Origin of the sequence: Kocuria rosea (assembly GCF_023715525.1) — a bacterium.
Taxonomy (GTDB): domain Bacteria; phylum Actinomycetota; class Actinomycetes; order Actinomycetales; family Micrococcaceae; genus Kocuria; species Kocuria rosea_A.
Genome location: NZ_JAMBOG010000002.1, coordinates 114,169 through 228,518, shown reverse-complemented (window position 1 = coordinate 228,518; position 114,350 = coordinate 114,169). Strand labels below are relative to the sequence as shown.

Genomic DNA, 114,350 nt, shown 5'->3' with positions numbered 1-114,350 from the left:
CCACGAGGTGGCCCGGCTCGCCCGGTCCTTCAACCGGATGGCCGACAGCCTCCAGGAGCAGATCACCCAGCTCGAGCAGCTCTCCTCGATGCAGCAGACCTTCGTCTCCGACGTCTCGCACGAGCTGCGCACCCCGCTGACCACGGTGCGGATGGCCGCGGAGGTGCTGTTCAACGCCCGTGAGGACTTCGACCCCGTCAACCGGCGCTCCGCCGAGCTGCTCTACCACCAGGTGGACCGGTTCGACTCCCTGCTCGCGGACCTCCTCGAGATCTCCCGCTTCGACGCGGGCGCCGCGCGCCTCGAGGTCGCCAACGTGGAGCTGTTCTCGGTGGTCCAGGACGTCCTGGAGGCCGCCGCCCCCCTGATCGTCTCCTCGGGCTCGGTGGTGCAGGTGCGCTCGGAGCTCGGCCGGTGCACCGTGCAGGGCGATCAGCGCCGGATCGAGCGGATCCTGCGCAACCTCGTGGTCAACGCCCTCGAGCACGGGGAGGGCCGGCCCATCGAGATCGTCGTCGCGGAGTCGGAGACCGCCGTGGCAGTGGCCGTGCGCGACCACGGCATCGGGATGACCGAGGAGGAGGCCGCGAAGGTGTTCAACCGGTTCTGGCGCGCCGACCCCGCCCGCGCGCGCACGACCGGCGGGACCGGGCTCGGCCTGGCCATCGCCACCGAGGACACGCGCCTGCACGGCGGGCTCCTCGACGTGTGGGGCGCCCCCGGCGAGGGCGCGTGCTTCCGGCTGACCCTGCCCCGCACGCGCGGCCGGCGCCTGGACCCGGAGGACCCGAGCCCGCTCCCGCTGCCGCCCGACGCCCGCGCGCACCCGGAACGGGCGGAGGTCACCGCCACGGGGACGCTGGTCCTCACGCCCGCCCCGAACTCCGACCGCCCGGCCGGGCCGCACCCGGCCAGCGCCGAGGACCCGGCCGGCACCGAGGACACCGCCGGCACCGAGGACACCGCCGGCACCGACGCGCCGGCCGACGCGCAGGAGGTGCAGCCGTGAGCCGGGGACCCCGGAGCGCCGCGGCGGCCACCGCCGTGCTGGCGCTCGCGCTGACCGCGGCCCTCGGCGGCTGCGGGGCCATCCCGCGCTCCGGTCCGGTGCACCGGCACGCGGAGCCCACGCCGGCCACGGCGCAGCCCACCTACGACGCCGACCCCGCGGGACCCGCGGAGGACGCCTCGCCCGAGCAGGTCGTGCAGGGCTTCCTCGCGGCCGGCACCGGGGTCGGCGACGACTACTCGGTGGCGCGGGAGTACCTCACCCCGGAGCTCGCCGGCACCTGGCACCCCGACGCGCGCACGATCGTGCTCCGCGGGGACCCCGCCCTGGTGCCCCGCCTCGAGGACCACGAGTACCGGCTCAACCTCGAGGTGGACAGCGTGGTGAACGGGACGGGCGTGATCGAGCGCAAGCCCGCCGGTGCCACCGAGGTCCTCGACTTCGGGCTCACCCAGGTCGACGGGCAGTGGCGGATCGCCGAGGCCCCCGACGCCACGGTGCTCACCCCGGCCGACTTCGAGGAGATCTTCGAGCCGCACGACCTCTACTTCACCGACCAGGACCTCTCCGACGAGGTGGTGGACCCCCGGTGGTTCCCGGAGCGGGTGCCCGTGTCCACCTCGATCGTGCGGGCCCTGCTCGACGGCCCGGCGCCCTATCTGCGCGGAGCCGTGACGACGTCGTTCCCCGTCGGGACCACCCTGGCCCGCTCGGCGGTGCCGGTGCAGGACGGGACGGCCACCGTGGAGCTGAGCGTGCCGGACTTCGACCCGGCGAACATCGAGATCAACCGCCGGATGCACGACCAGCTCGCACTGAGCCTCGGGAACCTGACCTCGGTGCAGGACGTGGAGCTGCGGGTCGACGGCGCGCCGGTGGAGCTGGGGGCCGGCTGGACCGACCCGGCACCCGAGCAGGAGATCGCGGTGCCCTCCCGGCAGATCGGGCTGCGCGAGGGGGAGCTCGTGTTCTACCAGGGCGGTCAGGCCGACCCCGTGGACGGGCTCCCGTCGCTGGACGGCTACCGTCCGGCCAGCCCGGCCATGGACACGGCCGCCGACGACTTCGCCTTCGTGGACACAGGCACCGGCGCCCTGGTCACCCTCGCCCGCGACGAGGACCTCGTGGTCCGCTACAGCGGGACGGGGCTGACCCGGCCCAGCTTCGACGAGCACGGCTGGGTGTGGACGGGCGACTCCGCCGGCACGGTCCGGGCCGTGCGGGCGCGCAGCCGCGGGGCCGACCCGGTGCGCGTCGAGGCGCCGTGGCTCGCCGCCCGGACGGTCACGTCCCTGCGGATCTCCCGCGGCGGTGCCCGCGCGCTCGTGGTCACCCAGCAGGACGGCGTCTCCCAGCTCTGGCTCGCGGGCATCGTCCGGGACGCCGACGGGACCCCGCTGCGGCTCAACGACCCCTACCGGGTGGCGGCGGACGTCGACGCGGACGCCGCCGTGTGGCTGGGTGACCAGGAGTTCGTGGCCGCTCCCCTGGACGAGCCCGGCTCCGTGCGCCCGCGGGTCTACGACGTCTCGGGCCAGTACCGGGAGCTGCCGGGGCTCGCGGGGATCACCGGGATCAGCGGCGGCAACGGCACGTCCGCGGTCTATGCCATGGCCGGGGGGACCCTGCACATGCTCACGGGCAACGCGTGGGCGCCCCAGGGCGCCGACGTGCGCGACACCGCCTTCGCGGGCTGACCGGGGCGGTCCTCCACAGCCGCCGCCGTGCGGATCCACCGGCCCGCGCACCGGGCCGCGGTGCCCCGGCGCACGATGGGACGGTGCCTGCCGTCCCGCCCCCCCCGCCCTCGACCGGGCGGCCGCCCGTGCCCTCGGCCGCCTCGGCGAGGCCCTCGAGGTCCTGCTGCCCGTGGAGTGCGCCGTGTGCCGGGCCCCCGGGACCTCCCTGTACCGGCCGTGCCGGCTGCTGCTGCGCCGCTCCTGCGCCCGCCCCTTCGAGGCGTCCTCCGCGGCGCCCCTGCTGGACCCGCCGCTGCCGGTGACCGCCGCGGGCCGCTACGCGCACGAGCTCGCGGGCTGCCTGCTCGCCTTCAGGAACGGCGGCCGCACCGACCTGGCGCCCCTCCTGGGGGCCTGCCTGGCCACCGCCCTGCACCGTGCGGCGCCCACGTGGGCCCTCGGCCCCGGCGCCCCGGGCCCGTGCTGCTCGTGCCCGTGTCCAGCACGCCCACCGCGCTGCGCCGCCGCTGGTTCGACCCGGTGCACGTGCTGCTCGACGACTGCGCGCGCCGCGGAGTCCTCCCCGTCGGCACCGCGCCCACCCGCGCCCTGCGGCACCGCGGCGGGGAGCTCCGCCCGGCGGCGCAGAAACGGCTGGGGACGGCGGGGCGGCGTGCCCGCCCGGTGGGCTCGATGCGCGCCGCCGTCCGGCCCGGGCAGCGGTGCGTCGTCGTCGACGACGTGCTCACCACGGGCGCCACGCTGGCCGAGGCGTGCCGGGCCCTGCGGGCGGGCGGGGCCGTCGTCGCGGGGGCCGTGGTGCTCGCCGCCGTGCGTCCCCCGGCCGTTGCGCCCACCGCTGATTCGTCCCCCGACCTGTGGCGGCCCGGGTGAATATCCCTTGTGATTCAACTAACGTTGAGCCACGGGACGCAACACATCCTCCCGTGTGGGCGGCCCCGTCCGTCCACGTCACCCCCAAGAGCTGGAGGGCATCATGGAACTGAACGTCATGGGACGCAACGCCGCAGTACCCGAGCGGTTCAAGCAGTACGTCGCCGAGAAGGTCGTCAAGTTCGAGGAGCTGGGCGACAAGGTCCAGCGCATCGATGTCAAGGTCACCAAGGACTGCGGGATGCTCGGCCACCAGGGCCTGGGCGTCGAGATCACGGTCGTGGGCCGGGGACCGGTCCTGCGCGCGGAGTCCCGCAACGACGACAAGTTCGCGGCCTTCGACGAGGCGTACGGGAAGCTGCTCGAACGCCTGCGACGTGCCCGCGACAGGCGCAAGGTCCACCGCGGCGCCCACCGTCCCACGGCCGTTCACGAGGCCACCGGCGCCCTGCCCGTGGTCCCCAGTTCCGGACCCCTCTACTCCACCCCCGAGGAGCTCGCCACCGCGGAGGAGGAGGCCTTCGACCAGAGCGTCAGCCTCTCCGACTCCGTCACCCCCGTCGAGATCCGGCGCAAGCGCTTCCCCGCGGCCGAGCTGAGCGTCGACGAGGCCGTGGACCACATGGAGCTCGTCGGCCACGACTTCTACCTCTTCGTCGACAAGGAGACCGGCGAGCCGTCCGCCGTCTACCGGCGCAAGGGCTGGAGCTACGGGGTGATCAGCCTGAGCAGCGACGGCGAGGAGTCGGAGGAGAGCGCGCGGGCCTACCAGACCGAGCCCGCCGGCTGATCCGGCCCCGTTCCCCGCACGGGGTCCTCCGGCTGGGTGCCGGCTGGGCTCCGCCCCGGAAGCGCCCGGTGGCTTCGGCCACCGGGCTCGTCCGCGCCCGAGTTCCGGCACCGGCTCCCGTAGACTGGCCACGGTGCCGGATCCCCCGATCGGTCCCAACCCGGCAGTCGAACACCGAGGAGCGTGTGCACGTGGCGTCATTCCTGGAGAAAGTCCTCAGGACCGGAGACAAGAAGGTCCTGACCAGGCTGCGGTCCTACACGACCGCCATCAACAGCCTCGAGGACAGCTTCCGGGACCTCAGCGACGCCGAGCTGCGCGCCGAGACCGACGCGTTCCGGGCCCGGGTCGCCGACGGGGAGTCCCTGGACCGGCTGCTGCCCGAGGCGTTCGCCGTCGTGCGCGAGGCCGCCTCCCGCACCCTGGGCCAGCGCCACTACGACGTCCAGCTCATGGGCGGGGCGGCGCTGCACCTGGGCAACATCGCGGAGATGAAGACCGGTGAGGGCAAGACGCTGGTGGCCACGGCCCCCGCCTACCTCAACGCGCTCTCGGGCAAGGGCGTCCACGTCGTCACCGTCAACGACTACCTGGCCGAGTACCAGGCCAACCTCATGGGCCGCGTCTACCGCTTCCTCGGCATGGAGACCGGCGTGGTCCTCGCCAACCAGGACCCCGCGACCCGCCGGAAGCAGTACGCCGCGGACATCACCTACGGCACGAACAACGAGTTCGGCTTCGACTACCTGCGCGACAACATGGCCTGGAGCCCGGAGGAGCTCGTCCAGCGCGGGCACAACTTCGCGGTCGTCGACGAGGTCGACTCCATCCTCATCGACGAGGCCCGGACGCCGCTCATCATCTCCGGCCCGGCCTCGGGCGAGGCCAACCGCTGGTACACCGAGTTCTCCCGCCTCGTGCAGCGGCTCGCCCCGGGCACCGATTACGAGGTCGACGAGAAGAAGCGCACCGTGGGGGTGCTCGAGTCCGGGATCGAGAAGGTCGAGGACTGGCTGGGGATCGAGAACCTCTACGAGTCCCAGAACACCCCCCTCATCGGCTTCCTCAACAACGCGATCAAGGCCAAGGAGCTCTTCCGCGCCAACAAGGACTACGTCGTCCTCAAGGGCGAGGTGATGATCGTCGACGAGCACACCGGGCGCATCCTCTCCGGCCGCCGCTACAACGAGGGCATGCACCAGGCCATCGAGGCCAAGGAGGGCGTGGAGATCAAGGCGGAGAACCAGACCCTCGCCACGGTCACGCTGCAGAACTACTTCCGTCTCTACGAGAAGCTCTCGGGCATGACCGGCACCGCCGAGACCGAGGCCGCGGAGTTCATGAACACCTACGGGCTGGGGGTCGTGTCGATCGAGACCCACCGCCCGCTGGCCCGCGTCGACCGCCCCGACCTGGTCTACAAGAACGAGGTCGCGAAGTTCGCGGCGGTTGTCAAGGACATCGAGGACCGCCACGCCAAGGGCCAGCCCGTGCTCGTCGGCACCGTCTCGGTCGAGAAGAGCGAGTACCTCTCCAAGCTCCTCGCCCAGCGCGGCGTGCGCCACGAGGTGCTCAACGCCAAGAACCACGCCCGGGAGGCGGCCATCGTCGCCCAGGCCGGCCGCCGGGGGGCCGTCACGGTCGCCACCAACATGGCCGGGCGCGGCACCGACATCATGCTCGGCGGCAACGCCGAGTTCATCGCCGTGGAGCGGATGCGCGAGCGGGGCCTGCACCCGCAGCGGGACGCGGAGCAGTACGAGCGGGTCTGGCCCGAGGTGCTCGCCGCGTGCGAGGCGGAGACGAAGGCCGAGCACGAGGAGGTCGTCGCGCTCGGCGGGCTCTACGTGCTGGGCACCGAGCGCCACGAGTCCCGCCGCATCGACAACCAGTTGCGCGGGCGCTCCGGCCGCCAGGGGGACCCCGGTGAGTCCCGGTTCTACCTGTCCCTCGCGGACGACCTGATGCGCCTGTTCAACGCCGGGGCCGCGCAGCGGCTCATGGCAGGCGCGCCGGACGACACGGCCCTCGAGCACAAGATCGTCTCGCGGGCCATCGCCTCGGCGCAGAGCCAGGTGGAGGGACGCAACGCGGAGCAGCGCAAGAACGTCCTGAAGTACGACGACGTCCTCAACCGCCAGCGCGAGGCCGTCTACCGGGACCGCCGCCGCGTCCTGGAGGGCGACGACCTCCGGGAGCAGATCGCCCAGTTCGTCGACGAGGTCGTCACCTCGACGGTGCAGGACCGCACCGCGGTCGGCCACCCCGAGGACTGGGACCTCGAGGGCCTCTGGGAGTCCCTGCGCACGGTCTACCCCATCACCCTCACCGTGGACGAGGTCGTCGAGGAGGCCGGCGGCCGCACCCGGCTGACGGCCGAGTTCCTGCGCGAGCAGGTCCTCTCGGACGCCCGGGTGGTCTACTCCCAGCGGGAGGAGGAGGTCGGGGCCGAGGCCATGCGCAACCTCGAGCGCCGGGTGCTGCTGTCCGTGATCGGGCGCCGCTGGCCCGAGCACCTCTACGAGATGGACTACCTCAAGGAGGGAATCGGCCTGCGCGCCATGGCCCAGCGCGACCCGCTCGTGGAGTACCAGCGCGAGGGCTACGCGATGTTCCAGGCGATGATGGAGGCCATCCGCGAGGAGACGGTCACCACCCTGTTCCGGATGGAGATCCGCCGCCAGCGGGTCGGTGCGGACGGCGGGCCCGTCGACCTGCAGATCCCGCGCCAGCCGAGTTTCCTGCAGTACACGGCGCCGGGCGAGACCGGCGAGACGCAGACCCGGGTGGAACCGGTGCGGACCGGTGCGGACCGGGCCGAGCCGGACACCGCGGACGCCGTCCCCAACCGCGCCGGGCGGCGTGCCGGCGCCCGGGCCGGCGGGGAGGGCTGAGCCCGGCGGGTCCGGCTCAGCCGACCTCGAGCTCGGTCACGGACCATCCGCGGCCCAGGCGCTCGACGCGCAGGGCCACGGCCCGGCTGCGCCGCGGCTCGACGAGGACCAGGGCGACCTCGTAGACGCCCTGCTGCACGCGGCACACCCGGCACCGCCGCACGTGCGGGTTCCGGTGCAGCTCCTGCAGCTGCGCCTTGCCCTCGAACTGCTCCTGGAGCAGGCGCAGCATGTCGGCGCGCTGCTGGAAGCGCTGCACGATCTCCGGGTGGTCCACCGGGCCAGCTGCGCCGCCGGCCGGCTGCCGCCCAGCACCTCCACGGCGGCCTGCCCGATCGAGCGGGCCAGGGCCGTGACCCGGGCGAGCTCGTCCTCGGTGTCGTGGCCGACCACGCGCGTGGCTCCCCAGGTGTAGCCGCTGGGAGCCGTGGGCGGTGCGGGGATCGCCGGTCGGGCGGGCCTGCCACGGACCACCGTGCGGGCGGCCGGCCGGGCTGCGGGATCGGAACCGGTGGGAGCGTTCATGGCGGTCTCCTGTGGTCGGGAAGCGTCGGGTCGGGAAGATCAGGCACGGTCAGGGCCGCTCGGATGCGGGCACGAGGAGACGCTGGTCGGGCAGCAGCCGGTCGGGTCCGTCCCGCAGGACGTCCCGGTTGCGCTCGAACCAGGCGGGCCACGCCCGGCCGATCTGCGCAGCGGTGGCGTCCGGGCCCAGGTGCGCCGCCGCCAGGGACCACAGGGTGTCCCCGCGCACGACGGTCACGGCCCCGTCGACGGTGCGCTGCGACGGGGGCACGGGCCGTCCGCCGCCAGCCGGCGCGGGGTCGTCCGAAGGGAGGTCCCCGGGTGCGGGCGTGCCCGGTAGGGCGGGGTGCGCGGAAGGCTCCTGAGCTGTGGGGGCCTCGGGTCCTCGGGAGCCCGCGGGTGCCGCGGAGCCGGCGGCGGCGTCGCCGCCGGTCCCGCCCCAGAACGGGGACGGCGCCGAGTCGGCTGCGGCCGCGGGGGCCGTGAGCAGCTGGACGCCGAGGACGGCGGCCGCCGCGTGCCGCAGCAGCGCGGGCGAGAGACGCCGGCACAGGCGGCCGAGCCGCTCCCAGCGGTGGCGGTGGGCGAGCACGGCGAGCACCGCGAGCAGCGCCGCCACGGCCCAGGCCAGCACCAGGAGGTAGCCGGCGGCCTCTGCGCCCAGGCCCAGCGCCGTCCCGGCGTCGTGCGCGAGGCCCGGCCCGGCGCCCCGGGAGAGCAGGACGGCGCCGCACGCCGCCAGGCCCAGCCCGAGCAGCGGCACGGCCAGCACGCTCCACGGCGGTGCCGTTCCACGGTGTGCGCCACCCGGGTTGCCGGTCATCTCATCCCCCGACCGAGCTGTCATCAGACGTTGATCTACTTGGGCATTTTTTGATGCCGTTTGATGTCATTTGGCTTCGTTGGAGATTGGTAGCACCGGAAGCCGCGCCCTGTAAAGGGCTGTGCGCGCAGCGGTGGACTCGGAACCGCCTGACGGCCGTGGAGGTGCGGCCTAGTGTGAGGCCCTCCGCGGCCGGTGGCCGGGGCGTCGTGAAGGGGGACCGCCGTACGCTGGGACGACCTGTTCGCCGACATGGAGGCGCAGCTCGCCGCGGCAGGCCAGCAGGCCCTGGAGTCGGAGGCCGCCGAGCAGGCCCGGGCCGAGTACTCCCGGGTGGGCGTGGCCGACCGGCTGCGGGCGGCGCACGGCGCGCCGGTGCGGGCGCTCCTGGCGGGCGGCGGGCACGTCGAGGGCCGGGTGCGGGCGCTGGGCTCGGACTGGGTCGCCCTCGAGGAGCGGGGGACGGAGCACCTCGTGCCGCTGGGCCCCGTCGTGTGGTGGGAGCTGCCCGGGCGCGGCTGGGCGCCCGGCGGCGGCGCGGTGGCCCTGCGGCTCGGCCTCGGTCACGCCCTGCGGACGCTGGGTCGCGCCCGGGCCGGCGTGCGGGTCCGTCTCGCCGGGGGTGGCCCGGCGGGTGTGCTGGAGGGCACGATCGACGGGGTGGGTGAGGACTTCTTCGACCTGGCGCTGCACCCCGGTGACGACTTCCGCCGGCGGGGGAGCGTGCGCGCCGTGCGCGCGGTGCCCTTCCGGTCGGTCGTCTGCGTGTCGTCCCTCGCCGGGGGCTGACGGGTCCCGCGGACCGTGCCCCGGCCGGTCAGTCGACCGAGCCGGAGCGCACGGCCTCGGCCGTGCGCTCGTAGCCGCGGGCGATGTACTCCTCCAGCTTCACCGTCTCGACGCGCCACTGCCCGCGCCCGCCCACCTGGATGGCGGGCAGTTCCCCGCTGCGCACGAGGGCCCGCGCCTGCGTGGCCGAGATGTTGAGGATCTCGGCCACGTCCGCCAAGGTCAGGAAGCGCTGCTGCGACATCCTCCGCCTCCTCGCTCGTGGTTGCTCTCCGGGTCCAGTCTGCCACCGAACCGCGGGAAGGACCCGCCCGTCCACACGGGCGGACGGGCCGCGCCACCGCCCCGCGAGGCGGCCGGGGACGGGGGCACGGCGCTGTCCCCAGTTGTGCACCGGCCCGTTCCCTCGGCCCCGGCCCGCGGGCAGAATTGGGCGACGTGCGCGGTCGACGGCCACGCCGTGAGCGAGGGGGGCGGTGCGCCGATGAGCGGGACGGTCAGGGGCGCGGATGCGGGGTCCGCGCGGTTCAGGAGGCCCTCCTGGTGTGACCCCCGCCTGCTCACCGGGCTGCTGCTCGTGCTGCTGTCCGCGGCGGAGGTGGCGGCAGTCGTGGCCGCCACCCACCGCACCGAGCCCTATCTCGCGGCGGTCCGGGACATCGAGGTCGGGCAGCCGGTGACGGAGGAGGACGTCGTGGCCGTCGAGGTCCGGCTGCAGGATGCCGCGCCGCTGTACGTGCCGGCGAGCGCCGCTCCCGCGCCCGGCACCGTCGCCACGCAGCGGATCGCCGAGGGGCAGCTGCCGCCGGGCGCCGCGCTGGCCACCGCGGACCGGCTGGACCGCAAGCCCGTCGGCATCCCCATCGCGCACCCGCTACCGGACGAGGCCCGCCCAGGATCGAGCGTCGACGTCTGGGTGGCGGACCAGGGACGCTCCGGCCGCGGCTACGAGCCCGCCCGGCTGCTGCTGCCGGCCGCGGAGATCGCCTCCGTCGAGACGGAGCAGACCGCGCTGGGAGCCGGCCGCGGGAGGGTCGTGCACGTGCTGGTGGAGGACGCGCCGATGGAGGAGCTCGTGGACGCGCTCGGCAACGACGCCTGGGTCACGCTGGTGTGGAACCCGGCGGGCGGGGCGCGATGAGCATCCCCCTGATGACCCTGGGGGTCTCCACCTGGCCGCTCGTGGACGGCATCGAACGCCTGCACGGACCGGTCACGGTCGTCCGCCGCTGCCTGGACCTCACCGAGCTGCTGGCCGCCGCCCGGACCGGCCTGGTCCGGGCGGCGCTGGTCGCGGAGGGGGCCGAGGAGATCACCGCGAGCCTGCTGGAGCAGCTGCGCCTGGGAGGAGCCGTCCTGCTCGTGCTGGAGGGCCACGACGCGCGCCGCCTCGCCGGGCTGGGCGCCGTCGTGGTCGCCGACCGTGCGAGTCCCGAGGAGGCGGCGCGGCTCGTCGAGGAGACGGTCGCGGCCGCGGCGTCCGCCCCCGGGGAGCTCGGCTACGCGGACGTCGGGGCGGCCGGCCGTGCCGGGGCGCCGGGCTCCACGTCCGGCGCGGACCGGGCCACCGCGCAGGAGCCCGGGCAGGCCCCCGTCGCGGCCGGGGCGGAGCCGGGGAGCGCCGCCGCGCCGGAACCACCGGCCGGACGCCGGGGCGCCGGGCGGATCGTGGCGGTGTGGGGTCCCACGGGGGCGCCGGGACGGACCACGGTGGCGGTGAACCTGGCGGCGGAGCTCGCCCTGCTGGGGGAGGACGCGGCGCTCGTCGACGCCGACACGTACGGGCCCTCGGTCGCCGCCGTGCTGGGGATGCTCGACGAGGCCGCGGGGCTGGCGCAGGCGTGCCGGCTGGCCGACCAGGGGCGGCTCGACGGGCAGGCCCTGCGCGGCATCGCCGCGGACGTGGCCCTGGCGGGGCGCACGGTGCGGGTGCTCACGGGGCTGACCCGCCAGGACCGGTGGCCCGAACTGCGCTCCAGCGCCGTGGGCGCCGTGCTGGAGCGCGCGGCCGAGGAGTTCGGGACGACGGTCGTGGACTGCGGGTTCGTGCTGGAGGTGGACGAGGAGCTCAGCTTCGACGCCATGGCCCCGCGCCGCCACGCCGCGGCCCTGACGGTGCTCGAGCACGCCGACGTCGTCGTGGCGGTGGGAGCCGCGGACACCATCGGCGTCCCGCGGCTGGTCAAGGGACTGCCCGACCTCGCCGCCGCGGCGCCGGGCGCCCGCCTGGTCGTCGCCGTCAACAAGCTGCGCCGCTCCGCGGCGGGCCGGTCGCCGGAGCTCGGGATCCGCGAGGCGTGGGCCCGCTTCGGCTCGGGGGCGGCGGTGGAGCTGTTCGTGCCGTGGGACCCGGAGGTCCTCGACGAGGCGCTGCTCGCCGGGGCGGTCCTCGCGGAGACCGCCCCGGGCGCACCCGTGCGCGCAGCCCTGCGGCAGCTGGCGCTGCGGGTGCTTGCCGACGCCGGCGAGGCCGGGGACGGCGGGCCGGAACCGGTGCACGGTACTAGGCTGGGCCGCAGGATCGGGGCCTGGCTGCGCCGCTGATCCCGGGGGAGCGCCCGTTTCCTCCGCTGGCGACGACCGGAGGCGATGTGGCGTTCACCGAACCGCTCAGGAGGAGCGCGGACTTCGGTCCCGGGGACTACGAGTGGCTACACCTGCTCGTGGGGGACTGGCAGCTGATCTCCGACCTCGGTTTCGGCGACCTCGTCCTAAGCTTCCCGGTGGACTACATCCCGGCCGCGGGCAGCGGCAACGGGCGCGGCATGCCGGCCCCCGGCAGCGCCTTCCAGGTCCTCGCCCACGTGCGTCCCGCGACCGGTCCCACCGTCTTCCACGAGGACCTGGTGGGGGAGCAGCTGCCCGAGGAGCTCTCCGCCCCGCTGCGCGCCGCGTGGGTGAGCCAGCGGATGGAGCTGCTGCGCCCGGGCGGCGACGACGCCCGCTCGGCCCCGCACGTGAAGGCCGTCCCGCTCGTGCGCAACGGCAAGACGCTGGCGATGCTCACGGTGCACGCCCGGCGGCCGCCGGGCCAGGCGGTCTCCCGGCAGGAGCTCGTCTACCGGGAGAGCGCCGACGCGCTGCTGCGGATGGCCAACGAGGGGCTGTGGCCCGACTTCTCGGCCCCCACGGGCTCGCGCCGGGGCGCGCCGCGGGTGGGCGACGGCGCGATCCGGCTCGACGCCGACGACCGCGTGGTCTACGTCTCCCCGAACGCCGACTCGGCGCTGCGCCGGCTGGGCATCGACGGCGAGCTCGTGGGCAAGCGGCTCATGGACGTCGTGCCCCCCGCGCTCGGGCCCGGGGCCGGGCCGGACGAGACGCTCGCCCCGGTGCTCACGGGGCGGATGGCATGGCGCACCGAGGTGGAGGGCCCGCGCGTGTCCGTGCACTTCCGCTCGATCCCGCTCCGTGACCGCTCCGGGCGCCTGGGGGCGGTGCTGCTGTGCCGGGACGTGACCGAGCTGCGCCGGCGCGACCTCGAGCTGGTGAGCAAGGACGCCACCGTCCGCGAGATCCACCACCGGGTGAAGAACAACCTTCAGACGGTCTCCGCGCTGCTGCGCCTGCAGGCCCGCCGGATGACGACGGACGAGGCGCGCAACGGCCTCGAGCAGGCCATGCGCCGGGTCGCCACCATCGCGATGGTGCACGAGACGCTGTCCCAGGGGTTCTCCGAGAACGTGGACTTCGACGCGCTCATCGAGCGCCAGTTCCGGCTCGTCGCCGAGGTGGCGGCGCCGGAGCAGACGGTGCGCACGCGGCTGATCGGGGAGTTCGGGGAGCTGCCCGCCCGGCTGGCCACCCCGCTGGCCCTGGTGATCAACGAGCTCGTGACGAACGCCGTCGAGCACGGCCTCGCCCAGCGGGCCGGGACCGTGACCCTGGAGGCCCGGCGCGTGCGGGACGAGGAGGGAGGCCAGGCGCTCGAGGTCGTCGTGAGCGACGACGGGGCGGGCATGGGGGACTCCGTCATCGAGGAGTCCGGGGCGGGGGCGTTCCGGCAGGCGGGAACCGGCGAGGGCCTGGGGATGCAGATCGTGCGCACCCTCGTGGCGAGCGAGCTCGGGGGGTCCATCCGCTGGGCCCCGCGCGAGGGCGGAGGGACCGAGGTGACCGTCCGGACGGGGCTCGAGGACTAGACGGGCCCCGGCGCAGGGCGGCGGCCCGGACGACGAGGACCGGGACCCTCGTGGGTCCCGGTCCTCGACGTCGCCGGTGGTGCACAGGCCGCGGCCGTGTCTCCCGCCGGCGGGGCGGTGCTCAGGAAGAGGCGCTCAGGAGGCGCGGCGGGCGCGGGCGGCGCGGCGCTTGAGCGCCCGGCGCTCGTCCTCGCTCATCCCGCCCCAGACGCCGGCGTCCTGGCCGGACTCGAGGGCCCACTGGAGGCAGGTGTCCATGACCGAGCAGCTGCGGCACACGGCCTTGGCCTCCTCGATCTGGAGGAGAGCAGGTCCGGTGTTGCCCACGGGGAAGAACAGCTCGGGATCCTTCTCCAGGCATGCTGCGCGACTACGCCAATCCATGGTCGACGATCGCTCCTTTCGAGGACGGGTCCCGGGCGCAGGGCACGACGGTGCCGCCGCAGAGGTGTCCGGGACAGAAGAAAAGGCCCATTCGCACGGGCCTTGTGAAGAACTGTGGTCCACTTTCCCATGTGAACGGGGTGTGAACAAGGGGTTGAGGGGCGGGTCACACCGGGCCGGGTGAGTCCTTGCTCACACTGGCGCGCCCCGCAGGGCGGAACCGGGCCCCGCCGTCGCCGGCGCGGGGACGGGCGCAGGGCCCACTAGGGTGGCGGGGAGCGCGCCCGTGCGCGCCGGAAGGAGATCGCCATGGCCCCCGCACACCCGTCCGACCGCGCCGACCGACCCCGGGAGGTCGCCCTCCTGGCCGGCGTCGTCCTGCTGGAGGCTCTCGCGATGGCCGGGGTGGCCCTGCGGCTGCTGTGGAGCCTGCTGTTCGAGCAGCCCCTGACCGTGGGCGGCACGGTGTTCCTCGTGGCGGTCTTCCTCGGCGGCGCCCTGTGGCAGCTGCGCGTGGGCCGGGGCCTGTGGCGCGGCTTCCGCTGGCCGCGCGCCGCCGCGCTCGTCGTCCAGCTGTTCCTGCTCGTCCTCGGCTTCCCCCTGCTGCAGGCCGGGCAGTGGCCGGCCGGCCTGGCGCTGGCCGTGCCGGCGGTCGTGGTCCTCGTGCTGTTGTTCCGCCCGGCCGTGCTCGCCTGGACCAGCCGCACCGTCCGGTAGTCCCTCGCGCCCTGCGGGTCGGGACGGCCGGGGCGGGGCAGTACAGTTGAACCGCCCGCCCCCGGCCGGTCCTGCCCCCGTCCCGTCGAGAGCCTCCGAACAGGTGGTCCCGTGCCTTCCCGTCGCATCGTCATCGTCAGCCGCATCTTCGCCCCCGAGCCGGCCGCCGCGTCCTTCCGGCTGCGCGCCCTCGCCCGGGGGCTCACCGAGCGCGGCGCCGACGTCACCGTCCTCACCACCCGCCCGCCCGCGTCGACGCCGATCGAGCCCGAGCCGTACCCGGTCAGGCGGTGGCCCGTGCTGCGGGACCGCTTCGACTACGTGCGCGGGATCGTCCAGTACCTCAGCTTCGACGTCCCCGTGTTCTTCCGTCTGCTGGCCACCCGCACGGACCTCGTCGTCAGCGAGCCGCCCCCCACCACGGGCATGGCCGTGCTCGCCTCCTCGTGGCTGCGGGGCCGGCCCTACGTCTGGTACGCCCCCGACATCTGGACCACCGCCGCCGACAAGATGGACGTCTCCCCGGTGGTGAAGAAGAGCATGCGGCTGATGGAGACCCTCGCCGCCCGCCGCGCCGCCGGGGTGCTCACCGTCTCCGAGGCCATGGGCCGGGAGCTGCAGGACGTCACCGGCGTCGGCTGGGACAAGGTCCTGGTCGCGGAGAACGGCATCGACACCGACGTCTTCCGCCCCGACGGGCCCGTGGCCGACCCCGGTGCCCCCTACTTCGTCTACGCCGGGTCGATGTCCGAGTGGCAGGGCGCCGACGTGTTCGTCCGCGCGATGCCCAAGGTCCTGGCCGCGCACCCGGACGCGCAGCTGCGCTTCTTCGGCCGCGGCTCCGACATCGAGCGGGTCGAGGAGATCGCCCGCCGGCTCGCCCCCGGCCACGTGCTCTTCGAAGGGCTGCGTCCCGCCGCGGAGACCGCCGAGTGGACCCGCGGCGCCGTCGCCGCCCTGGGGTCCGTCATCCCGGACAACGGCTACGACTTCACGAAGCCCACCAAGATCTACGCCGCCGCCGCCTGCGGGACGCCGGTCGTCTACGCGGGCGCGGGCGTCGCCGCCGAGCTCGTCCTCGACAACGGTCTCGGCGCGGCGGTCGCGCACGACCCCGACGCCGTGGCCGACGCCATGATCGCCGCCCTCGACCGCCGCAGCGACCCCGCGCGCGCCGCGGAGAACGAGCGGCTGCGCCGCGAGCGCGCCGGATGGGCCGCCGAGCACGCCTCCCTGGCGGCCTCCGGCCGCCTCGCCGCCGACTGGCTGCTTCAGGGCTTCCCCGACTGATCAGGTACTTTGGTACGCAGCGCACGCCCGGTGCGCTGCGTGCCGCCCCCCGCGCCCGGCCGACCGCCGGGACGTCCCACGACACCCAATGTCAGGAGTTTGCCCGTGAACGCAGATCTCGTCGTCGTCGGGTCGGGCCTCTTCGGCCTGACCGTGGCCGAGAGGGCCGCCCGCGAGCTGGACCTCAACGTGGCCATCATCGACCGGAGGTCCCACCTCGGCGGCAACGCCTACTCCGAGAAGGAGGAGCGCACCGGGATCGAAGTGCACCGCTACGGGGCCCACCTGTTCCACACCTCCAACGAGCGGGTCTGGGACTACGTCAACCGCTTCACGGCCTTCACGGACTACGTGCACCGCGTGTACACGCGGCACAACGGCGAGGTCTTCCCCATGCCGATCAACCTCGGCACCGTCAACCAGTTCTTCCGCGCGGCGTACTCGCCGTCGGAGGCCCGGGCCCTGATCCAGGAGCAGGCCGGGGAGCTCGCGGGGACGGACCCGCAGAACCTCAACGACAAGGGGATCCAGCTCATCGGCCGCCCCCTCTACGAGGCCTTCATCAAGCACTACACCGGCAAGCAGTGGCAGACGGACCCCAAGGACCTGCCCGCCTCGATCATCTCGCGGCTGCCCGTGCGCTACACCTACGACAACCGGTACTTCAACGACAAGTACGAAGGTCTCCCGGTGGACGGCTACACCGCGTGGCTCGAGCGCATGGCGGACCACCCGAAGATCGACGTCCGGCTGGACACCGACTTCTTCGACGACGGCCACGACTACTCCCGCTCGGCCGTGCTGGGCCAGGTCCCGGTGGTCTACACCGGTCCCGTGGACCGCTACTTCGACTACGCCGAGGGCGACCTCTCGTGGCGGACCATCGACCTCGAGGAGGAGGTCCTGCCGATCGAGGACTTCCAGGGCACCCCGGTGATGAACTACCCGGACCCCGACGTCCCCTTCACCCGGATCCACGAGTTCCGCCACTTCCACCCGGAGCGCGACTACACCAAGGACGCCACGGTGATCATGCGGGAGTTCTCGCGCTTCGCCGAGAAGGGCGACGAGCCGTACTACCCGGTCAACACCTCCGTGGACCGCGAGAAGCTGCTCAAGTACCGCGACCTCGCCCGCGGCGAGGACAACGTCCTGTTCGGCGGGCGCCTGGGCACGTACAAGTACCTCGACATGCACATGGCCATCGGCGCGGCCCTGTCCATGGTCGACAACAAGATCAAGCCCCACTTCACCAGCGGGGCCACCATCGAGAGCGGGGGAGTGGACGCGTGACCGCGACGACCCAGGACACCGACCGGACCGGCACCGAGGACATCACCTACCGGGTGCTGCAGGAGCTCGTCTTCCCGGCCAAGGACCGGCTGCCCACCCAGCCCCTCTACATGGACACCCGGGCCGACACCGGCACGGCCGTCCAGCCCGAGGACGCCCCCCAGCGGGAGCGGCAGATCGTGGTGAACGTGGCCTCCGAGCCCAGCGCCACGGACTCCCTGACCATCCTCGGGCGGCGCTCCCTGCGCGTGCACGCCCGCAACACGGTTTCCTTCGCGACCTACTTCAACGCGTTCCCGGCCAGCTACTGGCGGCACAACACCCACCTGCGCGAGGTCGTGCTGCGCGTGCGCACCTCCGGGCGCGGCACCGTGAGCGTCTACAGCTCCAACGCCCGCGGCGAGTCCGTGCCCGTGTCCGTGCACGAGGTCTCCGGCGACGAGCACGTGACCGAGGCGGTCCTGTCCCTGAAGGCCTTCGCCGACGGCGGCTGGTACTGGTTCGACCTCGCGGCGGCGGACGAGGGCCTCGTCCTGCAGGGCGCGCAGTGGCTGGGCGACGGCGCCGGCACCTCGGAGGGCTCCGTGACCCTCCAGATCACCACGATGAACAAGCCGTCCTACTGCCTGCGCAACGCACGGCTGCTCGTCGAGCAGCAGGAGCACCTGCCGCAGGTCGCCGAGGTCGTCATCGTCGACCAGGGCAACCAGAAGGTCGTCGAGGAGCCCGGCTTCCGCGAGGTGCAGGAGCGCTTCGGCGAGCGCCTGCGCGTGCTCGACCAGGCCAACCTCGGCGGCGCGGGCGGCTTCGCGCGCGGGATGTACGAGGCGGTCAAGGCGGACAGCACCTACGTGCTGCTGATGGACGACGACGTCGAGATCGAGCCCGAGGCCGTGCGCCGCGTCAGCGTGTTCGCGGACTACTGCAAGCGGCCCACCCTCGTGGGCGGGCACATGATCGACCTGCTCAACCCCACGAAGATCCACAACTTCGGCGAGGCCATGGACCCGTACAGCTTCCAGTACGGCCCCGCCGGGGACGGCGTGGAGATCGGCCACGACTTCCGCCACAGCAACCTGCGCGCCACGCCGTGGATGCACCGCCGGATCGAGGTGGACTACAACGCGTGGTGGATGTGCCTGATCCCCACCGCCGTGATCCGCGAGATCGGCCTGGCCCTGCCGGTGTTCATCAAGTGGGACGACGTGGAGTACGGCATCCGCGCGAAGGCCGCCGGCTACCGCACGGTCTCCCTGCCCGGCGTCGCCGTGTGGCACCTCGCCTGGGCGGACAAGGACGACACCATCAGCTGGCAGGCGTACTTCCACAAGCGCAACCAGCTGGTCGCGGCCCTGCTGCACTCGCCGTTCGACCGCGGCGGGGAGGTGCTTGGGCGCAACGGGATCAAGGACCTGCGCCACGTGCTGTCCATGCAGTACTTCGCCGAGGAGGCCCGCGTGCTGGCGCTCCGGGACGTCCTGGCCGGCCCCGAGGCCCTGCACGAGCTGCTGCCGCAGCGCATCCGCGACGTGCGCAGGCTCATGACCCAGCACTCCGACGCCGTCTACGAGCCGGACCTGGACGCCTACCCCCAGGTCGCGGCGACCAAGCCGGTGCGGGCGAAGCGGATGAGCTCCCCGCACGGGCTGAAGATCCTCACCTCCGCCGCCACCGCCGTGGTGCGCCACCTGGCCGTGGCGCCCAAGGAGCAGGCCGGGCAGCACCCCGAGGTGCACCTGCCCTACCAGGACGCCCGCTGGTGGCGGCTCACCCGCTACGACAGCGCCCTGGTCACCGCGTCGGACGGCACCGGCTACACCTGGTACAAGCGCTCCCCCAAGGAGGCCCGCGCCCTGCTCGCCGAGTCCGTGCGGCTGCACGCCCATCTGGCCCTGCGCTGGCCGGAGCTCTCGCGACGCTACCGGGAGGCGATGCCCGACATCACCTCCATGGCGGCGTGGGAGGCCACCTTCCGCGAGCACTCGGAGATCGGCGCCTGATGGCCTCTGCCACCGTGGTCCGCGCCCCGTCCCCCGGGACGGGGCTGCCGGCGGTGTTCCGCCAGCGCTACCTCCTGAAGCTGCTCGTCGACAAGGAGCTGCAGATCCGCTACCGGGGCACGGTCCTGGGGCTGCTGTGGTCCTACGTCAAGCCCGGCATCCAGTTCGTGGTGTTCTACGTGGCCCTCGGCATCTTCCTGGGCCTGGAGCGGGGGATGCAGAACTACGCCGTCTACCTGTTCTCCGGCATCATCCTGATCAACTTCTTCTCGGAGGCCTTCGGCAACGCCGCCCGCTCGGTCGTGGCCAACGCGAGCCTGATCAAGAAGATCTACCTGCCGCGGCAGATGTTCCCCGTGTCCTCGGTGTGGGTCGCCGCCGTGCACCTGCTGCCGCAGCTCGTGGTGATGCTGCTCGCCTGCCTGGTCGTGGGCTGGTCGCCCACGTGGATCTCCGTGCTGGCGATCCCGGCGGCGCTGCTGATCGTGGGCCTGCTGGCCACCGGCCTCGGGCTGCTCTTCGGCGCGGCCAACGTCTTCTTCCGGGACGCCGAGAACTTCGTGGACCTCATCATCATGGTCAGCACCTGGTCCGCCCCGGTGCTCTACGCCTGGACCATGGTCCGCGACGTGCTGGGGCCGGTGTGGTTCGCCGGGTTCATGCTCAACCCCCTCACGGTCGCGGTCGAGCTCTCCCACGCCGCGTTCTGGCTGCCCACCACCACCCCCGGCGCCCATGAGGTCCCGCCGCACCTGTTCTCCCAGTGGACACCCGTGGCCCTGCTGGTGGTCACCGTCCTCATGGTCCTGGGCGACTGGTCGTTCCGCCGCCTCGAGGGCCGATTCGCCCAGGAGCTGTGACGATGAGTCCGCAATCCGTGCCCGGCCCCGCCGGGACCCCCGGCACGCCCGCCGTCGTGGCGGAGCACCTGGCCAAGGAGTTCTCGCTGCGCCACGCCCGCTCCTTGAAGGAGACGGTGATGTGGCTGGCGAAGGGCCGCCGCCAGGACATCTCCAACCGCTTCCGCGCGCTGGAGGACCTCAGCGTGCGCATCGAGCCAGGGGAGAGCGTCGCGCTCGTGGGGCTCAACGGCTCCGGCAAGTCGACGTTCCTCAAGCTGATCTCCGGCGTCATGAGCCCCGACGGCGGCACCCTCGAGGTCAACGGCCGCGTGGCCGGGCTGATCGAGGTCGGCGCCGGCTTCCACCCCGACCTCACCGGCCGGGACAACGTCTACCTCAACGGGGCGATCCTCGGCATGACCAAGGAGGAGATCGACGAGAAGTTCGACCAGATCGTCGCCTTCTCGGAGATCGAGCAGTTCATCGACACCGAGGTGAAGTTCTACTCCTCGGGCATGTACCTGCGCCTGGCCTTCGCCGTGGCCGTCTTCACGGACCCCGACATCTTCATCATCGACGAGATCCTCTCGGTGGGCGACGAGCCGTTCCAGCGCAAGAGCCTGGGGCGGGTGCGGGAGCTGTCCGAGGAGGGCAAGACCCTGCTGGTCGTCAGCCACGACTTCGACGTGGTGCGCAAGGTCTGCGCGCGCGGGGTGTGGATCGAGCACGGCCGCGTCCGCAGCGACGGACCCATCGACGAGGTCATCGAGCAGTTCCGCGCGTCCGAGAACGCCGGGTGACCGCTTCCGCTCCCGACGCGAACGGGCCGTCCACCTTCCGGAAGGTGGACGGCCCGTTCGCGTCGGCGCCGGTGTGCCGCCTCAGGGGGCGTCGCAGCCGACGACTTCGTACAGGGCGGCCGCCCCGCTCCGCTCGACCAGCGCCAGGTTGGTGTCCACGGCCGGGTCCACGGCATTGACGCCGGTGTACTCCAGGGCCGGGGGAGCGTCGGGGATGATGAACTGGGTGCCGAAGTCCAGGACCCAACGGACGTCGAGCTCCTCTGCGGCCTCGCACGCCGGGCTGCCCGGCAGGGCGTCGTCGATGTCCTTCACGACCGTCGCCACGGCACCCTCCGGCTCGCCGATGTGGTACTCCGTCACGGCCCGCTGGCTGGCCGCGAAGGCCAGCGCCCCGCCGTTCCAGGGGTTCACCGCGATGACGTCCTCGGGGTCCGTGAGCTCGTCCAGCTGCTGGAGGAGCTGGTACTCGTCACGGGTCAGCATGTTCTCGGGCCCCTCCCACGCGTAGTACTTCTTGCCCCACCGGGTCGCCTGCGTCAGGGAGTCCATCTGGGACAGCGGCACCACGAGGGCGGCCACCACGAGGGCCGCCACGGGGTACGCAGCGCTCAGTCCCGTCCGCCGTCGTCCGGCGAACGCGAACAGGTCGGCGAGGCCGGTCGCCGCCGCACCCGCGACGTGGGCCGCGCCGAAGGCGGCGAGGGGCACCGCCGTGAGCGGGAGGGTGGCCGCCAGCCGGTAGGAGTCGACGTACCAGCCGCCGGCCAGCCACTCGCGCCACGGGCCCTCCTCGCCCCCGGCGGCGACGGCGAACAGGAGCACGAGCATGAGGTGCGCCAGCACGAGCCAGCGCAGCCTCCGCCGGGTGATCGCGGCGTAGACCCCAGCGGCGGTCAACACCACGAGCACCCAGGGGACGTCCTCGCGGCCGTTCGTGGTGTACATGAGGGCCTCGCCCACGCCACGACCGAAGCTCGTGAACGGATCCCAGGCGCGATGGGTGGTCAGGGTGTTCCACAGGAGCAGCCACGCAGTGACGGCGACGACCGCAACGGACACGAGACCGAGCACGGGGCGGCGGCGGCGGGCCCTCGCGCTTGCCCGCAGTCCCTGCCACCAGGCCGTGGTCGCGAGGGGAACGGCGACCACGAGCAGGGCCAGGAAGGCGTTCGGCTGGGCGACGAACAGGGCTCCCAGGGTGACCACGAAGCTGACGGCCAGCCGGATCCGACCGGACAGGTCCTGGGCGCGAGCCGTCCGGTCGGCGGTCACCCCGGGCCCGAGCATCCGCACGAGCAGTCCCAGGGACACGGGCAGGATCGCCAGGGACAGCAGGTTGGGGAACAGCGGACCCCAGGCCATCAGTCCCAACGGGAACGCACTGAAGCCGGCACTGGCCGCGCCGGCGGCCACGGCCGCCACGGGGGAACGGCCGACGAGACAACGGACGAGGAAGATGCACGAGGCGGGCCAGACGACCCCCGCGACGGCGAGCAGGGTCAGGTTGTGCGCGACGAAGACGCTGTCGCCGGTCAGCGGCACCAGGAGGGACGCGAGCTGGTGCCACGCCGCGGGGTAGACGGCGATCGCACGGTCCGGGTCCACCATCCGGTTCAGCGTCAGGGTCGAGCCGCTGCCCGTCTCCACGACCCAGCGGATGGCATTGAGGTGGAAGATGTTGTCCCAGCGCTGCGCCATCGCCTCGGGGGTGCCGATGACGGAGGCGATGCGGCGCAGCAGGAGCACGGCCCCGACCGCGAGGCCCGCCGCGGCGCCCGCGGGGAAGAGCCAACGGCGGTCGTCGCTGAAGCGTGCCTCGGCGTCCCGCGGCTCGTCCGCCGCGGTGCGCTCCTCCGGCGCGTGGCCTCCGCGGGGGACGAACCGGCCCGCGAGCCACGCCAGCAGCGCCAGCACCGTCGCCGAGACGGCCTGGGACAGCGAGCTGTAGCGGATCCCCACCAGGTCCAGGACCACGCCCGTGAGGCCGACGACGGCGACGCTGAAGGCTGGAGCCGTCAGGAGGATCCGGCCGCCGCGCTGGCCGAAGGCCCACAGCAGGGCCAGGCCGGGCAGCCAGAGCCACGCCAGGAGGACCAGGAACGCAGGGAGGTACGGCCACCAGTCCGTCAGCACGTCGGTCCTGCAGGTGTCGTCATGCGTGCGGGCACGGTCTCGTCCTCGGGAATGGGGGGAAGGGTCGGATCGATTATAGGGGTCACCGCGGCCCGGACCGGCTCGGCCTGGGGGCCCGGCGCGCTGTGCGAGAATGTCGTGGTGAATCGCGTGTGGATCGTCATGCCCGTGTACAACGAGGCGGCCGTCGTGGGAGAGGTGCTGAAGGAGCTGCGGCGGACCTTCCCGCACGTCGTCTGCGTCGACGACGGCTCCTCCGACGACTCCGCGCGCATCTGCGCCGAGGCCGGTGCCGTCGTCGTGCAGCACCCCATCAACCTGGGCCAGGGCGCGGCCCTGCAGACGGGCTTCGAGTACGCCCTGCAGGACCCGCAGATGGACTGCGTGGTGACCTTCGACTCCGACGGCCAGCACCGCGTCGTCGACGCCTGGGACATGGTGCAGCGGATCCGCTCGGGCGAGGCCGAGGTCGTGCTCGGCTCCCGTTTCCTCGACCGGCGCACCCAGGTCTCGACGCTCAAGCGCGTCGTGCTGCGCACGGCGGCGATGTTCTCCCGGCTGTCCACCGGCATGGACCTCTCCGACGCCCACAACGGGCTGCGGGCCATCGACCGGCGCACGCTGGGCCGGATCCGGCTCACCCAGAACCGGATGGCGCACGCCTCCGAGATCGTCAACCAGCTCGCCGACATCCGCCCGCGCTGGGTCGAGCACCCCGTGGAGATCATCTACACGGACTACTCGCGCTCCAAGGGCCAGTCCCTGCTCAACGGCGTGAACATCCTCGCCGAGCTGTTCGTCAAGTAGTTCCGTCCCGCCGTTCCCGCCCGCCGTTCCACAGACCCCAGGGGAGACCCGACCGATGCTCTACGCCGTCCAGATCCTGCTGGTCCTCGCCGTCGGCTACGGCGCGCTCGCGCTCATCCGCGGCGGGGCCAACGCCAAGCACCAGGCGATCCGCCGGGTCGTCGGCCTGAGCTTCTTCATCTTCGCGGCGCTGTCCATCTTCTTCCCGGACCTGCTCACGGCCGTGGCGCAGTTCTTCGGCATCGGCCGCGGCACGGACCTGGTGCTCTACGGGTTCGTGGTGGTCTTCATGATCACCCAGGCCACCTCCGCCCTGAGGCACCGGCAGCAGGAGGTCAACGTGACCCGCCTGGCCCGGCACATCGCGGTCACCGAGGCGGAGAAGCCGTGGGCGCCGGCCCCCGAGCACGCGGACCGCGCGTCCGTGCGCGACTTCCGGGCGGCCTCCCCGGAGCAGCGCCCCGCCGGCTGAGCACCGCCAGCTCCGTGCGGGCCGTCCGGGTCGCTCCGGACGGCCCTTTTCATGCTTTCACATCCTGTGACGGAATTGTTATTCGCTGAAGCGAACAACGCCGCGGGTCGGGCCCGGCGGTCCACAGGAGGCGTCCCAGGGACTGCCGACGCCCCGCCCGACCCGTCCATCTTCCTGTCCATGCGCTCCGGGGGGAGCGTGGCCGGCGCGCCCGCGCGCCGGGACGGCACAGGGGGACCCATGACGGCGCTGCTCTCCGCGGACGCGCTCGGGCTGCTGGGCGCGCTCACCGGCAACCCGGACGGCCGCACCGCGGAGGTGACGCTGCACGCCGTCGTCCACCCGCCGGTGGTGAGCCTGCTGGTGCCCGACGGCGTCCCCGTCTCGGCCACGAGCGAGGCCCGGGCCCGACTGGGCCGGTGACGTCGTGTCCCGGCCCCGGCGGGCGCGGGCGGGTCCTGGGTCAGGGGACGAAGCCCTGCGGCAGCGCCGCGCTGAACTCGAACTCCTCCGTGGTGGACACCGCGCCGGTATCGTCGATCAGGGTGACGCCGGCCTCCGTCCCGTGCCGGCCCGCGGTGATCCGCGCACCCACGTCCGCGACGACGTTGTCCAGAGTCACGCCGGCGGCCACGTGCACGCCGTCGAGGAGCACCGAGTTGCGCACCGTCGCGCCCTGCTCGACCACCACCTGCGGGCCCAGCACCGAGTGCTCCACGGTCCCGCGCACCACGGAGCCGGCGGCGACCATCGAGTGGCGGATGTCCGCGGAGCCCGCCACCCGGGCCGGCACGAGCTGCGGCTGGGCGGAGAGGATCGGCCAGTCCGGGTCGTCGAGCTCGGCGCCGTCGCCGTCGAGCAGCTGCATGTGGGCGGTCCAGTAGGACTGCAGGGTGCCCATGTCCATCCAGTACCCGTCCAGGCGGTGCTCCACCACGGTCCGGTGCCGCACGAACCAGGGCACCAGGTCGTTGCCGTAGTCCTCGAGCCGGCCCCGCTCCTCGTGCAGGGCCTCCAGCGCCTCCAGCAGCCGGTCCGCGCTGTAGAGGAACATCTCGCCCGTCACGAGGTGGCCGTCGGGCTCGTCCGGCTTGTAGTCGAAGCCGGTGACGCGCCCGTCGTCGCCGACCTGCACGACGCCGTAGCGGGAGGGATCCTCGTCCACGACCGTGGTCACCATGGTCAGGTCCGCGCCGCGCTGCAGGTGGGTGTCCACGACGTCGAGGAAGTTGAGGGTGTAGAGGTGGTCCGCGCTGAGCACCAGCACGAGGTCGGGACCGAACTCCCGGATGAGGTCCTTCTGCCGGTAGATGGAGTCGGCGTTGCCCTCGGCGAAGCCCTCCCCCTCGGCGCCCTCGTACGGGGGCAGCACCTGCAGCCCGCCGTGTGAGCGGTCCAGGTCCCACGGCCGGCCGTTGGCCAGGTGCTTGTTGAGGCTGTGCGGCAGGTACTGCTGGACCACCCACACGTCGGAGATGTGGGAGTGCATGAGGTTGGACATCGAGACGTCGATGAGCCGGTAGGTGCCCGCCACGGGCAGGGCCGGCTTGACCTTCTTCTCGGTCAGAGCGCCGAGGCGGGAGCCCTTGCCGCCGGCGAGGATCAGAGCCAGGATCCGAGGAATACGCATCATGCTTCCTTTCTCTCGGTCCCATCCTGCCAGAACCCCCGTCCCCGGCCCCAGGGCGATTTGCCCCCATGGGATAATCTTGATTCTTATGGCGTCCCTTGACTTCCCGGCCGAACTCTCCGCTCTCCGATCCACCTTCGCCTCCATCGAGGCGGTGACCGACGTCGACGCGCTCAAGAAGGACATCGCCGTCCTCTCCGAGCAGGCGCTCGCCCCGGACCTGTGGGACGACCCGGCCGCGGCGCAGAAGATCACCTCCCGCCTCTCCCACAAGCAGTCCGAGATCGACCGGCTCGGCAAGCTGCGCGGGCGCATCGACGACATCGAGGTGATGGTCCAGCTCGCCGACGAGGAGGACGACCCCGAGACCCTCGAGCTGGCCGTCGAGGAGCTGGCGTCGGTGAAGAAGGCCCTCTCCGAGCTCGAGATCCAGACCCTGCTGGCGGGGGAGTACGACGAGCGCGAGGCCGTCGTCACCATCCGCGCCGGCGCGGGCGGCGTGGACGCCGCCGACTTCGCCGAGATGCTCATGCGGATGTACCTGCGCTGGGCCGAGCGCCACGGCTACCCGACCGCCGTCCTCGACACCTCCTACGCGGAGGAGGCGGGGCTGAAGTCCGCGACGTTCGAGATCAAGGCCCCCTACGCCTTCGGCACCCTCTCCGTGGAGGCCGGCACCCACCGGCTCGTGCGCATCTCCCCGTTCGACAACCAGGGCCGGCGCCAGACCTCGTTCGCGGCCGTGGAAGTCATCCCGCTGATCGAGCAGGACGACTCGGTCGAGATCCCCGAGAACGAGATCAAGGTCGACGTCTTCCGCTCCTCCGGCCCCGGCGGGCAGTCGGTGAACACCACGGACTCGGCCGTGCGCATGACCCACCTGCCCACGGGCATCGTGGTGTCGATGCAGAACGAGAAGTCCCAGATCCAGAACCGTGCGGCCGCGCTGCGCGTGCTCCAGTCCCGCCTGCTGCTGCTGCGCCAGGAGGAGGAGAGCGCCAAGAAGAAGGAGCTGGCCGGCGACGTCAAGGCGTCCTGGGGCGACCAGATGCGCTCCTACGTCCTCAACCCGTACCAGATGGTCAAGGACCTGCGGACCAACCACGAGGAGGGCAACCCCTCCGCGATCTTCGACGGCGCGATCGACGGGTTCGTCGACGCCGGCATCCGCTGGCGCGCCGATCAGCGCCACGCCCCGGCCGACGCCTGACCCCGGGCCCGCCCGGGCCGCACCCCACGCCTGCACCGACCACGACGCCCGGCCGGATCCCCGGCCGGGCGTCGTGGTCGTCTCACCGGCGCAGGAACCGCGCGACCGAGCGGCCGGCCACCGACCGGGCCGGGGGCGCAGGGGCCGGCCCGGCAGGGGCCTCGACCGCCGGGTAGAGCTCCTGGGCCTCCCGCAGCTTCGTGCGGTGCAGCCGGGCGGCCGTGGCGGGGAACGACGGCGCTCCCGTCGCCGGGACGGTTCCGGTGCTGCCCGCCGGCGTGACGGACCAGCCCGTCCCGGCGTCCAGCAGGGACTGGTGCTTGACCCGGTAGTAGTCCGAGCTGACCTCCAGGGCCGTGCCCTCCGCCCCACAGGCGGCGGCCAGCAGGTGGAAGTGGAACCGCGAGGTGAGCCACGTCTGGCCCGCCCGGGCCGGGAAGCCCTCCTGCCACAGCCGGGTGAACGGGACGAAGTTCTCCTCGGGGATCAGGTCGCCCAGCCGCTCGAAGGCCACGCGGTCCACGCCCGGGATCGCCTCGAGGTAGCGCACGGTCCGGCCCGCGAGCTGCGGTCCCGTCAGCGCCGCGCGCACGGCCGCCACGGCGGCGTCGAGGACGCCCGGCTCGGTCATGTCGCTCTGGAGGCAGACCCACACGTCACCCTCGGCCGCCCGGCCGGTCGCGCCGCCGCCCTCCACCCCGGCGGAGCCCGCCACGGAGGGCAGGCCCAGGAACGCGTCGTCGGGCGCGCGCTCGGCCCCGGACAGCCGTGCGCTCGGGGCGTCCCGGACGCTCGCGTGGTCGAAGGCGCCCAGCGCGGCGCGGAGCCCCTCGGTGTCCGTGGCGGGGGCCAGGCCCAGTCCGGTGGCCGCCAGCCGGGCCCCGGTGAGCTCCTTGAGCCGCAGCGCGGCCCGCAGCAGACGGGCGTGGTGCGGCCAGACGGCGTTCAGGTAGCCGCCGCCGATGAGATGGACGGAGCCCGCCCGGCGGGCGCCGAGCAGTCCCAGGTCGTAGCGGGGGGAGCCCAGGGAGGTGACCACCCGGTCCACGTGGGCGTCGGCCTCGTCGTCGGCCATGTGCGTGGTCTCGAACACGAGCCGCCACAGGGTGTCGGTGGTGCGCAGCCGGGGGTGCAGGCCGTCGAACAGGTGGGAGGCCAGCCCCGGGCTGGGGCAGTCGAGCCAGACGTCGGCGTCGGGACGGGCCCGGGCCAGGAAGCGCAGCCACGAGGCGGCGATGAACTCGTCGCCGAAGTTCGGGTGTCCGCTCGTGCCGACGAGATACAGGGTCTCCGCGGCCGGCGTGCGCGCGGGGTGCAGGGAGTCGAGCATCCGTCCAGCGTAGCGGTCCGCCCGCGTGGCCTGCGGCGACGCCGGGGCCCCGCCGTCGTGTCGGCAGCGGACCGTGTGCCCGCCGCCGTCCCCGCCGCCGTCCCGCCCCGGGACGGCGGCGGGGTAGCGTAGGATGGTCGTCCTGCCGCGCCTCCCGGGGCGCGGCACGACGCCGCCGCATCCGCAACGCCCCGAAGGAGGTGGACCATGGCCAAGAAGGACACCGGCCGCCAGGTCATCGCGAACAACAAGAAGGCCCGGCACGACTACCACATCCTCGACACCTACGAGGCCGGCCTCGCCCTCATGGGCACCGAGGTGAAGTCCCTGCGCATGGGCCGGGCCTCCCTGGTGGACGGGTTCTGCCAGTTCACCAACGGCGAGCTGTGGCTGGAGGGCGTCCACATCCCCGAGTACCTCCAGGGCTCGTGGACGAACCACGCCGCGCGCCGCCGCCGGAAGCTGCTGCTCCACCGCGACGAGATGAACAAGATCGAGCAGAAGACCCGCGAGAGCGGCTTCACCATCGTGCCCCTGGCCATGTACTTCGTGGACGGCAAGCGGGTCAAGGTGGAGATCGCCGTCGCCAAGGGCAAGCGGGAGTACGACAAGCGCCAGGCCCTGCGGGAGCAGCAGGACAACCGCGAGGCGCAGCGGGCCATGCGGTACAAGAACCTGGGCTGAGCCGGGCGCCGCGCCCCCTTGCCGCCGGGTGTACCGTGCGGTACAGTGGTGTATCCCGCTGCGGCGGGAACTCATTGAAAAATGAATACGGGGATGATCGGTTTCGACGATGTGAGTTGAGACAGGGGAAGCGGGTCGAGGACGCAGAGTTATCTCGTGAACGCTCTCTGTAAAACAATAAGTGCCGAATCCAAGCGCACTGACTTCGCTCTCGCTGCCTAACTAAGCGACAGCAGTCTGTCAGCCCGGGTGTGCCTTCGCCCCGGGGACTGGCATCAGCTAGAGGGCCACTGCTCCAGCCGTACGTCGCGGACGTCTGGAGAACACCTACGCGACTGAGTCCGTCGGCCACGTGTCTGCACGAGGGCCGGGACTGAGAAAACGCAAAGCAGACTGCACCCGGAGAAGCCCTGACAATACTGCATCGGACGGGGGTTCAATTCCCCCCATCTCCACCACTGACGGACCGGGATCACCGCTCCCGGTCCGTGCCGTACGGACGACCCCGCCGGTAGCACCCGCTACCGGCGGGGTCGTCCGTCTGCCCGGGGGCCACGGGGCGGGGCCGCCCGGTGGATGCGCACGGTCCGGGCGGGCACGGTGTGACAAGCTGGAGGCGTACCGTCGACGACCGAAAGGGCAACGCCATGAGCCACAACGACAACACGCCAGACCGGAGCGGCACGGGTGCCGGCGGGTCGTCGAGCTTCGGTGGCCGTGACGAGCCCGAGTTCGGCCAGCGAACCGAGGGCGCCCCGTCCGGGCCGTCCTACGAGCCGCCGCGCTACGGCCAGGGATCGGCCGGCGACCAGTACCCCGCCCCCCAGTACGGCCAGGACCCGCAGGGCCAGTACGGTGCTCCGCAGCACGGCCAGGGGCACTACGGCCAGGGCCAGCAGGGCTACCCGCCCCAGCCCGCCGACCAGGGCCAGTACCCGGGCCAGTACGGCCAGAACCAGTACGGCCAGAACCAGCAGGGCTACCCGGGCCAGTACCCCGGCCAGCAGGGCTACCCGGGCCAGTACCCCGGCCAGCAGGGCTACCCGGGCCAGTACCCCGGCCAGCAGGGCTACCCCGGGCAGTACCCGGGCCAGTACGACATGGGCCAGTACGGTGCCCCCGCGCGGCCCGCGGGCACCGGCCTGGGCATCGCGGCCCTGGTGCTCGGCATCCTCGCGCTGCTGACGTGCTGGCTGTTCGGGCTGGGCTTCGTCCCCGGCCTCGTGGGGCTGGTCCTCGGCATCGTGGCGCTGCGCCGGATCGGGCGCACGGCCGGAGCGTCCAAGGCGGTGCCGATCATCGGCGTGGTCCTCAGCGTCCTGGGCATCCTCGCCAGCATCTTCTTCTTCTTCACCCTCATGTCGCTGATGGGCGAGGTCTTCGGCCCCTGCAGCCAGTACGCCAACGACCCCGCCGCCCTCGAGCAGTGCGTCAACGAGCAGATGGGTGTCAACGCCCTCGAGCAGTGACCCGCGGCCGGGCCGTTCCGGCCGGCGACGAGACAGGCCCTGCGTCCGACGGACGCAGGGCCTGTCTCGTGGGCGGGTGCCGCACCGGGGACCATCAGGCCCCGGGCGTCAGCAGGCCCAGCACCTCGTCGTGCAGCAGGCCGTTCGTGGCCAGGGCGTTGCCGCCGAAGGGCCCGGGCTCGCCCTCGAGGGAGGTGAACCGCCCGCCGGCCTCCTCCACGACGGGCACGAGGGCCGCCATGTCGTGCAGACCCAGCTCGGGCTCGCACGCGATGTCGACGGCCCCCTCGGCGAGGAGGCAGTAGGACCAGAAGTCCCCGTAGGCGCGGGTGCGCCAGACCGAATCGGTCAGCTCCAGGAAGCGCTCCCGCACCCCCAGGTCGCGCCACCCGGTCAGCGACGAGTAGGACAGGGACGCGTCGGAGAGCTGCCCCACCTGGGAGACGCGGATGCGCTGCGCGTTGGCCAGGGACTTGCCGGTGTACGCTCCCGTGCCGGAGGCCGCCCACCAGCGCCGGCCCAGGGCCGGTGCCGAGACCACGCCGACCACGGGGCGGCCCTCGTCGACGAGCGCGATGAGCGTGGCCCACACGGGCACCCCGCGCACGAAGTTCTTCGTCCCGTCGATGGGGTCGACGACCCACTGCCGGGCCCCGCTGCCCGTGGCCCCGTACTCCTCGCCGATCACGGCGTCCCGGTTGCGCGTGCGCCCCAGCTGGGCGCGGATGAGCTGCTCGGCCTCCCGGTCGGCGTCCGTCACGGGAGTCAGGTCGGGCTTGGTCTCCACCGTGAGGTCCTGGGCCTTGAACCGCCGCATGGTCAGGCGGTCCACGGCGTCGGCCAGGATGTGGGCGAGGCGGAGGTCGTCGGTGTAGTTGCTGGGACTGCGCATTGGACCAACCTACCCCGAACCGCTCCCCGCCCCGGGCGGGCGCCGGTGCGGGGCCGGCCGCCCCGGCCGGTCCGGCCGATCCGTGGTCACTGGACGCCCAGCTCCTTCTCGTCGCGGGTCTCGCCCGCCCGGGCATGGGCGCCCAGCAGCCGGCGCAGGGACGCCAGCCGCGACGCCCCGGCGGAGCCGGCGCGGCCCGTGGCCACCCACTCGTCGAGGGCGCAGCCCGGGGAGTCCTCGGTGTGCCGGCAGCCCTTGGGGCACTCGGCGATGGCCTCGGCCAGCTCGTCGAAGGCCTCGACGATCCGGTCCGGGTCCACGTGGGCGAGACCGAACGAGCGGATTCCCGGGGTGTCGATGATCCACGAGCCCGGGGAGGCGCCCTCGACCTTCAGCGCCAGGGCGGACGACGACGTGTGCCGGCCCCGTCCCGTCACGGCGTTCACCCCGCCCGTGGCCCGGTGGGCGCCCGTGAGCGCGTTGACGAGCGTGGACTTGCCCACGCCCGAGTGGCCCAGCAGCACGGACACGCGCCCGTCGAGGCGCTCCCGCAGCGCCTCCACGAGCCCCGGGTCGAGGGGGAGGGTGCCGCCGTCTCCCGCGGGCGCGGCCCCCGGCGCCGGCCCGGAGACGAGCACGGGCAGCTCCAGCGCGGTGTAGTGGGAGACGAGCTCGGCGGGGTCCCGCAGGTCCGCCTTGGTGATGCACAGCAGCGGCTCGATCCCGGCGTCGTAGGCGGCCACGAGGGAACGGTCGATGAAACCCGTGCGGGGCTCCGGGTTGGCGGCGGCCACGACCACCACAAGCTGGTCGGCGTTGGCCACGACGACCCGCTCCACGGGGTCGTCGTCGTCGGCGCTGCGGCGCAGCACGGTCGAGCGCTCCTCGATCCGCACGAGCCGCGCGAGGGCGTCCGGGCCGCCGCTGACGTCCCCGACGAGGCCCACGAGGTCCCCGGCGACCACGGGCTGGCGGCGCAGCTCCTTGGCCCGCACGGCCACGACGAGCCGCTCCCGGGGGGTGTCCTCGTCCAGCACGGCGGTGTAGCGGCCGCGGTCCACGGTGACGATCCGCCCCGTGACGGCGTCCTCGTGGGCGGGGCGGTCCTTGGTGCGGGGCCGGGAGCCGGACTTGTGCGCCCGGACGCGGACGTCCGACTCGTCCCAGTCCCGGCGCGTGGAGTCCCTACGCGCCACGGCCCGTCCCCACGAGCTCGGCCCACAGCTGCGGGAACTCCGGCAGCGTCTTGGCGGTCGTCGCGATGTCCTCGACGAGCACGTCGCGCACCACGAGACCGACCACCGCGCCGGCCGTGGCCATCCGGTGATCCTCGTAGCTGTACCACGTGCCGCGGTGCAGGGTCGCCGGGCGCACGAGGAGCCCGTCCTCGGTCTCCTCCGCGTCCCCGCCGAGCCGGTTGATCTCCGCCACCAGGGCGGCGAGCCGGTCGGTCTCGTGACCGCGCAGGTGCGCGATGCCGCGCAGCCGGGACGGGGTCGTGGCCACGGCGCAGATCGCCGCGACCGTGGGGGCGAGCTCCCCGGCCTCGGAGAGGTCCAGGTCCACGCCGGTGACGACCTCGGGCCCGGTTACGGTGAACGTCCCGTCCGCGAGCTCCACCTGCGCCCCGAAGGCCGGCAGGATGTGCTTCCAGTGGTCCCCGCCCTGGGTCGTGCGCTCCGGCCAGCGGGGCACCGAGACCCGCCCGCCCGTGACGACCGCCGCCGCGAGGAAGGGCCCGGCGTTGGAGAGGTCCTGCTCGATCTCGACGTCGAAGGCCCGGACCGGGCCGGGGGAGACCCGCCACTCGTCCGGCACCGAGTCGTCCACGGCGACCCCCAGCTCCCGGAGCACCTCCACGGTCATCTGCACGTGGGGCATGGAGGGCACGCCGCGGCCGTGCGCGCCGCGGTGGCGCAGCACCAGGCCCTCCTCGAAGCGGGCGCCCGCGAGCAGCAGGGCGGAGACGAACTGGCTGGAGCCAGTCGCGTCGATCGCGAGCTCCCCGCCGCGCACCCCGCCGGTGCCGTGGACCGTGAACGGCAACCGGCCCCGCCCGTCGTCCTCGACGCGCACGCCGAGCCCCCGCAGGGCCTCGACCACGGGGCCCATGGGACGCACGCGGGCGGCGGGGTCGCCGTCGAAGGTGACGGGCCGGCGCGCCAGCGCCGCGACGGGCGGGACGAAGCGCATCACGGTGCCGGCGAGGCCGCACTCGACGGTGACGGGCTCGGTGGCGTCCCACGGCGCGGGGGTCACCACGAGGTCGGGGCCGAAGTCCCCGGCGCCGGGCACCTCCTCGACCTGCGCCCCGAGGGCGCGCAGGGCCTCGACCATGAGCCGGGAGTCCCGGGAGTGCAGGGGCGAGCGCAGCCGGCACGGGCCGTCCGCGAGGGCGGCGAGCAGCAGGTACCTGTTGGTGAGCGACTTGGAGCCCGGCACCGTCAGCAAGGCGACGACGGGACGGGGACGGACGAACGGAGCCGGCCACAGCTCGTGCTGCTGGGCCGGCTCCGCCGCGTCGGGACGGGTGGTGGGCACGGAGGCCTCCGACGGGTTCACGGTGGTCGGTCCGCCGCCTAGCCGTGCTTGACGGAGTGCTGGATCGTCTTCTCGGCCTTGGCGACCTGCTTCTGGGTGTCCCGGCCCAGCCGGGAGGCGCTCTTGCGCACGTCGCCCGCGAGGTGCTCGGCGCGCCACAGCAACGAGGGATTGCCCTCGGTGTCCACGGCGGCGAGCATGACGGCGCCCACGAGGGAGGAGTTCTTGAAGGCGGTGCTGCGCCGCGCGGCCTTCTGCTCCGCGGTGCTCGCCTCGGCGGCGCGGTAGTCGGCGTAGGCGTTGAGCGCGGTCGTGGTGACGAGCACCCCGGCCGAGAGGCGGGGCAGCTTGCCCAGCCCGAAGAGCACGGCCGCGCCGACCTGCGCCGCGGCCAGGCCCTGGGCCACCACGGCGTGGTTCTGCAGCGCGGGCCCGACCTGCGGGAAGGCCTTCGTGGCGGCGGAGATCGCGGGGGCGAGGTGCTGGGCGGCGGACGACGAGCTGCGGAAGCTCTCGACACCGTTGGCGACGTAGCCGGTGGCCAGCAGCGGGCGGGCGATGCGACGGACGATGCTCATGGGGTTCCTCCTCTGCGGCCGGCCAGACCGCGGGGCCGTGCCGGACGGGGCCGGACGGGGCCGGATGGGATCGGACGGGACGGGCGCGGCGGACCGCGCCGCTCGTCCCATCCTAGCCACGGGTCGGCTGCGGCGGGCCAGCCGGGGCCGCGGGTGCGCGGGGAATACGCGGGCCCGTGTCCCCCGTTGTGCCAGGGGAGCACCGACCGGAGTGCGCCCGGACCCCCGGGGGAGAGGAGGCACCATTTCCACCGCCGTGCACGTCCGCGCCCCCGCCCGGGGCACGGGAACGGTCACCGTAGACTGGTCGGTGATGAACGAGCAGAACCAGCAGGAGGCCGTCCCCGCGCGGACCGAGCCGCCCGTCGACGTCGACACCGAGACCACCGAGGACCGGAAGGCACGCTTCGAGCGGGATGCCATGGAGTACGTGGACCAGCTCTACGCCGCGGCCCTGCGCATGGCCCGCAACCCGGCCGACGCCGAGGACCTCGTGCAGGAGGCCTACACGAAGGCGTTCTCCGCGTTCCACCAGTACAAGCCGGGGACCAACCTCAAGGCGTGGCTGTACCGGATCCTGACGAACACCTACATCAACCTCTACCGCAAGCGCCAGCGGGAGCCGCAGCAGGCGAACACGGACACCGTGGAGGACTGGCAGCTGCACCGCGCCGAGTCCCACACCTCCTCCGGGCTGCGCTCCGCCGAGGTCGAGGCCCTCGACCACCTCCCGGACACCGACGTCAAGCGCGCGCTCCAGGAGCTGCCGGAGGAGTTCCGGCTGGCGGTGTACTTCTCCGACGTGGAGGGCTTCGCCTACAAGGAGATCTCCGAGATCATGGACACCCCGATCGGCACGGTGATGTCCCGCCTGCACCGCGGGCGCAAGCTGCTGCGCGAGAAGCTCGCCGACTACGCCGCGGAGCGCGGCTTCGACACCTCGAAGGCCACCGGGGACAAGAAGGCCGGGGCCAAGAAGAAGGAAAAGGACAAGTAGACATGGCCGACTGCGAGAGCCTCGGAGGCTGCACGGACGAGAGGATCCGCCGGATCTACGAGTACCTCGACGGGGTGCTCCCCGCCCAGGACCTCGACGAGATCCACGGGCACCTCCTCGAGTGCCGGGAGTGCGCCCGCGAGTACGACCTGGAGTGCGTGATCCGCTCGGTGGTCCGCCGCTCCTGCGCGGAGACCGCGCCCGCGGACCTGCGGATCTCCATCCTCGCCCGCCTCCACGACGAGCGCCACGACCCGCCGGCCGCCTGAGCCGCCCGCCCCGCGGCGCCGCGGGGCACCACCCGCCGGAGACGGAAGGGCCCCGGACCGCTGAGCGGTCCGGGGCCCTTCGTCACGGCGGTGCCGGGTCCTCGGGGGACCTCAGGCGTTGGGGCGCTTGCCGTGGTTGGCGCCGCCCTTGCGGCGGTCCTTGCGCTTGCGTCCGCGCTTGCTCATACGAGCCTCCTGTCTTCCGCGGCCTGTCCGCGGCGGATCGTGGGTGTCGGCGCCCGTTCCCGCGTCAGCGGCGGCCGGACGAGGCACTGCCTGCCATTGTCTCACACGCCCGGCCGTGGCCGCGCCGACGGCCGGGGCGGCCGGCCGCGGCCGCCGGTCACTGGGGCTCGGGCAGGTCCAGCCAGCCGTACCACCCGCGGTGCAGCACGAGCCACGCCATGAGCCCGTAGCCGGCCTGGCCGGGCCGGCCGTGGTTGGCCGCGAGGTCCTTGCGCCACTGCTCGTGGTGCTGCAGGGGGTTGAACGTGTCCACGTAGACGTGGTTGCGCCGGGTCGTGACGTCCGCGTACGCGGCGGAGAGGTCCGCGATGCGACGGTTGCGCTCCGCGTCCAGGGTCGGCGGGGGCCCGACGACGAGCACCCGCACGTTGTGCTGCGAGGCGGTGTCGATGATGTTGGCCATGTTGAGCCGGGAGCGCGCGCTCGTGATGCTCAGGTCGATGTCCAGGGTGGACGGCGCGATGACCAGGCGGTTGTCGTGGCCGGACGCGAAGCGGCGGGCCGCCTCCTCGAACCACCGCTCGTTGAGGGACTCGCTGCCCTCCCCGGGGGCGGAGAGGTTGTAGGCGGAGACGGGGACCACGTGGTGCGGGGTCCGGGCCATGACGCGCCCGAACCAGCCGAGGGCCCGGGGGTCGCCCTCGCCGGCCAGCAGCTCGTCACCGACTGCGACAATTCTGATCCTTCGTTGCTCCACGTCGTTCTTTCTGCTCGGGGGATCGGGACACGAGCGGCGCCGGCCCGTGGGCCCGGACCGGCGCCGGACTCGATGGGGGAGGGCGGGCGGCGGGGGCACGGGCCCCCGCCGCCCGGGGACGGGCTCAGGCCCGCGAGAACGCGCTCTGCACGAGGGTCTCCAGCTCCGCGGTGTGCCGCTTGGCCGAGCCGTTGGCCGGGGAGGCCGACGCCGGGCGGGAGGCCAGGCGCACGGGCCGGTCGAGCTGCGGCACCAGGTTCACGGCCATGAACGGCCAGGCCCCCTGGTTGGCGGGCTCGTCCTGGGCCCAGACGATCCGGGCCTGCGGGTACTTGGAGAGCTCCTCCCGGATCTCCGCGAGCGGCAGCGGGTACAGCTGCTCGACGCGCACGATCGCGGTGGTGCGGTCCTTCTTCTGCTCCCGCATGGCCGCGAGGTCGTAGTAGAGCCGGCCGGAGACCAGCACCACGTCGGTGACCTCGGACCGGTCCAGCCCGGCCTCGTCGGCGATCACGGGGCGGAACGTGCCGCTCGTGAACTCCTCGATCGGGGAGGCGGCCGCCTTCAGGCGCAGCAGCTGCTTGGGCGTGGCCACGATCAGCGGCTTGCGGGGGCGGCTGTAGGCCTGCCGGCGCAGCAGGTGGAAGTGGTTGGCCGGGGTCGAGGGGTTCGCCACGACCATGTTCTTCTCGGCGCACAGCGTGAGGAAGCGCTCGATCCGGGCCGAGGAGTGGTCCGGGCCCTGGCCCTCGAAGCCGTGCGGCAGCAACATGACCAGCGAGGAGCGCTGGCCCCACTTCTGCTCCGCCGAGGAGATGAACTCGTCGACGATCGTCTGCGCGCCGTTGACGAAGTCGCCGAACTGCGCCTCCCACACCGTCAGGGCGTCGGGGCGCTCCACGGAGTAGCCGTACTCGAAGCCCAGCACCCCGTACTCGGACAGCAGCGAGTTGTAGATCGCCAGCCGCGCCTGGTCGCCGGCGAGGTGGTTCAGCGGGGTCCACTCGGCGCCGGTGCCGGCGTCGAAGAACACGGCGTGGCGCTGCGTGAAGGTCCCGCGCCGCACGTCCTGTCCGGACATGCGCACCGGGATGCCCTCCATCAGCAGGGAGCCGAAGGCCATGAGCTCGCCCATGCCCCAGTCCACGCCGCCCTCGCGGGTCATCGCCTCGCGGCGCTCCAGCAGCTTCTGCAGCTTCTTGTGCACCGTGAAGCCCTCGGGGACCTCCACGTGCGCCCGGCCGATGCGGTGGGCGGCGTCCGCGGAGATCGCCGTGGACCGCGGGATCGACACCCCGGAGTCGGCCTGCTGGGCCGAGGGGCGCTCGATGTTCGAGATCGCGGCCGAGTCCCCGGTGACCAGCGGGATGGAGGACGTCTGGGCCTCGTGCGTCTCCGCGAAGACCCGCTCCAGGCGCTCCTGGTAGTCCTTCAGCGCCCGGTCCGCCTCGTCCTGCGTGATGTCGCCGCGGCCCACGAGGTTCTCGGTGTAGATCTTGCGGGTCGAGCGCTTCTGCTCGATGAGGTTGTACATCAGCGGCTGCGTCATCGAGGGGTCGTCGCCCTCGTTGTGCCCGCGCCGGCGGTAGCACACGAGGTCGACGACGACGTCCTTGTGGAAGGCCTGGCGGTAGGCGAACGCCATCTGGCCCACGTGCGTGACGGCCTCGGGGTCGTCGGCGTTGACGTGGAAGACGGGCGCCTGGACGGCCCGCGCGACGTCGGTCGCGTAGGTCGAGGAGCGCGCCGCCGCCGGCGCGGTGGTGAAGCCCACCTGGTTGTTGACGACGACGTGGATGGTGCCGCCCACGGCGTAACCGGGCAGCTGCGACATCTGGAGCACCTCGGCCACGACGCCCTGGCCGGCGAACGCGGCGTCGCCGTGGACCTGGATCGGCAGCACCGGGAAGGTGCCGTCGCCCTCGGGACCGGCGCCCAGGACGTCGGTCTTGGCGCGGGCGATGCCCTCGATCACCGGGTCGGCCGCCTCCAGGTGGGAGGGGTTGGCCGCGAGGTAGACCTGGGTCTCGTTGCCGTTGTCGGAGGTGAAGGTGCCCTCGGTGCCGAGGTGGTACTTCACGTCGCCGGAGCCCTCGGTGGTGCGCGGGTCCTGGCTGCCCTCGAACTCGCGGAAGACCTGGGCGTAGGACTTGCCGGCGATGTTGGTGAGCACGTTGAGCCGGCCGCGGTGGGCCATGGCGATGCCCACGCCGGCGAGCCCGGCGTCGGCGGCGTCGGAGATGATCTCGTCGAGCAGCGGGATCAGGGACTCGCCGCCCTCGAGGGAGAAGCGCTTCTGGCCCACGTACTTGGTCTGCAGGAACGTCTCGAACGCCTCGGCGGCGTTGAGCCGGCCCAGGATCCGGAACTGCTCCTCGCGGGAGGGCTTCTGGTAGCCGTGCTCGAGCTGGTCCTGGAACCACTCGCGCTCCTCCGGCTCCTGCAGGTGCATGTACTCCACGCCGAGGGTGCGGCAGTAGGCGTCGCGCAGCCGGCCCAGGATGGTGCGCAGGCTCAGCACGGGGGCGCCGCCGAAGCCGCCGGTGGGCCACTCGCGCTCGAGGTCCCACAGCGAGAGCCCGTAGGTGCGGATGTCGAGGTCCGGGTGCTTGCGCATCACGTACTCGAGCGGGTTCGTGTCAGCCATGAGGTGGCCGCGGACCCGGTAGGCGTGGATGAGCTGCTGGATCCGGGCGACCTTGTTGACCTGGATCTCCGGGTTGACCTGGTTGTCCACGGCCCAGCGCACGGGCTCGTAGGGGATCCGCAGGGCCTCGAAGATCTCGTCGTAGAAGTTGTCCTCGCCCAGCAGGTACGACTCGATCAGGCGCAGGAACTCGCCCGAGCCCGCGCCCTGGATGACCCGGTGGTCGTAGGTCGAGGTCAGGGTGATGATCTTCGACACCGCGTGGCGGGCGATGGTCTTGGGGGAGGAGCCCTTGTACTCGGCCGGGTAGTCGAGGGCGCCCACGCCGACGATGCAGGCCTGGCCCTTGGACAGGCGCGGCACGGAGTGGACCGTGCCGATCCCGCCCGGGTTGGTCAGGGACACGGTGGTGCCCTGGTAGTCCTCCATGGTCAGCTCGTTGGTGCGCGCCCGGCGGACGATGTCCTCGTACGCCGTCCAGAACTGCTGGAAGCTCATGGTCTCGGCGCCCTTGATGTTCGGCACCACGAGGTTGCGGGAGCCGTCCTTGTTCGGGATGTCGATCGCGAGCCCGAAGTTCACGTGCGCGGGGTGGATGGCGACCGGCTTGCCGTCCTGCTCGTCGTAGACGACGTTCTGGGACGGGAAGTTCGCGAGCGCCTTGATCACGGCGTAGCCGATCAGGTGCGTGAAGGAGACCTTGCCGCCGCGGTTGCGGGAGAGGTGGCTGTTGATGACGATGCGGTTGTCGATCAGCAGCTTCGCCGGCACGGCGCGCACGGTGGTCGCGGTGGGCACCGTGAGGGACGCGTCCATGTTCGCGGCCACGGCCTTCGCGGGACCGCGCAGCTTCACGACGGTGTCCTCGGCGGGCGCCTTGGGCGCCGCGGCGGCGGCGGCGCGCGGACGGGACGGCTGGGCGGGGATCGGCTTCTTCGCCGAGGTCTCCCCGTGGTCGGTCTCCGGCCGGTTCTCGGCCTTGGCGCCGGACTTCGTGGGGGCCGGAGCGGCCGCCGGCGTCGTGGGCGCGGCCTGCGGGGCGGTGGCCCGGGGAGCGGAGGACGGCTGGGGTGCAGCCGCCTTCGGTGCCGCGGTCTGGGGGGCTGCGGCCGGCGTCGCGGCGGGGGCCTGGGGGGCTGCGGCCCGGGGGGTGGAGGCCTTCGGCGCGGCCTGCGGGGCGGAGGCCTGCTCCGGCCCCGCACCGTCCTCCGCGCTCATCGCCTCGAAGATGGGCCACCACTTCTCGTCCACCGAGTTCCTGTCCGCCTGGTACTTTTCGAACAGTTCGTCGACGAGCCACTCGTTACCTGCGAATTCTTCAGGGATTAGGTGCTGTGGCTGATTTGGCACGGGGAATACGCCTCTTCCATGGTTGATCGCGTGGGGGCCTTCTGCCCGGTCCCCACAGTGTCGGTCCCAGCAGCATCCGGACCCGCCGCCGGTGAACGTCCCGGCCGTCTCCCGCGACGGCTGCCGACGTCGTCCTCCGGACGTGCCGGACGGTCGCCGACCGGGCGCGGCCGTACCTCCGCCCGAGTCTAGTGATCCGCGCCGCGGCATGGCTAGTCGGCGGCCGGGCCCCGCGGCGTCGTGTCGCGGCACCGCGACTACACTGGAGCGGTGCGCTTCCTCAACACCCCCACCGCGGACCTCACCTACAACGACGTCTTCCTCGTCCCGTCGAGCTCCCGGGTCACCTCCCGCTTCGACGTCGACCTGGCCCCGCGCGACGGGACCGGTGCCACCATCCCCCTCGTGGCCGCCAACATGACCGCCGTCACCGGCCGGCGCATGGTGGAGACCCTCGCCCGGCGCGGTGGCCTGGGCATCCTGCCGCAGGACATCCCGCTCGACGTCATCGCCGAGGTGACCCGCTGGGTCAAGGACCGCTCGCCCCGCTTCGAGACCCCCGTGGTGCTCGCGGCCGAGGACACGGTGCACGACGCGCTGGGGATCATGCACAAGCGCCCGCACGGCGCCGTCGTCGTGTGCGGCCCGGGCCGGTCCTACCGGGGGGTGGTGCTCGCCGCGGACTGCGCCGAGGTGGACCGCTTCACCCAGCTCGGCTCCATCATGCGCACCGACGCCCCGGTCTTCTCCGCCGCCGAGGTCCGGGCCGGTGCGGGCGAGGACGTGCTGGAGGCCGCCTACGACCGCCTGGCCCTGACCCGCGCCCACGTCGCGCCCGTGCTCGACGGCGACGAGGTGGTGGGCGTGCTCACCCGCAAGGGCACGGTCCGCTCGACCATCTACACCCCCGCCCTGGACGCGCAGGGCCGGCTGCGCGTCGGGGCCGCGGTGGGCATCAACGGGGACGTCCGCGGCAAGGCGCATGCCCTCGTGGAGGCGGGGGTGGACGTGCTGGTCGTCGACACCGCCCACGGCCACCAGCGCAAGATGCTGGAGGCCCTCGAGGCGGTCCGCGCCGCGGCCCCGGACGTGCCCGTCGCGGCGGGCAACGTGGTCACCGCCGACGGCGTGCAGGACCTCGTCGACGCCGGCGCGGACATCGTCAAGGTCGGCGTGGGCCCCGGGGCGATGTGCACCACCCGGATGATGACGGCCGTGGGCCGGCCCCAGTTCTCCGCTGTGCTCGAGTGCGCGGAGGCCGCCGCCGCGCTCGGGCGCCACGTCTGGGCCGACGGCGGCGTGAAGCACCCGCGCGACGTCGCCCTCGCCCTCGCGGCCGGCGCGAGCCAGGTGATGATCGGCTCCTGGTTCGCCGGCACCCACGAGGGTCCCGGCGAGCTCAACGTCGACGCCGACGGGCGGGCCTACAAGGAGAGCTTCGGGATGGCCTCGACCCGCGCCGTGCGCGAGCGCACCCGCGCGGAGGGCGCCTTCGCCCGGGCGCGCAAGGGGTTGTTCGAGGAGGGCATCTCCAGCTCCAAGATGTACCTGGACCCCGAGCGCCCCGGGGTCGAGGACCTCGTCGACCACATCACCGCGGGCGTGCGCAGCTCCATGACCTACGCGGGGGCCACGACCCTCGAGCAGTTCGCGGCCCGCGCGGTGATCGGGGTCCAGTCCACGTCCGGCTACGAGGAGGGCCGCGCCCGGCCCGTCAGCTGGTCCTGATCCGCCCGGGCTCCGGTATCCTGGAGCCCTCATGGACTCGTACAGTAGTTGCCGGCCCGGCCGCGGGGCTCCCCGCCGCGGCCCCCGTGCCGGCTCCCCCCAGACCCCCTCCGCCGACCCCCTCCCGGGCCGCGACCCCCACCGGGGAGGCACCGCCTGATGGACTGGCTGCTGCTGGCCGCCGGCCTGCTCCTGATCCTCGGCACCGGCTTCTTCGTGGCCGTGGAGTTCTCCCTCGTGGCCCTCGACCAGGCGACGGTGCGCCGGGCGATCGCCCAGGGCGACCGCGGGGCCGAACCGCTACTGCGGTGCCTGAAGTCCCTGTCCACCCAGCTCTCGAGCTGCCAGCTGGGCATCACCCTCACCACCCTGCTGACCGGCTACACCCTGGACCTCGCCCTCCAGTCCTTCCTGAGCGGGCCCATCGTGGAGCTCACCGGCCTCTCCGAGGCGGCGGCCGGGGCGGCCACGCTGGCCATCTCCATGCTCCTGTCCACGCTGCTGTCGATGCTGCTGGGCGAGCTCGTGCCGAAGAACTGGGCCATCTCGGAGGCCTACCGGGTGGGCCGCGTGGTCGCCCGCCCCCAGCTCGTGTTCACGGCGGTGTTCAAGCCGTTCGTGCTGGGCCTCAACGGCGTCGCCAACCGGGTGCTGCACGTCTTCGGGATGGAGGCCAAGGAGGAGCTCTCCGGCGCCCGCTCGCCCGAGGAGCTGTCCTCGATGGTGCGCCGCTCGGCGAAGATGGGCACGCTCGACGCGGGCACCGCGACCTTCGTGGCCAAGACCCTCACCTTCGCCGAGCGCACCGCCGCGGACGTGATGACCCCGCGGATCCGCGTGCAGATGCTCGACTCCCACGACCCCGTGGCGGAGGTCGTCGCCGTCGCCTCCCGCACGGGCCACTCCCGCTTCCCGGTGATGGAGGACTCGCCCGACGACGTGCGCGGCGTGGTCCACGTCAAGAAGGCCGTGGCCGTGCCGGCGGAGCGCCGCGCGGCCCTGGAGTGCGGGGCGATCATGGAGGACGTCCTGCGCGTGCCCGAGACCGTCCACCTGGACTCCCTGCTCGTGCAGCTGCGCTCGGGCGGGCTGCAGATGGCCGTCGTCGTCGACGAGTGGGGCGGCACCGCCGGTGTCGTCACGCTCGAGGACCTCGTCGAGGAGGTCGTCGGGGAGGTCGCCGACGAGCACGACCGGCTCAGCCCCGGCGCCCTGCAGTCCGCCACCGGGGAGTGGTACTTCCCCGGCCTGCTGCGCCCCGACGAGGTCTCCGAGCAGATCACCGAGCTCGACATCGAGGACGGGCCCGCCTACGAGACCATGGGCGGGTTCATGATGGACCGGCTCGGCCAGGTGCCCCGGCCCGGGGACGCCGTCCCCGTCAAGGGCGGGGTCCTCGAGGTCCAGCGCATGGACGGGCGACGGGTCGACCGGATCCGGTTCGTGCCCTCGCCGTCCCCGGGCGACGGCGCCCCCGCGACCGAGGAGGAGGCGCGATGAGCGACTGGGCAGGACTGGCCTGGCTCGTGGTGCTGCTGGCCGGCAACGCGTTCTTCGTCGGCGGCGAGTTCGCCGTGATGTCCGCGCGGCGCAGCCAGATCGAGCCGCTCGCCGAGGCCGGCGACAAGCGGGCGCGCACGGCGCTCTACGCCATGGAGCACGTCTCCCTCATGCTGGCCTGCTGCCAGCTGGGCATCACCGTGTGCTCGCTGCTGATCCTCAACATCTCCGAGCCGGCGCTGCACCACGTCGTCTCCGGCCCGCTCGAGCACCTGGGCGTGCCGGCCGAGGTCGCCGACGTCAGCGGCTTCCTCACGGCCCTCGTCGTCGTGACCTTCCTGCACGTGGTCTTCGGCGAGATGGTCCCCAAGAACATGTCCGTCTCCGGCGCGGACCGCGCCGTGCTGCTGCTGGCGCCCCCGCTGGTGCTCGTCTCCCGCGCCGTCAAGCCGGTCATCGCGACCCTGAACTGGTCCGCCAACCACGTCCTGAAGCTCATGGGCATCGAGCCGAAGGACGAGGTCTCCTCCACCTTCACCCTCGACGAGCTGCAGTCCATCGTGGCGGAGTCGACCAAGGAGGGCACCGTCGCCGACGAGACGGGCCTGCTCTCCGGGGCCCTGGAGTTCTCCTCCAAGCGCACCGCCGACGTCATGGTCCCGCTGTCCGAGCTGGTGACCCTGCCCGAGGACGTGTCCCCGGCGGAGGTCGAGAAGGCCGTGGCCCGCACCGGGTTCTCCCGCTTCGCCCTCACCGAGGACGACGGCGAGCTCAACGGCTACCTGCACATCAAGGACGTGCTCTCGATCCCCGAGGGCCGCTACACCGAGCCCGTCCCGGTGACCCGCGTGCGCTCCCTGGCCAACCTGCGCCCGGACATCGAGATCGACGACGCGCTCGCGGCCATGCAGCGCACCGGCTCGCACCTGGCGCGCGTGGTCGACACCGGGGGGCGCACCCTCGGGGTGCTCTTCCTCGAGGACGTCATCGAGGAGCTGGTCGGCGAGATCCGCGACACCACCCAGGACCGCCGCCAGCGCCGCGGGGACCGGGTCGACACCTCGGAGCCGCCGCGCTGAGCCCGCGCCCGCGCCCGCGCCCCGCCCGGCCCGCCACGGACCTCCTCCGCGGCGGGCCGCCGCGTTGTCGGGGGAGGGGCCGGTTGGTACCATGAACGACGCAAATGAAAATCATTCTCAACGGGGAACGGGGTTCCCCACGTCCTGCGGACGGCCCGGACCGGGCGCGGCCGCGTAGAAACGGATCCACCATGCCCGTACCTGCTCCCGCCGCGCGCCGGCACCGTCCCGGCCGGGCCGCCGCGCTCGCCGGCGCCGCCCTGCTCGGCCTGACCGCGTGCTCGGCCGGGGACGCCCCGACCGGCGCGGACGCCGGGACCGGGGAGGCCCTCACCGTCGTGACCACCACCACGGTCTACGCGGACGTGGTCCGGGAGGTGGGCGGGGACGCCGTCGTCGCCGACCCCGTCATCGACTCGACGGCCCAGGACCCCCACTCCTACGAGGCCACCGCCCAGGACCGGCTCGCCGTCCGGGACGCGGACCTCGTCGTGCTCAACGGCGGCGGCTACGACCCCTTCATGGAGGACCTGGCGGCCGGGGGCGAGGCCCCGGTGCTCCACGCCGTCGAGGCCGCCGGGCTGGAGACCGCCCCCGCGGAGCCGGCGGAGGCCCCCCACGAGGGCCACGAGCACGAGGGCCACGAGCACACGGGGACCAACGAGCACGTCTGGTACGACCTCGACGCGATGGGCGGCGTGGCCGGCGCGGTCGCCGACCGCCTGGCCGAGCTGGACCCGGGCTCCGCCGACGCGTACCGCGCCAACGCCGAGGCGTTCGCCGGGGAGCTCGCGGCCCTGAAGGAGCGCCTGGCCGCGGCACCGGCCGACAACGCGGCCTTCGTGGCGACCGAGCCGGTGGCCGCGTACCTGCTCGAGGACGCCGGTCTGCACGACGACACCCCCGTCGAGTTCACCGCCGCGGTCGAGAACGGCACGGACGTGCCCCCGCTGGTGCTGCGGGACGTGCGCGAGGAGCTCGAGAGCGGCCACGTGCAGCTGCTCGCGTTCAACGCCCAGACGGCCTCGGGCCAGACCGAGCAGCTGCGCGACGACGCCCGGGCCGCCGGAGCCGCCGTGGTGGAGTTCACCGAGACCCTGCCCGAGGGCAGCAGCTATCTGGAGTGGATGGACCGCAACGTCACCGAGGTGCACGACGCCCTCGCGGCCCTGCGCGCGACGAGCACCGCGACGAGCACCGCGTCGGCCGCCGCGTGAGCGCCGCGCCCCGCCCGTCCGCCCCGGGACGGGCCGACGCCGCGCCGGTCGTCTCCCTGCGCGGGGCCGCCCTGGCGTTCGGCGACCGCGTGCTGTGGGACGGGCTCGACCTGGACATCCACGCCGGGGAGTACTTCGCCGTCCTCGGCGGCAACGGCACCGGCAAGACGAGCTTCCTCAAGGTCCTGCTGGGCCTGCTCCCGCTGAGCGCGGGGACCGCCGAGATCCTGGGGGAGCCGCCCCGCCGCGGCTCCGGGCGGATCGGCTACGTGCCCCAGCAGCGGTCCTTCGCCGCGGCCACCCCGCTGCGCGCCCGGGACCTCGTGGGCCTGGGCGTCGACGGGCACCGCTGGGGCGTGCGGCTGCGCACCCGCGCGCACCGCCGGCGCGTCGACGAGCTGCTGGAGCTCGTCGGCGCGGGCTCCTACGCCGACGCCCCGGTGGGCGCGCTCTCCGGCGGCGAGCAGCAGCGGCTGCGGGTCGCCCAGTCGATCGCGGCCGACCCCCGGCTGCTGCTGTGCGACGAGGCCCTGCTGTCCCTGGACCTGCACCACCAGCACGCCGTCAGCGGGCTCGTGGACGAGCAGCGGCGCCGCACCGGCGCGGCCGTCGTGTTCGTCACCCACGAGATCAACCCGATCATCGACCACGTCGACCGGATCCTGTACCTCGCCGGCGGGCGGTTCCGGATCGGCACCCCGGACGAGGTGCTGCGCAGCGACGTCCTCTCCGAGCTCTACGGCACCCGCATCGACGTGGTGCGCACCGGCGGGCGCGTCGTCGTCGTCGGCCACCCCGACAGCTCCCACCACACGGACGAGGACGAGGAGGTGGCCCTGTGAGCGCGCTGCTGCCCGCCGCCGTGGACTGGGGGCACCTCGTCTCCTCGGTCTTCGTCTTCGAGGACTACGGCGAGCTGCTCGTCCTGCTCAGCAGCTCCCTGTGGGCGGGTGCCCTGCTCGGGCTCGTGGGCGGGGTGGTCGGCACGTTCGTGATGATGCGCGACCTCGCGTTCTCCGTGCACGGGATCGCCGAGCTGTCCTTCGCCGGGGCCGCCGCGGCCCTGCTCGTCGGTGCGGACGTCGTGACCGGCTCCCTCGTGGGCTCCGTCCTGGCCGCCCTCATCATGGGCGTGATGGGCCTGCGCGCCCGCGAGGCCAACTCGGTGGTGGGCGTGCTGATGCCCTTCGGCCTGGGCCTGGGCATCCTGTTCCTGTCCCTGTACCAGGGGCGCTCGGCGAACAAGTTCTCGCTGCTCACCGGCCAGATCGTCTCCGTGGACACCGTCCAGCTGACCAGCATGGCCGTGCTCTCCGCCGTCGTGCTCGTGGGGCTCGTGGCGATGTGGCGGCCGCTGACCTTCGCGAGCGCGGACCCGGCCGTCGCCCGGGCGAAGGGCCTGCCCGTGCGCGGGCTGTCGATCGCCTTCATGGTCCTGCTGGGCGTCGCGGTGGCCCTGTCCGTGCAGGTCGTGGGCGCCCTGCTGGTGCTGGCCCTGCTCATCACCCCCGCGGCCGCCGCCATGAACCTCACCGCCTCCCCGGTGCGGATCGTGGTGCTCTCCGTGGTCTTCGCGGAGCTGGCCATGGTGGGCGGGATCCTGCTGGCCCTGGGCGGGTCCCTGCCCATCAGCCCCTACGTCACGACGATCTCGTTCCTGTTCTGGATCGGCTCGCGGGCGGCGGCGGCCGTGCGCACCCGCCGCTGAGCCGGGAGCGAGCCCCGGGGACGCTCAGGCGAGGACGCGCACCGCGGCCGGCACGACGTCGACCCGCACGGGCAGCGGGCCCAGCCGCTCCCCGTCCGCGTAGGCCGTCACGCCCGCGGCGTCCACCCGCACCGAGCGCACGCGCTCGGTGCGCACGGGCTCGAGGCCCACGTGCCGGCCGGTGAACAGCGTCGGGAACAGCCGCAGGAGGCGGGCGCGCCCGAGCGGGGCCACGGTGAACAGCTCCAGCAGCCCGTCGTCGGCTCGGGCGGCGGGCACGATCCGCAGCCCCCCGCCGATCGAGGACGTGTTCGCCACGTTGAGGAGCATCCCGTCGCGCTCCTCCGCGCGGGCCCGTCCCGCGGCGTCCACGACCTCCAGCCGGTAGTGCAGGGTGCGCAGCCGCACCAGCTCCACGAGCACGGCGACGAGGTACTTGCCCGGCCCGTGCCCGCCGAGCCGGCGCCACCGGTTCGCGCGCTCGTTGACGGCGGCGTCGAAGCCGGCGCACAGGGCCGTGGCGAAGTGGACGGTGCGCCCGTCCGAGAAGCGGGCCCGCCCCACGTCCAGCCGGCGGGGGGCCGCCTCGTCGAGCCGGCGCAGGATCCGCCCGGCCGCCGCCTCCGGGTCCCGGGCCGGGACGCCCAGGTGGCGGGCGAGGTCGTTGCCGGTCCCGCAGGGCACGACGCCCAGGGGCACCGCGACGCCCTGCTCGGCGAGCTCCAGGAGCACGCCGAGGGCGGCCTGGACCAGTCCGTCCCCGCCCACGGCCACGAGGGCCCGGGCCGACCGGCCGGAGGCGCGCAGGCTCTCGCGCACCAGCGCGAGGAGCGCGGCGAGGTCCGGGGCGCAGAGCACCACGGCGTCGTCCCCGCCGGTGCGCAGCACCTCCGCCGCCCGGTGCGCCTGCGCCACGGCCTCGCCGCGCCCGGCGCGGGGGTTCACGGCCAGGAAGAACGTCCCGGCGGGCGGCTGGGTGCGGGGCCCGTCAGTCACCGGCGGCCCGCACGCCGCACGCGGAGCACAGGCCCGTGATCTCGACGGTGTGGTCCACCTGGGTGAAGCCGTGGGCGGCGGCGGTGCGCCCGGCCCACTCCTCGACAGCGGGGGCCTCCAGCTCCACGGTCGCCCCGCAGCGGCGGCACACGAGGTGGTGGTGGTGGTGCTCGGCGGCGCAGCGCCGGTAGATCGCCTCGCCGTCGTCGCTGCGCAGGACGTCGAGCTCCCCGAGCTCGCACATCGACTGCAGGATCCGGTAGGTGGTCGCCAGGGACACGGACTCGCCGCGGTCCCGGAGCAGGGCGTGCAGCTCCTGCGTCGAGATGAAGTCCTCCCGGCCCGCCAGGGCGTCGGCCACGGCGCGGCGCTGCCGGGTGTTGCGGACCTCGCCCGGGCCGCGCCCGGAAGTTCTCACGCTCACGCCTCGTCCTCTCCTCGGGCCCCGCGCCGGTGCACGGGCTCCCAGCTTAACAAGGCGGCGCCCGACACGTCCCCGGCCCGGCCGGCCCCGGCAGGCGGGGCCGGCCGGGCCGCGGGCTAGGCTGAGCCCCATGGAGCTGACCAAGTACACCCACTCGTGCGTGCGGCTGGAGAACGAGGGCCGGGTCCTCGTCCTCGACCCGGGCACGTTCTCGGAGGTGGGGGAGGCGCTGGAGGGCGCCGACTACCTGCTCGTCACCCACGTCCACCCGGACCACCTCGACCCCGAGCGGGTGCACGCCCACCTGCGCGCGCACCCGGGGACCGTGGTCTACGCCCCGGCCTCCGTGGCGGCCGGGCTGCGGGAGGAGCTGGGGGAGGGCTTCGCGATCCACGACGCCGAGGCCGAGAGCGCGATCGAGCTCGAGGGGTTTTCCGTGCGCACCTTCGGGGGCCAGCACGCCCTGATCCACTCGCTGATCCGCACCGTGGACAACATCGGCTACCTGGTCAACGAGACCGTCTACCACCCGGGCGACTCGCTGGTGGTCCCGCACGGGCTCTCCGCCCCCGTGCTGCTCGCGCCGATCCACGCCCCGTGGAACAAGATGGCCGAGGTGATCGACTTCGTCGTCGCCGTGCGCCCGCAGCGCGTCTTCCAGATCCACGACGCCCTGCTCTCGGAGCACGGCTACGGCGTCCTGGAGAAGCAGATCACCGCGTTCGCCGCGAAGTACGGGGCCGAGTTCCGGCACCTGCGCCCCCGGGAGGCCGTGGCCCTCTGACGCCCGCGGAGCCAGCCCCGCCCGCAGCAGGAGCCCGGTGGACCAGACCGCCCGACCACCAGACAGACCGAGCACCGGACGCCCGAGCACCAGACAGACCGGGCACCAGAGAGGGAGCATCCATGAGCACCGTCTTCACGAGAATCATCGCGGGGGAGATCCCGGGCCGCTTCGTGTGGCGGGACGAGCGCGCCGTGGCGTTCCTGTCCATCGACCCCCTCGCCCAGGGCCACACCCTCGTGGTCCCGCGCGAGGAGTACGACCACTGGATCGACCTGCCGGAGGACCTCGCCGCCCACCTCATGCTGGTCGCCCAGCGGATCGGGAAGGCCGTCGACGCCGTGTGGCGCCCGGCGCGCGTGGGCCAGATGATCCAGGGCTTCGAGGTCCCGCACACCCACGTGCACGTGTGGCCGGCCGACTCGATCGAGCAGTTCCAGTTCGCCAACGCCCTGCGGGACCCGGACCCGGCCTGGATGGACGAGGCCGCCGAGCGGATCCGGGCGGCCCTCACCGACGCCGGGCACGGGGCCCACGTCCCGCAGGGCTGAGCCCGCCGGGGCCCCCGGGGGCCGGCCCGTCAGGCCCGGGCGGCCTCCAGGGCGTCCTTGAGCGCCTTGCGGATCCGCTTCTCGGAGACGGTGTGGGCCGTGCCCAGCTCCTGGGCGAACAGCGAGACCCGCAGCTCCTCGAGCATCCAGCCCACCCGGCGCAGCTCGTCCGGGACGGGCACGGAGGGCGGCAGCGCGTCGAGGGCGGCGTCGTAGTCGTCCTCGAGCTTCTGGACCGTCAGCATGCCCACCGTGTCGCGCTGCAGGTGCCCGGCCAGCTTCTCCAGCCGGATCTCCATGGCCCGCACGTAGCGGGGCAGGTGCTGGAGCTGCTCCCAGCCGGTCGCGGCCACGAAGCCGGGGTGCACGAGGTGCTCCAGCTGCGCCTTGACGTCGTTGAGGGAGTTCACGGCCGCGAGCGAGGACGCCTGCTTGAGCCGCTTGCGGATCCTCGCCGCCCCGGAGAGCACCTGCTCCACGAGCGCCGTCACCTGGAACACGGTGTCGATCAGCTCGGCCCGCACGTGGTCGAAGAGCCGGTCGAACTCCGCCCGGGTGTAGGGCGGCTCCGCGGGCACGAGCTTGTCGATCGCGGCCACCGTGCAGTCCGCGATCAGCTCCGACACGGACCCGTGCGGGTTCTGCGTGAAGACGAGCTTCTCCGTGTTGTTCAGGTGCTCGAGCACGTACCGCTCCGGGGAGGGCAGGCGCAGCTGGAGCAGGGCGATCACCCCGCGGCGCTGGGCGGCGCGCTGCTCCCCGGCCGAGGACAGGATCCGCACGGCCACCGTGGGCGACGGCGCCGCCCCCCGCCGGCCCTGCTGCTTGCCGGCCTGCTGGCCGACCGGCCGCGCGGGGGCCTCCGGGACGAGCGCCGGGTAGCCGGTGATCAGCTGGCCCGCCACCGTGGTCTCGACGGTCCGCGGGAGGTCCTCGTCCGGCCACCCGGTCAGGCCCGAGCGCTCGAGCGCCGGCCGGGCCGGGGCCTCCGGGGCGGGGACCGGCCGGCGGCCGCGGCCACCGCGCCCGGGCTCCGGGGCGGGGGCGCCGGGCGTCCCGGCGCCGGGGACCGCGCCGAGGGACTCCGCGAGGGCCGTGCGGATCTCCTCGTGCAGCTCCGCCTTGAGCAGCTCGAGGTCCTCGCCCTCCCCGAGCACCCGGTTGCGCCGGTCGCGCACCTGGAAGCGCATCCGCAGGTGCGCGGGCACCGCGTCCCAGTCCCAGGACCCCGGCGGGACCACGTGGCCCCTGAGCCGGCGCAGCACGAGCTCCAGGGACGGCTCGAGCGCGTCGACGGCCGGGTCGAAGTCGGCCTGCAGCATCCCGACCGCCTGGCGGGCGACGTCCGGGGCGGGCACGAAGTGGCGGCGCACCGCCTTGGGCAGGGAGCGGATCAGCGCCGTCACGAGCTCGGTGCGGAAGCCGGGGATCTGCCACTTGAACTGCTCGGGGTCGAGCTGGTTGAGGAACAGCACCGGCACGCGCACGGTCACGCCGTCGGCGTGGTCGGCGCCCGGGGCGAACTCGTAGTCGAGGTCCAGCACGAGCTCCCCGCCGCGGGTGCGCCGGACCCACTGCCGGGGGTAGAGCGACTCGTCGTAGTCGCGGGCGTCCTCGGCGATGAGGGACTCCGGGTCGAGGTCGAGCAGGTGCTCGTCCTGGTGCCGGGCCTTCTTCCACCAGGCGTCGAAGTGGCGGGCGGAGACCACGGAGGCCGGGATCCGCTCGTCGTAGAACGCGAAGAGGGTCTCGTCGTCGATCCGCAGGTCCTTGCGGCGCAGCCGGTTCTCGAGCTCCTCGACCTCGGCCAGGCGCTTGCGGTTGCGCGCGAAGAAGTGGTGGCGGGTCTGCCAGTCGCCCTCCACGAGGGCGTGGCGGATGAACAGCTCCCGGGCCAGCGCGGGGTCCACGCGCCAGAAGTTGATCCGCCGCCGCGCCACGACGGGCACGCCGTAGAGCGTGACCTTCTCGTAGGCCATCACGGAGCCCTGCGCACGGGACCAGTGGGGCTCCGAGACGCTGCGCTTGACCAGATGCGGGGCGAGCTCCTCGGCCCACAGCGGGTCGACGGCCGCGTTGACCCGCGCCCACAGCCGGGACGTCTCCACGAGCTCGGCGGACATCACCCAGTCCGGGGACTTCTTGAACAGGTTGGAGCCGGGGAAGATCGCGAAGCGGGAGCCCCGCGCCCCCTGGTACTCGCGCTTGCGCTCGTCCTTGAGCCCGATGTGGCTGAGCAGCCCGGCGAGCAGCGAGACGTGGATCTCCCGCTCCTTGCCGGCCGGGTCCACCTCCCGGCCCTTGCCCACCCGGATGCCGACCTGCTGGCCCATCTGGCGCAGCTGCGCGTAGAGGTCCTGCCACTCGCGGATCCGCAGGAAGTTCAGGTACTCGCGCTGGCACAGCTTCCGGAACCGGGTGGAGGACAGCTCCTCCTGCTGCTCCTGCACGTACTGCCACAGCAGCAGGTAGCTGGTGAAGTCGGAGTTCTCGTCCACGAACCGCTTGTGCGCCTCGTCGGCCTGCTGGCGCTTCTCCAGCGGGCGCTCCCGGGGGTCCTGGACGGTCAGCGCCGCCGCGAGGACCATGACCTCGCGGGCGCAGCCGCGCTTGTCCGCCTCCACGATCATCCGGCCCAGCCGCGGGTCCACGGGCAGCTGGGCGAGCTGCCGGCCGACCGGGGTGAGGGGGCTGCGCCCGGGGTCGTCGCCCCGCCCGGGGCGCGGACCGGCCCCCCCGGGGTCCTCGAGGGCGCCCAGCTCCCGGAGCAGGGCGACGCCGTCCTTGACGGCCCGCGACTCGGGGGGCTCGACGAAGGGGAACCGCTCGATGTCGCCGGGCTCGCGGACGACCCCGACCGAGGTCATCTGCAGGATCACGGCCGCGAGGTTGGTGCGCAGGATCTCGGGGTCGGTGAACTCCGGGCGGGAGAGGTAGTCCTCCTCCGAGTAGAGCCGGATGCAGATGCCGTCCGACACGCGCCCGCACCGGCCCGAGCGCTGGTTCGCCGAGGCCTGGGAGATCCGCTCGATGGGCAGGCGCTGGACCTTGGTGCGGGAGGAGTAGCGGGAGATCCGGGCCGTGCCGGGGTCGATGACGTACTTGATGCCGGGCACGGTGAGGGACGTCTCGGCCACGTTGGTGGCGAGCACGATCCGCCGCCGGCCCGACGGCGCGAACACCCGGTGCTGCTCGGCCATGGACAGCCGGCCGAACAGGGGCAGGATCTCGGCGTCGGCCAGGCCCCGGACCCGCTTGAGGGTGCCCTGCAGGGCCTCCTGGGCGTCGCGGATCTCCCGCTCGCCCGCGAAGAAGATGAGGATGTCGCCCGGTGCCTCCGCGGAGAGCTCCTCCACCGCGTCGCACACGGCGTCGATCGGGTCGCGGTCCTCGTCCTCGAGCCCGTCACCGGCGTCCTCGTCGTCGGGGCCGCCGTCCCCCGGGCGCGGCTCCGACAGGGGCCGCCAGCGGATCTCCACGGGGTAGGTGCGGCCGGAGACCTCGATGACCGGCGCCGGCTGCGGCTCGTCGTCCCCGTCGCCGCCGGGGCCCGCGAAGTGGCGGGCGAAGCGCTCGGGGTCGATCGTGGCGGAGGTGATGATCAGCTTCAGGTCCGGGCGCTGCGGCAGGATCCGCCGGAGGTAGCCCAGCAGGAAGTCGATGTTCAGGGACCGCTCGTGGGCCTCGTCGATGATGATCGTCGAGTACCGGCGCAGCAGCCGGTCGTGCTGGATCTCCGCGAGCAGGATGCCGTCGGTCATCAGCTTGATCCGGGAGTCCGCCCCGACCTCGGACGTGAAGCGGACCTGGTAGCCGACCGTGCCGCCGATCTTCTCGCCGAGCTCGGAGGAGATCCGCTCGGCCACCGAGCGGGCCGCGATCCGGCGCGGCTGGGTGTGCCCGATCAGCCCCCGCTCCCCGAGGCCGAGCTCGAGGCACATCTTGGGGAGCTGGGTGGTCTTGCCCGACCCCGTCTCACCGGCGATCACGACGACCTGGTGGTCGGCGATCGCGCGCATGATGTCCTCCCGGCGCGCGGAGACCGGGAGGTTCTCGGGGTAGACGATGGCGCGGGGGCTGCTCAGCGATACTGACATGTCCCCCCGATCCTACCGGGGGCCGGGAGGAGCGCGGGCGGACACGGCCCCGCTTCCGGGCCCCCGCGCCTGGACGGAGGAGGATGCAAGCACCCCGCCGGGGCCGATCCGTCCGCGGATGTGAGCTGTGTCTCATTTGTCGACCGATCGGCAGGTAATATTCCTGGCACCACCCCTTCGAGAAAGGAACCACCATGAAGCGACTGTTCCCGTTGACGGCGGCGCTCGCGTCCTCCGCCCTGCTCCTCACCGGGTGCGGCGGGTCCGACACCTCCGGCTCCGCGGGCTCGGGGGAGTCCGCGGCGGCGGTCGAGGAGGCCACCGTCGGGATCAGCCAGTTCGTCGAGCACCCCTCGCTCGACGCCGCGCGCGAGGGCTTCCTCGCCGCGCTCGAGGAGGGCGGCTACACCGAGGGGGAGAACCTGACGCTCGACTACCAGAACGCCTCGGGCGACCAGGGCACCTCGACGAGCATCGCCTCGAACCTCGCAACCTCCGGCGCCGACCTGGTCCTCGCCATCGCGACCCCGTCCGCGCAGGGCGTGGCGCAGGCCGTCACGGACACGCCCGTGCTGTTCACCGCCGTCACCGACCCCGTGGACGCCGGCCTGGTCGACTCCCTGGAGAGCCCGGGCGGCAACCTCACGGGCACCACCGACATGAACCCGGTCGCCGAGCAGATCGCGCTGATCAAGCAGCTCGACCCCGAGGCGAAGTCCGTCGGCATCATCTACAGCTCCGGCGAGACCAACTCGCAGGTGCAGGTCGAGCTCGCCAAGGAGGCCGCCGAGGCCGAGGGCCTCGAGGTCGTCGAGAAGGCCGTGACCGGCACCTCCGAGGTCGCCCAGGCCGCCGAGTCCTTCGACACCGACGCGATCTACGTCCCGACCGACAACAAGGTCGTCGCCGGCCTCGAGGCCGTGATCTCCGCCGCGGAGACGAAGCAGATCCCGCTCGTCGCCGGCGAGGGCGACTCCGTGGAGCGCGGCGCGCTCATCACCCGGGGCCTCGACTACGAGCAGCTCGGCCGCCAGACCGGCGAGATGGCCCTGCGCATCCTCCAGGAGGGGGCGGACCCCGCGACCATGGCCGTGGAGTCCCAGGAGGACACGCAGCTGGTCGTCAACCTGCAGGCCGCCGAGCGCATGGGCGTCGAGGTGCCCCAGGAGCTGCGCGACTCCGCCGACCGGGTCATCGAGTAGCCCGGTGGCCGGTGCCCGGGCGACCCCCGGGCACCGGCCGCCTCCCGCACCACGGCGGCCCGCCCGCCTCCCGCACCACCGTGGTCCGCCCGCCCGATCGGCGCGGCGGCACCCCGGCCCACCGACCAGAACGGATCCACCAGAAGTGATAGCCGGAATCGAACTCGGACTGCTCTACGCGGTCATGGCCCTCGGCGTCTACCTCACGTTCCGGGTGCTCGACTTCCCCGACCTCACCGTCGACCAGTCCTTCACCACGGGCGCCGCCACCACGGCGATGATCATCCTCGGCGGCGGCAGCCCGTGGCTGGCCACCGCCGCCGGCTTCGTGACCGGCGCGCTCGCCGGGCTGATCACGGGCCTGCTGCACACGAAGGCCCACATCAACGGCCTGCTCGCCGGCATCCTCACGATGACCGCGCTGTACTCGATCAACCTGCGCGTCATGGACGGGAAGGCCAACCTGTCCCTGCTGCGCGAGGACACCATCTTCACCCCGCTCGCCGAGGCGGGGGTGCAGGGCACCTGGCTCGGCATCGGCCTGTTCCTGCTCGGGGCGGCCGTGGTGAAGGTCCTCCTCGACTGGTTCCTCTACACCGACGCCGGTCTAGCCATGCAGGCCACCGGCGACAACCCGGACATGATCCGCTCCTTCGGGGTGAACACCGACCACCAGAAGATGCTGGGCCTGTGCCTGTCCAACGGGCTCGTGGGCCTGGCCGGGTCCCTCGTGGCCCAGTACCAGGGCTTCGCCGACATCGGCATGGGCATCGGGCTCATCGTCGTCGGGCTGGCCTCGGTCATCCTCGGGCAGGGCTTGTTCGGCTCCCGCACGGTGGTCATCTCGACGCTGGCCGTGATCCTCGGCTCGATCGTCTACCGCCTGGTCATCACCGTGGCCCTGCAGGCGGGGCTGAACCCCTCCGACATGAAGCTGATCTCCGCGGTGCTGGTGATCCTCGCGCTGGTCGTCCCGCAGCTGCAGTTCTTCCGGCGCCGCCGGGAGAAGCACCAGGCCAGCGAGGCCGCCCGTCTCGTCGACGAGCTCACCGACACCCCCGCGACCGAGAAGGCAGGTGCCTGAGCCGTGCTCACCATCGACAACGTGCACAAGACGTTCTTCGCCGGGACCGTCAACGAGCGCCGCGCCCTGGCGGGGGTGTCCCTGACCCTCGGCGAGGGCGACTTCCTCACCGTCATCGGCTCCAACGGCGCCGGCAAGTCGACGATCCTCAACACCATCTCGGGGACCCTCATCCCCGACACCGGCACGGTGCGGGTCGACGACCACGACGTCACGCGGCTGCCCGAGCACAAGCGCGCCCGGTACCTCTCCCGCGTGTTCCAGGACCCCATGAAGGGCTCGTCGCCGACCATGACGGTCGAACAGAACATGGCGATCGCCCTGCAGCGCGGGAAGTCCCGGGGGCTGGCCCCCGGGCTGAGCGGCGGCCGCCGGGAGCTGTTCCGGGAGAAGCTCGCGAGCCTCGAGCTGGGCCTCGAGAACCGGCTCGGCGCGAAGGTGGGGCTGCTCTCGGGCGGCCAGCGCCAGGCGCTGTCCCTGCTCATGGCCACGTTCTCCGAGCCGCGCATCCTGCTGCTCGACGAGCACACCGCCGCGCTCGACCCGCAGCGGGCGGACCTCGTCTCCCGCCTCACGGCCGAGATCGTCGCCGAGCAGCGCCTGACCACGGTCATGGTCACGCACAACATGGAGCAGGCGCTGCGCCTGGGCAACCGGCTCATCATGATGCACGAGGGGCGGATCCTCTTCGAGCTCGACGCCGAGCAGAAGAGGTCGATGACCGTGCCCGGCCTGCTGGAGCAGTTCCGCCGGCTCCAGCCGGGGTCGGGCCAGGAGGCGTTCGACGACGCTACGCTGTTCGAGACCGTCAAGACCGACACGGGCGGCGCCGAGGACGGCCGCTGACCGCCGGCCCGGCCAGCGGGGGCACACGCGGCAGGGCAGGCGGCGGGGCGGACCGGTCCCGGTCCGCCCGCCGCGCGTCCGGCGTCCCGCACCACCCCGCCGAGCACCAGGAGAGCAGCACGTGAGCGACCCCCTCGAAGCACGCCGCGCCCGCCGCCGACGCACGGGGGGCTGGATGCTGGGCGCCGGGATCGTGGCCCTGTTCGTCTCCACGTTCGCGGTCCCCGAGGCGATCATCCACCTCGCCCACGCCTCCGGGCCGGACGGGGCGGGGCTGAGCGCGCGCGGCGTGGTGCTCGTCGTCGTCGGCGCCGCGACCCTGCTGGGGGGCGGGGCGCTCGCCGTCGTCGGGTTCAACCGGCGCCGCTCGGCGGGGGAGGCCCTGCACCCCGAGGACCTGCTCGACGACGAGGAGTTCGGCGACGGCCCGCTGCGCCCCTTCGACCCGGAGCGCTTCCGGCGCCGGCCGGGCCGCGCCGACGACCAGGACTGAGCCGGCCCGCTCACCCGCCGTCGCCCGGCAGCACCCGGACGGTCCCGGCGGAGCCGTCGACCTCCACGACGTCCCCGGTGCGGATCCGGGCGGTCGCGGCGGGCACCCCCACCACCGCCGGCAGGCCGTACTCCCGGGCGACCACGGCCCCGTGGGAGATCGCCCCGCCCATCTCCACCACCAGCCCGCCGGCCGTCAGGAACAGGGGGGTCCAGCCCGGGTCCGTGGACGGCGCCACCAGCACCTCGCCCGGCTCCAGCCGGGCGCCCACGGGCTCCCGGACCACCCGCGCCCGTCCCACGACCGTGCCGGCGGAGGCGGGCGCGCCCCGCAGGAGCCCGTCCCCGTCCTGCGCGGCGCCGCCACGGGCGGCCAGTGCCGCCTCCACGTCGGTCCCGTCGGAGAGCAGGACCCGGGGCACGTGGCGGCGGCGCAGCTCCCGGGCGTACTCGTCGCGGCGCGCGGCGACGACCTCCTGCAGCGCGGCGCCGCCCAGGCCCGCCCGCACCTGCGCCAGGTCGAGGAAGAACACGTCCTCGGCGGCTTCCACCCGGCCCGCCGCCGCGAGCCGCCCGCCCACGAGCAGCAGCTCGCGGCGCAGCTGCGCGAAGACCAGCACCAGCCCGTGCTTCGGCTGCTCGCGCAGCCCCGCCGTGGCCCGCACCCGGCGCAGCCCGAGGGCCACCAGGCGGCCCCGCGGCGTGCGGGGACCCCCGGCGGCGCGCACGAGCGCTGCGACGGCGCGCTCGGCCTCGGCGGCCGCCCGCGCGAACCGGCGCTCGGGCGCCTGCTCGGCGTCCTCGAGCCGCAGGCAGTTGGCGACGACCGCGAGGACGTGGGCGGGGTCCTCGGACCACCGCGGCACCCCGAGGTCGATCTCGGCCACGGCCCGGTGCCCGTAGCGGCGGAGGAACCCCCGCAGGGCCTCCTGCGCGGCCGGCGGCAGGGCGCCTTCGGCGTACCGTTCGGCGAGGGTCCTGGGGTCCCCGGCGAGCAGGGCGTGCGCGGACGCCGGGTCCGCGCCCACCGCGGCGGCGGTGCGCCACAGCTCCAGGTCCATCCCGGTGGTGACGTTGTGCGGCAGCCCGCGCAGCACCGCGGCCAGCAACCCCGGGGCGGCCCGCCCGCGCAGCAGCACCCGGACGAGCCCCAGCCAGAGGTAGCCGGCGGCCGGTGCGGGCAGCGTCGCGAACAGCCCGGGCAGGAGCTCCCGGCGCAGCACCCGCTCCACCAGCTCGAGGCGCTCACCGGGCGTGGCCGGCCCTGCGGCGGTCGCCGAGCGCAGGAGCCTCTGCTCGGCCCGCTCGCCGCGCCGGCGGGCGGGCTCGGGGCGCACCAGGGCGGCGAGCACCTGCGGAAGGGCGCGGCGGTAGGGGCCCAGCGCCCGCAGGGCCGCCGCGCCCACCGCCGCGGCTCCCGCCCGCCCGCCACGGGCGGCCGTGAAGCGGGGGTCCCGGGCGAGGTGGCGCAGCACGGGCTCCGAGCGGGCGTCCGCGACCCGCGCCAGGCGGGGGAGGAGGCGCCGGCCGGCCCGGCTGCGCAGCAGGGGGGTCACGTCCCCGAACAGCCGCAGCCCCGCCGTGGTGTAGCGCAGGCCCACGGGGGTGCCGCGCTCCCCGGGCCCGGGGTCGCCCGCGAGGGCCAGGCAGGCGGCGAGGCCCATGGGCGTCATGGGCCGGGTCAGCCCCTGGAGCAGGCTGGCGCACAGGTAGGCGTGCAGGCCGTCCCCGGGGGCGGGCGGCAGGGGGTAGAGGGTGGTGACGGGCCGGGACTGCACGAGGCGCAGGGCGCCGTCCGCGGCCAGGACCCACTCCAGGTCCTGCGGTGCGCCGAGGAGCTGCTCGGCGCGCGCCCCCAGGGCCGCGAGCGCCGCGACGTGCTCGTCGTCCAGGCAGGGGGCGCCGGGCCCGGGGTGGGAGCGTTCCGTGACCCGGCCGCCGGCGACGTCCACGACGAACCGGTCCGGGGCGACGCGACCGCCCACGACCGCGTCCCCGGGCCCGGAGGCGGCGTCGACCACCGCCTCGCCGCGGCGGCCGGTGAGCGGGTTCGCCGTGAAGAGCACCCCGGACACCTCCGCGGCCACCATCCGCTGGACGACGACGGCGAGGTCCACGGAGCGCTGGTCGACGCCGTGGCCGTCCCGGTAGGCCGTCGCCCGGTCGGTCCACAGGGACGCCCAGCACGCCCGGACCGCCGCCAGCACCGCGTCGGGCCCGACCACGTCGAGGCGGGTCTCGTGCTGCCCGGCGAAGCTGGCCCCCGGAAGGTCCTCGGCGGTGGCCGACGAGCGGACCGCGACGGCCACGCCGTCGCCCATCGCCGCGTACGCGGCGCGCACCGCGGCGGCGACGCCGGCGGGAACGGGCACCGCGGCGATCCGCTCGCGCGCCTCGCGGGCGAGCGCGCCGCGGTCGGCCCCGGCCGTGCCGAGCCGGTCCAGGAGGGGAGCGAGCCCGGCCGCGCGCGCCGCCCGGCGGTAGGCGGCGGTCGTGATGCAGAACCCGGGCGGCACCGGCAGCCCGTGGGCGAGCAGCCGGCCCAGGCCGGCGGCCTTCCCGCCGACCTCCGCCAGGGGCGCGCCGGCCGCCAGGGCCAGGTCCACGACGATCCGCTCGCCGTCCACGGGCGCCTGCTGCGCCGAGCGCTCACCGTCCACTCTCGCCTCCGGGAGAAGCGGTCCGTCCGGCCGGCCGGGTGCGGGGGCGGACCGTGTGGGCCGAACTATAGGCGGGGGCGGGAAGGACCTCAACGCCCCGGCACGAGGGGGAGCCGCGCGGAGGAGGGACCGCAACGGGCAGGACGAGCCAGGAGGGCAGAGACGAAGGAGGGCCCCGGATCAGCTGATCCGGGGCCCTCCTTCGTCCGTGGTGCCCGCGATAGGATTCGAACCTACGGCCTTCTGCTCCGGAGGCAGACGCTCTATCCCCTGAGCTACGCGGGCCTTTCACCGCCTCAGCGATGGACCTCAACGATACTAGCAGGTTCCCGGGGGTGGTCGTCGACCCCGCCGACACGGGGCCTCCGTGGCGCCCGGTTACACTGTTCGGGTGACTCCTGAAGAACTCTCCCTCGCCGTATCCGCATGCCTGCAGGACGCCGTGGCCCGCGGCGACCTCGCCCTCGCCGACGGCGCGCAGCTGCCGGACGTGCGGATCGAGCGGCCGAAGAACCGGGAGCACGGGGACTGGGCCACCAACGTCGCGATGCAGCTGGCGAAGAAGGTCGGCCGCGCCCCCCGCGACGTCGCCGCCGTCGTCAAGGACCGGCTGGAGGACACGCCCGGCGTCGCCACGGTCGACGTGGCCGGCCCGGGGTTCCTCAACATCACCCTGGACGCCGCCGCCGCCGGCGGGCTGGCCCGGGCGATCGTCGAGCAGGGTGCCGCGTTCGGCACCGCCGACTCGCTGGCCGGCACGGCGATCAACCTGGAGTTCGTCTCCGCCAACCCCACCGGCCCCGTCCACCTGGGCGGCACCCGCTGGGCCGCGGTGGGCGACTCCCTCGCCCGCGTCCTCGAGGCGCAGGGCGCCGACGTGGTGCGCGAGTACTACTTCAACGACCACGGCGCGCAGATCGACCGCTTCGCCCAGTCCCTGCTCGCCCGCGCCAAGGGCGAGCCCGCCCCCGAGGACGGCTACGGCGGGGACTACATCACCGAGATCGCCGAGCGGATCGTCGCGTCCCACCCCGCCGCGCTCGCGTCCGAGGACCCGCAGGAGGCCTTCCGGGCCGCCGGCGTCGAGCTGATGTTCGCCGAGATCAAGCAGTCCCTGCACGAGTTCGGCGTGGACTTCGACGTGTACTTCCACGAGCAGTCCCTGTTCGAGAGCGGCGCGGTCGAGGCGCTGCTCGAGCAGCTCAAGGGCTCCGACGCGCTGTACTTCGCCGACGGCGCGTGGTGGCTGCGCTCCAGCGCCTACGGCGACGACAAGGACCGCGTGGTGATCAAGTCCGACGGCGAGGCCGCCTACATCGCGGGCGACATCGCCTACTTCAAGGACAAGCGGGACCGCGGCGCCGACCTGTGCATCTACATGCTCGGGGCCGACCACCACGGCTACGTGGCCCGGCTCAAGGCCGCCGCCGCCGCGCTGGGCGACGCCCCGGACCGGGTCGAGGTGCTCATCGGGCAGATGGTCAACCTCGTCAAGGACGGCGTGCCCGTGCGGATGTCCAAGCGCGCCGGCAACGTCGTGACCATGGAGGACCTCGTGGAGGCCGTCGGCGTGGACGCCGCCCGGTACGCCCTGACCCGCTACTCGGTGGACTCCAACATCGACATCGACCTGGACCTGCTGACCCGCCGCTCCAACGAGAACCCGGTCTTCTACGTGCAGTACGCCCACGCCCGCACGTGCGCCGTGGGCCGCAACGCCGAGGCCGCGGGCGTCTCCCGCGCGGACGCCGACGGGACCCCCGTCTTCGACGCCGCCCTGCTCGACCACCCCATGGAGGGCGAGCTGCTGGCCGCCCTGGGGCAGTACCCCTCGGTGCTCGCGCAGGCCGCGCAGTTCCGGGAGCCCCACCGGGTGGCCCGCCACCTGGAGGTGATCGCCGGGACGTACCACCGCTGGTACGACGCCTGCCGCGTCGCCCCGCAGGGCGACGACGCGGTCACCGACCTGCACCGCACCCGCCTGTGGCTCAACGACGCCGCCCGGCAGGTCCTGAGCAACGGGCTGGGCGTGCTCGGCGTGTCCGCCCCGGAGAGGATGTGATCCCGTGACCGTCGACCGCACCGACCGCACCGACCGCACCGACCGCACCGACCGCACCGGCGGGTCCCCGCTCGCGCCCGCGTGGCTGAGCGTGCCCGAGGACCTGGACGCGCTCGACCCCGTGATCTGGCCCGAGGCGTTCCGGCGCGACGCCGAGGGCCGGCTGACCGTCTCCGGGATCCCCGCGGACCAGCTCGCGGAGCGCTTCGGGACCCCGTCCTACGTGTACTCGGAGGACGTGTTCCGGGCCCGCGCCCGGGAGTTCCGCGACGCGTTCACCGACGCGTTCGCCCGGATCGGGGCGGACGTCACCGTCTACTACGCCGGCAAGTCCTTCCTCACCACCGAGGTCGTGCGGTGGGTCCGCGAGGAGGGGCTCAACGTGGACACCGCCTCGGGCGGGGAGCTGGCCGTGGCCCTGCGCGCCGGGATGGAGCCGCACCGGATCGGGCTGCACGGCAACAACAAGTCCGCCGCCGAGATCACCCGCGCCCTCGACGCCGGGGTCGGGCGGATCGTCGTCGACTCCCTCGCCGAGATCGAGCTCGTCGCCCGGCTCGCGCGGGCCCTCGGCGTCGTCGCGCCCGTGATGGTGCGCGTGACCCCGGGCGTGCACGCGTCCACGCACGAGTTCATCGCGACCGCCCACGAGGACCAGAAGTTCGGCCTGTCCCTGGCGGCCCCGGAGGACGGCGGCGACAGCCCCGCGATGCAGGCCGTCACGGCGTGCGTCGTCGACCCCGACCTGGACCTGCGGGGCGTCCACTGCCACATCGGCTCCCAGATCTTCGACGCGGACGGCTTCGGCATGGCCGCCGAGCGGGTGCTGGCCTTCATGGCCGGGGCCAACGAGCGCTTCGGCCTCACGATGCCGGAGCTCGACCTCGGCGGCGGCTACGGGATCGCCTACACCGAGGCCGACACCCCCCGTCCGGCCCGCGAGATCGCCGAGTCCCTCGCCGGGAAGGTGGCCGCCGCCGCCCGTGCGCTGGACATGGCCGTCCCGGAGCTGTCCATCGAGCCCGGCCGCGCCATCTCGGGCCCCAGCGCCTGCACCCTCTACACCGTGGGCACCGTCAAGACCGTCACCGTCGACTCCGGCGCCCGCCGCCGGTACGTCTCCGTCGACGGCGGGATGAGCGACAACGCCCGCCCGGTGCTCTACGGCGCCGACTACACCGCCGTGCTCGCCGACCGGCCCGCCGAGGGCGGCCCCGTCCTCTCCCGGGTGGTCGGCAAGCACTGCGAGTCCGGCGACATCGTCGTGCGCGACGTCTACCTGCCCGGGGACCTCACCGCCGGGGACCTCCTGGCGGTGCCCGCCACGGGCGCCTACTGCTGGTCCCTGGCCAGCAACTACAACTGGGTTCCCCGCCCGCCCGTCGTGGCGGTGCGCGCCGCCGGCGCGCAGCCCGAGGCACGACTGATCGTGCGGGGCGAGACCGAAGACGACCTGCTGGCCCGCGACCTGGGAGCCTGAGTGACCGACCCCACCCCCGACACCCCCCGACCCTCCGCGACGGTCCCCGCCGCGCGCCCGACGGGGACGGTGAAGGTCGCCCTGCTGGGCGCCGGCACCGTCGGCGCCCAGGTGGCGCAGGCCCTCCTCGAGCACGCCGAGGAGTTCACCGCACGCGTGGGCGCGCCGGTGGAGCTCGCCGGGATCGCCGTGCGGGACGTCACCGCCCGGCGCACCGTGGAGCTGCCGGAGGAGCTGCTCACGACGGACGCGGAGGCCCTGATCGACGCCGCGGACGTGGTCATCGAGCTCACCGGGGGCATCGAGCCCGCCCGCAGCCGGATCCTGCGCGCCCTGCACGCCGGCAAGCCCGTGGTCTCGGGCAACAAGGCCCTCATCGCCCGGCACGGCCGCCAGCTGCAGGACGCCGCCGACGCCGCCGGGGTGCCGCTGTCCTACGAGGCCGCCGTGGCGGGGGCCATCCCCATCGTGCGGCCCATGCGGGACTCCCTGGCCGGGGACCGCGTGGACCGGCTGCTCGGGATCATGAACGGCACCACGAACTACATCCTCGACCAGATGGACACCACGGGCGCCCAGTTCGCCGACGCCCTGGCCGAGGCACAGCGCCTCGGCTACGCCGAGGCGGACCCCACGGCCGACGTCGAGGGCCACGACGCGGCCGCGAAGGCCGCCATCCTCGCGTCCCTGGCCTTCCACTCGACGTTCACCATCGACGACGTCTACTGCCGGGGCATCACCGGCGTCACGGCCGCCGACGTCGCCGCCGCGAAGGAGGCCGGCTACGTGATCAAGCTCCTCGCGGTGTGCGAGCGGTGCCCGGACGGGGTGAACCTGCGGGTGACCCCGACCATGATCCCGCGCGAGCACCCGCTGGCGGGGGTGCACGGGGCCTACAACGCCGTGTTCGTCGAGGCCGCGAACGCCGGCTCCCTGATGTTCTACGGCGCGGGCGCCGGCGGCGCCCCGACGGCCTCGGCCGTGCTCGGCGACTTCGTCTCGGCCGCACGCCGGCTCGTGCTCGGCGGGCCCGCCCAGGTCGCCGAGCCCCACGCGCAGCTGCCGGCCGTGCCGATGGACGACGTGCGCACCAGCTTCTCGATCACCCTCGTGGTCCAGGACCGGCTGGGCGTGCTCGCCCGGATCGCCCAGGTCTTCGCCGACCACGGCGTGTCGATCCACACGATGCAGCAGAAGGACCACCCCAGCGGCGCGCCGCAGCTGGCCGAGATCCGGCTCGTGACCCACCGCGGCGCGAACAAGGACCTCGTGGCCACGGTCGACGCGCTGGAGGAGCTGCCCTTCGTCGAGCAGGTCACCGGCGTGATCCGCGTGGAGCACGACGACTGACCGGCCCGGCCGGGCACCGGCCGTCTCCCCCGCAATCCCCCGCACCACGAGCCCACAGGAAGAGATTCAGCACATGGCACACGTCTGGCAGGGCGTCATCAACGAGTACCGGGACCGGCTGCCGGTCTCGGCGTCGACCGAGGTCATCACGATGGGGGAGGGCGGCACGCCCCTGATCCGGGCGCGCGCCCTGTCGGAGCTCACCGGCAACACGGTCTGGCTGAAGTTCGAGGGGATGAACCCCACCGGGTCCTTCAAGGACCGGGGCATGACCATGGCCATCACGAAGGCCAAGGAGGAGGGCGCCGAGGCCGTCGTGTGCGCCTCCACCGGCAACACCTCCGCCTCCGCCGCCGCGTACGCCCAGCAGGCCGGGCTCACGTGCGCGGTGCTCGTGCCGGAGGGGCGGATCGCGATGGGCAAGCTCTCCCAGGCGGTCGCCCACGGCGCGGACATCATCCAGGTGGACGGCAACTTCGACAACTGCCTCGACGTGGCCCGCAAGCTCTCCGAGTCCTACCCGGTGTTCCTCGTGAACTCCGTGAACCCGTACCGCATCGAGGGGCAGAAGACCGGCGCGTTCGAGGTCGTGGACACCCTCGGCGACGCCCCCGACTACCACATCCTGCCCGTCGGCAACGCCGGCAACATCACGGCCTACTGGAAGGGCTACCAGGAGTACGCCCGCCCCTACGCCTCCGGGACCGCGGGCGAGCTGCCGGCCGTGGCCACGCGGACCCCGGTGATGTGGGGCTTCCAGGCCGAGGGCGCCGCCCCGCTCGTGCTGGGCCACCCGGTCACCGAGCCGGAGACCATCGCCACCGCCATCCGGATCGGCAACCCGGCCTCGTGGGACAGCGCGGTCGCCGCCCGCGACGAGTCCGGCGGGCTCATCGGCGCCGTCTCCGACGACGAGATCCTCGCCGCCCACCGCTGGCTCTCCGCGAAGGAGGGCGTGTTCGTGGAGCCGGGCTCCGCCGCGGGCGTCGCCGGGCTGCTGCAGAAGCACGCCGCGGGGGAGGCCCCCACGGGGAAGACGGTCGTCATCACCGTCACCGGCCACGGCCTCAAGGACCCGCAGTGGGCGATCAAGGCCGCGGAGCGCGAGGACCCCTCCCTGGTGGAGCCCAAGCGCGTGCCGTTCGACGTGGTGGCCGTCGCCGCCGCGCTCGGCCTGGAGTAGATCGGATGTTCGAGATCGGGCAGCGGGTCGCCCTCAGCGTGCCCGCGTCCACGGGCAACGTGGGCCCCGGCTACGACAGCCTCGGCCTGGCCCTGGGGCACTACGACGACCTCGCCGTGACGGTGCTCGAGGACGGGCTGGAGTTCGAGCTGCACGGGGAGGGCTCGGAGGCGGTGCCCCGCGACGCCGACCACCTGGTGGTGCGCGCGATGCGGGCGGCGTTCCGCGCCGCCGGCGTCGAGGAGCTGCCCGGGCTGCGCCTCGAGGCGACCAACCGCATCCCGCACGGGCGGGGCATGGGCTCGAGCGCCACGGCCGTGGTGGGCGGCGTGCTCGCGGCCAACGCGCTGCTGCCCGCCGACCGCGCCCTCGACGACGCCCGGCTGCTCCAGGTCGCCGCCGCGATGGAGGGCCACCCCGACAACGTCGCGCCGTCGCTCTACGGGGGGCTCGTGATCTCCTGGGCCGACGCCGCGGGCTGGCGCAGCGTGCCCGTGGCCGTGCACGAGGACGTCGTCCCGGTCGTCGCGATCCCCGACTTCGAGGTCCCCACCCGGCTCGCCCGGTCCCTGCTGCCCGCGCAGGTCCCGCACCACGACGCCGCGGTCAACGCCGGGCGGACCGCCCTGCTCGTCGAGGCGATGACCCGGCGCCCCGACCTGCTGCTGCCCGCGACCGAGGACCGGCTGCACCAGCCGTACCGGGCCGCGGCCATGCCGCCGAGCGCCCGGCTGATGCGCGGCCTGCGGGAGCGGGGGCTCGCCGCGATGATCTCGGGGGCCGGGCCGACCGTCCTCGTCCTGGCCGCCGGCCCCGCCCAGGCCCGGGAGGCCGAGCGGGCCGTCGCCGAGCTCGTCCCCGGCGGCGGCCACGACCACCCGGTCGCCTGGCGTGTCCTGCGTCTGCGCGTGGACGGGCGGGGTGCTAAGCTGGAGAAGCACCCGCAGAAGATCCAGGGGTAGGAGACCGCGCCCGGCGCGGTGAGGACAGCGGGCATCATGAGGGGCGTCGCCCCGGGCAGATGACCCGACCACCTCGTCTTCGATCCCCCCGAGCTTCCGGTGATCCCCCGCCGGCACCGGCTCCTTTCGATGCCGTCGGCGCACCGGTCCGCCCATGACGGGCCGGAGCGCACCACGTTCTCCGGGTGCCACCTGTTCGCCCAGGCTGCCGCGCCCTCTGTGCGCCCCGCCGCCGGTGGCCCGCGATCGCGGCCCGCCGAGAACCATCCACGGTCCTGGACTCTGAGATCCACGGGCCCCCCACCGAGGGAGAAGGACACTTCGTGACCGAGACCACCGACCTTTCCACGGGTACGGAAGAGACCACCGCCGATCCCAGGAGCGCGGGCCTGTCCGCGCTCAAGCTGGCGCAGCTGCAGGCGCTGGCCTCGCAGCTGGGCATCACCGGCGCCCGCCGCATGCGCAAGAGCCTGCTGGTGGACGCCATCGCCGCCCACCAGCGCGGCGGTGCCGTGGCCGACCGGGACCGCGCGGTCGAGGAGAAGATCGCCCGGACCGTCGAGAAGACGTCCGAGAAGACCGCCGACCGGGCCCCCGAGCAGCCCGCCGCCGGGCAGGCCGGCGAGCAGCCGGCCGAGCAGACCCAGCCGCCGCGGCGCACCCGCGCGCGCCGGGCCACCAGCACCGGCGTCGTCGCCCAGCAGGCCCCCGCCGAGACTGCCGGCGCCGAGCAGGCCCCCGCCGAGACTGCCGGCGCCGAGCAGGCTCCGGCCGAGGCAGCCGGCGCCGAGCAGCCGGCCGGCCAGGACGCCCGTGCCCGCACCCGCACCCGCAACCGCAACCGCGGCCGCGACGAGGCCACCGGCCAGCCGTCCGAGGACGAGCGCGCCGACCAGTCCGACCAGTCCGAGCAGGACCGCGGCCGCACGCAGAACCGCGGCCAGGAGGCCAAGGGCCAGGACAAGTCCGGCCAGGAGCCCCGCCAGGACAAGGGCGGCCAGGACAAGGGCGGCCAGGACAAGGGCGCCCAGGACAAGGGCGCCCAGGACAAGGGCGCCCAGGCCGAGGGCCGCGGCAAGCGCGACAACCGTCCGGAGGGCGGCAAGCAGCAGGAGGCCAAGGGCCAGGACGTCCGCCAGGAGCGCAACGGCCAGGACCGCAGCGGCCAGGACGGCGAGGGCGGCAGCCGCCGCAGCCGCCGCAACCGCAACCGCAACGACCGGGACCGCGACCGCAGCGAGCGCAACGAGCAGCGCAGCGAGCGCAACGAGCGCAACGAGCGGGCCGAGCGCAACGAGCGGCGCAACCGGCGCGGGCGCAGCAACGGCCCCGAGGTCGACGACACGGAGCTGACCGAGGACGACGTCCTGCTGCCCGTCGCAGGCATCCTGGACGTCCTCGACAACTACGCGTTCGTGCGCACCTCCGGCTACCTGCCGGGCCCGAACGACGTCTACGTCAGCCTCGCCCAGGTCAAGAAGTACGGCCTGCGCAAGGGCGACGCCGTCGTCGGCGCCATCCGCGCCCCGCGCGACGGCGAGCAGCAGAACAACACCCGGCAGAAGTTCAACGCCCTCGTGCAGCTCACCACGGTCAACGGCAGGAAGCCCGAGGACAACAAGGACCGCGTCGACTTCGGCAAGCTCGTCCCGCTGTACCCGCAGGAGCGGCTGCGCCTGGAGACCGAGCCCAAGAAGATCGGCCCGCGCGTGGTCGACCTCGTGGCCCCGATCGGCAAGGGTCAGCGCGGCCTGATCGTCTCCCCGCCGAAGGCGGGCAAGACGCTGATGCTGCAGTCGATCGCCAACGCGATCACCACGAACAACCCCGAGGTCCACCTCATGATGGTGCTCGTCGACGAGCGCCCCGAGGAGGTCACGGACATGCAGCGCACCGTGAAGGGCGAGGTCATCGCCTCGACCTTCGACCGCCCGGCCGACGACCACACCACGGTCGCGGAGCTGGCCATCGAGCGGGCCAAGCGCCTGGTGGAGATGGGCATGGACGTCGTGGTGCTCCTCGACTCCATGACCCGCCTGGGCCGTGCGTACAACCTCTCGGCCCCCGCCTCCGGGCGCATCCTCTCCGGCGGCGTGGACTCCGCGGCGCTGTACCCGCCGAAGAAGTTCTTCGGCGCGGCCCGCAACATCGAGAACGGCGGCTCGCTGACGATCCTGGCGACGGCGCTCGTGGAGACCGGGTCCAAGATGGACGAGGTGATCTTCGAGGAGTTCAAGGGCACCGGCAACATGGAGCTGCGCCTGTCCCGCAACCTCGCGGACAAGCGGATCTACCCCGCCGTGGACGTCAACTCCTCCGGCACCCGCCGCGAGGAGAACCTGCTGTCCACGGACGAGATCAAGATCATGTGGAAGCTGCGCCGCGTCCTGTCCGGGCTCGACCAGCAGCAGGCCCTGGAGCTGCTCACGAACAAGCTGCGGGACACCCAGTCCAACACCGAGTTCCTCCTGCAGGTCCAGAAGACCACGCTGTCGGTGAAGTCCGAGAGCGACCGCTAGGACGTGCCCGCCGCCCCACGAAGGAGCGCCCCATGCCGGATCCCATCCAGTCCCTGCTCGACGAGCACGCCGAGCTCCAGCGCCTGCTGGCCGACCCCGCGGTGCACGCCGAGCAGGGCCGCGCCCGCCGGCTCGGCCGCCGCTACGCCGAGCTCAACGGCGTCGTCGAGGCCCACCGGCGCGTGGAGCGCCTCGAGGCCGACCTCGGCGCGGCCCGCGAGCTCGCGGCCGAGGAGCCGGAGTTCGCCGAGGAGATCCCCGGGCTCGAGGCCCAGCTGGACGAGGCCCGCGAGAAGCTGCGTCGGCTGCTGGTCCCGCGCGACCCCGACGACGGGCGCAACGTGATCCTCGAGGTGAAGGCGGGCGAGGGCGGGGACGAGTCCGCGCTCTTCGCCGGCGACCTGCTGCGGATGTACACGAAGTACGCCGAGACCCGCGGCTGGAAGACCGAGCTGATCTCCGCGAACGAGTCCGACCTGGGCGGCTACAAGGACGTCCAGATCGCGATCAAGTCCAACGCCACGGACCCCGCCGAGGGCGTGTGGGCGCGGCTGAAGTACGAGGGCGGCGTGCACCGCGTCCAGCGCGTGCCCGTCACGGAGTCCCAGGGCCGGATCCACACCTCGGCCGCGGGCGTGCTCGTGTTCCCCGAGGTGGACGAGCCGGAGGAGGTCGAGATCAGCCAGAACGACCTCAAGATCGACGTCTACCGCTCCTCGGGCCCCGGCGGGCAGTCCGTGAACACCACGGACTCCGCCGTGCGCATCACCCACCTGCCCACGGGCATCGTGGTGGCGATGCAGAACGAGAAGTCCCAGCTGCAGAACCGGGAGGCGGCGATGCGCGTGCTGCGCGCCCGCATCCTGGCCCACCAGCAGGAGCAGATCGACGCGGAGAACGCCGCCCAGCGCCGCTCGCAGGTGCGCACGATGGACCGCTCCGAGCGGATCCGCACCTACAACTTCCCGGAGAACCGGATCAACGACCACCGCACCGGGTACAAGGCCTACAACCTCGACCACGTCATGGCCGGGGAGCTCGAGCCCGTGGTGCAGTCCGCGATCGAGCTGGACGAGAAGGCGCAGCTCGAGGCCATCGGCCGGCAGGGCAGCTGAACGGCACGGGGGGCAGCCGGATGAACAGATCGCTGGGCCAGGCCGTGCGCTGGGCGGAGCAGGTCCTCGCCGAGGCGGGGGTCGACTCGGCGCGCACCGACGCCCTCCTGCTCGCCGCCCACCTGATGGGCCTGTCCCGCGGGGAGGTCGAGGCCCGCGCCATCATCGGCGCGGAGGAGCCGGCGGGCTACGCCGAGCTCGTGGCCGAGCGCGCCCGCCGGGTGCCCCTGCAGCACCTCACGGGCGTCGCCCACTTCCGCTACCTGACGCTCGCCGTCGGCCCCGGGGTGTTCGTGCCCCGGCCGGAGACGGAGACCGTCGTGCAGGCGGTGATCGACGAGCTGCGCGCGCAGCTGGCCGCGGGCGTGCACCGGCCCCGCGTCGTGGACCTCGGCACGGGCTCCGGGGCCATCGCGGCGTCGGTCGCCCACGAGGTGCCGCAGGCGCGCGTGCACGCGGTGGAGCTGTCGGAGACCGCCCACGCCTGGGCGGCGGAGAACCTGCGCGGCACGCGCACCGAGCTCGTGCTCGGGGACCTGCGCACGGCCTTCCCGGAGCTGGAGGGCCGCTGCGACGTCGTCGTGTCGAACCCGCCGTACATCCCGGCGGGGGCGGTGCCGCGCGACCCGGAGGCGCGCGAGCACGACCCGGCCCTGGCCCTGTACGGGGGCGGGGAGGACGGGCTCGAGCTGCCGCGTGCGGCCGTGGCCTCGGCCGTGCGCCTGCTGCGCCCCGGCGGGTTCTTCGTCATGGAGCACGCCGAGGTGCAGGCCGGCGCCGTGGCCCGGCTCCTGGACCACGCCGGGTTCGTGGAGGTCGTCGGCCACCAGGACCTCACCGGCCGCGACCGGGCGACGGCGGGCCGCCGGCCCCGCCCCGGCTCCGCGACCGGCTCCGCGACCGGCTCCGCGACCGACGAGGGAATGGGAGAATGACATCGTGAGCTACACCGTCTACGACTGCAGCAGCGTCGCCCAGCGCGCCGCGGGGCTCAAGCACGCCGCGCGCGCCGTGGCCGCGGACGCGTGCGTCGTGATGCCGACCGACACCGTGTACGGCATCGCGGCGAACGCCTTCTCCGCCCGGGGCGTCGCGACCCTCCTCGCCGCGAAGGGCCGCTCCCGGGCGATGCCCCCACCCGTGCTCATCGCCCACGCCGGGGTGCTCGACGGGCTGGCCGACGAGGTCTCCGAGGACGCCCGCGCCCTCGCCCGCGCCTTCTGGCCCGGCGGGCTGACCCTGATCTTCCACTCCCACCCCTCGCTGGGCTGGGACCTCGGGGAGACCCACGGCACCGTGGCCCTGCGCGTGCCCGACGACGAGGTCGCCCAGGCCCTGCTCATCGAGACCGGCCCCCTCGCCGTGTCCTCGGCCAACCGCACCGGCCACCCGGCCGCGCTGACCGCGCAGTCCGCCGCGGACATGCTGGGGGAGTCGGTCGAGCTCTACCTCGACGACGGCCCCCGGCCCCTGGGCGGCACGCCCGCCGCCGCGGCGGAGCCGGTCTCGTCCACCATCGTGGACTGCACGGGGGAGACGCCCGTGCTCGTGCGGCACGGCGCCGTGAGCCTCGCCCGGCTGCGGGCGGTCGTGCCCACGGTCGTGCCCGCGGACGGGGACGAGGAACTCGGGGCCGGCGCCCCGCCCGCCGAGGAGCCCGCCGCGTCGGGCTCCCACGCGGTGAGCGGCATCGACCCGGAGGCGGTGCCCGGGGACGTCGCGGCGGACGGCGCGGCCGACGCCGGGCTCGTCCTCCCGCAGGACGCCCCGGACGGGGACGCGCCGCGCCCCCCGGCGGACGAGCTCTCCCCGGCCCCGTCCCCCGCGCGGGCCGCCGAGGCCCGGGGCTTCGCCGCCGCGCTCGTGGCGCGCACCACCTCGGCGCAGGACCGCCCGGGCGTGGACCAGGATCGCACCCGGACCGCGCCGGAGGGCACGCCGGGGCAGCTGCGGCCCCTGTCCGTGGACGAGGCCGCCCGCCTGGTCGCCCGGGGCCTCGACGGCGCCTGAGGCCCCGTCCCGGTCCGCGCCGGGCGGTGCGGTCGGCCCGGGCGGCGGATCAGCTCCGGCCGGCGGCCAGGTGCGCCTGGCGCAGGACCTCCCCGATCCGGGGCTCGGGGACCGCACCGTGCTCCTCGGCCCAGCCGGGCACCTGGCGCTGGCCGAACCACGTCACCTCGAGCCGGCGCACGGCCCCGTGCCAGCGGTGGCCGGCGAGCGCCGAGAGCCCGTAGCCGCTGTCCACGGCCAGCCGGCACAGCAGCACCGGCAGCCGCCGGGGCTCGCGGCGCCCGGCGTCGCGCAGGATCGAGCCGGTCGTGGCGCCCTCCCACGGCTGCAGCACGACCGGCGGGAGCTCTCCGGCGTGGCGCCCGACGCGGGAGACGAACTCCGCGAGGGCGTGCACCGACGTGACCGGGGTCGGGGCGGTCCCGTCGCCGGCCACGGAGCTGAGCGGCGAGGACGCGAAGCGCACCAGGCGCGCGGTGGTGCGCCGGCCCGAGGCCTGCACCGAGGTGGCGCGCAGCACCGTGATCACCGGGGCGTCCCGCTCCGCGGCCCAGTCGCGGCGCAGCTTCAGCAGCCCGCTCTCGCCGAGGGCCTTGGAGAAGGAGTAGGGGGAGAACGGCCGCACCGCAGGGGTCTCGTCGAGGACGTCGACGTCCCCCTGGACGGTGGCCGAGCTCAGGTGGACGATCCGGCGCACGCTCGTGCGCCGCGCTGCGAGCGCCACCAGCACCGGCAGCAGCGCGTTGGCCCCGATCAGCGACTCCTCGTGGGTCTGGTCGGGGGCGCCGAGACCGGCCGCGTTGACGACGACGTCGGCGCCCGCGAAGGACTCGGCGAGGTAGTCCAGCACCGACTCGAGCCGGCCCGCCTGCTGGAGCAGGTGGTGGACCGTGTGCGCCCCGGACGCGAGCCGCGGCGCCGAGACGGGGACCACCCGCTGGCCGTCCGCCTGCAGCCGGGCCACGGTGGCGGAGCCCAGGAACCCCGTCGCTCCCAGCACTGCCCAGGTGGTCGATGTCACGGTGCTTCCTCTCCGCCGGTTCGCGCCGGTCGCCGTCGACCGGACCAGGGTCCTTGCGCTCATCGTACAGACCGCGCACGACGCCCCGGGGAGGCCCGCCCGGCCCGTCGCCGCCCGCGGTGCCCCCGGCCGCGCTTGCTACACTCGGCCACGATCCCGCCCGGGACCACCCCCCGCACCCCCCACCCGAGGAGCCGCATGCCGTCCGATCCCACGCCCACGGTGGCGGTGGCCTGCGTGACCCAGGACCGGCCCGAGGACGTCCTCGCGCTCGTGGCCGCGCTGCGCGCCCAGACGGCGCCCGTCGCCGCCCTGTGCCTCGTCGACGCGGGCCGGGAGCCCGTGCCGCACGAGCGGCTCGCCGAGGCCGTCGGCGGGTGCTTCGAGCTCCACCACGTGCGCTCGCGGGCCAACCTCGGCGGAGCCGGCGGCTTCGCCCTGGCGATCCTCACGGCCCTGGCCACGGGGGCCGAGCAGGTGTGGCTCATGGACGACGACGCCCACCCGGAGGGCCCCGGCACCCTGGCGGTGCTGCTCGAGGAGTCCGAGCGGCGGGGACTGGCCGTGGTCTCGCCGATCGTCGTCGCCCCCCAGGACCACGACCGGCTCGCCTTCGCGCACCGGGTCGCAGGCCGGCTCACCCACGACCGCGCCGCGGTCGAGACGCTCGGCTTCGTGCCCTCCCACGCCAACTTCTTCAACGGCGCCCTCATGCGCGAGCACGTGTTCTTCCGCGTGGGGCTGCCCGACCTCAAGCTGTTCCTGCGCGGGGACGAGGTCGACTTCCTCATCCGGCTGCGCGCCTCCGGGCTGCCGTTCGGGACCACCACCCGCACCGCCGTCGCGCACCCGCCGGCGTGGGGGGAGGAGCAGGTGGTCGTCCCCGGCCGGCTGCAGGTGGTCGTCCCCGAGACCGAGTTCAAGCGCGCCCACTTCTTCCGCAACCGCGGCTGGACCACGTGGCACTACCGCCGCGTCGTCCAGCTCGGGGCCGACCTCGTCGGCTACCCCCTCTACTACCTGGGCCGCCGCGATCCCCGCGGTCTCGCGAGCTGGGCGGGCCGCTACGTCGGCGGGATGCGCGGGCGCGGCTTTGGGGGCCCCCGGTGAGCCCGGGCACCGGGGGCCCCGCCGAGTTCTCCGTGCTGATGCCCGTCTACCGGGCCGACACCCCGGAGCGCGTGCGCCGGGCCGCGGAGTCCAGCACGGTCGAGCAGGAGCGCCGGCCCGCCGAGCTGGTCGTCGTGCGCGACGGCCCGGTCCCCGCGCCGCTGCAGGCCGAGCTCGACCGCCTGGCGCGGGAGCTGCCCGTGCCCGTGGTGCGGGTCGACCTCGAGCGCAACGTCGGCCTCACGGCCGCGCTCACCGCGGGCCTCGCCCGGTGCCGCCACGACGTCGTGGCGCGGATGGACGCCGACGACGTCTCCTACCCCCGCCGCTTCGCCGTGCAGCTGCCCGTCGTCGAGGCGGGCGCCGACGTCGTCGGCTCCTCGATGCACGAGATCGGCGACGACGAGACCCGCCCCCTCGCCCTGCGGCGCGCCCCGGTGGGCCGCGACGAGATCCTGGCGGTGTCCCGGCGGCGCAACCCCCTCAGCCACCCCTCCGTCGTGTTCCGCCGCTCCGCGGTCGAGGCCGTGGGCGGCTACGAGCACGTGCCGCTGGGGGAGGACTACTGGCTGTGGGCGCGGCTGCTCCACGCGGGCGCCGACGTGCGCAACGTCGCCGAGCCGCTGGTCGGCTACCGCGTCACGACGGGCGCCTACGAGCGCCGCGGCGGGCTGCCGATGTTCCGGGCGGACCTGCAGCTGCAGGCCCGCCTGCGCGGGATCGGGCACATCGGCTTCCTACAATGGGCGGTGAACGTCGCGGTGCGCGCCGGCTACCGCTTCGTCCCCACCCGCCTCCGGGAGCTCGCCTACCGGGCCATGGTCGGCGCGCAGCGCCGGTGACCGCCCCGTGCCCGACCGGCCGTGCGGCCGCACCGACCACGAAAGGACCGACCCGATGAGTGGTGAGCCCGAGCGCCCCGCCCGTCCCGCGCCCCCGGAGAGGCCCGTGGCGTGGCTGTGGATCCAGATGCTGCTCGACTCCGCCTCCTGGGTCACGGCCCTGGTGCTCGCCCTCGTGCTGCGCTACGAGATGAACCTGCAGTTCATCAGCGTGCCGGGGCTGCTGCTCGTCTCCGCGGTCGCCGTGGCCGGCCAGCTCGTCGTCGGCTTCTCCTTCGCCCTCTACAAGGGCCGGTACTCGTTCGGCAGCTTCGACGAGGCGAAGCTGCTGGTCGTGGTGACCCTCATCGTCACCGCCGTGCTGCAGGTGCTGCTGCTGGTGGTCGGCACGAGCATCGGCATCCCCCGCTCCACGGCGCTCATCGCCTTCCCCTTCGCGTGCCTGTTCATGGCCGCGTTCCGCTACCTGAAGCGGATGTACCAGGAGGCCTCCGCCCGCCCGGGCGCCTCCGCCCAGCACGTCGTGATCTACGGGGCCGGCTACCTCGGCACGTTCCTGGTCCACCGCATGATGCAGGACCCGAACTCGGAGTTCCTGCCCGTGGCGCTGCTCGACGACGACCCCGCGAAGAAGCACCTGCGGATCTCCACGGTCCCGGTCCTCGGCACCCTGCACGACGTCCGCGACGTCATGGCCCAGACCCGGGCCAGCGTGCTGATCGTGGCGATGTCCACCCCCGAGCCGCGGATCATGCACCGGGTGGCCGACGCCGTGGCCGGCACCGGGGTCCGGGTCATGACGATGCCCCCGCTGGGGGAGGTGCTCACCGCCAAGCACAAGTCCACGGACTTCCGCGACATCAGCATGGAGGACCTCATCGGCCGCCGGCCCGTCGACATCGACGTCGAGGAGATCGCGGACTACGTCAAGGGCCGGCGCGTGCTCGTCACGGGCGCGGGCGGGTCGATCGGCTCCGAGCTGTGCCGCCAGCTCGTCGGGTTCGAGCCGGGCGAGCTGATCATGCTCGACCGGGACGAGTCCGCCCTGCAGGGCACCCAGATCTCCATCACCGGCCGCGGCCTGCTCGACGGGCGGGACACCGTCCTCGCCGACATCCGCGACCCCGACACCGTGCGCACGATCTTCCGGGACCGGCGCCCCGAGGTCGTCTTCCACGCCGCCGCCCTGAAGCACGTGTCGCTGCTGGAGCAGTACCCCGACGAGGCGTGGAAGACGAACGTCATCGGCACCCTCAACGTGCTGCAGGCCGCCCAGGAGGCCGGGGTCGAGGTGTTCGTGAACATCTCCACGGACAAGGCCGCGAACCCCACCACGGCCCTGGGGCACTCCAAGCGCGTCGCGGAGAAGCTCACCGCCTGGATGGCCGACTGCACCGGGCGCCGGTACGCCTCCGTGCGCTTCGGCAACGTCTTCGGCTCCCGCGGGTCGATGCTGCCCCTGTTCACCGAGCAGATCCGCCAGGGCGGGCCCATCACCGTCACCCACCCCGACGCCACCCGGTACTTCATGACGATCCCCGAGGCGTGCCAGCTCGTCATCCAGGCCGGGGCGATCGCCCGCGGCGGGGAGGTGCTCATCCTCGACATGGGCGAGCCCGTGCGGATCATGGACATCGCCGAACGGCTGCGCGTGATGAGCGGGCGCGAGGACGTCGAGATCGAGGTCACCGGCCTGCGCCCGGGGGAGAAGCTGCACGAGGACCTCATCGGCGTGGGGGAGACGGACGAGCGGCCCTTCCACCCCAAGATCTCCCACGCGCGGGCCGACCGGCTGGACCCCGCCCTGCTCGACCGCCACACCTGGAAGGTGCGTGGCGGCATGGTCTACACGGGCACGATCCCCGTGGTCCAGCCGTCCACGCAACCGCCGCCCACATCGGTCCAACGCCCCCGCAGCTCCACGGGGCGTGCCTCGTGAGCGCCCCCGGACTGCTGCCGGTGCTGCTGCCCGGGCCCGGGCAGGCCTTCCCGTCGGTGCGCTCGGCCGGCCCGGACCTCACCGACCCCGGCGCCGCCCCCAGCGCGGAGGAGCTGCGCCGGCTCGGCGAGCTCGTCCTCACGGTGGGGGCGCCCGCCCTCGTGCTGAGCCTGCTGCTGCCGTTCGTCCTCAAGCCGCTGCTGGAGCGCTGGGGCGTCGTCGACATCCCCAACGAGCGCTCCTCCCACCACCGCACGGTGATCCGCGGCATGGGCCTGGCCGTGGCCGCCGCCGTGCTCGTGGGCGACGGGCTCGCCCTGCTCACCGGCACGATCCGGGTCGACCGCTCGGTGGCCCTCGTCGTGCTGGCGGTCGCCGCGCTGTCCGCGGCCCTGGGCTGGGCCGAGGACTACCGGGGGGTGTCCGTGCGGGGGCGCCTGGCCGCGCAGCTGGGCCTGGGCCTGGCCGCCACCGCGGTGCTCGTGACCGTCCTGGGCACCTCCGTGTGGTGGCTGCCCGTGGGCGCGCTCGCGATCGCCGCGTACATCAACATGGCGAACTTCATGGACGGGATCAACGGCATCTCGGGGCTGCACGGGCTGACCGCCGGGCTGCTCTACGCCTGGGCCGGCGCCTCCAACGACCTCCCGTGGATGATCGCCGCCGGCCTCGCCGTGGCGGGGGGCTTCGTCGGGTTCCTGCCGTGGAACCTCGGGCGCGGCACCGTGTTCCTCGGGGACGTCGGCTCGTACCTGCTCGGCGGCTCGCTCGCCGCCATCGCGGTCGCCGCGTTCCTCTCCGGGGTCTACGTCGAGTACCTGCTGCCCCCGCTGGCCGTCTACGTCGCGGACACCGCGGTGACCCTGGTCCGGAGGATCCGCGCCGGGGAGGTCTGGTACCGCCCCCACCGCCAGCACGTCTACCAGCGGCTCACCGACGTGGGCCTGTCCCACGTCGGCTCCGCCCTCGTGGTCAGCGGCGCCACCGTCCTGGTCAGCGCGGCCTCCGTCCTGGGCCTGCGCACCGGGCCCCTGGCCACCGCGCTCGCCGGGGCGTTCGTCGTGGCCGTCCTGGTCCTCTACCTGGTGCTGCCGGAGCTCCTCGGCCGGCGCGCGGCCGCGCGGACCCGCGACGGGGCGCGCCCGTGAGCGGCGCGGTGGCCAGCGTCCTGCTGGGCGCGGGCCTGGTCACCGCCGTGCTCGGGGTCAGCCTGCTGGTGGTGCGGCTGCTCTCGCGCGCCGCGCCCACGGCCGTCGCCCCCGCCCTGGCCACCACCTACCTCATGAAGGCCTTCGTGCTGGGCTGGGTGCTCCTCAACGTCCCGAGCCCCGGGTGGCTGGAGACCTGGTGGTTCGCCGGCTCGGTCCTGATCTCGCTCGCGGCGTGGCTCACCGTCCAGGGCGTGGTCGCGGCCCGGGCGGCCCGGGCGGCGGGTGCCGCCGCCGCCGACGCACGGGAAGGACGCAGCCCATGACCGGCCACATCCCCGAGGAGCCCCGCCGGCCCGAGGACGGGCCTGACGACAGGGCCGGGAACGGACCCGGGACACCCCCCGGAGCCGTCCCCGAGGTCCCCCCCGCGGACGCCCGCAAGGCCTCGCACCTGCGCACCGCGGGGGAGCTCGTGGCGGGCGGCGGGGCGGCCGCCGCCCTCGCAACACTCCTCTACGTGGTGATCGGGATCGGGTTCTGGAGTTTGGTAGGGTGGGGGGCGGATCGCGTGCTGGGAACCCAGTGGGTCGTGGTCCTGGGTGCGTGCATTGGCGCCGCCTCCGGGATCTACATCGTGTACCTCCACATGCAGGAGGCGCTCGAGCGCAATCCGTCCTCCGACGGACAAGATCCTGACCAGCCGCACAAGTCCGGCCCGGACTCGGCGCCCCGACCGTGAGACCCGGCCAGAGCACTGCAGAAAGGACCCGCATTGAACGCCGCCCTGAGGCTCCCTGCCGCCGGAGGATTCGAAGCTCCGACCGTCGAGGAGATGCACCTCCCCTCGCTCTTCGAGCTCGGGTCCTTCGCCCTCGGCAAGCAGATGCTGCTCATCGGCCTCTCGGTGCTGCTGGTGGCGGGCTTCTTCCTGTGGGCCGTCCGCCGTCAGGCGCTGGTGCCCTCGAAGGGCCAGTACCTCGGCGAGGTGGGCTACGGCTTCGTCCGCAACCACCTCGGCCGCGACATCATCGGTGAGCGCGACTTCCGCCCCTTCGTGCCGCTGCTGTTCACCTTCTTCTTCTTCATCCTGGTGAACAACCTCTTCGGCTCCATCCCGCTCCTGCAGCTGCCGAGCCTGTCCCACCCGGGCTCCGCCTACGTGCTGGCGGGCATCGCCTACGTGACCTGGATCGTGATGGGCATCAAGCGCCACGGGTTCGGGCACTTCATGGGCAAGATGACCATGCCGCCGGACGTCCCGAAGATCCTCTACATCCTGCTGATCCCCATCGAGTTCATCTCGAATCTGATCATCCGCCCGGTCACCCACGCCCTGCGTGTCTTCGCCACGATGTTCGGCGGCCACTTCGCGATCATGGTCGCCGCCTCACTGACCGCGTTCCTCGCCACCGAGGTGGGCGGCCTCGGCGCCGTCAGCTCCGTGCTGGGCGTCGTGCTGGGCCTGTTCATCTACTTCCTCGAGGTCCTGATCCAGGTCCTGCAGGCCTACATCTTCACCCTCCTCTTCGCCGTCTACGTCCAGGGCGCCCTGCAAGAGGGCCACTGACCGGCGAGGACCGCCGGCCGGCGCGCCCGTGCGCGCCCCGGCGGTCGCCCCCCGACCATCCTCCAACTGTCCAGCGCCAACAATGGCAACGACGCCCGTTCCCGGGCACCTAGAAAGGAAACATCCATAATGGAAGGTTCGCTCAGCGTTATCGGTTACGGTCTGGCTGCCATCGGCGGTGGCATCGGCGTGGGTCTGATCTTCGCCGCGTACATGCAGTCCGTGGCCCGTCAGCCCGAGGCCCAGCGCGTGATCCAGCCGATCCTGTTCATGGGCTTCGCCGTGGTCGAGGCGCTCGCCATCCTCGGCTTCGTGCTCGCGCTCATCTGACCGCGGCACAGGCACGGAACACATTCCTCACTAAAGAACAGGAATCGCACGTATGAACACCATGTTGTTGGCAGCTGAAGAGGGGACCAGCCCCCTCCTCCCCAATGGCTGGGAGATGCTGATCACCGGCCTTGGGTTCCTGATCCTCCTCTTCATCGCGATCAAGTTCATCGTGCCGGCCTTCGAGCGGGTCTACCGTGAGCGCACCGAGGCCATCGAGGGAGGCCTGGCGAAGGCCCAGGCCGCCCAGGCCGAGGCCGCCGCCGCCCGTGACGAGTACAACCAGCAGCTCGAGAGCGCTCGCCTGGAGGCCCAGAAGATCCGCGAGGAGGCCCGTCTGGAGGGCGAGAAGATCCTGGCGGACTTCAAGGACCGGGCCAACGCCGAGTCGGCGCGCATCTCGGAGAACGCCCACCGCACGATCGAGGCAGAGCGCGCGGCGGCCGTGGTCTCCCTGCGCGCCGAGGTCGGCACCCTGGCCACGCAGCTCGCGTCGAAGATCGTGGGCGAGGCCCTGGACGACGACGCGCGCGCCGGCCGGGTGGTCGACCGCTTCCTCGCGGACCTGGAGACCGAGCAGCAGCGGAACGCAGGTGCGGCCCGGTAATGGCAGCATCCAACGAATCCCGCCAGCAGGTCGCCCAGGTGGTCGAGCGCTGGGCCGGCTCCGCCGACCCCGGCCTCGCGCGTGACGTGTTCGCCGTGCTGGCCGTCCTGGACGAGAACGGCGCGCTGCGCCGTTCCCTGACGGATCCCTCCTATCCCGGGGCGGCGCGGGCGCACGTGATCGGCCGCCTCTTCTCGGGCAAGGTGTCCCCGCAGGCCGTGGAGGTCGTCGCGGCACTGGCCGAGCGCCGGTGGAACGACGACCGGGAGTTCGGCGACGCCCTCGAGCACGCGGGCGTGCAGCTCACGGCCGCGTCCGCGGAGAACCGCGGCGGCGCCGAGGCCCTCGGGGAGCTCGTGGACCAGCTCATCGCGTTCCAGAGCGCGGTGGAGGACTCGCACGAGCTCCAGCGCGCCCTCGGCGACCCCCGGGCCGACGTCGACGCCAAGACCCGGCTCGCGCAGCGGCTCGCCCCCGGCGCCTCGGAGGAGGCCCTCCTGCTCATCGAGCAGGCGGTCCTCACGCCCCGCGGTGCCCTGGTGGGACGCCTGGTCGGACGATTCGCGGACGAGGTGGCCAGCCGCCGCCAGCGGTGGATCGCCCACGTGACCACCTCCCGGCCGCTGACCGAGGAGCAGCTCCGGCGCCTGCAGCACCAGCTCAACGTGCTGTACAGCCGGGACCTGCAGCTCACCGTCGACGTCGACCCCGCGCTGATCGGCGGACTGCGCGTGCAGGTCGGCGAGGAGGTCATCGACGGCTCGCTCGCGACCCGCATCGACGAGCTCCAGCAGCGGATCGGGGCCTGAGCGGCCCCGGTGCGCCGGGCCCGGGAGCCCGCACGATGCCGTCGCCGGCAGACGAACGCCTGGCGGGCGCCACGGCCGGTGGAAACGCCCAGCATCCCGCCACAGAATGGACTCACGGTCACTGCTCCGCAGTGATCACGAACTAGGAGAGCAGGGACAGCAGATGTCCGAAGTCACCATCAACGCCGACGAGGTGCGCAGCGCGCTCAGCGAGTTCGCCGCCTCCTACGACCCCGGCGCCGCAGAACGAGTCGAGGTCGGCCGCATCAGCAGCGCCGCCGACGGTATCGCCCGGGTCGAGGGTCTGCCCTCGGTCATGGCCAACGAGCTGCTGCGCTTCGAGAACGGCACCCTGGGCCTCGCCCAGAATCTCGACACCCGCGACATCGGCGTCGTCGTCCTCGGCGACTTCCGCGGCATCGAGGAGGGCCAGGAGGTGCACCGCACCGGCGAGGTCCTCTCCGTGCCCGTGGGCGACGCCTTCCTCGGCCGCGTGGTCGACCCGCTGGGCATGCCGCTCGACGACCTCGGTCCCATCGAGGCCGAGGGCCGCCGCGCCCTGGAGCTGCAGGCTCCCGGCGTGACCATGCGCAAGTCGGTCCACGAGCCGCTGCAGACCGGCATCAAGGCCATCGACGCGATGATCCCGATCGGCCGCGGCCAGCGCCAGCTGATCATCGGCGACCGCCAGACCGGCAAGACCGCCATCGCCGTCGACGCGATCCTCAACCAGCGTGCGAACTGGGAGTCCGGCGACGTCAGCAAGCAGGTGCGCTGCATCTACGTGGCCGTCGGCCAGAAGGCCTCCACCATCGCGGGCGTGCGCCAGACCCTCGAGGACAACGGCGCCCTGGAGTACACGACGATCGTCGCGGCCCCGGCCTCCGACTCCGCCGGCATCAAGTACCTCGCCCCCTACGCCGGGTCGGCCATCGGCCAGCACTGGATGTACGGCGGCAAGCACGTCCTCATCGTCTTCGACGACCTGTCCAAGCAGGCCGAGGCCTACCGTGCGGTGTCGCTGCTGCTGCGCCGCCCGCCGGGACGCGAGGCCTACCCGGGCGACGTGTTCTACCTGCACTCCCGCCTGCTCGAGCGCTGCGCCAAGCTCTCCGACGAGCTCGGCGCCGGCTCGATGACCGGCCTGCCGCTGGTGGAGACGAAGGCCAACGACGTGTCGGCGTTCATCCCGACCAACGTCATCTCCATCACCGACGGGCAGATCTTCCTGCAGTCGGACCTCTTCAACGCCAACCAGCGTCCCGCCGTGGACGTCGGCGTGTCGGTCTCCCGCGTCGGCGGCGCCGCGCAGATCAAGGCCATGAAGAAGGTCTCCGGCACGCTGAAGCTGGAGCTGGCGTCCTACCGCTCGATGCAGGCCTTCGCGATGTTCGCCTCGGACCTCGACGCGGCGTCGCGCCAGCAGCTGACCCGCGGTGCGCGGCTGATGGAGCTGCTCAAGCAGAAGCAGTACACGCCGTACGCGGTCGAGGACCAGGTCGTGTCCATCTGGGCCGGCACCAACGGCCACCTCGACGAGGTCGAGGTCGCCTCCGTGCTGGACTTCGAGCAGGCCCTGCTCGACCAGGTGCGCCGCACGACCAACGTGCTCGAGTCCATCGCGCAGACGGGCAAGCTCGAGGACGACGCGATCGCCGCCCTGGAGACGGCCGTCGCCGAGGTCAAGCGCGACTTCCACGGCACGAAGCACGACATCCAGCCGGGCCACGAGGAGCACCAGCCCCTCGACGCGTCCGCGGTGGACCAGGAACGGATCGTCAAGAAGTAGCCGGCCACGGTGACGAAAGGAAGTCACATGGGAGCCCAGATCCGGGTCTACCGGAACAAGATCGCGTCGACCAAGTCCATGAAGAAGATCTTCAAGGCCATGGAGATGATCGCGACCTCGCGCATCAACAAGTCCCGCCAGCGGGTGGCGGCGGCACGTCCGTACGCCAACGCGCTGACCCGTGCGGTCTCTCAGGTCGCCACCCAGCAGAACATCTCCCATGTCCTCACCACGAGCCCCGAGGACGTCCGGCGCTCGGCCGTGGTGATCATGACCTCCGACCGCGGTCTGGCCGGGTCCTACTCCTCCAACGTGCTCAAGGAGGCGGAGTCCCTCATGGAGCTGCTCCGCGAGCAGGGCAAGGACGTGAAGGTCTACCTGGTCGGGCGCAAGGCCCAGGCGTACTTCGACTTCCGGCACCGCCCCTACGCGCGGCACTGGACCGGCGACACGGACAACGCGAGCCCCGAGCGCGCCCGCGAGTTGCGCCAGGTGCTGGTCGAGGACCTGGAGACCCCCTACGAGGACGGCGGCGTCGACGAGATCCACCTCGTCTACACCGTGTTCCGCTCGATGGTGACCCAGGAGCCCCGGGTGCTGCGCCTGCTGCCCCTGGAGGTCGTGGACGCCAACGCGCTGACCGACGAGGTCGCCCGCGACTTCGACGCGCTCGAGGACTCCGGCAGCACCTTCGAGTTCGAGCCGAACGCGGAGGAGTTCCTCAACGCGGTCCTTCCCCGCTACATCGACGCCCGCCTCTACGCGTGCCTGGCCAACGCCGCCACGAGCGAGCTCGCCGCCCGGCAGCGCGCCATGAAGTCGGCCGGCGACAACGCGGACGAACTGATCCGCAAGTACACCCGCCTGATGAACAACGCCCGCCAGGCTGCGATCACCACCGAGCTCACCGAGATCGTGAGCGGCGCCGAGGCCCTCTGACGGGCCCGACCGGCGATCCAGCAACCACCCCACCGCAATCAGTGAAGTGAGAGAAATGACTGCCACCATCAGCGAACAGGCCGGTCAGCCGGTCTCGGGCGGCGCCACGGGCCGCATCGCCCGGGTCATCGGTCCGGTCGTCGACATCGAGTTCCCGGAGCACGCCGTTCCGGACGTTTACAACGCCCTGACCGCCGACTACCAGCTCAACGGCGAGACGAAGCGGATCACCTTCGAGACCGCCCAGCACCTCGGCGACAACATGGTCCGCGCGATCTCCCTGCAGCAGACCGACGGCCTCGTGCGCGGCACCACCGTCCAGGACACGGGCGCCCCCATCTCCGTGCCGGTGGGCGACGTCGTCAAGGGCCACATCTTCAACGTGCTCGGCGACGCCCTCGACGTGCCGACCGCCTCGCTGCAGGTCACCGAGCGCTGGCCGATCCACCGCAAGGCGCCGTCCTTCGCGGAGCTCGAGGGCTCCACGGAGATGATGGAGACCGGCATCAAGTCCATCGACCTCCTCACCCCCTACATCAAGGGCGGCAAGATCGGCCTGTTCGGCGGCGCCGGCGTGGGCAAGACGGTGCTCATCCAGGAGATGATCACCCGTGTGGCCCGCAACTTCGGCGGCACCTCGGTCTTCGCCGGCGTGGGCGAGCGCACGCGCGAGGGCAACGACCTGTGGGTCGAGATGGAGGAGGCGGGGGTCCTCAAGGACACCGCCCTCGTGTTCGGCCAGATGGACGAGCCGCCGGGAACGCGTCTGCGCGTGGCCCTGTCGGCGCTGACGATGGCGGAGTACTTCCGCGACGTCCAGAACCAGGACGTGCTGCTGTTCATCGACAACATCTTCCGGTTCACCCAGGCCGGCTCCGAGGTCTCGACCCTGCTGGGCCGCATCCCCTCGGCCGTGGGCTACCAGCCCAACCTGGCCGACGAGATGGGCGTGCTGCAGGAGCGCATCACCTCGACGCGCGGCCACTCGATCACCTCGATGCAGGCGATCTACGTGCCCGCCGACGACTACACCGACCCGGCCCCGGCCACGACGTTCGCCCACCTGGACGCGACCACGGAGCTCTCCCGCGACATCGCCTCCCGCGGCCTGTACCCGGCGATCGACCCGCTGGCCTCGACCTCGCGCATCCTCGACCCGCAGTACGTCGGCCAGGAGCACTACGACGTCGCGATCCGCGTCAAGGCGATCCTGCAGGAGAACAAGGAGCTGCAGGACATCATCGCGATCCTCGGCGTCGAGGAGCTCTCCGAGGAGCAGAAGGTCGTCGTGGCCCGCGCCCGGCGCATCGAGCAGTTCCTCTCCCAGAACACCTACACCGCGAAGCAGTTCACCGGTGTCGAGGGCTCGACGGTGCCGATCGCCGAGACCATCGAGGCGTTCGGGAAGATCACCGAGGGCGAGTTCGACCACGTGCCCGAGCAGGCGTTCTACAACGTGGGCGGCCTGGACGACGTCATGCAGAAGTGGGACGAGATCAAGTCCCGGACCGGTGGCAAGTAGTCGTGGCTGAGATGATCGTCGAAGTCGTGTCCCTCGACCAGTCGGTCTGGACGGGCACCGCCCGCATGGTCCGCGTGCGCACCACGGAGGGCGACATCGGGATCCTCCCGGGCCACGAGGCCGTCGCCGGGATCCTCCGGCCGGGGCAGTTCGCGGTCGAGCCCGTCGACGGGCCCCGCTTCGGGGGCACCATCGACGCGGGGTTCGTGTTCATGGACAACAACCGGGTGACGATCGTGGCCGACAGCGTGGAGCTCGCCGACGCCGCCTGATCCGACCCCACCCCGCGGGACGGGCCCGGCCCCGTCCCGCACCACGCAGAGCTGCGGCCTCCGTACCACCGGTGCGGAGGCCGCGGCCGTATCCGGGTCCCGACGGGCGCCCGGCCGAGGACGTTCAGGAGAGTGGATGGAAGAGAAGATCGTCGTGCACGGGCCCACCGCGGTCAACGGGACGCTGCAGGTCTCGGGCGCGAAGAACAGCGTGCTCAAGCTCATGGCCGCCGCGCTGCTCGCCGAGGGGGAGACGACCATCACCAACGTCCCCGAGATCCAGGACGTCGCGATCATGGCGGAGCTGCTGCGCCGCCTCGACTGCGCCGTGGCCTACGACCGGGACGCGCAGACGGTGTGGATCGACGTGCCGGCGGAGCTGCACCACCAGGCCGACTACGACCTGGTCCGGGCGATGCGCGCCTCGATCTCCGTCCTGGGGCCCCTGGTCGCCCGCTGCCGCGTGGCGGAGGTCGCCCTGCCCGGCGGCGACGCCATCGGCTCGCGGGGCCTCGACATGCACCGCGCCGGCCTCGAGGCGATGGGCGCGGTCCTCCAGATCGAGCGCGGCTACCTCGTCGCGTCGGTGCCCGACGCGCTGCGGGGGACCCAGTTCCGCCTGGACTACCCCTCCGTGGGGGCCACCGAGAACCTCATGATGGCCGCTACCCTCGCCGAGGGCACCACCGTGATCGACAACGCGGCCCGCGAGCCGGAGATCGTCGACATCGGCCGGATGCTGCAGGCGATGGGAGCCCGGATCGAGGGCCTCGGCACGAGCACCGTCACGGTGGTCGGCGTGGACGCGCTGCGCCCGGTGGAGCACCGCACCGTGCCCGACCGGATCGTCGCCGGCACGTGGGCCTTCGCCGCGGCCGTCACGGGCGGGACCGTCGAGGTCCTGGGCGCCGAGCCGGGCCACCTGGCCGTGGTGCTGGACAAGCTGCGGGCCGCGGGGTGCCGCGTCGAGACCGGGGACGGCCGCCTGGTCGTGGCCGGGCCGGAACGCCCGCGGGCCATCAACGTGTCGACCCTGCCGTACCCGGGCTTCCCGACCGACCTCCAGCCCTTCGTCGTGGCCCTCAACGCGGTGGCCGAGGGCTCGGGGATGGTCACCGAGAACGTCTTCGAGGCCCGCTGGGGCTTCACGGCCGAGCTCGAGCGGCTGGGCGCGAGCGTGCGCCTGGACGGCCACCACGCCCTCGTCGCCGGCATGCCCGCGCTGTCCGGGGCGCCCGTCGAGGCCAAGGACATCCGGGCCGGGGCCGCGCTCGTGATCGCCGGGATGGCGGCGGAGGGGGAGACCGAGGTCAGCGGCGTCGAGCACGTCGACCGCGGCTACGAGCACTTCGTGGAGCAGCTGGCCTCCGCCGGCGCCGCCGTCGAGCGCCGGATCGCCGGGACCCCCTGAGCGCCGCCCCGGGCAGGCGAAGGGCCCCGCACCCCGAAGGGTGCGGGGCCCGCCGCGTTCACAGCCGTCCCGGTGGACGGATCAGATGATGGTCACGCCGGTGGCCTGGGGGCCCTTCTGGCCCTGACCGATCTCGAACTCGACGCGCTGGTTCTCCTCGAGGGTGCGGAAGCCGCCCGACTGGATCTCCGAGTAGTGGACGAAGACGTCCGAATCGGAGTCGTCGGGGGTGATGAAGCCGAAGCCCTTTTCGGCGTTGAACCACTTGACGGTGCCCTGGGCCATGAAGATCTCTCCTTGCGAGACTGAGTAACTAACTGTGCACGGGGTCGTGCACGAGGGCGGTGTCACGAGATGCGCTGAGGATCGATCTGCCGCCGCGGAGGATTCCGGGACGGAGGCCGGGTCCAGGTCGAACGTCACGCTCGCTTTACCCGTTCTGCGAGCATGCTGAACATGGAACGAAGAACACATTCAGCTTCACACACTCGCCCGGGGCGGTCAACACTGTTCGCCTACTGATCATCGTGTGGCGCCGCGTGTTCGCTGGGCGCGTGACGGGGCGGCGTGACGGGACGGCGTGGCCGCGGGGCGGGCTCAGAAGAGCCGGGAGTCGCTGTCGTCGACGCCGCGCATCCCGTCGTAGTCCAGGGTCAGGCACGCGATCCCGCGGTCCTCGGCGAGCACCCGCGCCTGGGGCTTGATCAGCTGTGCCGCGTACACCCCGCGCACGGGGGCGAGCAGCGGGTCGCGGTTGAGCAGCTCGAGGTAGCGGGTGAGCTGCTCGACGCCGTCGATGTCGCCGCGGCGCTTGAGCTCGACCGCCACGGTCGTGCCGTCGGCCGCGCGGGCCAGGATGTCCACGGGGCCGATCGCGGTGGGGTACTCCCGGCGCACCAGGGTGTGGCCCGAGCCCAGCAGGTGGATCTGCTCCGCCAGCAGCCGCTGCAGGTCCGCCTCGACGCCGTCCTTGACGAGGCCCGGGTCCACGCCCAGCTCGTGGGAGACGTCCTCGTGGATCTCGAAGAGCTGGATCACCAGGCGGTCGTCGCTCTTGGCGGCCTGGACCGTCCAGGTCTGCAGGACGCCCTCGGCGGCGAGCTCGGGCTCGGGCTCGGCCACGTGCAGGCGCGCGGGCGGGCTCATCCAGTTCAGGGGCTTGTAGCTGCCGCCGTCCGAGTGGACGAGCACGGAGCCGTCGGCCTTCACGACCAGCAGGCGGCGGGCGGCGGGCAGGTGGGCGCGCAGACGCCCTTCGTAGTCGACGGAACAATCGGCAATGACGAGACGCACCGGACCAGCCTAGCGAACCGCCGTGGCGGCCCGCGCGGGGGAGCGTGTGAGAGAATCCGACCGTGCCGCGCTCGAACCACTCCTCGCGAGGCCGCCGGGCCGGCGGCCCGCCCGACGGTGCCCGCGCGAGCAAGTGGCAGCGCGGGGCGATGCGCGAGCCGTGGTCCGTCGAGCGGGTCCTCGAGCCCGCCCCCGTCGTGGAGCGCGCCCCGGACGGGGACTGGATGGTCCGCCACGTCCGCCCCGCCAACGCCGTGAAGAACTACGTGTGCCCCGGCTGCGGGCGCACCATCCCGCCGGGGATCGCCCACCTCGTGGTGTGGCAGCAGGACTCCCTGCTCGGGGCGCGCAGCGCCTTCGAGGACCGGCGGCACTGGCACGAGCGCTGCTGGCGCACGCGCCGCTGAGCGCACCGGCCGCGCGGTCCGCGCTGGCTAGACTGGCGGGCATGAGCTCCGACCCCGCCGCCCTGGTGTACACGGCCAACCACGACCCCGTCGAGGTCCGGGCCTCGACCGTCCTGCCCGCCCGGCGCGAGAACGTCGAGCTGCGCACGGAGGACGGGCAGACCCTCGTCGGCGAGCTCGCCCTCCCGGCGCGCGGCGAGCCCCGGGGCACGCTCGTGACCCTGCACCCGCTGCCCACGCACGGGGGCTTCATGGACTCCCACGTGTACAAGAAGGCCTCCTACCGCCTGCCCGCGCTCGCCGGCCTCGCGGTGCTGCGCTTCAACCTGCGCGGCACGTCCTCGCCCCGCGGCACCAGCACGGGCGCGTTCGACGGCGGGGACGCCGAGCGGCACGACGTGGACGCCGCCACCGCGTGGGCCGTGGCGCAGGGCCTGCCGAACCGCTGGCTCGTGGGCTGGTCCTTCGGCTCCGAGCTCGTGCTCAAGTACGGGGCGGTGCCCCCGGTCGCGGACCGGGTCGAGGGCGGGATCCTGCTCTCCCCGCCGCTGCACCGCGCCGACGACGCGGACCTCGACCGCTGGGCGGCCTCCGGCAAGCCGCTGCGGGTGCTGGTCCCGGAGCTCGACGACTACCTGCGCCCCGAGGAGGCGGCGCGGCGCTTCGCGCGCGTGCCCCAGGCCGAGCTCACCGGCGTGGACGAGGCGAAGCACCTGTGGGTGGGGGAGCGGTTCGTGCAACGGGCGCTGGACGAGATCGCCTCCACGGTCCTGGGCGAGCCGGTGCGACTGCCCACGACGTGGTCCGGGCCCACCGCCAGGGGCCTCTGAGGGGCCCGCGGCGCGCCGGGGCTCAGCGCCGGTCCTGCCGGGGCACGAACACCTCCCGCACGAGCAGCAGCCCGGCCGCGGCGGTCGGGATGGCGATCAGCGCCCCGAGCACGCCCCACAGGGACCCGCCCGCCGCCACCGCGATCACGGCGATGGCCCCCGGCACCGCGACCGCGCGGCGCATGATGCGGGGGGAGACGAAGTAGGCCTCCACCTGCAGGTACGCGAAGTAGCCGACCGCGTAGGGCAGGGCCGTGCCCCAGCCCGCGGTGGCGGCCACGAGGGTGACGAGCACCCCGGCGAGCACCCCGCCCACGAGGGGCACGAACGCGAGCAGGGCCACGAGCAGGGACAGCAGCGCGGCGAACGGCACCCCGGTCGCGAGCATCAGGGCCAGGGCCACGGCCGCGTTGAGCAGGGCCACGCAGGTCTGCCCGATCACGTAGTTGCCGACGCCGCGCACCATCTGGTCGCCCAGCTCCTGCACGCGGGCCCGGCGGGAGGCCGGGGCGAGCCGGTAGGCCCACCGGGTCATCACCGGCAGGGACACCAGGAAGTACAGGCTCAGGGCCAGGACGATGAGCGTCCCGGTGACGACGTTGAGCACCACGGAGCCCAGGCCCACCACGCCGCCGAAGATCCCGCCGAGGAAGTCCCGGTCCGAGCCGATCCTCCCCGACAGCTCCTGCACCCACCGCTCGGCCGAGTCGCGGATCCGCAGGCGGGCGTCCAGCCGCTCGAACGCCTCGGAGCCCAGGAGCCCGTCCACGAGCGCGGGCACGCGCCCCGCCAGCTGCGCGGCCTCGGCGACGATCCGCGGGACCACCAGCACGATGACCAGGCACCCGGCCGCCGCGAGCGCCAGCACGACCAGCGCCACGGCACCGGGCCGGGGCAGGCCCCGGGCCTCGAGCCGGCGCACGAGGGGCTCGAGCCCGAGGGCGAGGAAGGTGGCGGTCACGACCCAGCCCACGAGCGGGCCGACGTTCGCGAGCACCCACCAGCACAGCACGGCGAGGCCCACGCCGACCGCCAGCAGGAACCCCGTCTGCACCGGGCGGGCGGGATCGGGCCACGACGCCGGCCGGCGGGCCGAGGGCGCGCCGGCGTCGGGCGGGACCTCGAAGCGGTGGCGGGGGCGCGGTCCCGGCAGCGGGCGCAGGAAGCGGTCGAGGACCTCGGCGCCGCGCCCGCGGCGGTCCGGGCGGCCCGGCGGCGCGGGCGGCGCGGGCGGCGCGGAGCCCGCGGACGGCACGGACCCGTCGGGTCCCTCGGACGGCTCGGGCTCGGGTGGCGTCATGGCGGCTCCCGGGGAGGTCGGCGTCGTGCCGCGGGCCGGAACCGCCGGGGCCGCACCGGGCCGCAGTCACGCCGGAAGCGTACACCGGGGCGCCCCGGTGGCCGCGCCGCCGCGCGCCGCCGATAATCGACGGGAGACCCCGCCGATCCCCGAGAGGACGCCCCGTGAACGAGTTCCAGCACCAGAACCCGCGCCGCACCGCCGAGACCGCCCCCCAGCCGGAGCCCCCGCTGCCCGCGTCGGTGCGGGGCGCCGTCGACCTGGGCGCGGCCGCGCCCGCCGCGGCCCCCGGCGGGACGGGGGAGCAGGCCGGGGGCGGCTACCGGCGCGAGGTGACGGCCGCGGACTTCCAGGAGGTCGCGCAGCTGTCCACCCGCGTGCCGGTCGTCTTCGCCCTGTGGGCGGGCTTCAGCCAGCAGTCGGTGGCGTTCACCGACACCCTGGAGCAGGCCGTGGACCGGTACGCCGGCCGGATCCTGCTGGCCTCCGTGGACGCCGAGGCCGTGCCCGAGATCGCCCAGATGTTCCAGGCCCAGTCCGTGCCCACCGTCGTCGCCCTGCTCGGCGGGCGCCCCGTGCCGCTGTTCAACACCACCGTGCCCCCCGAGCAGGTGGTGCAGCTGCTGGACGAGCTGCTCGCGCTCGCGGAGCAGAACGGCATCGCGGGCACCGTCGAGCCGGTGCGCGCGGACGAGCCGGCGCCGCTGCCGCCGCTGCACCAGGAGGCCGTCGACGCGCTCGAGGCGGGCGACCTGGACGGGGCCGAGGCCGCCTACAACCGCGCCATCGCCGAGAACCCGGGCGACCGGGAGGCCAAGCTCGCCCTCGCGCAGGTGCACCTGCTCCAGCGCGTGATGCCGCTGGACGCCGCCGCGGTGCGCGCCGCGGCGGCCGCCGCGCCGGAGGACGTGGCGGCCCAGCTCCAGGTGGCCGACCTCGACGTCTCCGGCGGGCACGTCGAGGACGCCTTCCGCCGCCTGCTGGACCTCGTGCGCCGCACGGCGGGGGAGGAGCGCAACGCCGTGCGGGTCCGCCTGCTCGAGCTCTTCGACGTGGTCGGCGCGGAGGACCCCCGCGTCGTCGCCGCCCGCGGCGCCCTGATGCGCGCGCTGTTCTGAGCCCGGGCCGCGGGGCCTATCCCCGCCCTCCGGGACACGCGCCGCCGCGCCGGCACCGCCCGGGGGCCCGCCGCGGGGGCGGGCCCCCGGGAACGGCCGGTGCGGGCGCCCCGCCACCGCCTCGCCCCGCGCGCCGGGCCTCGCTCCGGGCCCCGCCTGCCTACGCTGGAGGCCATGAGCTCCCCCTTCTCCGCACCGGCCGCCCCGGACCCGTCCCCGCACCCGTCGGACCCGTCCTCCCGGCAACCGGCCCTGAGCGTGCGCGGGCTCGTCCGGGTCTTCGGGCGCCCGGGCACCCCCGGGGCCAAGGTCGCCGTGGACCGCGTCGACCTCGACGTCCCCCGCGGGTCCTTCTTCGGCCTCGTGGGCCGCAACGGCGCCGGCAAGACCACCCTGCTCTCCATGGCCACGGGCCTGCTGCGCCCCACGGCCGGGACCGTGCGGGTGGCGGGGGTCGACGTGTGGGCGGAGCCGGTCCGGGCCAAGCAGCTCATGGGCGTGCTGCCGGACGGCGTGCACCTGTTCGACCGCCTCACGGGCCGCCAGCTCGTGACCTACGCCGGGCTGCTGCGCGGGATGGACCGGCGCACCGTGGCCGGGCGCACCGAGGACCTCCTCCGGGCGATGGACCTCACGGGCGACGGCGGCACCCAGGTCCAGGACTACTCCGCCGGGATGACCAAGAAGATCGCCCTGGCCGGCGCCCTGATCCACGCCCCGAGCGTGCTCGTGCTCGACGAGCCCTTCGAGTCCGTGGACCCGGTCTCGGCCGCCAACATCCGCGGGATCCTGCACGGGTTCGTCGACGCCGGCGGGACCGTCGTCGTCTCCAGCCACGTCATGGACCTCGTGCAGCGGATGTGCGACCACGTGGCCGTCCTCGACCGGGGCCGCGTGCTGGCCGCCGGCACGGTGGACGCGGTCCGGGCGGGCGCGTCGCTGGAGGACCGGTTCGTCGAGCTCGTCGGCGGGCGCGCCGAGCCGGGGGAGGGGCTGTCGTGGCTGCGCCCGGAGTGAGCCCCGGCCTCGTCCCCGGGGACCTCGCCCCCGGCCGTCCCGGCACCGCGGTGCTGGCCTGGCGGCTGGTCGCCCTCAAGGCCAGGATCCTCGCCAACACCCTCACCCGCAGCACCTGGGTGCTCGTGGGCACCGTCCTGGGCGCGGCCTACTTCGTGTTCCTGCTGGGCGTCGCCGTGGTGGGGCTGGTGCTGCTCGGCGGCCAGGACCTCGCCCTGGTGCGCACGGTGCTCGTGGTCGCCGGGACGGCGGCCGCGCTCGCGTGGTGGCTGCTGCCCGTCCTTGCCTCGCGCGCCGACGCGACCCTGGACCCGGCCCGCCTCGCGCTGCTGCCGCTCACCGTGGGCCAGGTCCAGTGGGGCCAGGCCCTCGGCGCGTTCGTGGGCGTCCCCGGCGCCCTGACGACCCTCGCGCTCCTCGCCTCCCTCGCCTCGTGGCGCGCCTCCGTCCCGGCCGTGCTCGCCGCCCTCGTCTGCCTCCCGCTGGGGCTGGCCCTGCTGGTCACCGGCTCCCGCTGCGTCACGGCCCTCGCCGTGGGCCTCGGCCGGCGCCGCCGCGTCACCGAGGTGCTCTCCCTCGCGGCCCTGCTGGGCCTCGTGCTCCTCGGCCCGATCGTCACCGGCGTGCTGAGCGGGCTCGAGCGCACCTGGGACCGGCTGCCGCAGTGGGCCGGGGTGCTGGCCTGGACGCCGGCCGGCGCCGTGTGGGCCGTGCCCGCGGACGTCGCCGAGGGACGCTGGGCCCAGGCCGCCGCCCGCACGGCGCTCACCCTGCTGACCGTCGCGGCCCTCGTCCTCGGCTGGCGCGCCGCGCAGACCCGGGCGCTGACCACCGCGGCGGGCGAGGGGGTGCGCGGGTCCCGCGCGGGCGCGGGGGCCGGACTGTTCGACCGGGTGCCCGAGCGGCCGTGGGCGGCCGTCGCCGCCCGGTGCCTGCTGTACTGGGTGCGGGACCCCCGCTACTCCGGCGCGCTCGTCGTCGTGCCGGCGATCGCCGCGCTCGTGTGGTTCTCGAGCGCGCAGACCGGCGCCGGCTTCCTGTTCTACGCGCTGGGGCCCATGTTCGCGGCCCTGCTGGCCTACCAGATCTCCGGCGACGTCTCCTTCGACAACACGGCCGTGTCCCTGCACGTGCTGACCGGGGTGCGCGGGGTGCACGACCGGGCGGGGCGCGTGCTGGCGCTGGTCGTGGTCGCCGTGCCGTTGTGCACGGTGGGGCTGCTGCTGCCGTTCGTCCTGCACGGCCGGTGGGAGCTGCTGCCCGGCCTGGCCGGGACCACGCTGCTGGCCCTGCTGGGCGGGGCCGGGCTGTCCTCGGTCATGTCCGCCCGCTACACCTACCCCGTCGCGGTGCCCGGCCAGTCCCCGTTCAAGACCCCGCAGGGCTTCACCGTGCTCAACGTGCTCGTGCAGTTCGCGGCCTTCGCCCTGATCCTCGTGCTCGTCCTCCCGGCCGCCGCGCTGGTGCTCGTCCAGCTCGTCACCGGGGACGCGGCCTGGGGCTGGGCGGCGCTGGGCGCCGGGGCGGTCCTGGGCCCGCTGCTGTGCGCGGGCGGAGTGGTGCTCGGCGGGCGCTGGTACGACCGGCGGGCCCCCGAGCTGCTCCAGGAGGTCGCGCAGTTCCGCTGACCCGCGCCCGGCCGGCGCCGCGGCCCGGGCACGGGCGGCGGCGGCGACGGGGTAAACTGGCGCGCATGGACCTCCTCGCAGCGGCGACCACCGGCACCCCGACGAACGGACTGGACGACAGCCCCTACGGCACCGATCCGGCGCGGCCCGCGGGCGGCACCTCGACGATCGAGCGCGAGGAGACCCGCCAGGTGCAGGAGCCGGGCGACCACGAGCGCTTCGCGCACTACGTGCGCAAGGAGAAGATCATGGAGTCCGCCCTCTCCGGCGAGCCCGTGATCGCCCTGTGCGGCAAGGTCTGGACCCCGGGCCGGGACCCGCAGCGCTTCCCGGTCTGCCCCACCTGCAAGGAGATCTACGAGGGCCTGCGCCCGGGCAAGGACGACGGCGACCAGCAGGGCTGAGCCTCCCGCCCGCGACGAAGCGCCCGCCGACGGCGGGCGCTTTTGCGTGGCGCCCCCGCACCCCGCCGCGGCCACGAGGCCGCGGACCACGAGCGAAAGGACGACGCCAGAGTGTCCCAGGACGACCAGCTGTCCTTGTTCGGTGCCGCCGCCGACCTGCCCCCGGCCTACCCCGACCGCGCCGCGTGGGGCACCGCCCCCCGGCTGCGCGCCTGGCAGGCGGAGGCCCTGCAGCGCTACTTCGAGGCCCAGCCGCAGGACTTCATGGCCGTGGCGACCCCCGGCGCCGGCAAGACCACCTTCGCGCTGCGCGTCGCGAAGGAGCTCTTCGACCGCGGGACGGTCAACCGGATCACGGTGGTGACCCCCACCGACCACCTCAAGCGGCAGTGGGCGGACGCGGCCGCCCGCGTGGGTCTTGCGATCGACCCCAACTTCAAGAACGCGGACGGCTCCCACGGCCGCGACTACGTCGGCGCGGCCGTGACCTACTCGCAGGTGGCCATGAAGCCGCTGCTGCACCGGGCCCGCACCGAGGCGGGGCGCACGCTCGTCATCATGGACGAGATCCACCACGCCGGCGACTCCCTGACCTGGGGCGACGGGCTGCGGGAGGCGTTCGACCCCGCGGTGCGCCGGCTCTCCCTCACCGGCACCCCCTTCCGCTCGGACACCGCCCCGATCCCCTTCGTGCGCTACGCCGAGGACGCCGACGGCATCCGCCGCTCGTCCTCCGACTACACCTACGGCTACGGCGACGCCCTCAGGGACCACGTGGTCCGGCCCGTGATCTTCCTGGCCTACTCGGGGCAGATGCGCTGGCGCACGAGCGCGGGCGAGGAGATGGGCGCGGAGCTCGGCGAGGGCTTCACGAAGGACATCACCGCCCAGGCGTGGCGCACCGCGCTGGACCCCAACGGGCAGTGGATCCCCTCCGTGCTCCAGGCGGCGGACCAGCGCCTGACCGAGGTGCGCCGCACCGTGCCCGATGCCGGGGCCCTCGTGATCGCCACCGACCACCAGGACGCCAAGGCCTACGCCGAGCAGCTGCGGCGGATCACGGGGGAGAAGCCCACCGTGGTGCTCTCCGACGACAAGACCGCGTCGGACAAGATCGACGAGTTCTCCTCCGGGGACGGGCGCTGGATGGTCGCCGTGCGCATGGTCTCCGAGGGCGTCGACGTCCCGCGCCTGGCCGTGGGCGTCTACGCGACGTCGACGTCGACGCCGCTGTTCTTCGCGCAGGCCGTGGGCCGCTTCGTGCGCGCCCGCAGGCGCGGGGAGACCGCCTCGGTCTTCCTCCCGTCCGTGCCCGCGCTGATGAACCTGGCCAACGAGATGGAGGCCGAGCGCGACCACGCCCTCGACCGGCCCTCCGCCGCCGAGCAGGGCCTGCCCGCGGACCCCATGGAGGAGGGCTGGGACGACGACCTGCTCGCGGCCGCCAACCGCGAGGAGAAGGCGTCCTCGGAGCTGGCGAAGGGCCGGTTCGAGGCCCTCGGGTCGGACGCGTCCTTCCACGGCGTCCTCTTCGACGGCGGCGCCTTCGGCGGCGGCGTGGCCGTGGGCTCCGAGGAGGAGGCCGACTTCCTGGGCATCCCCGGCCTGCTCGAGGCGGACCAGGTCTCCGAGCTGCTGCGCGAGCGGCAGCGCCAGCACGCGCGCCGGCGCTCGGCGGCCGGGGCGGCGCCGCAGCAGCCGGCGGTGCCCGACCACCGCCGGCTCAAGGAGCTGCGGGCCACGCTGTCGAAGAACGTCTCCGCGTGGGCGTCCCGCACCGGCACCCCGCACGGCGTGGTCCACAACGAGCTGCGCCGGGTCTGCGGCGGGCCCGCCGTGGCGCAGGCCAACGAGGCCCAGCTCGAGGCGCGCGTGAAGAAGCTCCAGGACTGGTTCATCGGCCGCCGGTGAGCGGCCCGGCCGGTCAGGACCGGACGATCTCGACCCCCGCGTCGGCGAGCTCCTCCAGGGCCTGCTCGGTGGTCAGCGCGGTGACCCCCGCCGTCAGGTCCACGAGCACCCGCGTGTCGTAGCCGGCCTCGACCGCGTCCAGGGCCGTGGCCCGCACGCAGTGGTCGGTGGCGAGGCCCACGATGTCCACCGCCTCGATCCCGTGCTCGCGCAGCCAGTCGTCGAGGCTGACGTCGTCCTCCTCCACGTCCTCGTCGTCGCCCATGGGCACGTCGGCGTCCGGGGCGAGGAGGCCCTCGAAGGCCGAGTACGCGGCGTCGTGCTCGCCCTTGCGGAACCACGCCTGGATCCAATCCGTGTCCAGGTCCGGGTGCGGCTGGGCGCCGCGGGAGTCCGCCACGCAGTGCACCGGCCACGAGTCCACGAAGTCCGGCTCGTCCGAGAAGTGCGCTCCCGGGTCGACGTGCCAGTCCTGGGTCGCGGCGATCACGGCGTAGTCGCCGTGGTGGTGCTCGAGGTGCTCGGAGACGGCGGCGGCGATCTCCGCGCCCCCGGCGACGGGCAGCGACCCGCCCTCGCAGAAGTCCTTCTGCACGTCGACGACGATCAGTGCGGTCCTCATGACGTTCCTCCTCGGTGGGTTGGGGCTTGGTGGGGTGGGGCTCGGTGGGGTGGGGCCCGGCGGGAGCGGGCCCGGCCGGATCACGTCCGGGGCGCGGCGCCGGTCAGGCCCGCGCCTCCGGCTCGATGACGGTCGGGATGACGGGGTCGCCCTCGCTGAGCCGGCGCGCGGAGGCCGGCAGCTCGGCCACGGACGCGGCGTGGCGCTCCCGGGCCCGCACGACGCCCTGCGCGCCGGTCCACCCGTCGAGCAGCTCGCCGTCCCGGACGAACTCCTGCAGCAGCGGCCGGTCGTCGCCGTCGTCGCCGGGCACGCGGCCGATGCCCACCAGCTCGTGGGTGGCGGTGCCCTGCTCGTCGCGGCGGCGCAGCGCGTACTTGCGCCCGCCCACCGACGCCTTGCCCTTGGCGGCCTTGGCCACCGGCTGCAGCTCGCCGGAGGAGTCCTCCCGCGCCACGAGCTTGTAGACCATCGACGACGTCGGGGCGCCCGATCCGGTGACGACCCGCGTGCCCACGCCGAACGCGTCCACGGGGGCGGCGTTGAGAGACGCGATCGCGTACTCGTCGAGGTCCGAGGTGACGGTGATGCGGGTGCCCGTGTTGCCCAGCCCGTCGAGCAGCTCCCGGACCCAGGCGGCCTGGGCGACGAGGTCGCCGGAGTCGAGGCGCACCCCGCCCAGCTCGGGCCCGGCGAGCGCGACGGCCTTCCGGACCGCCGCCTCGACGTCGTAGGTGTCGACGAGCAGGGTGGTGCCCCGGCCCATCGACTGCAGCTGGGCGCGGAAGGCCTCCTCCTCCGAGTCGTGCAGGAGGGTGAAGGAGTGCGCCGCCGTGCCCACGGTCCGCAGGCCGTAGCGCAGGCCGGCCTCGAGGTTCGACGTCGAGTCGAAGCCGGCGATGACCGAGGCCCGGGCCGCGGCGACCGCCGCCTCCTCGTGGGCCCGCCGCGAGCCCATCTCAATGCAGGGCCGCCCCGCCGCCGCCCCCACCATGCGGGAGGCTGCCGAGGCCACGGCGCTGTCGTAGTTGAGCACCGACAGGAAGTACGTCTCGAGGATGCAGGCCTCCGCGAACGTGCCCTCGACCACGAGCACCGGGGAGTGCGGGAAGTACGTCTCGCCCTCGGCGTAGCCCGCGATCGAGCCCGTGAAGCGGAAGTCCGCCAGGAAGTCGAGGGTCGGGCCGTTGACCACGCCCGTGTCCGCGAGGAAGCGCAGCTGCTCCTCCCGGAAGCAGAAGCTCTCCAGGCCCTCGAGGAGCCGGCCGGTGCCGGCCACCACGCCGTAGCGGCGCCCGGCCGGCAGCCGCCGTGCGAAGACCTCGAAGACGCTGCGCCGGTGGGCGGTGCCCGCGTGCAGGGCCGCCTGCAGCATGGTCAGCTCGTAGTGGTCGGTCATCAGGGACGTGGGCGGCGGGGCCCACCCGCGGGTGCGCTGGTTCACGGGCACCACTCTAGCCACGGCCCGGCGCCGGGGGCCCGCGGTGCCGGACCGGACGGATGTCGCTACGATGGACGGACCATGCACTGCACCGTCGCCGCGGCCGTCCGCGCCGCCCCCGCCCCCGTCGCGTCCGCGACCGCCGTCCTGCCGGACGCGGACACCCGCACCGAGAGCACCGCCTCCGAGGCCGTGGAGACCGAGCGGCCGTGGAACGTGGTCGTGTGGGACGACCCGGTCAACCTCATGAGCTACGTGACCTGGGTGTTCCGCTCCTACTTCGGCTACCCGGAGGAGAAGGCGCGCGGCCTCATGCTCGAGGTCCACCACAGCGGGCGCTCCGTCGTGGCCAGCGGCTCCCTCGAGGAGGCCGAGACCCACACCGCGGCCCTGCACGGCTTCGGGCTGTGGGCCACCTTCGAGCAGGCCGGGGGCCGGTGATGGCGCAGGGGTTCCGCTCCACCCGCAAGGGCATCGCCGCACGGTTCGAGCCGGCGGAGAAGGAGCTGCTGCGCAAGCTCTTCGCCGACGTCGCCGAGGCCCTCGCCCCCGACCAGCCCGTCTCCGAGGACCCGCTCGAGCGGCTGCTCGGCGTCTCGGGCGACGCCGCCACCCCCGAGGACTCCGCGCTGCGGCGGCTGCTGCCGGACGCCAGCCCGGACCCGGAGCGGGCCGCCGAGTTCCGCCGGTACACGGAGCGGGGGCTGCGCGAGGCGAAGATCGGGGCGCTCCAGCAGGCCGCGCTGGCGCTGGAGGCCGAGCCCGTGCGGCTGGACCCCGACCAGGCCCAGGCCTTCGGCCGCGCGCTCAACGACGTGCGCCTCGTGCTCGCGGACCGGCTGGGCATCCGCAGCGAGGAGGACGCCGAACGGGTCGGGGGGTACGACGACTGGTCCGCGATCGAGGACGTCGAGACGTACATGTCGCTGCTCTACAACTTCGTCTCCTGGCTGCAGGAGTCCCTCGTGCAGGCGCTGCTCCACGACCTCTCCCGCGACTGACCTGGGCGGGCGTCCGGTCCGGGCCGCCCGCGGGCCCGACGTGACAGGCATCACGCCGTCGCGCTCCCCGTGGGGTTTTGGGCCGGGACGCGCCCGGGGCTACTCTCTTGTCGATATGCAGGATGACGACGTCTACGGGGCCGACGCCCCCGCCGCGAGCGGCCCCAACCCCGGTTCACCCATCGGCGTGTTCGACTCGGGGGTGGGCGGGCTGACCGTTGCCCGGGCGATCATCGACCAGCTGCCCCACGAGGAGATCGTCTACGTCGGGGACACGGCCCACGGGCCCTACGGCCCGCTGCCGATCGCCGAGGTCCGCGCCCACGCGCTGCGGATCATGGACGAGCTGGTGGACTCCGGGGTGAAGCTGCTGGTCATCGCGTGCAACACGGCCTCGGCCGCGGTGCTGCGCGACGCCCGCGAGCGCTACACCCGGGTCTACGGCATCCCCGTGGTCGAGGTCATCCAGCCGGCGGTGCGCCGGGCGGTCGCCTCCACCCGCAACGGGCGGATCGGCGTGATCGGCACGGCGGCCACGGTCGGCTCCCGCGCCTACGACGACACCTTCGCGGCCGCCCCCCACCTGGAGCTGCGCTCCGTGGCCTGCCCCGCCTTCGTCGACTACGTGGAGGCCGGGGTCACCACCGGCCCCGACCTGCTCGCGACGGCCGAGCGCTACCTCGACCCCCTGCGCCGCGCCGAGGTGGACACCCTCGTGCTGGGCTGCACCCACTACCCGCTGCTGACCGGCGTCATCTCCTACGTCATGGGCGACACCGTGACGCTCGTCTCCAGCGCGGAGGAGACCGCCAAGGACGTCTACCGTGCGCTCGTCGGCCACGGGCTCGAGCGGGACCCGGGCCTGCCCGCCCGCCACGAGTTCCTGGCCACCGGGGACGCGGCGTCCTTCGAGGTGCTGGCCCGGCGGTTCCTGGGCCCGGAGGTCACCCGGGTCCGGCACACGAGCTCCGTGGCCGAGCAGTTCCCCACCGGCTCGCTCGCCCGGATCACCCCCGAGATGATCGGGGGCTCGGGAGCTCCCGCCCCCTGAGCAGCCCGGCGGCCGGTGCGGCCGCCGTCCCACCGGTCCCTCTGGAAGGCCCAGCCCATGAAACTCACCATCATCGGATGCACCGGCTCCTTCGCCGGGCCCGATTCACCGGCGTCCTGCTACCTGGTCAGCGGCGAGGACGCCGAGGGCCGGACCTGGCGCGTGCTGCTGGACATGGGCAACGGCGCCCTGGGCGTGCTGCAGCGCCACATGGACCTGCACGACATCGACGCCGTGCTCGTGAGCCACCTGCACCCGGACCACTGCATCGACCTCGCGGGGCTGCACGTGGCCGTCAAGTGGGACCCGCGCGGGTGGGGCGCCGCCCGGATCCCGCTGTGGGCCCCGTCCGGGCTGCACGAGTACCTCGCGCGCACGCACGGGCTCCCGGCCGAGCCCGGGATGCACGGGGAGTTCGACTTCCGCACCTGGTCGCCGGAGCAGCCGGTGCGCGTGGGCCCGTTCACGGTCACCCCCTTCGCGGTGCAGCACCCGACGCCCGAGGCCTACGCCCTGCGGATCGACTTCGACGGCCCCGCCGGGCCCAGCACCCTGGCCTACTCGGGCGACACCGACAGCTGCGCGGGGCTGCTGCGGGCCGCCCGCGGCGCCGACGTCTTCCTGTGCGAGGCCGCCTACCAGGAGGGCCGCGACGACGCCCTGCGCGGCATCCACCTCACGGGCCGCCGCGCGGCGGAGGCCGCCCGGGACGCGGGCGCGCGCAAGCTGCTGCTGACCCACCTGCCGGTGTGGAACTCGCCGACCCGGGCGGTCGAGGAGGCCCAGGAGGTCTACGAGGGGCCGATCGGGGTGGCCGAGCCGGCCTACACCTACCGCATCGTGCGCGCCCCCGCGGGCAGTCCCGCGTGCCGCCCGGCCACGCCCGTCGGGCCGTGACGGCCCCCGACCCCGGCGCCCGGTCCGGGGCCCGGCCGGGGCCGCGGCCCGGGGGTAAGGTGGAGGTCATGGATTCCCCAGTCGACCCGACCGCACCGGCCCCCTCCACCCCGGCGGTGATCCGGGCCGACGGCCGCTCGCCGGACGAGCTGCGGCCCATCACCATCACCCGCGGCTGGTCCCAGCAGGCGGAGGGCTCGGCGCTCATCGAGTTCGGCAGCACCCGGGTGCTGTGCACGGCCTCCGTGACCGAGGGCGTCCCGCGCTGGCTCAAGGGCGAGGGCCGCGGCTGGGTCACCGCCGAGTACGCGATGCTCCCGCGGGCCACCTCCACGCGCTCCGCGCGGGAGTCCGTCAAGGGCAAGATCGGCGGTCGCACCCACGAGATCTCCCGGCTCATCGGCCGGTCCCTGCGCTCGGTCATCGACCTCTCCGCCCTGGGCGAGAACACCGTGGTCCTGGACTGCGACGTCCTCCAGGCCGACGGCGGCACCCGCACCGCCGCGATCACCGGCGCCTACGTGGCCCTGGCCGAGGCCGTGGCCTGGGCCCGCGCCGAGGGGCTGATCGCCCGCCGCGCGCAGCCGCTGACCGACACGGTCGCGGCCGTGTCCGTCGGGATCATCGACGGCGTGCCGATGCTCGACCTGCCCTACGTCGAGGACGTCCGGGCCGAGACGGACATGAACGTGGTCGTCACCGGCTCCGGGGACTTCGTGGAGGTGCAGGGCACGGCCGAGGGCGCCCCCTTCGACCGGGCCGAGCTCGACGCGCTGCTGGACCTCGCGCTCGCGGGCTGCGCCCAGCTGACCCAGATCCAGGTGGAGACCCTGCGGGAGGCCACCCGTGACTGAGCACGACGGCGCCCGTGTGGTGCTCGCGACCCGCAACCCCGGCAAGCTCGCCGAGCTGCGGGAGATGATCGCGGCCGCGCTGCCCGGCGCCGACGTCGAGCGGCTCGTGGTCGACGCGGCCGCGGCCGGCGCCCCCGACGTCGTCGAGGACGGCACGACCTTCGAGGCCAACGCCCTGCTCAAGGCCCGCTCGGCGGCCGCCGCGACGGGCCTGATCGCGGTGGCCGACGACTCCGGGCTGGCGGTGGACGTGCTGGGCGGCGCCCCCGGGATCTTCTCTGCGCGCTGGTCCGGCCGGCACGGCGACGACCCCGCGAACCTGCGCCTGCTGCTCGACCAGCTCTCCGACGTCCCCGACGCCCACCGCGGCGCGCAGTTCGTGTGCGCCGCCGCGCTCGTGACCCCGCACGGCTTCGAGCACGTCGAGCTCGGGGTCCTGCGGGGGACGCTGCTGCGCGAGCCGGTGGGGGAGGGCGGGTTCGGCTACGACCCCGTGCTGCTCCCCGAGGGCTCCGCGCGCTCCGTGGCGCAGCTGTCCCGAGAGGAGAAGAACGCCGTCAGCCACCGCGGCCGCGCCATGCGGGCGCTGCTGCCGCACCTCGTGGCGGTCCTGCCCGACCCCGACCCGCTCTGATCCCGCCCGAGCCGAGAAGAAGCCCATGCCCTGGTCCTCGCTCCAGCACCTGCCGTTCGCCGGCGCCGTCGACGCCGTCCTGGCCGCGGCGGGAGTGAGCGTGGAGCGCACCGAGTGGGAGGTGCACGCGGGCGGGTCCGCCCACGTCGTGGTGAACGTGGGGCACGTGATCTCCGTGCGGATCGCGAAGAACCCGACCGTCGTCTCCCACGTCGAGCGCCGCACCCAGGTGCTGCGCCGGCTGCCCCGGTTCTCCTTCGCCACGCCGCGCCCGCTCACGGACGTGGTCGTGGCCGACGGCTACACCGGGGTGGGGCTCACCTGGCTGCCGGGGGCCCCGCACCCGCCGGGGCACGTGGACCCGGCCGTGCTGCACCGGGTGCTCACCGAGCTCGCCGAGGTCGACGCCTCCGGCTTCGCCGGCTTCCTCGACCGGCCCGGCCAGCACTGGGGCGGGCACCGCCGCCGCCACGTGCTCATCGACGAGGTCATCCCCCGGCTGCTGCCCCGCAACCGGGAGGCCGCCCTGCAGGCCGTGGCCGAGCTCGCCGCCCTGCCGACCGTGGCGCCCACCCTGGTGCACGGGGACCTCATGGGCCACAACATGCTGTGGCAGGACGAGGAGCTGACGGGAGTCATCGACTGGGACCACGCCTGTCTCTACGACCCCGCGCACGACGCCGCGTCGCTGGGGCTGTGGTACGGCTGGGACGCCCTGCGGGGCGCGGTCTCCGAGACCGTCTACGAGCGCGCCCAGCTGCACGCCCGCACGTTCCCGCTGCAGGCCGTCGCGTACGCGCTGCACCACGATCTGGACACGGCCCAGGTCAACCAGGCCGTCGCCCGCGCCGACGAGTGGATCGAGACGAACCTGCGGGGCGCGCACGCCTGAGCGGGCCGCAGTAGGCTGTTGCGGTGCCACCTCCTGCCTTCCCCCCGACGACCACCGCGCCGACCCCCGCGCCGACTTCTGCGGCGACCACCGCACCGACGACGGTGCCGGGCTCCCTCGACTTCACGGCCATCGACTTCGAGACCGCCAACCGCTTCATCGGCTCCCCGTGCGCGGTGGGCCTGGTGCGGGTCCGGGACGGCGTCGTGGTGGAGGAGCGCTCGGCGTACATGCGCCCGCCGCGCACCCGCTCCGGCTTCGACCCCGGCAACACGCGCATCCACGGGATCACGGAGCGCACGGTCGCCGGGCACCCGGTGTTCGACCAGCTGTGGCCGCGGATCGAGGCCTGGATCCTCGCGGAGAACCCCGACGAGCTGGTCGTCGCGCACAACGCGGTCTTCGACATGGGGGTGATCCGCGCGGCGTGCGCCGAGACCGGGACGGTCCACGCCCCGCTGGCCTACGCGTGCAGCCTGACCCTCGCGCGGCGCGGCTACGACCTGCCGTCCTACGCGCTGCCGCGCGCCGCCGAGGCGGCCGGCGTCGCGCTGGAGCGCCACCACGACGCCCTCGAGGACGCCCGGGCGTGCGCGGGGATCGTGGTGGACCTCGTCCGCCGGGCGGGCGCCGGGACGGTGCACGAGCTGCTCACGGGCGTGGGCCTGGCGGTCAGGCGGCTGGTGCCCCCACTTCCCTGAGCCACCGCCGGGCGGCCTCCGCCACGACCTCGCGGGCGTCCAGCCGCGCCAGCCACCGCTGGGGCAGGGCTCCCGTCCCGAGGACGGCCGCGAGGACCGCCCCGGCCACGGCGCCGGTCGAGTCCGAATCGCCGTCGTGGGCCACGGCGAGGCCCACGCCGCGCCGGAACACCGCCTGCGGGTCCGCCGCGGCCGGGTGCTCGGCCTCGGCGCGCAGGGCCGCCCACACTCCGACGGCCAGGGCCTCCGGCGCGGTCCAGCCCTCGCCGAGCAGCCGGGTGAGCTCGCCCGGCTCCAGCGGGCCCTCGCCGACGGCGCGCACGGCGTCGTCGAGCAGGCGCAGGGTCTCGGCCACCGGGCGGGTGAGCTGCCCGGCCACCGCGCGGGCGGCGGCGACCGCCGCGGCCACGGGCCGCTCCACGCCCTCCCGGCGGGCGCGGACCGCGGCGTGGACCACGAACGCGTACACGGCCGCCGAGGACTGCGCCTCGGGGTGGCCGTGGGTGAGGGCCGCCCCGTTGATGGCCAGCGGCGCCAGCGTGCGCCAGCCGACGTGGGGGAGCAGCCCGAAGGGGGCCGAGCGCATCACCGTGCCGCAGCCCTTCGCGTCCGGCAGGATCGGGCGCTCGACCTCGCCCATCCGCCCGGAGCGCAGCGACGTCAGCACCGCGTTGCCCGGCGCACGGCGGGCGTGGAGCACCTCGTGGGCGTCGAGCCAGCGCGGCAGGGGCTGCGGGGCCTCGGCCGGGACGGGCTCGCCCTGGGTGCGCAGCCAGCGCAGGTAGGCCAGCCACAGGCACGCGGTCTCGTCGGCGGGCTGGCCCTCGTTGGCCCACTCGACGACCTCCTGGAGGGCGTCGAGGGTGTAGAGCGACATCTGGGTGTCGTCGGAGATCCGCAGCCGCCCGGCGTCGTCGTCGCTGCCGGCGTGGTCGCTGCGGGGGGCGCCGCCGCCGGGGTCGTCGAGCCCGCCCAGCCCGTCCGGGCCGAAGCGCTCGGCGAGCTCGGCGTGGCGGAGGAACTCGACGCGGTAGCCCACGGCGTCGCCGAGGGCGCCGCCGAACAGGGCCGCCCGCACGGAGTCGGCGTACTCCGGCCAGGTCGGGTCGAGGCCGGCGTCGGGCTGGAGCAGGGGTGCGGGCATGCGGTCAGTGTATCGGGGGACGCGCGGGGTCCCGTTCAAGAATGCTTCAGCCGGCCGTGGTTGCATGGGGAGGGCGCCCGCGCGCCTGCACCCTCCGACCGACACCCCGGCGCACCCCCTCGCGCCGCCCCGACCCAGGAGCCCCCATGACCGAGCACGGATCCACCGCCCTCGGCGGCCCCCCCGCCCAGCCCGTTGCCGCCGACCCCGTCACCACCGACCCCGTTGCCGCCCGGCCCGCCCCGGCGACCGGCCTCGTGGCCCCCGTCCCGGGCGCCCTGCGCAAGGAGACGGCCCCCGTGGACGACGCGGACGCCCCGTCCGCGCCGGCGCGCTGGGCCGCCGAGTTCGCCGGCACCGCCCTGCTGGTCTTCGCGGGCCTGGGTGCCGGGATGTTCGCGACCGAGGTCGTCGACTCCGCGCTCGGCTTCGGGCTGGGCCTGCTCGCCGCCCTGGTCGCCTTCGGCCACGTCTCCGGCGGCCACTTCAACCCCGCCGTGACCCTCGCCGCCGTCGTGGCGGGGCGGACCCCCGCACGCGCCGCGATCGGCTACGTCGCCGCCCAGGTCCTGGGCGCGCTCGCCGCCGCCGGCGTGCTGCGGGCCGTGCTCGGCACCCTGCTCGACGGCGCCACCACCGCCCAGGTGCTGGGCGCCGTCGCCAACGGCTACGGGGAGAACTCCACGTCCCAGGCGGGCTGGCCCACGGTGCTGCTCGTGGAGTTCGTGGTGACCACCCTGTTCGCGCTCGTGGTCCTCGGCGCCACCTCCCGGCGGGCCAACGCGGCACTGGCGCCCCTGGCGATCGGCGCCGCCCTCGTCCTCCTGCTCACCGTCGCGGCCCCGTTCGACGGCGGATCGCTGAACCCGGCCCGCTCGACCGGCGCGGCCGTGGTGGCCGGCGGGACGCACCTGCCCCAGCTGTGGCTGTTCTGGGCCGCCCCGCTGCTCGGCGGGCTCGTCGCCGGGCTCGTGCACCGCGTGGCGGACCTCGCCGGCCCGGGCCGCACCCGCACGCGCACCGGCGCCCCGGCCCAGCAGCCCCTCGGGACCGCCGCGGCGGAGTGACCGGGCAGCGCCGCGGCGCTGCCCTGTCCGGCGGTGCCGCTAGATTGACCGCATGCGCTTCCTCCACACCTCGGACTGGCACCTGGGACGGTCCTTCCACGGGCAGGGCACCCTCGAGGTGCAGCGGGCCGTGCTGGCCGAGCTCGTCGCCTGGGTCCGCGAGCACGCCGTCGACGTCGTCCTCGTCCCCGGGGACGTCTACGACCAGGCCCAGCCCCGCGCGGAGGTCGTGGAGCTGCTCGGCGGGGCGCTCGCGGACCTGCGCGCGGCGGGCGCCCAGCTGGTCCTCACCAGCGGCAACCACGACTCCGCCATGCGCCTGGGCTTCGGGGGGCCCCTGCTCGAACCGGGCGGGGTGCACCTGCGCACCCGCGTCGAGGACGTCGACCGCCCCGTGGTCCTGCCCGACCCCGCCGGCGGCGCGGTACTCGTCTACGGGGTCCCGTACCTGGAGCCCCGGGCCGTCGCGACGGCGCTGGGCACCACCCCGGACCACCCCTCGGTGACGGCCGCGGCCCTGGACCGGGTCCGCGCCGACGCCGCGCGCCGCCGGGAGGAGCTCCAGGGTCCCGTGGCCGTGGTCGTCCTCGCCCACACCTTCGCCTCGGGAGCCGCGGGCACGGACTCCGAGCGGGACCTCAACGTCGGCGGGCTGGGCACCGTCCCGCCGTCCGTCTTCGCCGGCGCCGACTACACGGCCCTGGGCCACCTGCACCGCCGGCAGCTGGTGACGGACACCGTGCGCTACAGCGGCTCCCCGGTGGCCTACTCGTTCTCCGAGACGGACCACCGGAAGGGCGCCTGGCTCGTCGACCTGGCCCCCGGGTCCGCGCCCGAGGTGCGGGCCCTCGACCACGCGCACGGGCACCGGCTCGCCCGGCTGCGCGGCACCCTCGCCGAGCTGCTGGCGGACCCGGCGCTGACGGTGCACGAGGACGCCCTGTGCCAGGTCGTGCTCACCGACGACCACCGTCCGCCCCACCCCATGGACTCCGTGCGCACCCGCTTCCCGCGCACCCTCGAGCTGCGCTTCGAGCCCGCCGCCGCGCCCGAGGACCGGGAGCGCACCTACGCCGCCCGCGTCGCCCGCGCCGAGGGGGCGCTGGAGGTCTGCTCCGCCTTCTACGAGCACGTCCGCCGCCGGCCCGTGGCCGAGGACGAGGCCCGCGTGCTCGGCGCCGTGGTCGAGACCGTCCGGGCGGGGGAGGCGCCCGCGTGAGGCTGCACCGCCTGGAGATCGCCGCGTTCGGCCCCTTCGCCGGCCGGGAGGTCATCGACTTCGAGCCCCTCAACGACGCCGGGCTGTTCCTGCTCAACGGGGTGACCGGTGCGGGCAAGACCAGCGTGCTGGACGCCCTGTGCTTCGCCCTCTACGGCTCCGTGCCCGGCGGGCGCACCCGCAACGCCCTGCGCAGCCACCACGCCGAGCCGACGGCCGCGCCCGAGGTCGAGCTGGAGTTCACGGCGGCCGGGCGCAGGTTCCGGCTCACCCGCTCGCCGTACTGGGAGGCGCCCTCCGCCCGCGCGGCCTCGGGCACGTCCACCCGGCAGGCCAGGGCGCTGCTGGCGGAGCGGGACGCCGGCGGGACGTGGGTGCCGAGGGCGACCCGCCTCGACGACGTCGGGGAGCTCGTCAAGGAGGTCGTGGGGCTGTCCAAGGAGCAGTTCACCCAGGTGATCCTGCTGCCCCAGGGGGAGTTCGCGGAGTTCCTGCGCGCCAGCTCCGCGGACCGGGAGGCCGTGCTCGAGCGGTTGTTCGGCACGGCCTTCTACGAGCGGGTCCAGGAGGAGCTGGCCGCCCGCTCGCGGGCCGCCAGGGCCGCGGCCGAGGCCGCCGCCGCGGACGTCGCCCGGCTGGTGCGCGACGCCGGCCGCGAGCTGGCGCACGTCCGCTCCCTCGACGCCGGTCCCGAGCAGGGGCAGGACGCCGGCGAGGAGGACGCTGAGCAGAGCGGCGAGGACGCCGGTGACCGCGCCGACGGCGGGCCCCCCGGTGCGGGGGCCGGTCCGGAGGCCGCGGGCCCGGCCGTGGCCGCGGTCCGGGAGCGCCTGCTCGCGGCGCTGGCCCGCGCCCGCACCGCGCACGAGCGGCTCGACGGGCGCCTGGCGGACGCCGAGCGACGCGCGAGCGCGCTGCAGGACGAGCTGCGGCTGCGGCAGCGGCTCGCGCAGCTGCGCCGCGAGGAGGACGAGCTCGACCAGCTGCGCCCCGGCGTCGACGAGGACCGGGCGGCCCTCGCCCGTCACCGGGCCGCCGCGCCCCTGCGGATCGTGCTCGACGCCCGGCGCCGGGCCGGGGACGCCCTGGCCGAGGCGCGGGAGCAGCGGGCGGGGATCCTCGCGGAGGCGGCCGCGGACGAGGCGCTGCTCGCGGCCGCCGCCGCCCTGGTGCCCGGGCGCGGGACGGGCTTCGCGGAGGTCGCCGCGGGGCAGCGGCCGCCGGACGAGGCGCTGCGGGCCGCCGCCGACGAGGCCCTCGCCGGCGTCCGCCAGAGCCGGCGGCGGGAGCCCGAGCTCGAGCAGCTCGCGTCCGCCGCGGCGGAGCTCGCCGAGCAGGTCCGGACCGCCGAGCGGACCCGGGCGGGCCTCGACGAGCTCGCGTCCCGGCAGGACGCCGACCGTGACGCCCTCGACCGGGCCGTCGCGGAGCTGGCCCCCCGGGCGGACGCCGCCCCGGACCGGCGCCGCGCCGCCGAGGACGCCGCGCGGGTGCTGGCGGCCTCGCGCGAGCTCGAGGCCGCCGCCGCCCGGGACGAGCAGGAGCGGCAGCGCTACTCCGCGGCCGAGCGCACGCGCCGGGAGGCCGCGCAGGAGGCCGAGCGGCTCCAGCAGCGCCGCTTCGAGGAGGCCGCCGGACTGCTCGCCGCCGATCTGCGGGACGGGGCCCCGTGCCCCGTCTGCGGCAGCGAGGAGCACCCCTCGCCGGCCGGCGCCGCCGGCGGGACCACCGTCTCGGCGCAGGCGCTGGGGGAGACCCGGGCCCGCCGCGACGCCACGGCCGACGACGCCGAGGCGGCGCGCGGGCGCTACGAGGCCGCGCACGAGGCCGTCGTGCGCCTCCGGGCCGGCGGGGCCACCGACGATCCCGGCGCCGCGCAGGCCGCGGCGCACGAGGCGGCGGCCGAGGCCGACCGGGCGGAGGCCGCCGTGCGCGAGCTCGCCGAGGCCCGGGCCGGCCTGGACCGGCTGCGCGAGGCCCGGGAGCGGACCGATCAGGAGCGCCACGAGGCCGACGTGGCCGGGTCCGCGGCCCGCGCCCGGCTCGAGCAGACGACGGCGCAGCTCGAGGCCCTGGCCGCCGAGCTGACGGCCGCCGCCCAGGGCTTCGCCGGTCTCGCGCACAAGGAGGCCGCCGCCGAGCGGCTGGTCACGGTGCTGGGGCGCGTGGCCCGGGCGCACGACGCGCAGGAGCGCGCCGAGGCGGCCGACGCGGACGCCGCCGCGCAGCTGCGGACCGTCCTGGAGGACTCCGCCTTCGCGGGGGAGGAGGAGCTCGCCCGCGCCCTCCTCGCCCCCGACGAGGCGCAGCGGCGGCAGGAACGGGTCGACGACCTCGACGGACGCGCCCTGCGCGTGGCGGCGGAGCTCTCCACCCCCGAGCTGACCGGTGTGCTGGCGCAGGAGGCCGCCGGCGCGGCCGCTGCGGACCCCGGGGCCCTCGCCGCGGCGCGGGCCGCGCTCACCACCCTGCGCGGGGAGCGCGACGGCAGCACCGGACGGCTCGCGGGCCTGGAGGCCCTCCGGGACCGCCTCGACGGGCTGGCCGCGGAGGCGGCGGAGGCCGACGCCGCGGCCGAGGCCGCCGCCGCCGAGGCCCGCGTGCTGCGCGAGCTCGCGGACACCGCCAACGGCACGTCCTCGGACAACGTCCTGCGCATGACCCTCAACTCCTTCGTGCTCGCCGCTCAGCTGGAGGAGGTCGCCGCCGCGGCCACCGCCCGGCTGGAGCGGATGACGGGCGGACGGTACCGGATCGTGCACACGGACGCCAAGGACGGCGGGCGCAAGTCGGGGCTCGGGCTGCAGATCGAGGACGCGTGGACGAACGCGCGGCGCGGGACCGAGTCCCTGTCCGGCGGCGAGACGTTCATGGCCTCGCTCGCCCTGGCGCTGGGGCTGGCGGACGTGGTCCAGGCGCAGGCCGGCGGGGTGGAGATCGACACGCTCTTCGTGGACGAGGGCTTCGGCAGCCTCGACGAGGAGACCCTCGAGGAGGTCATGGACACCATCGACGGGCTGCGCGAGCGCGGCCGGGTGATCGGCCTCGTCTCCCACGTGCAGGAGATGAAGACCCGGATCCCGCACCAGATCCACGTGCGCCGCTCCCCGGGCGGGTCCACCCTGTCCGTCAGGGTCTGAGCTCCCCGGCTAGGCTGGGTCCCGCACCCGACCGACGCCCGGAGGAACCGGAGGACCTGTGAGCAGCACCCGCGCCCCCGAGCTGCTCGGGCGGATGGCCGCCGTCGTCGACGCGCCGCTGGCCGACTCCCGGCAGCTGGCCGCGGTCAGCGGCCTCCTGTTCCCCGTGCTGACGCTGATGGTGCGCCTGCCCCAGACCATGGTGCCGCTGGGCGTGCTCACCACGGTCGGGCTGGTCACCGGCTCGCCCGCCCTGGGCGCGCTGTGCGCCGGCGCGGTGACCTTCGGCTCGGCCCTGTGCGGGATCGCGATGGGCGCGGCGGCCTCGTGGCGCCACCGCCGGCTCGTCCTGGTCCTGCTCACCCTCCTCCACCCGCTGGCGCTCTGGTGGATCGTCCGGCTGCTCCCCGGCCCCGACGCACCGGCCGACCCCGCCCGGCTCGTCCCCGCGTGCCTGCTCGCGGGCCTGGTCCTGCCGCAGATGGGGGTCGTGTGCCGGCTGCGCTGGCTCTCCCTGCTGTGCCGCGACTCCCGGGAGGACCTCGTCGACGCGGCGCTGCGCCACGAGAGCGTCATGGACTCCCTGGGCACCGTC

102 protein-coding genes, 1 tRNA gene, 1 other RNA gene and 1 pseudogene (2 of these 105 only partly in view) are annotated in these 114,350 nt (G+C 74.1%); 79 read left to right on the top strand and 26 right to left on the bottom strand.

Features of this window, described 5'->3' with window-relative positions; translation table 11 throughout:
- The 5 genes from mtrB to secA form a co-directional block, all read left to right on the top strand.
- Positions 1-1,009: the 3' portion of an MtrAB system histidine kinase MtrB gene (gene mtrB, locus M3185_RS02320; protein WP_251332050.1), read on the top strand. 815 nt of this gene lie to the left of the window's left edge; 1,009 of the gene's 1,824 nt are visible here — the last part of the coding sequence; the start codon falls outside the window, past its left edge; its stop codon occupies positions 1,007-1,009.
- The gene (locus M3185_RS02315) at positions 1,006-2,706 is read left to right on the top strand and encodes an LpqB family beta-propeller domain-containing protein (protein WP_251332049.1); all 1,701 of its coding nucleotides are present in this window, start codon (positions 1,006-1,008) and stop codon (positions 2,704-2,706) included. The genes mtrB and M3185_RS02315 overlap by 4 nt, the downstream gene beginning before the upstream one ends.
- 477 nt (positions 2,707-3,183) lie before the next feature.
- The gene (locus M3185_RS17295; RefSeq protein WP_251332048.1) at positions 3,184-3,582 is read left to right on the top strand and encodes a ComF family protein; all 399 of its coding nucleotides are present in this window, start codon (positions 3,184-3,186) and stop codon (positions 3,580-3,582) included.
- A 103-nt stretch (positions 3,583-3,685) separates the two neighbouring features.
- Positions 3,686-4,372, top strand: coding sequence for a ribosome hibernation-promoting factor, HPF/YfiA family (gene hpf / locus M3185_RS02305; RefSeq protein ID WP_251332047.1), 687 nt, complete (start codon positions 3,686-3,688; stop codon positions 4,370-4,372).
- 191 nt (positions 4,373-4,563) lie between these two features.
- Positions 4,564-7,266, top strand: a complete 2,703-nt coding sequence (secA, locus tag M3185_RS02300) for a preprotein translocase subunit SecA (protein WP_251332046.1) — start codon at positions 4,564-4,566, stop codon at positions 7,264-7,266.
- Between the two features lie 16 nt (positions 7,267-7,282).
- Here the strand turns inward: secA and M3185_RS02295 are convergent.
- Together M3185_RS02295 and M3185_RS02290 are read right to left on the bottom strand one after the other, a co-directional pair.
- Positions 7,283-7,791 (bottom strand): annotated as a pseudogene (locus tag M3185_RS02295) (Rv3235 family protein).
- A gap of 49 nt (positions 7,792-7,840) precedes the next feature.
- Positions 7,841-8,563 carry a LysM peptidoglycan-binding domain-containing protein gene (locus tag M3185_RS02290; RefSeq protein ID WP_251332045.1) on the bottom strand — a complete coding sequence of 241 codons (723 nt, stop codon included), beginning with the start codon at positions 8,561-8,563 and terminating at the stop codon, positions 7,841-7,843.
- A gap of 303 nt (positions 8,564-8,866) precedes the next feature.
- On the opposite strand from M3185_RS02290, the gene M3185_RS02285 reads away from it, so the two are divergent.
- Positions 8,867-9,403: a hypothetical protein gene (locus M3185_RS02285; RefSeq protein WP_251332044.1), complete on the top strand. Its 537-nt coding sequence runs from the start codon at positions 8,867-8,869 to the stop codon at positions 9,401-9,403.
- Positions 9,404-9,431: 28 nt separating this feature from the next.
- On the opposite strand, the gene M3185_RS02280 is transcribed toward M3185_RS02285, so the two are convergent.
- The gene (locus M3185_RS02280) at positions 9,432-9,647 is read right to left on the bottom strand and encodes a helix-turn-helix domain-containing protein (RefSeq protein WP_251332043.1); all 216 of its coding nucleotides are present in this window, start codon (positions 9,645-9,647) and stop codon (positions 9,432-9,434) included.
- A gap of 240 nt (positions 9,648-9,887) precedes the next feature.
- Between M3185_RS02280 and M3185_RS02275 the strand changes: the two genes are divergently transcribed.
- From M3185_RS02275 to M3185_RS02265, 3 genes are read left to right on the top strand one after another with little or no spacing between them, the layout of a single operon-like run.
- Complete coding sequence (locus M3185_RS02275) at positions 9,888-10,544, top strand: SAF domain-containing protein (RefSeq protein WP_251332042.1); 657 nt, start codon at positions 9,888-9,890, stop codon at positions 10,542-10,544.
- The gene (locus M3185_RS02270; protein WP_251332041.1) at positions 10,541-11,947 is read left to right on the top strand and encodes an AAA family ATPase; all 1,407 of its coding nucleotides are present in this window, start codon (positions 10,541-10,543) and stop codon (positions 11,945-11,947) included. Before M3185_RS02275 ends, M3185_RS02270 begins: the two co-directional genes overlap by 4 nt.
- Before the next feature lie 47 nt (positions 11,948-11,994).
- Positions 11,995-13,545: a sensor histidine kinase gene (locus M3185_RS02265; protein WP_251332040.1), complete on the top strand. Its 1,551-nt coding sequence runs from the start codon at positions 11,995-11,997 to the stop codon at positions 13,543-13,545.
- A gap of 135 nt (positions 13,546-13,680) precedes the next feature.
- Here the strand turns inward: M3185_RS02265 and M3185_RS02260 are convergent, their stop codons facing one another.
- Positions 13,681-13,929 (bottom strand): WhiB family transcriptional regulator, encoded by a 249-nt coding sequence (locus tag M3185_RS02260; protein ID WP_251332039.1) that lies wholly within the window; start codon positions 13,927-13,929, stop codon positions 13,681-13,683.
- Between the two features lie 309 nt (positions 13,930-14,238).
- Here M3185_RS02260 and M3185_RS02255 point away from each other — a divergent pair, with 309 nt between their 5' ends.
- The 6 genes from M3185_RS02255 to M3185_RS02230 all read left to right on the top strand — a co-directional run bounded on the left by M3185_RS02255 (position 14,239) and on the right by M3185_RS02230 (position 20,871).
- Entirely contained in the window at positions 14,239-14,646 is a 408-nt protein-coding gene (locus M3185_RS02255; RefSeq protein WP_251332038.1) for a hypothetical protein, read from the top strand.
- A gap of 111 nt (positions 14,647-14,757) precedes the next feature.
- The gene (locus M3185_RS02250; RefSeq protein ID WP_251332037.1) at positions 14,758-15,936 is read left to right on the top strand and encodes a glycosyltransferase family 4 protein; all 1,179 of its coding nucleotides are present in this window, start codon (positions 14,758-14,760) and stop codon (positions 15,934-15,936) included.
- Between the two features lie 105 nt (positions 15,937-16,041).
- Positions 16,042-17,229, top strand: coding sequence for a UDP-galactopyranose mutase (glf, locus tag M3185_RS02245; protein WP_251332036.1), 1,188 nt, complete (start codon positions 16,042-16,044; stop codon positions 17,227-17,229).
- Entirely contained in the window at positions 17,226-19,229 is a 2,004-nt protein-coding gene (locus M3185_RS02240; RefSeq protein ID WP_251332035.1) for a glycosyltransferase, read from the top strand. Before glf ends, M3185_RS02240 begins: the two co-directional genes overlap by 4 nt.
- Positions 19,229-20,089, top strand: a complete 861-nt coding sequence (locus tag M3185_RS02235) for an ABC transporter permease (protein ID WP_251332034.1) — start codon at positions 19,229-19,231, stop codon at positions 20,087-20,089. The genes M3185_RS02240 and M3185_RS02235 overlap by 1 nt, the downstream gene beginning before the upstream one ends.
- Positions 20,090-20,091: 2 nt before the next feature.
- A complete protein-coding gene (locus M3185_RS02230) occupies positions 20,092-20,871 on the top strand; it encodes an ABC transporter ATP-binding protein (RefSeq protein ID WP_251332033.1) in 780 nt (259 codons plus the stop codon).
- Between the two features lie 81 nt (positions 20,872-20,952).
- Here the strand turns inward: M3185_RS02230 and M3185_RS02225 are convergent, their stop codons facing one another.
- Positions 20,953-23,007 carry a DUF6541 family protein gene (locus tag M3185_RS02225; protein ID WP_251332032.1) on the bottom strand — a complete coding sequence of 685 codons (2,055 nt, stop codon included), beginning with the start codon at positions 23,005-23,007 and terminating at the stop codon, positions 20,953-20,955.
- Between the two features lie 141 nt (positions 23,008-23,148).
- Here M3185_RS02225 and M3185_RS02220 point away from each other — a divergent pair, with 141 nt between their 5' ends.
- The 3 genes from M3185_RS02220 (at position 23,149) to M3185_RS02210 (ending at position 24,709) form a co-directional block, all read left to right on the top strand.
- A complete protein-coding gene (locus tag M3185_RS02220; RefSeq protein ID WP_251332031.1) occupies positions 23,149-23,814 on the top strand; it encodes a glycosyltransferase family 2 protein in 666 nt (221 codons plus the stop codon).
- A 55-nt stretch (positions 23,815-23,869) separates the two neighbouring features.
- Positions 23,870-24,286 carry a DUF2304 domain-containing protein gene (locus M3185_RS02215; RefSeq protein WP_251332030.1) on the top strand — a complete coding sequence of 139 codons (417 nt, stop codon included), beginning with the start codon at positions 23,870-23,872 and terminating at the stop codon, positions 24,284-24,286.
- A 240-nt stretch (positions 24,287-24,526) separates the two neighbouring features.
- On the top strand, positions 24,527-24,709 hold the full coding sequence (locus tag M3185_RS02210) for a hypothetical protein (protein ID WP_251332085.1): 183 nt from the start codon (positions 24,527-24,529) through the stop codon (positions 24,707-24,709).
- Between the two features lie 40 nt (positions 24,710-24,749).
- Here the strand turns inward: M3185_RS02210 and M3185_RS02205 are convergent, their stop codons facing one another.
- Positions 24,750-25,916, bottom strand: a complete 1,167-nt coding sequence (locus M3185_RS02205; RefSeq protein ID WP_251332082.1) for a glucose-1-phosphate adenylyltransferase family protein — start codon at positions 25,914-25,916, stop codon at positions 24,750-24,752.
- A gap of 88 nt (positions 25,917-26,004) precedes the next feature.
- Here M3185_RS02205 and prfB point away from each other — a divergent pair, with 88 nt between their 5' ends.
- Positions 26,005-27,126 carry a peptide chain release factor 2 gene (gene prfB / locus M3185_RS02200; protein WP_251332029.1) on the top strand — a complete coding sequence of 374 codons (1,122 nt, stop codon included), beginning with the start codon at positions 26,005-26,007 and terminating at the stop codon, positions 27,124-27,126.
- An 82-nt stretch (positions 27,127-27,208) separates the two neighbouring features.
- On the opposite strand, the gene M3185_RS02195 is transcribed toward prfB, so the two are convergent.
- Positions 27,209-28,456: a polysaccharide pyruvyl transferase family protein gene (locus tag M3185_RS02195; protein WP_251332028.1), complete on the bottom strand. Its 1,248-nt coding sequence runs from the start codon at positions 28,454-28,456 to the stop codon at positions 27,209-27,211.
- 207 nt (positions 28,457-28,663) lie between these two features.
- On the opposite strand from M3185_RS02195, the gene smpB reads away from it, so the two are divergent.
- The 3 genes from smpB (at position 28,664) to M3185_RS17040 (ending at position 30,609) form a co-directional block, all read left to right on the top strand.
- Entirely contained in the window at positions 28,664-29,140 is a 477-nt protein-coding gene (gene smpB, locus M3185_RS02190) for an SsrA-binding protein SmpB (RefSeq protein ID WP_251332027.1), read from the top strand.
- A gap of 89 nt (positions 29,141-29,229) precedes the next feature.
- Positions 29,230-29,598: a transfer-messenger RNA gene (gene ssrA / locus M3185_RS02185) on the top strand.
- 189 nt (positions 29,599-29,787) lie between these two features.
- Complete coding sequence (locus M3185_RS17040; RefSeq protein ID WP_285859318.1) at positions 29,788-30,609, top strand: DUF4190 domain-containing protein; 822 nt, start codon at positions 29,788-29,790, stop codon at positions 30,607-30,609.
- A 94-nt stretch (positions 30,610-30,703) separates the two neighbouring features.
- Here M3185_RS17040 and hisN read toward each other — a convergent pair whose 3' ends face one another.
- From hisN to M3185_RS02160, 4 genes are all read right to left on the bottom strand, one after another.
- Positions 30,704-31,501, bottom strand: a complete 798-nt coding sequence (hisN, locus tag M3185_RS02175; RefSeq protein WP_251332026.1) for a histidinol-phosphatase — start codon at positions 31,499-31,501, stop codon at positions 30,704-30,706.
- Between the two features lie 86 nt (positions 31,502-31,587).
- Positions 31,588-32,697, bottom strand: coding sequence for a ribosome small subunit-dependent GTPase A (rsgA, locus tag M3185_RS02170; protein ID WP_251332025.1), 1,110 nt, complete (start codon positions 32,695-32,697; stop codon positions 31,588-31,590).
- Positions 32,687-34,063, bottom strand: a complete 1,377-nt coding sequence (gene aroA, locus M3185_RS02165; protein ID WP_251332024.1) for a 3-phosphoshikimate 1-carboxyvinyltransferase — start codon at positions 34,061-34,063, stop codon at positions 32,687-32,689. Before aroA ends, rsgA begins: the two co-directional genes overlap by 11 nt.
- Positions 34,064-34,080: 17 nt before the next feature.
- Positions 34,081-34,620, bottom strand: coding sequence for a DoxX family membrane protein (locus M3185_RS02160; RefSeq protein WP_251332023.1), 540 nt, complete (start codon positions 34,618-34,620; stop codon positions 34,081-34,083).
- Between the two features lie 313 nt (positions 34,621-34,933).
- Here M3185_RS02160 and M3185_RS02155 point away from each other — a divergent pair, with 313 nt between their 5' ends.
- Together M3185_RS02155 and rsrA are read left to right on the top strand one after the other, a co-directional pair.
- Positions 34,934-35,617, top strand: a complete 684-nt coding sequence (locus tag M3185_RS02155) for a sigma-70 family RNA polymerase sigma factor (protein ID WP_251332022.1) — start codon at positions 34,934-34,936, stop codon at positions 35,615-35,617.
- 2 nt (positions 35,618-35,619) lie between these two features.
- Positions 35,620-35,886, top strand: coding sequence for a mycothiol system anti-sigma-R factor (gene rsrA, locus M3185_RS02150; protein ID WP_251332021.1), 267 nt, complete (start codon positions 35,620-35,622; stop codon positions 35,884-35,886).
- Between the two features lie 111 nt (positions 35,887-35,997).
- On the opposite strand, the gene M3185_RS17490 is transcribed toward rsrA, so the two are convergent.
- From M3185_RS17490 to M3185_RS02140, 3 genes are all read right to left on the bottom strand, one after another.
- Positions 35,998-36,072: a 50S ribosomal protein bL37 gene (locus M3185_RS17490; protein ID WP_095343185.1), complete on the bottom strand. Its 75-nt coding sequence runs from the start codon at positions 36,070-36,072 to the stop codon at positions 35,998-36,000.
- Between the two features lie 157 nt (positions 36,073-36,229).
- Complete coding sequence (locus M3185_RS02145; RefSeq protein ID WP_251332020.1) at positions 36,230-36,829, bottom strand: GDSL-type esterase/lipase family protein; 600 nt, start codon at positions 36,827-36,829, stop codon at positions 36,230-36,232.
- Positions 36,830-36,953: 124 nt separating this feature from the next.
- The gene (locus M3185_RS02140) at positions 36,954-40,826 is read right to left on the bottom strand and encodes a multifunctional oxoglutarate decarboxylase/oxoglutarate dehydrogenase thiamine pyrophosphate-binding subunit/dihydrolipoyllysine-residue succinyltransferase subunit (protein ID WP_251332019.1); all 3,873 of its coding nucleotides are present in this window, start codon (positions 40,824-40,826) and stop codon (positions 36,954-36,956) included.
- 270 nt (positions 40,827-41,096) lie between these two features.
- Here M3185_RS02140 and M3185_RS02135 point away from each other — a divergent pair, with 270 nt between their 5' ends.
- The 6 genes from M3185_RS02135 (at position 41,097) to M3185_RS02110 (ending at position 48,058) form a co-directional block, all read left to right on the top strand.
- Complete coding sequence (locus tag M3185_RS02135; protein WP_251332018.1) at positions 41,097-42,554, top strand: GMP reductase; 1,458 nt, start codon at positions 41,097-41,099, stop codon at positions 42,552-42,554.
- A 159-nt stretch (positions 42,555-42,713) separates the two neighbouring features.
- A complete protein-coding gene (locus tag M3185_RS02130; RefSeq protein WP_251332017.1) occupies positions 42,714-44,054 on the top strand; it encodes a hemolysin family protein in 1,341 nt (446 codons plus the stop codon).
- Complete coding sequence (locus M3185_RS02125) at positions 44,051-45,133, top strand: hemolysin family protein (protein ID WP_251332016.1); 1,083 nt, start codon at positions 44,051-44,053, stop codon at positions 45,131-45,133. The genes M3185_RS02130 and M3185_RS02125 overlap by 4 nt, the downstream gene beginning before the upstream one ends.
- Positions 45,134-45,324: 191 nt before the next feature.
- Positions 45,325-46,350 carry a metal ABC transporter solute-binding protein, Zn/Mn family gene (locus M3185_RS02120; RefSeq protein WP_251332015.1) on the top strand — a complete coding sequence of 342 codons (1,026 nt, stop codon included), beginning with the start codon at positions 45,325-45,327 and terminating at the stop codon, positions 46,348-46,350.
- Positions 46,347-47,192, top strand: a complete 846-nt coding sequence (locus M3185_RS02115) for a metal ABC transporter ATP-binding protein (RefSeq protein WP_251332014.1) — start codon at positions 46,347-46,349, stop codon at positions 47,190-47,192. Before M3185_RS02120 ends, M3185_RS02115 begins: the two co-directional genes overlap by 4 nt.
- 20 nt (positions 47,193-47,212) lie before the next feature.
- Positions 47,213-48,058: a metal ABC transporter permease gene (locus M3185_RS02110; RefSeq protein WP_374238454.1), complete on the top strand. Its 846-nt coding sequence runs from the start codon at positions 47,213-47,215 to the stop codon at positions 48,056-48,058.
- A 24-nt stretch (positions 48,059-48,082) separates the two neighbouring features.
- Here the strand turns inward: M3185_RS02110 and M3185_RS02105 are convergent, their stop codons facing one another.
- On the bottom strand, positions 48,083-49,054 hold the full coding sequence (locus tag M3185_RS02105) for a diacylglycerol kinase family protein (protein ID WP_251332013.1): 972 nt from the start codon (positions 49,052-49,054) through the stop codon (positions 48,083-48,085).
- Entirely contained in the window at positions 49,047-49,478 is a 432-nt protein-coding gene (locus M3185_RS02100) for a Fur family transcriptional regulator (RefSeq protein ID WP_251332012.1), read from the bottom strand. Before M3185_RS02100 ends, M3185_RS02105 begins: the two co-directional genes overlap by 8 nt.
- Positions 49,479-49,608: 130 nt before the next feature.
- Here M3185_RS02100 and M3185_RS02095 point away from each other — a divergent pair, with 130 nt between their 5' ends.
- A complete protein-coding gene (locus tag M3185_RS02095; RefSeq protein WP_251332011.1) occupies positions 49,609-50,262 on the top strand; it encodes an MBL fold metallo-hydrolase in 654 nt (217 codons plus the stop codon).
- A 122-nt stretch (positions 50,263-50,384) separates the two neighbouring features.
- On the top strand, positions 50,385-50,813 hold the full coding sequence (locus M3185_RS02090) for an HIT family protein (RefSeq protein WP_251332010.1): 429 nt from the start codon (positions 50,385-50,387) through the stop codon (positions 50,811-50,813).
- Between the two features lie 29 nt (positions 50,814-50,842).
- Here M3185_RS02090 and hrpA read toward each other — a convergent pair whose 3' ends face one another.
- On the bottom strand, positions 50,843-54,910 hold the full coding sequence (gene hrpA, locus M3185_RS02085) for an ATP-dependent RNA helicase HrpA (RefSeq protein WP_251332009.1): 4,068 nt from the start codon (positions 54,908-54,910) through the stop codon (positions 50,843-50,845).
- A 194-nt stretch (positions 54,911-55,104) separates the two neighbouring features.
- Between hrpA and M3185_RS02080 the strand changes: the two genes are divergently transcribed.
- From M3185_RS02080 to M3185_RS02065, 4 genes are all read left to right on the top strand, one after another.
- Complete coding sequence (locus M3185_RS02080; RefSeq protein WP_251332008.1) at positions 55,105-56,112, top strand: ABC transporter substrate-binding protein; 1,008 nt, start codon at positions 55,105-55,107, stop codon at positions 56,110-56,112.
- A gap of 145 nt (positions 56,113-56,257) precedes the next feature.
- Positions 56,258-57,196, top strand: a complete 939-nt coding sequence (locus M3185_RS02075; protein ID WP_251332007.1) for an ABC transporter permease — start codon at positions 56,258-56,260, stop codon at positions 57,194-57,196.
- Positions 57,197-57,199: 3 nt separating this feature from the next.
- Complete coding sequence (locus M3185_RS02070; RefSeq protein WP_251332006.1) at positions 57,200-58,042, top strand: ABC transporter ATP-binding protein; 843 nt, start codon at positions 57,200-57,202, stop codon at positions 58,040-58,042.
- Between the two features lie 121 nt (positions 58,043-58,163).
- Positions 58,164-58,535, top strand: coding sequence for a hypothetical protein (locus M3185_RS02065; RefSeq protein ID WP_251332005.1), 372 nt, complete (start codon positions 58,164-58,166; stop codon positions 58,533-58,535).
- A 10-nt stretch (positions 58,536-58,545) separates the two neighbouring features.
- Here the strand turns inward: M3185_RS02065 and M3185_RS02060 are convergent, their stop codons facing one another.
- Together M3185_RS02060 and M3185_RS02055 are read right to left on the bottom strand one after the other, a co-directional pair.
- Positions 58,546-61,194 carry a PEP/pyruvate-binding domain-containing protein gene (locus M3185_RS02060; protein WP_251332004.1) on the bottom strand — a complete coding sequence of 883 codons (2,649 nt, stop codon included), beginning with the start codon at positions 61,192-61,194 and terminating at the stop codon, positions 58,546-58,548.
- A 209-nt stretch (positions 61,195-61,403) separates the two neighbouring features.
- Positions 61,404-61,479: transfer RNA gene (locus M3185_RS02055), tRNA-Arg, on the bottom strand.
- A 106-nt stretch (positions 61,480-61,585) separates the two neighbouring features.
- Here M3185_RS02055 and argS point away from each other — a divergent pair.
- From argS to M3185_RS17290, 9 genes are all read left to right on the top strand, one after another.
- Positions 61,586-63,256 (top strand): arginine--tRNA ligase, encoded by a 1,671-nt coding sequence (gene argS / locus M3185_RS02050; RefSeq protein WP_251332003.1) that lies wholly within the window; start codon positions 61,586-61,588, stop codon positions 63,254-63,256.
- Between the two features lie 4 nt (positions 63,257-63,260).
- Positions 63,261-64,736: a diaminopimelate decarboxylase gene (gene lysA, locus M3185_RS02045; RefSeq protein WP_251332002.1), complete on the top strand. Its 1,476-nt coding sequence runs from the start codon at positions 63,261-63,263 to the stop codon at positions 64,734-64,736.
- Positions 64,737-64,805: 69 nt separating this feature from the next.
- Positions 64,806-66,086 (top strand): homoserine dehydrogenase, encoded by a 1,281-nt coding sequence (locus M3185_RS02040; protein ID WP_251332080.1) that lies wholly within the window; start codon positions 64,806-64,808, stop codon positions 66,084-66,086.
- 73 nt (positions 66,087-66,159) lie between these two features.
- A complete protein-coding gene (thrC, locus tag M3185_RS02035; protein WP_251332001.1) occupies positions 66,160-67,269 on the top strand; it encodes a threonine synthase in 1,110 nt (369 codons plus the stop codon).
- Between the two features lie 5 nt (positions 67,270-67,274).
- Entirely contained in the window at positions 67,275-68,231 is a 957-nt protein-coding gene (gene thrB / locus M3185_RS02030; RefSeq protein ID WP_251332000.1) for a homoserine kinase, read from the top strand.
- A gap of 323 nt (positions 68,232-68,554) precedes the next feature.
- On the top strand, positions 68,555-70,750 hold the full coding sequence (rho, locus tag M3185_RS02025; protein WP_251331999.1) for a transcription termination factor Rho: 2,196 nt from the start codon (positions 68,555-68,557) through the stop codon (positions 70,748-70,750).
- 32 nt (positions 70,751-70,782) lie between these two features.
- Positions 70,783-71,865, top strand: a complete 1,083-nt coding sequence (prfA, locus tag M3185_RS02020) for a peptide chain release factor 1 (protein WP_251331998.1) — start codon at positions 70,783-70,785, stop codon at positions 71,863-71,865.
- Between the two features lie 20 nt (positions 71,866-71,885).
- Positions 71,886-72,800, top strand: coding sequence for a peptide chain release factor N(5)-glutamine methyltransferase (gene prmC, locus M3185_RS02015; protein WP_251331997.1), 915 nt, complete (start codon positions 71,886-71,888; stop codon positions 72,798-72,800).
- 4 nt (positions 72,801-72,804) lie between these two features.
- The gene (locus M3185_RS17290) at positions 72,805-73,875 is read left to right on the top strand and encodes an L-threonylcarbamoyladenylate synthase (protein WP_308222166.1); all 1,071 of its coding nucleotides are present in this window, start codon (positions 72,805-72,807) and stop codon (positions 73,873-73,875) included.
- A 49-nt stretch (positions 73,876-73,924) separates the two neighbouring features.
- On the opposite strand, the gene M3185_RS02005 is transcribed toward M3185_RS17290, so the two are convergent.
- The gene (locus tag M3185_RS02005) at positions 73,925-74,896 is read right to left on the bottom strand and encodes an NAD-dependent epimerase/dehydratase family protein (RefSeq protein ID WP_251331996.1); all 972 of its coding nucleotides are present in this window, start codon (positions 74,894-74,896) and stop codon (positions 73,925-73,927) included.
- Positions 74,897-75,094: 198 nt separating this feature from the next.
- Here M3185_RS02005 and M3185_RS02000 point away from each other — a divergent pair, with 198 nt between their 5' ends.
- The 15 genes from M3185_RS02000 (at position 75,095) to murA (ending at position 89,184) form a co-directional block, all read left to right on the top strand.
- Positions 75,095-76,006 carry a glycosyltransferase family 2 protein gene (locus tag M3185_RS02000; RefSeq protein WP_251331995.1) on the top strand — a complete coding sequence of 304 codons (912 nt, stop codon included), beginning with the start codon at positions 75,095-75,097 and terminating at the stop codon, positions 76,004-76,006.
- On the top strand, positions 76,003-76,848 hold the full coding sequence (locus M3185_RS01995; protein ID WP_308222165.1) for a glycosyltransferase: 846 nt from the start codon (positions 76,003-76,005) through the stop codon (positions 76,846-76,848). The genes M3185_RS02000 and M3185_RS01995 overlap by 4 nt, the downstream gene beginning before the upstream one ends.
- A 55-nt stretch (positions 76,849-76,903) precedes the next feature.
- Positions 76,904-78,787 carry a polysaccharide biosynthesis protein gene (locus M3185_RS01990; protein ID WP_251331994.1) on the top strand — a complete coding sequence of 628 codons (1,884 nt, stop codon included), beginning with the start codon at positions 76,904-76,906 and terminating at the stop codon, positions 78,785-78,787.
- Positions 78,784-79,935, top strand: a complete 1,152-nt coding sequence (locus M3185_RS01985) for a glycosyltransferase family 4 protein (RefSeq protein ID WP_308222164.1) — start codon at positions 78,784-78,786, stop codon at positions 79,933-79,935. Before M3185_RS01990 ends, M3185_RS01985 begins: the two co-directional genes overlap by 4 nt.
- Positions 79,932-80,261 (top strand): hypothetical protein, encoded by a 330-nt coding sequence (locus M3185_RS01980; protein WP_251331993.1) that lies wholly within the window; start codon positions 79,932-79,934, stop codon positions 80,259-80,261. Before M3185_RS01985 ends, M3185_RS01980 begins: the two co-directional genes overlap by 4 nt.
- Positions 80,258-80,677, top strand: coding sequence for an AtpZ/AtpI family protein (locus tag M3185_RS01975; protein WP_251331992.1), 420 nt, complete (start codon positions 80,258-80,260; stop codon positions 80,675-80,677). The genes M3185_RS01980 and M3185_RS01975 overlap by 4 nt, the downstream gene beginning before the upstream one ends.
- A gap of 93 nt (positions 80,678-80,770) precedes the next feature.
- The gene (atpB, locus tag M3185_RS01970) at positions 80,771-81,505 is read left to right on the top strand and encodes a F0F1 ATP synthase subunit A (protein ID WP_251331991.1); all 735 of its coding nucleotides are present in this window, start codon (positions 80,771-80,773) and stop codon (positions 81,503-81,505) included.
- Between the two features lie 129 nt (positions 81,506-81,634).
- Positions 81,635-81,835: an ATP synthase F0 subunit C gene (atpE, locus tag M3185_RS01965; protein ID WP_251331990.1), complete on the top strand. Its 201-nt coding sequence runs from the start codon at positions 81,635-81,637 to the stop codon at positions 81,833-81,835.
- Positions 81,836-81,887: 52 nt separating this feature from the next.
- Positions 81,888-82,442, top strand: a complete 555-nt coding sequence (locus tag M3185_RS01960) for a F0F1 ATP synthase subunit B (protein ID WP_251331989.1) — start codon at positions 81,888-81,890, stop codon at positions 82,440-82,442.
- Entirely contained in the window at positions 82,442-83,251 is an 810-nt protein-coding gene (locus M3185_RS01955; protein ID WP_251331988.1) for a F0F1 ATP synthase subunit delta, read from the top strand. The genes M3185_RS01960 and M3185_RS01955 overlap by 1 nt, the downstream gene beginning before the upstream one ends.
- Before the next feature lie 163 nt (positions 83,252-83,414).
- Positions 83,415-85,040 carry a F0F1 ATP synthase subunit alpha gene (gene atpA, locus M3185_RS01950; RefSeq protein WP_251331987.1) on the top strand — a complete coding sequence of 542 codons (1,626 nt, stop codon included), beginning with the start codon at positions 83,415-83,417 and terminating at the stop codon, positions 85,038-85,040.
- A 27-nt stretch (positions 85,041-85,067) separates the two neighbouring features.
- On the top strand, positions 85,068-85,979 hold the full coding sequence (locus tag M3185_RS01945) for a F0F1 ATP synthase subunit gamma (protein ID WP_251331986.1): 912 nt from the start codon (positions 85,068-85,070) through the stop codon (positions 85,977-85,979).
- Positions 85,980-86,034: 55 nt separating this feature from the next.
- The gene (gene atpD, locus M3185_RS01940) at positions 86,035-87,501 is read left to right on the top strand and encodes a F0F1 ATP synthase subunit beta (protein WP_251331985.1); all 1,467 of its coding nucleotides are present in this window, start codon (positions 86,035-86,037) and stop codon (positions 87,499-87,501) included.
- Positions 87,502-87,512: 11 nt separating this feature from the next.
- The gene (locus tag M3185_RS01935) at positions 87,513-87,773 is read left to right on the top strand and encodes a F0F1 ATP synthase subunit epsilon (protein WP_285859349.1); all 261 of its coding nucleotides are present in this window, start codon (positions 87,513-87,515) and stop codon (positions 87,771-87,773) included.
- 136 nt (positions 87,774-87,909) lie between these two features.
- Entirely contained in the window at positions 87,910-89,184 is a 1,275-nt protein-coding gene (murA, locus tag M3185_RS01930; protein WP_251331983.1) for a UDP-N-acetylglucosamine 1-carboxyvinyltransferase, read from the top strand.
- A gap of 81 nt (positions 89,185-89,265) precedes the next feature.
- Here the strand turns inward: murA and M3185_RS01925 are convergent, their stop codons facing one another.
- Together M3185_RS01925 and nucS are read right to left on the bottom strand one after the other, a co-directional pair.
- Positions 89,266-89,469, bottom strand: a complete 204-nt coding sequence (locus M3185_RS01925) for a cold-shock protein (protein WP_188536839.1) — start codon at positions 89,467-89,469, stop codon at positions 89,266-89,268.
- A 312-nt stretch (positions 89,470-89,781) separates the two neighbouring features.
- Positions 89,782-90,477, bottom strand: coding sequence for an endonuclease NucS (gene nucS, locus M3185_RS01920; RefSeq protein ID WP_251331982.1), 696 nt, complete (start codon positions 90,475-90,477; stop codon positions 89,782-89,784).
- Positions 90,478-90,539: 62 nt separating this feature from the next.
- Between nucS and M3185_RS01915 the strand changes: the two genes are divergently transcribed.
- Positions 90,540-90,884: an ATP/GTP-binding protein gene (locus M3185_RS01915; protein ID WP_251331981.1), complete on the top strand. Its 345-nt coding sequence runs from the start codon at positions 90,540-90,542 to the stop codon at positions 90,882-90,884.
- A 41-nt stretch (positions 90,885-90,925) separates the two neighbouring features.
- Positions 90,926-91,714, top strand: coding sequence for an alpha/beta hydrolase (locus tag M3185_RS01910; RefSeq protein WP_251331980.1), 789 nt, complete (start codon positions 90,926-90,928; stop codon positions 91,712-91,714).
- Between the two features lie 22 nt (positions 91,715-91,736).
- On the opposite strand, the gene M3185_RS01905 is transcribed toward M3185_RS01910, so the two are convergent.
- Positions 91,737-93,014, bottom strand: coding sequence for an AI-2E family transporter (locus M3185_RS01905; protein ID WP_251331979.1), 1,278 nt, complete (start codon positions 93,012-93,014; stop codon positions 91,737-91,739).
- 164 nt (positions 93,015-93,178) lie between these two features.
- Here M3185_RS01905 and M3185_RS01900 point away from each other — a divergent pair, with 164 nt between their 5' ends.
- The 5 genes from M3185_RS01900 (at position 93,179) to M3185_RS01880 (ending at position 99,092) form a co-directional block, all read left to right on the top strand.
- Positions 93,179-94,132, top strand: a complete 954-nt coding sequence (locus M3185_RS01900) for a tetratricopeptide repeat protein (RefSeq protein WP_251331978.1) — start codon at positions 93,179-93,181, stop codon at positions 94,130-94,132.
- A gap of 174 nt (positions 94,133-94,306) precedes the next feature.
- A complete protein-coding gene (locus tag M3185_RS01895; RefSeq protein WP_251331977.1) occupies positions 94,307-95,149 on the top strand; it encodes an ABC transporter ATP-binding protein in 843 nt (280 codons plus the stop codon).
- Positions 95,131-96,777 carry a hypothetical protein gene (locus M3185_RS01890; RefSeq protein WP_251331976.1) on the top strand — a complete coding sequence of 549 codons (1,647 nt, stop codon included), beginning with the start codon at positions 95,131-95,133 and terminating at the stop codon, positions 96,775-96,777. Before M3185_RS01895 ends, M3185_RS01890 begins: the two co-directional genes overlap by 19 nt.
- Before the next feature lie 65 nt (positions 96,778-96,842).
- A complete protein-coding gene (locus M3185_RS01885) occupies positions 96,843-97,181 on the top strand; it encodes a DUF3039 domain-containing protein (RefSeq protein WP_251331975.1) in 339 nt (112 codons plus the stop codon).
- 111 nt (positions 97,182-97,292) lie between these two features.
- Complete coding sequence (locus tag M3185_RS01880) at positions 97,293-99,092, top strand: DEAD/DEAH box helicase (RefSeq protein WP_251331974.1); 1,800 nt, start codon at positions 97,293-97,295, stop codon at positions 99,090-99,092.
- Positions 99,093-99,105: 13 nt separating this feature from the next.
- On the opposite strand, the gene M3185_RS01875 is transcribed toward M3185_RS01880, so the two are convergent.
- Together M3185_RS01875 and M3185_RS01870 are read right to left on the bottom strand one after the other, a co-directional pair.
- Positions 99,106-99,714 (bottom strand): isochorismatase family protein, encoded by a 609-nt coding sequence (locus tag M3185_RS01875; protein ID WP_251331973.1) that lies wholly within the window; start codon positions 99,712-99,714, stop codon positions 99,106-99,108.
- 103 nt (positions 99,715-99,817) lie between these two features.
- Positions 99,818-101,113, bottom strand: coding sequence for a nicotinate phosphoribosyltransferase (locus M3185_RS01870; RefSeq protein WP_251332077.1), 1,296 nt, complete (start codon positions 101,111-101,113; stop codon positions 99,818-99,820).
- A 123-nt stretch (positions 101,114-101,236) separates the two neighbouring features.
- Between M3185_RS01870 and clpS the strand changes: the two genes are divergently transcribed.
- The 8 genes from clpS (at position 101,237) to M3185_RS01830 (ending at position 107,185) form a co-directional block, all read left to right on the top strand.
- A complete protein-coding gene (clpS, locus tag M3185_RS01865) occupies positions 101,237-101,596 on the top strand; it encodes an ATP-dependent Clp protease adapter ClpS (protein WP_251331972.1) in 360 nt (119 codons plus the stop codon).
- Positions 101,596-102,156: a DUF2017 domain-containing protein gene (locus tag M3185_RS01860; RefSeq protein WP_251331971.1), complete on the top strand. Its 561-nt coding sequence runs from the start codon at positions 101,596-101,598 to the stop codon at positions 102,154-102,156. The genes clpS and M3185_RS01860 overlap by 1 nt, the downstream gene beginning before the upstream one ends.
- A 115-nt stretch (positions 102,157-102,271) precedes the next feature.
- Positions 102,272-103,207 carry a glutamate racemase gene (gene murI, locus M3185_RS01855; RefSeq protein WP_251331970.1) on the top strand — a complete coding sequence of 312 codons (936 nt, stop codon included), beginning with the start codon at positions 102,272-102,274 and terminating at the stop codon, positions 103,205-103,207.
- A 57-nt stretch (positions 103,208-103,264) separates the two neighbouring features.
- The gene (locus M3185_RS01850) at positions 103,265-104,104 is read left to right on the top strand and encodes an MBL fold metallo-hydrolase (RefSeq protein ID WP_251331969.1); all 840 of its coding nucleotides are present in this window, start codon (positions 103,265-103,267) and stop codon (positions 104,102-104,104) included.
- Positions 104,105-104,172: 68 nt separating this feature from the next.
- Complete coding sequence (rph, locus tag M3185_RS01845; RefSeq protein WP_251331968.1) at positions 104,173-104,958, top strand: ribonuclease PH; 786 nt, start codon at positions 104,173-104,175, stop codon at positions 104,956-104,958.
- Positions 104,951-105,592, top strand: a complete 642-nt coding sequence (rdgB, locus tag M3185_RS01840) for an RdgB/HAM1 family non-canonical purine NTP pyrophosphatase (protein ID WP_251331967.1) — start codon at positions 104,951-104,953, stop codon at positions 105,590-105,592. The genes rph and rdgB overlap by 8 nt, the downstream gene beginning before the upstream one ends.
- 25 nt (positions 105,593-105,617) lie before the next feature.
- Entirely contained in the window at positions 105,618-106,484 is an 867-nt protein-coding gene (locus M3185_RS01835) for a phosphotransferase family protein (RefSeq protein WP_251331966.1), read from the top strand.
- A 23-nt stretch (positions 106,485-106,507) separates the two neighbouring features.
- Complete coding sequence (locus tag M3185_RS01830; protein ID WP_251331965.1) at positions 106,508-107,185, top strand: 3'-5' exonuclease; 678 nt, start codon at positions 106,508-106,510, stop codon at positions 107,183-107,185.
- Here the strand turns inward: M3185_RS01830 and M3185_RS01825 are convergent.
- Positions 107,157-108,329: an ADP-ribosylglycohydrolase family protein gene (locus M3185_RS01825; RefSeq protein WP_251331964.1), complete on the bottom strand. Its 1,173-nt coding sequence runs from the start codon at positions 108,327-108,329 to the stop codon at positions 107,157-107,159. The two genes, M3185_RS01830 and M3185_RS01825, sit on opposite strands and share 29 nt — an antisense overlap.
- A gap of 146 nt (positions 108,330-108,475) precedes the next feature.
- On the opposite strand from M3185_RS01825, the gene M3185_RS01820 reads away from it, so the two are divergent.
- The 4 genes in view from M3185_RS01820 to M3185_RS01805 are tightly spaced (at most 58 nt apart) and all read left to right on the top strand, a layout consistent with a single transcriptional unit that may run on beyond the window.
- Positions 108,476-109,396 (top strand): aquaporin, encoded by a 921-nt coding sequence (locus M3185_RS01820; RefSeq protein WP_251331963.1) that lies wholly within the window; start codon positions 108,476-108,478, stop codon positions 109,394-109,396.
- 52 nt (positions 109,397-109,448) lie between these two features.
- Positions 109,449-110,615, top strand: coding sequence for an exonuclease SbcCD subunit D (locus tag M3185_RS01815; RefSeq protein ID WP_251331962.1), 1,167 nt, complete (start codon positions 109,449-109,451; stop codon positions 110,613-110,615).
- Positions 110,612-113,755 carry an AAA family ATPase gene (locus tag M3185_RS01810; protein ID WP_251331961.1) on the top strand — a complete coding sequence of 1,048 codons (3,144 nt, stop codon included), beginning with the start codon at positions 110,612-110,614 and terminating at the stop codon, positions 113,753-113,755. Before M3185_RS01815 ends, M3185_RS01810 begins: the two co-directional genes overlap by 4 nt.
- 58 nt (positions 113,756-113,813) lie before the next feature.
- Positions 113,814-114,350, top strand: the beginning of a protein-coding gene (locus M3185_RS01805) for a hypothetical protein (protein ID WP_251331960.1). 780 nt of this gene lie beyond the right edge of the window; 537 of the gene's 1,317 nt are visible here — the first part of the coding sequence; its start codon is at positions 113,814-113,816; its stop codon lies beyond the right edge, outside the window.

What these genes read in the sequence shown, in the direction of transcription:
- hpf (WP_251332047.1), top strand. Translation starts at nt 3,686, where the DNA reads ATGGAACTGAACGTCATGGGACGCAACGCCGCAGTACCCGAGCGGTTC.
- M3185_RS02285 (WP_251332044.1), top strand. Translation starts at nt 8,867, where the DNA reads ATGGAGGCGCAGCTCGCCGCGGCAGGCCAGCAGGCCCTGGAGTCGGAG.
- M3185_RS02280 (WP_251332043.1), bottom strand. Translation starts at nt 9,647, where the DNA reads ATGTCGCAGCAGCGCTTCCTGACCTTGGCGGACGTGGCCGAGATCCTC.
- M3185_RS02275 (WP_251332042.1), top strand. Translation starts at nt 9,888, where the DNA reads ATGAGCGGGACGGTCAGGGGCGCGGATGCGGGGTCCGCGCGGTTCAGG.
- M3185_RS02270 (WP_251332041.1), top strand. Translation starts at nt 10,541, where the DNA reads ATGAGCATCCCCCTGATGACCCTGGGGGTCTCCACCTGGCCGCTCGTG.
- M3185_RS02260 (WP_251332039.1), bottom strand. Translation starts at nt 13,929, where the DNA reads ATGGATTGGCGTAGTCGCGCAGCATGCCTGGAGAAGGATCCCGAGCTG.
- M3185_RS02255 (WP_251332038.1), top strand. Translation starts at nt 14,239, where the DNA reads ATGGCCCCCGCACACCCGTCCGACCGCGCCGACCGACCCCGGGAGGTC.
- M3185_RS02235 (WP_251332034.1), top strand. Translation starts at nt 19,229, where the DNA reads ATGGCCTCTGCCACCGTGGTCCGCGCCCCGTCCCCCGGGACGGGGCTG.
- M3185_RS02230 (WP_251332033.1), top strand. Translation starts at nt 20,092, where the DNA reads ATGAGTCCGCAATCCGTGCCCGGCCCCGCCGGGACCCCCGGCACGCCC.
- M3185_RS02215 (WP_251332030.1), top strand. Translation starts at nt 23,870, where the DNA reads ATGCTCTACGCCGTCCAGATCCTGCTGGTCCTCGCCGTCGGCTACGGC.
- M3185_RS02210 (WP_251332085.1), top strand. Translation starts at nt 24,527, where the DNA reads ATGACGGCGCTGCTCTCCGCGGACGCGCTCGGGCTGCTGGGCGCGCTC.
- M3185_RS02205 (WP_251332082.1), bottom strand. Translation starts at nt 25,916, where the DNA reads ATGCGTATTCCTCGGATCCTGGCTCTGATCCTCGCCGGCGGCAAGGGC.
- prfB (WP_251332029.1), top strand. Translation starts at nt 26,005, where the DNA reads ATGGCGTCCCTTGACTTCCCGGCCGAACTCTCCGCTCTCCGATCCACC.
- M3185_RS02195 (WP_251332028.1), bottom strand. Translation starts at nt 28,456, where the DNA reads ATGCTCGACTCCCTGCACCCCGCGCGCACGCCGGCCGCGGAGACCCTG.
- smpB (WP_251332027.1), top strand. Translation starts at nt 28,664, where the DNA reads ATGGCCAAGAAGGACACCGGCCGCCAGGTCATCGCGAACAACAAGAAG.
- M3185_RS17040 (WP_285859318.1), top strand. Translation starts at nt 29,788, where the DNA reads ATGAGCCACAACGACAACACGCCAGACCGGAGCGGCACGGGTGCCGGC.
- hisN (WP_251332026.1), bottom strand. Translation starts at nt 31,501, where the DNA reads ATGCGCAGTCCCAGCAACTACACCGACGACCTCCGCCTCGCCCACATC.
- M3185_RS02160 (WP_251332023.1), bottom strand. Translation starts at nt 34,620, where the DNA reads ATGAGCATCGTCCGTCGCATCGCCCGCCCGCTGCTGGCCACCGGCTAC.
- M3185_RS02155 (WP_251332022.1), top strand. Translation starts at nt 34,934, where the DNA reads ATGAACGAGCAGAACCAGCAGGAGGCCGTCCCCGCGCGGACCGAGCCG.
- rsrA (WP_251332021.1), top strand. Translation starts at nt 35,620, where the DNA reads ATGGCCGACTGCGAGAGCCTCGGAGGCTGCACGGACGAGAGGATCCGC.
- M3185_RS02130 (WP_251332017.1), top strand. Translation starts at nt 42,714, where the DNA reads ATGGACTGGCTGCTGCTGGCCGCCGGCCTGCTCCTGATCCTCGGCACC.
- M3185_RS02125 (WP_251332016.1), top strand. Translation starts at nt 44,051, where the DNA reads ATGAGCGACTGGGCAGGACTGGCCTGGCTCGTGGTGCTGCTGGCCGGC.
- M3185_RS02120 (WP_251332015.1), top strand. Translation starts at nt 45,325, where the DNA reads ATGCCCGTACCTGCTCCCGCCGCGCGCCGGCACCGTCCCGGCCGGGCC.
- M3185_RS02095 (WP_251332011.1), top strand. Translation starts at nt 49,609, where the DNA reads ATGGAGCTGACCAAGTACACCCACTCGTGCGTGCGGCTGGAGAACGAG.
- M3185_RS02090 (WP_251332010.1), top strand. Translation starts at nt 50,385, where the DNA reads ATGAGCACCGTCTTCACGAGAATCATCGCGGGGGAGATCCCGGGCCGC.
- hrpA (WP_251332009.1), bottom strand. Translation starts at nt 54,910, where the DNA reads ATGTCAGTATCGCTGAGCAGCCCCCGCGCCATCGTCTACCCCGAGAAC.
- M3185_RS02080 (WP_251332008.1), top strand. Translation starts at nt 55,105, where the DNA reads ATGAAGCGACTGTTCCCGTTGACGGCGGCGCTCGCGTCCTCCGCCCTG.
- thrC (WP_251332001.1), top strand. Translation starts at nt 66,160, where the DNA reads ATGGCACACGTCTGGCAGGGCGTCATCAACGAGTACCGGGACCGGCTG.
- thrB (WP_251332000.1), top strand. Translation starts at nt 67,275, where the DNA reads ATGTTCGAGATCGGGCAGCGGGTCGCCCTCAGCGTGCCCGCGTCCACG.
- prfA (WP_251331998.1), top strand. Translation starts at nt 70,783, where the DNA reads ATGCCGGATCCCATCCAGTCCCTGCTCGACGAGCACGCCGAGCTCCAG.
- prmC (WP_251331997.1), top strand. Translation starts at nt 71,886, where the DNA reads ATGAACAGATCGCTGGGCCAGGCCGTGCGCTGGGCGGAGCAGGTCCTC.
- M3185_RS02000 (WP_251331995.1), top strand. Translation starts at nt 75,095, where the DNA reads ATGCCGTCCGATCCCACGCCCACGGTGGCGGTGGCCTGCGTGACCCAG.
- M3185_RS01990 (WP_251331994.1), top strand. Translation starts at nt 76,904, where the DNA reads ATGAGTGGTGAGCCCGAGCGCCCCGCCCGTCCCGCGCCCCCGGAGAGG.
- M3185_RS01975 (WP_251331992.1), top strand. Translation starts at nt 80,258, where the DNA reads ATGACCGGCCACATCCCCGAGGAGCCCCGCCGGCCCGAGGACGGGCCT.
- atpB (WP_251331991.1), top strand. Translation starts at nt 80,771, where the DNA reads ATGCACCTCCCCTCGCTCTTCGAGCTCGGGTCCTTCGCCCTCGGCAAG.
- atpE (WP_251331990.1), top strand. Translation starts at nt 81,635, where the DNA reads ATGGAAGGTTCGCTCAGCGTTATCGGTTACGGTCTGGCTGCCATCGGC.
- M3185_RS01960 (WP_251331989.1), top strand. Translation starts at nt 81,888, where the DNA reads ATGAACACCATGTTGTTGGCAGCTGAAGAGGGGACCAGCCCCCTCCTC.
- M3185_RS01955 (WP_251331988.1), top strand. Translation starts at nt 82,442, where the DNA reads ATGGCAGCATCCAACGAATCCCGCCAGCAGGTCGCCCAGGTGGTCGAG.
- atpA (WP_251331987.1), top strand. Translation starts at nt 83,415, where the DNA reads ATGTCCGAAGTCACCATCAACGCCGACGAGGTGCGCAGCGCGCTCAGC.
- M3185_RS01945 (WP_251331986.1), top strand. Translation starts at nt 85,068, where the DNA reads ATGGGAGCCCAGATCCGGGTCTACCGGAACAAGATCGCGTCGACCAAG.
- atpD (WP_251331985.1), top strand. Translation starts at nt 86,035, where the DNA reads ATGACTGCCACCATCAGCGAACAGGCCGGTCAGCCGGTCTCGGGCGGC.
- M3185_RS01935 (WP_285859349.1), top strand. Translation starts at nt 87,513, where the DNA reads ATGATCGTCGAAGTCGTGTCCCTCGACCAGTCGGTCTGGACGGGCACC.
- murA (WP_251331983.1), top strand. Translation starts at nt 87,910, where the DNA reads ATGGAAGAGAAGATCGTCGTGCACGGGCCCACCGCGGTCAACGGGACG.
- M3185_RS01925 (WP_188536839.1), bottom strand. Translation starts at nt 89,469, where the DNA reads ATGGCCCAGGGCACCGTCAAGTGGTTCAACGCCGAAAAGGGCTTCGGC.
- M3185_RS01910 (WP_251331980.1), top strand. Translation starts at nt 90,926, where the DNA reads ATGAGCTCCGACCCCGCCGCCCTGGTGTACACGGCCAACCACGACCCC.
- M3185_RS01905 (WP_251331979.1), bottom strand. Translation starts at nt 93,014, where the DNA reads ATGACGCCACCCGAGCCCGAGCCGTCCGAGGGACCCGACGGGTCCGTG.
- M3185_RS01895 (WP_251331977.1), top strand. Translation starts at nt 94,307, where the DNA reads ATGAGCTCCCCCTTCTCCGCACCGGCCGCCCCGGACCCGTCCCCGCAC.
- M3185_RS01885 (WP_251331975.1), top strand. Translation starts at nt 96,843, where the DNA reads ATGGACCTCCTCGCAGCGGCGACCACCGGCACCCCGACGAACGGACTG.
- M3185_RS01875 (WP_251331973.1), bottom strand. Translation starts at nt 99,714, where the DNA reads ATGAGGACCGCACTGATCGTCGTCGACGTGCAGAAGGACTTCTGCGAG.
- M3185_RS01870 (WP_251332077.1), bottom strand. Translation starts at nt 101,113, where the DNA reads ATGACCGACCACTACGAGCTGACCATGCTGCAGGCGGCCCTGCACGCG.
- clpS (WP_251331972.1), top strand. Translation starts at nt 101,237, where the DNA reads ATGCACTGCACCGTCGCCGCGGCCGTCCGCGCCGCCCCCGCCCCCGTC.
- M3185_RS01860 (WP_251331971.1), top strand. Translation starts at nt 101,596, where the DNA reads ATGGCGCAGGGGTTCCGCTCCACCCGCAAGGGCATCGCCGCACGGTTC.
- murI (WP_251331970.1), top strand. Translation starts at nt 102,272, where the DNA reads ATGCAGGATGACGACGTCTACGGGGCCGACGCCCCCGCCGCGAGCGGC.
- M3185_RS01850 (WP_251331969.1), top strand. Translation starts at nt 103,265, where the DNA reads ATGAAACTCACCATCATCGGATGCACCGGCTCCTTCGCCGGGCCCGAT.
- rph (WP_251331968.1), top strand. Translation starts at nt 104,173, where the DNA reads ATGGATTCCCCAGTCGACCCGACCGCACCGGCCCCCTCCACCCCGGCG.
- M3185_RS01835 (WP_251331966.1), top strand. Translation starts at nt 105,618, where the DNA reads ATGCCCTGGTCCTCGCTCCAGCACCTGCCGTTCGCCGGCGCCGTCGAC.
- M3185_RS01825 (WP_251331964.1), bottom strand. Translation starts at nt 108,329, where the DNA reads ATGCCCGCACCCCTGCTCCAGCCCGACGCCGGCCTCGACCCGACCTGG.
- M3185_RS01820 (WP_251331963.1), top strand. Translation starts at nt 108,476, where the DNA reads ATGACCGAGCACGGATCCACCGCCCTCGGCGGCCCCCCCGCCCAGCCC.
- M3185_RS01815 (WP_251331962.1), top strand. Translation starts at nt 109,449, where the DNA reads ATGCGCTTCCTCCACACCTCGGACTGGCACCTGGGACGGTCCTTCCAC.